General features: G+C 45.0%; 96 protein-coding genes and 3 pseudogenes (2 of these 99 running past the window's edge). 37 read left to right on the forward strand and 62 right to left on the reverse strand.

Translation table 11 applies throughout. The features are described from left to right. From ftsZ to leuO, 20 genes and pseudogenes are all read right to left on the reverse strand, one after another. On the reverse strand, positions 1 to 539 hold the 5' end (the start) of the coding sequence (gene ftsZ, locus WDV75_RS16045; RefSeq protein ID WP_189758520.1) for a cell division protein FtsZ. The gene continues 625 nt to the left of window position 1, outside the view; the window shows 539 of its 1,164 coding nt (coding positions 1-539); its start codon is at positions 537 to 539; its stop codon lies off the left edge, out of view. A gap of 66 nt (positions 540 to 605) precedes the next feature. Further along, the gene (gene ftsA, locus WDV75_RS16050; RefSeq protein ID WP_273570420.1) at positions 606 to 1,862 is read right to left on the reverse strand and encodes a cell division protein FtsA; all 1,257 of its coding nucleotides are present in this window, start codon (positions 1,860 to 1,862) and stop codon (positions 606 to 608) included. Between the two features lie 32 nt (positions 1,863 to 1,894). Next, positions 1,895 to 2,710, reverse strand: coding sequence for a cell division protein FtsQ (gene ftsQ, locus WDV75_RS16055; protein ID WP_273570419.1), 816 nt, complete (start codon positions 2,708 to 2,710; stop codon positions 1,895 to 1,897). Position 2,711: 1 nt separating this feature from the next. Next, positions 2,712 to 3,632 (reverse strand): D-alanine--D-alanine ligase, encoded by a 921-nt coding sequence (locus WDV75_RS16060; RefSeq protein ID WP_273570418.1) that lies wholly within the window; start codon positions 3,630 to 3,632, stop codon positions 2,712 to 2,714. Further along, positions 3,625 to 5,100 (reverse strand): UDP-N-acetylmuramate--L-alanine ligase, encoded by a 1,476-nt coding sequence (murC, locus tag WDV75_RS16065; protein WP_273570417.1) that lies wholly within the window; start codon positions 5,098 to 5,100, stop codon positions 3,625 to 3,627. Before murC ends, WDV75_RS16060 begins: the two co-directional genes overlap by 8 nt. Before the next feature lie 36 nt (positions 5,101 to 5,136). Next, on the reverse strand, positions 5,137 to 6,222 hold the full coding sequence (gene murG / locus WDV75_RS16070; RefSeq protein WP_273570416.1) for an undecaprenyldiphospho-muramoylpentapeptide beta-N-acetylglucosaminyltransferase: 1,086 nt from the start codon (positions 6,220 to 6,222) through the stop codon (positions 5,137 to 5,139). Beyond that, a complete protein-coding gene (gene ftsW, locus WDV75_RS16075; protein ID WP_273570415.1) occupies positions 6,219 to 7,412 on the reverse strand; it encodes a cell division protein FtsW in 1,194 nt (397 codons plus the stop codon). Before ftsW ends, murG begins: the two co-directional genes overlap by 4 nt. Continuing rightward, positions 7,412 to 8,722: a UDP-N-acetylmuramoyl-L-alanine--D-glutamate ligase gene (gene murD, locus WDV75_RS16080; RefSeq protein WP_273570432.1), complete on the reverse strand. Its 1,311-nt coding sequence runs from the start codon at positions 8,720 to 8,722 to the stop codon at positions 7,412 to 7,414. The genes ftsW and murD overlap by 1 nt, the downstream gene beginning before the upstream one ends. Positions 8,723 to 8,739: 17 nt before the next feature. Further along, complete coding sequence (gene mraY, locus WDV75_RS16085; RefSeq protein WP_189758527.1) at positions 8,740 to 9,822, reverse strand: phospho-N-acetylmuramoyl-pentapeptide-transferase; 1,083 nt, start codon at positions 9,820 to 9,822, stop codon at positions 8,740 to 8,742. Continuing rightward, positions 9,816 to 11,198: a UDP-N-acetylmuramoyl-tripeptide--D-alanyl-D-alanine ligase gene (gene murF / locus WDV75_RS16090; RefSeq protein ID WP_273570414.1), complete on the reverse strand. Its 1,383-nt coding sequence runs from the start codon at positions 11,196 to 11,198 to the stop codon at positions 9,816 to 9,818. Before murF ends, mraY begins: the two co-directional genes overlap by 7 nt. Further along, the gene (gene murE, locus WDV75_RS16095; protein ID WP_273570413.1) at positions 11,195 to 12,682 is read right to left on the reverse strand and encodes a UDP-N-acetylmuramoyl-L-alanyl-D-glutamate--2,6-diaminopimelate ligase; all 1,488 of its coding nucleotides are present in this window, start codon (positions 12,680 to 12,682) and stop codon (positions 11,195 to 11,197) included. The genes murF and murE overlap by 4 nt, the downstream gene beginning before the upstream one ends. Further along, positions 12,669 to 14,451, reverse strand: a pseudogene (locus WDV75_RS16100) (peptidoglycan glycosyltransferase FtsI). The gene murE and the pseudogene WDV75_RS16100 overlap by 14 nt, the downstream one beginning before the upstream one ends. Before the next feature lie 27 nt (positions 14,452 to 14,478). Then, the gene (gene ftsL, locus WDV75_RS16105) at positions 14,479 to 14,799 is read right to left on the reverse strand and encodes a cell division protein FtsL (RefSeq protein WP_273570431.1); all 321 of its coding nucleotides are present in this window, start codon (positions 14,797 to 14,799) and stop codon (positions 14,479 to 14,481) included. Then, positions 14,796 to 15,740, reverse strand: coding sequence for a 16S rRNA (cytosine(1402)-N(4))-methyltransferase RsmH (gene rsmH / locus WDV75_RS16110; RefSeq protein WP_273570411.1), 945 nt, complete (start codon positions 15,738 to 15,740; stop codon positions 14,796 to 14,798). The genes ftsL and rsmH overlap by 4 nt, the downstream gene beginning before the upstream one ends. 2 nt (positions 15,741 to 15,742) lie before the next feature. Beyond that, on the reverse strand, positions 15,743 to 16,201 hold the full coding sequence (gene mraZ, locus WDV75_RS16115; RefSeq protein ID WP_273570410.1) for a division/cell wall cluster transcriptional repressor MraZ: 459 nt from the start codon (positions 16,199 to 16,201) through the stop codon (positions 15,743 to 15,745). Positions 16,202 to 16,848: 647 nt separating this feature from the next. Beyond that, entirely contained in the window at positions 16,849 to 17,856 is a 1,008-nt protein-coding gene (gene cra, locus WDV75_RS16120; RefSeq protein WP_189758533.1) for a catabolite repressor/activator, read from the reverse strand. Between the two features lie 88 nt (positions 17,857 to 17,944). Continuing rightward, on the reverse strand, positions 17,945 to 18,436 hold the full coding sequence (gene ilvN, locus WDV75_RS16125; RefSeq protein ID WP_189758534.1) for an acetolactate synthase small subunit: 492 nt from the start codon (positions 18,434 to 18,436) through the stop codon (positions 17,945 to 17,947). A 2-nt stretch (positions 18,437 to 18,438) separates the two neighbouring features. Next, complete coding sequence (gene ilvI / locus WDV75_RS16130; RefSeq protein WP_273570409.1) at positions 18,439 to 20,166, reverse strand: acetolactate synthase 3 large subunit; 1,728 nt, start codon at positions 20,164 to 20,166, stop codon at positions 18,439 to 18,441. Between the two features lie 198 nt (positions 20,167 to 20,364). After that, positions 20,365 to 22,164 carry an AMP-dependent synthetase/ligase gene (locus tag WDV75_RS16135; protein WP_420497534.1) on the reverse strand — a complete coding sequence of 600 codons (1,800 nt, stop codon included), beginning with the start codon at positions 22,162 to 22,164 and terminating at the stop codon, positions 20,365 to 20,367. A gap of 199 nt (positions 22,165 to 22,363) precedes the next feature. Further along, positions 22,364 to 23,311, reverse strand: coding sequence for a transcriptional regulator LeuO (gene leuO, locus WDV75_RS16140; protein WP_273570407.1), 948 nt, complete (start codon positions 23,309 to 23,311; stop codon positions 22,364 to 22,366). 870 nt (positions 23,312 to 24,181) lie between these two features. On the opposite strand from leuO, the gene leuA reads away from it, so the two are divergent. From leuA to mutH, 3 genes are all read left to right on the forward strand, one after another. Further along, the gene (gene leuA / locus WDV75_RS16145; RefSeq protein WP_273570406.1) at positions 24,182 to 25,786 is read left to right on the forward strand and encodes a 2-isopropylmalate synthase; all 1,605 of its coding nucleotides are present in this window, start codon (positions 24,182 to 24,184) and stop codon (positions 25,784 to 25,786) included. A 2-nt stretch (positions 25,787 to 25,788) separates the two neighbouring features. Next, a complete protein-coding gene (leuB, locus tag WDV75_RS16150) occupies positions 25,789 to 26,928 on the forward strand; it encodes a 3-isopropylmalate dehydrogenase (protein ID WP_273570405.1) in 1,140 nt (379 codons plus the stop codon). 766 nt (positions 26,929 to 27,694) lie between these two features. Then, entirely contained in the window at positions 27,695 to 28,375 is a 681-nt protein-coding gene (mutH, locus tag WDV75_RS16155; protein WP_273570404.1) for a DNA mismatch repair endonuclease MutH, read from the forward strand. Positions 28,376 to 28,644: 269 nt separating this feature from the next. Here mutH and def read toward each other — a convergent pair whose 3' ends face one another. From def to WDV75_RS16170, 3 genes are all read right to left on the reverse strand, one after another. After that, positions 28,645 to 29,160, reverse strand: a complete 516-nt coding sequence (gene def, locus WDV75_RS16160) for a peptide deformylase (RefSeq protein WP_273570403.1) — start codon at positions 29,158 to 29,160, stop codon at positions 28,645 to 28,647. Between the two features lie 542 nt (positions 29,161 to 29,702). After that, positions 29,703 to 30,872, reverse strand: a complete 1,170-nt coding sequence (locus tag WDV75_RS16165; RefSeq protein WP_273570402.1) for a trans-sulfuration enzyme family protein — start codon at positions 30,870 to 30,872, stop codon at positions 29,703 to 29,705. Between the two features lie 21 nt (positions 30,873 to 30,893). Then, positions 30,894 to 32,264 (reverse strand): cystathionine beta-synthase, encoded by a 1,371-nt coding sequence (locus tag WDV75_RS16170; RefSeq protein WP_273570401.1) that lies wholly within the window; start codon positions 32,262 to 32,264, stop codon positions 30,894 to 30,896. Positions 32,265 to 32,746: 482 nt separating this feature from the next. Between WDV75_RS16170 and WDV75_RS16175 the strand changes: the two genes are divergently transcribed. Then, positions 32,747 to 33,619, forward strand: coding sequence for a lipase family protein (locus WDV75_RS16175; RefSeq protein ID WP_273570400.1), 873 nt, complete (start codon positions 32,747 to 32,749; stop codon positions 33,617 to 33,619). A gap of 32 nt (positions 33,620 to 33,651) precedes the next feature. Next, positions 33,652 to 34,119, forward strand: coding sequence for a membrane-associated Zn-dependent protease 1 (locus tag WDV75_RS16180; protein ID WP_273570399.1), 468 nt, complete (start codon positions 33,652 to 33,654; stop codon positions 34,117 to 34,119). A gap of 7 nt (positions 34,120 to 34,126) precedes the next feature. Here WDV75_RS16180 and WDV75_RS16185 read toward each other — a convergent pair whose 3' ends face one another. The 4 genes from WDV75_RS16185 to galE form a co-directional block, all read right to left on the reverse strand. Next, positions 34,127 to 34,828, reverse strand: a complete 702-nt coding sequence (locus tag WDV75_RS16185) for an O-methyltransferase (protein WP_273570398.1) — start codon at positions 34,826 to 34,828, stop codon at positions 34,127 to 34,129. A gap of 83 nt (positions 34,829 to 34,911) precedes the next feature. Further along, positions 34,912 to 36,066: a galactokinase gene (galK, locus tag WDV75_RS16190; protein ID WP_273570397.1), complete on the reverse strand. Its 1,155-nt coding sequence runs from the start codon at positions 36,064 to 36,066 to the stop codon at positions 34,912 to 34,914. Positions 36,067 to 36,099: 33 nt separating this feature from the next. Beyond that, positions 36,100 to 37,179 (reverse strand): UDP-glucose--hexose-1-phosphate uridylyltransferase, encoded by a 1,080-nt coding sequence (locus tag WDV75_RS16195; RefSeq protein ID WP_273570396.1) that lies wholly within the window; start codon positions 37,177 to 37,179, stop codon positions 36,100 to 36,102. A gap of 60 nt (positions 37,180 to 37,239) precedes the next feature. Further along, positions 37,240 to 38,259: a UDP-glucose 4-epimerase GalE gene (gene galE / locus WDV75_RS16200; RefSeq protein WP_273570395.1), complete on the reverse strand. Its 1,020-nt coding sequence runs from the start codon at positions 38,257 to 38,259 to the stop codon at positions 37,240 to 37,242. A gap of 359 nt (positions 38,260 to 38,618) precedes the next feature. Here galE and WDV75_RS16205 point away from each other — a divergent pair, with 359 nt between their 5' ends. The 4 genes from WDV75_RS16205 (at position 38,619) to WDV75_RS16220 (ending at position 40,859) form a co-directional block, all read left to right on the forward strand. Beyond that, complete coding sequence (locus tag WDV75_RS16205; RefSeq protein WP_189758550.1) at positions 38,619 to 38,873, forward strand: type II toxin-antitoxin system RelB/DinJ family antitoxin; 255 nt, start codon at positions 38,619 to 38,621, stop codon at positions 38,871 to 38,873. Between the two features lie 299 nt (positions 38,874 to 39,172). After that, complete coding sequence (locus tag WDV75_RS16210) at positions 39,173 to 39,928, forward strand: 4'-phosphopantetheinyl transferase family protein (RefSeq protein ID WP_273570394.1); 756 nt, start codon at positions 39,173 to 39,175, stop codon at positions 39,926 to 39,928. An 82-nt stretch (positions 39,929 to 40,010) separates the two neighbouring features. Next, positions 40,011 to 40,382, forward strand: a complete 372-nt coding sequence (locus WDV75_RS16215; protein WP_189758553.1) for a type II toxin-antitoxin system HigB family toxin — start codon at positions 40,011 to 40,013, stop codon at positions 40,380 to 40,382. Between the two features lie 3 nt (positions 40,383 to 40,385). Then, positions 40,386 to 40,859, forward strand: a complete 474-nt coding sequence (locus WDV75_RS16220; protein WP_273570393.1) for a helix-turn-helix domain-containing protein — start codon at positions 40,386 to 40,388, stop codon at positions 40,857 to 40,859. Positions 40,860 to 40,999: 140 nt separating this feature from the next. Here the strand turns inward: WDV75_RS16220 and speB are convergent, their stop codons facing one another. Both speB and speA read right to left on the reverse strand, forming a co-directional pair. Continuing rightward, entirely contained in the window at positions 41,000 to 41,926 is a 927-nt protein-coding gene (speB, locus tag WDV75_RS16225; protein WP_273570392.1) for an agmatinase, read from the reverse strand. Between the two features lie 851 nt (positions 41,927 to 42,777). Beyond that, positions 42,778 to 44,682 (reverse strand): biosynthetic arginine decarboxylase, encoded by a 1,905-nt coding sequence (gene speA, locus WDV75_RS16230; protein ID WP_273570391.1) that lies wholly within the window; start codon positions 44,680 to 44,682, stop codon positions 42,778 to 42,780. A gap of 659 nt (positions 44,683 to 45,341) precedes the next feature. On the opposite strand from speA, the gene metK reads away from it, so the two are divergent. Together metK and WDV75_RS16240 are read left to right on the forward strand one after the other, a co-directional pair. Continuing rightward, a complete protein-coding gene (gene metK / locus WDV75_RS16235; protein WP_189758557.1) occupies positions 45,342 to 46,496 on the forward strand; it encodes a methionine adenosyltransferase in 1,155 nt (384 codons plus the stop codon). A 73-nt stretch (positions 46,497 to 46,569) separates the two neighbouring features. Beyond that, entirely contained in the window at positions 46,570 to 47,076 is a 507-nt protein-coding gene (locus tag WDV75_RS16240) for a SprT family zinc-dependent metalloprotease (protein WP_273570390.1), read from the forward strand. 291 nt (positions 47,077 to 47,367) lie between these two features. Here the strand turns inward: WDV75_RS16240 and ltrA are convergent, their stop codons facing one another. Then, positions 47,368 to 48,705 carry a group II intron reverse transcriptase/maturase gene (gene ltrA / locus WDV75_RS16245; RefSeq protein ID WP_338803455.1) on the reverse strand — a complete coding sequence of 446 codons (1,338 nt, stop codon included), beginning with the start codon at positions 48,703 to 48,705 and terminating at the stop codon, positions 47,368 to 47,370. 577 nt (positions 48,706 to 49,282) lie between these two features. Further along, on the reverse strand, positions 49,283 to 49,630 hold the full coding sequence (locus tag WDV75_RS16250) for a DUF6694 family lipoprotein (protein WP_273571761.1): 348 nt from the start codon (positions 49,628 to 49,630) through the stop codon (positions 49,283 to 49,285). 744 nt (positions 49,631 to 50,374) lie between these two features. On the opposite strand from WDV75_RS16250, the gene WDV75_RS16255 reads away from it, so the two are divergent. The 3 genes from WDV75_RS16255 (at position 50,375) to WDV75_RS16265 (ending at position 55,210) form a co-directional block, all read left to right on the forward strand. Further along, positions 50,375 to 51,511: an ABC transporter substrate-binding protein gene (locus WDV75_RS16255; RefSeq protein ID WP_273571762.1), complete on the forward strand. Its 1,137-nt coding sequence runs from the start codon at positions 50,375 to 50,377 to the stop codon at positions 51,509 to 51,511. 494 nt (positions 51,512 to 52,005) lie between these two features. After that, entirely contained in the window at positions 52,006 to 53,307 is a 1,302-nt protein-coding gene (locus WDV75_RS16260) for a dicarboxylate/amino acid:cation symporter (protein ID WP_273571763.1), read from the forward strand. A gap of 418 nt (positions 53,308 to 53,725) precedes the next feature. Continuing rightward, entirely contained in the window at positions 53,726 to 55,210 is a 1,485-nt protein-coding gene (locus WDV75_RS16265; RefSeq protein WP_189758562.1) for an aldehyde dehydrogenase family protein, read from the forward strand. Between the two features lie 53 nt (positions 55,211 to 55,263). Here WDV75_RS16265 and WDV75_RS16270 read toward each other — a convergent pair whose 3' ends face one another. The 7 genes from WDV75_RS16270 to rlmD form a co-directional block, all read right to left on the reverse strand. After that, positions 55,264 to 56,649 carry an SLC13 family permease gene (locus WDV75_RS16270; protein ID WP_273571764.1) on the reverse strand — a complete coding sequence of 462 codons (1,386 nt, stop codon included), beginning with the start codon at positions 56,647 to 56,649 and terminating at the stop codon, positions 55,264 to 55,266. Positions 56,650 to 57,000: 351 nt separating this feature from the next. Further along, complete coding sequence (gene eno / locus WDV75_RS16275; protein ID WP_273571765.1) at positions 57,001 to 58,302, reverse strand: phosphopyruvate hydratase; 1,302 nt, start codon at positions 58,300 to 58,302, stop codon at positions 57,001 to 57,003. Positions 58,303 to 58,419: 117 nt separating this feature from the next. Next, positions 58,420 to 60,057: a glutamine hydrolyzing CTP synthase gene (pyrG, locus tag WDV75_RS16280; protein ID WP_273571766.1), complete on the reverse strand. Its 1,638-nt coding sequence runs from the start codon at positions 60,055 to 60,057 to the stop codon at positions 58,420 to 58,422. Then, on the reverse strand, positions 60,054 to 60,347 hold the full coding sequence (locus WDV75_RS16285) for a hypothetical protein (RefSeq protein ID WP_273571773.1): 294 nt from the start codon (positions 60,345 to 60,347) through the stop codon (positions 60,054 to 60,056). The genes pyrG and WDV75_RS16285 overlap by 4 nt, the downstream gene beginning before the upstream one ends. After that, a complete protein-coding gene (gene mazG, locus WDV75_RS16290; RefSeq protein WP_273571767.1) occupies positions 60,317 to 61,108 on the reverse strand; it encodes a nucleoside triphosphate pyrophosphohydrolase in 792 nt (263 codons plus the stop codon). Before mazG ends, WDV75_RS16285 begins: the two co-directional genes overlap by 31 nt. 16 nt (positions 61,109 to 61,124) lie before the next feature. Beyond that, on the reverse strand, positions 61,125 to 63,362 hold the full coding sequence (relA, locus tag WDV75_RS16295) for a GTP diphosphokinase (protein WP_273571768.1): 2,238 nt from the start codon (positions 63,360 to 63,362) through the stop codon (positions 61,125 to 61,127). 9 nt (positions 63,363 to 63,371) lie between these two features. Beyond that, positions 63,372 to 64,709 (reverse strand): 23S rRNA (uracil(1939)-C(5))-methyltransferase RlmD, encoded by a 1,338-nt coding sequence (rlmD, locus tag WDV75_RS16300; RefSeq protein WP_273571772.1) that lies wholly within the window; start codon positions 64,707 to 64,709, stop codon positions 63,372 to 63,374. 53 nt (positions 64,710 to 64,762) lie between these two features. Between rlmD and WDV75_RS16305 the strand changes: the two genes are divergently transcribed. Then, positions 64,763 to 67,138, forward strand: coding sequence for an ATP-binding protein (locus WDV75_RS16305; protein ID WP_273571769.1), 2,376 nt, complete (start codon positions 64,763 to 64,765; stop codon positions 67,136 to 67,138). Positions 67,139 to 67,281: 143 nt separating this feature from the next. On the opposite strand, the gene WDV75_RS16310 is transcribed toward WDV75_RS16305, so the two are convergent. The 10 genes from WDV75_RS16310 to dgt form a co-directional block, all read right to left on the reverse strand. Beyond that, positions 67,282 to 67,491 carry a PAAR domain-containing protein gene (locus WDV75_RS16310; protein WP_273571770.1) on the reverse strand — a complete coding sequence of 70 codons (210 nt, stop codon included), beginning with the start codon at positions 67,489 to 67,491 and terminating at the stop codon, positions 67,282 to 67,284. A gap of 114 nt (positions 67,492 to 67,605) precedes the next feature. Next, positions 67,606 to 68,310, reverse strand: a complete 705-nt coding sequence (locus WDV75_RS16315) for a DUF2931 family protein (protein ID WP_273571771.1) — start codon at positions 68,308 to 68,310, stop codon at positions 67,606 to 67,608. A 162-nt stretch (positions 68,311 to 68,472) separates the two neighbouring features. Beyond that, positions 68,473 to 69,357, reverse strand: coding sequence for an IS982 family transposase (locus WDV75_RS16320; RefSeq protein ID WP_338860152.1), 885 nt, complete (start codon positions 69,355 to 69,357; stop codon positions 68,473 to 68,475). A 73-nt stretch (positions 69,358 to 69,430) separates the two neighbouring features. Continuing rightward, positions 69,431 to 69,535: a helix-turn-helix domain-containing protein gene (locus tag WDV75_RS16325; RefSeq protein ID WP_338861209.1), complete on the reverse strand. Its 105-nt coding sequence runs from the start codon at positions 69,533 to 69,535 to the stop codon at positions 69,431 to 69,433. Positions 69,536 to 69,767: 232 nt separating this feature from the next. After that, positions 69,768 to 70,181 carry a hypothetical protein gene (locus WDV75_RS16330; RefSeq protein ID WP_273572323.1) on the reverse strand — a complete coding sequence of 138 codons (414 nt, stop codon included), beginning with the start codon at positions 70,179 to 70,181 and terminating at the stop codon, positions 69,768 to 69,770. Between the two features lie 202 nt (positions 70,182 to 70,383). Then, positions 70,384 to 71,739 (reverse strand): glycoside hydrolase family 19 protein, encoded by a 1,356-nt coding sequence (locus WDV75_RS16335; protein WP_273572322.1) that lies wholly within the window; start codon positions 71,737 to 71,739, stop codon positions 70,384 to 70,386. 22 nt (positions 71,740 to 71,761) lie between these two features. Continuing rightward, positions 71,762 to 72,550 (reverse strand): DUF4123 domain-containing protein, encoded by a 789-nt coding sequence (locus WDV75_RS16340; RefSeq protein WP_338860154.1) that lies wholly within the window; start codon positions 72,548 to 72,550, stop codon positions 71,762 to 71,764. Next, positions 72,547 to 74,547, reverse strand: a complete 2,001-nt coding sequence (locus WDV75_RS16345) for a type VI secretion system Vgr family protein (protein ID WP_338860155.1) — start codon at positions 74,545 to 74,547, stop codon at positions 72,547 to 72,549. The genes WDV75_RS16340 and WDV75_RS16345 overlap by 4 nt, the downstream gene beginning before the upstream one ends. Positions 74,548 to 74,579: 32 nt before the next feature. Further along, positions 74,580 to 76,337, reverse strand: coding sequence for a type VI secretion system baseplate subunit TssF (locus WDV75_RS16350; protein WP_338860157.1), 1,758 nt, complete (start codon positions 76,335 to 76,337; stop codon positions 74,580 to 74,582). Positions 76,338 to 76,633: 296 nt separating this feature from the next. Then, a complete protein-coding gene (gene dgt / locus WDV75_RS16355; RefSeq protein ID WP_273571648.1) occupies positions 76,634 to 78,169 on the reverse strand; it encodes a dGTPase in 1,536 nt (511 codons plus the stop codon). Between the two features lie 135 nt (positions 78,170 to 78,304). Here dgt and mtnN point away from each other — a divergent pair, with 135 nt between their 5' ends. Both mtnN and btuF read left to right on the forward strand, forming a co-directional pair. Further along, on the forward strand, positions 78,305 to 79,003 hold the full coding sequence (mtnN, locus tag WDV75_RS16360) for a 5'-methylthioadenosine/S-adenosylhomocysteine nucleosidase (RefSeq protein ID WP_273571649.1): 699 nt from the start codon (positions 78,305 to 78,307) through the stop codon (positions 79,001 to 79,003). 27 nt (positions 79,004 to 79,030) lie between these two features. Further along, positions 79,031 to 79,867 carry a vitamin B12 ABC transporter substrate-binding protein BtuF gene (btuF, locus tag WDV75_RS16365; protein ID WP_273571650.1) on the forward strand — a complete coding sequence of 279 codons (837 nt, stop codon included), beginning with the start codon at positions 79,031 to 79,033 and terminating at the stop codon, positions 79,865 to 79,867. Between the two features lie 5 nt (positions 79,868 to 79,872). Here btuF and WDV75_RS16370 read toward each other — a convergent pair whose 3' ends face one another. Further along, positions 79,873 to 81,057, reverse strand: coding sequence for a benzoate/H(+) symporter BenE family transporter (locus WDV75_RS16370; protein WP_273571651.1), 1,185 nt, complete (start codon positions 81,055 to 81,057; stop codon positions 79,873 to 79,875). A gap of 96 nt (positions 81,058 to 81,153) precedes the next feature. Here WDV75_RS16370 and WDV75_RS16375 point away from each other — a divergent pair, with 96 nt between their 5' ends. Further along, positions 81,154 to 81,735, forward strand: coding sequence for a helix-turn-helix domain-containing protein (locus WDV75_RS16375; protein WP_273571652.1), 582 nt, complete (start codon positions 81,154 to 81,156; stop codon positions 81,733 to 81,735). A gap of 132 nt (positions 81,736 to 81,867) precedes the next feature. Here WDV75_RS16375 and WDV75_RS16380 read toward each other — a convergent pair whose 3' ends face one another. After that, the gene (locus tag WDV75_RS16380; protein ID WP_273571653.1) at positions 81,868 to 83,067 is read right to left on the reverse strand and encodes an MFS transporter; all 1,200 of its coding nucleotides are present in this window, start codon (positions 83,065 to 83,067) and stop codon (positions 81,868 to 81,870) included. A 300-nt stretch (positions 83,068 to 83,367) separates the two neighbouring features. Beyond that, entirely contained in the window at positions 83,368 to 83,712 is a 345-nt protein-coding gene (gene erpA / locus WDV75_RS16385) for an iron-sulfur cluster insertion protein ErpA (protein WP_047771810.1), read from the reverse strand. Positions 83,713 to 83,933: 221 nt separating this feature from the next. On the opposite strand from erpA, the gene hemL reads away from it, so the two are divergent. After that, on the forward strand, positions 83,934 to 85,217 hold the full coding sequence (hemL, locus tag WDV75_RS16390) for a glutamate-1-semialdehyde 2,1-aminomutase (protein ID WP_273571654.1): 1,284 nt from the start codon (positions 83,934 to 83,936) through the stop codon (positions 85,215 to 85,217). 56 nt (positions 85,218 to 85,273) lie between these two features. Here the strand turns inward: hemL and WDV75_RS16395 are convergent, their stop codons facing one another. From WDV75_RS16395 to hrpB, 3 genes are all read right to left on the reverse strand, one after another. Then, entirely contained in the window at positions 85,274 to 86,014 is a 741-nt protein-coding gene (locus WDV75_RS16395; protein WP_273571655.1) for a sulfite exporter TauE/SafE family protein, read from the reverse strand. Positions 86,015 to 86,115: 101 nt separating this feature from the next. After that, the gene (gene mrcB, locus WDV75_RS16400; RefSeq protein WP_273571656.1) at positions 86,116 to 88,593 is read right to left on the reverse strand and encodes a bifunctional glycosyl transferase/transpeptidase; all 2,478 of its coding nucleotides are present in this window, start codon (positions 88,591 to 88,593) and stop codon (positions 86,116 to 86,118) included. Positions 88,594 to 88,642: 49 nt separating this feature from the next. Further along, entirely contained in the window at positions 88,643 to 91,135 is a 2,493-nt protein-coding gene (gene hrpB / locus WDV75_RS16405; RefSeq protein ID WP_273571657.1) for an ATP-dependent helicase HrpB, read from the reverse strand. 92 nt (positions 91,136 to 91,227) lie between these two features. Between hrpB and sfsA the strand changes: the two genes are divergently transcribed. The 9 genes from sfsA (at position 91,228) to WDV75_RS16450 (ending at position 103,402) form a co-directional block, all read left to right on the forward strand. Further along, positions 91,228 to 91,938, forward strand: a complete 711-nt coding sequence (sfsA, locus tag WDV75_RS16410) for a DNA/RNA nuclease SfsA (RefSeq protein WP_273571658.1) — start codon at positions 91,228 to 91,230, stop codon at positions 91,936 to 91,938. Positions 91,939 to 92,132: 194 nt separating this feature from the next. Continuing rightward, a complete protein-coding gene (dksA, locus tag WDV75_RS16415) occupies positions 92,133 to 92,588 on the forward strand; it encodes an RNA polymerase-binding protein DksA (RefSeq protein WP_074019168.1) in 456 nt (151 codons plus the stop codon). Positions 92,589 to 92,644: 56 nt separating this feature from the next. Then, on the forward strand, positions 92,645 to 93,526 hold the full coding sequence (gluQRS, locus tag WDV75_RS16420; RefSeq protein ID WP_273571659.1) for a tRNA glutamyl-Q(34) synthetase GluQRS: 882 nt from the start codon (positions 92,645 to 92,647) through the stop codon (positions 93,524 to 93,526). A gap of 308 nt (positions 93,527 to 93,834) precedes the next feature. After that, a complete protein-coding gene (gene pcnB / locus WDV75_RS16425; protein ID WP_273571660.1) occupies positions 93,835 to 95,196 on the forward strand; it encodes a polynucleotide adenylyltransferase PcnB in 1,362 nt (453 codons plus the stop codon). A gap of 1 nt (position 95,197) precedes the next feature. Next, positions 95,198 to 95,680: a 2-amino-4-hydroxy-6-hydroxymethyldihydropteridine diphosphokinase gene (gene folK / locus WDV75_RS16430; protein WP_273571661.1), complete on the forward strand. Its 483-nt coding sequence runs from the start codon at positions 95,198 to 95,200 to the stop codon at positions 95,678 to 95,680. Positions 95,681 to 95,737: 57 nt separating this feature from the next. Then, entirely contained in the window at positions 95,738 to 96,529 is a 792-nt protein-coding gene (gene panB, locus WDV75_RS16435) for a 3-methyl-2-oxobutanoate hydroxymethyltransferase (RefSeq protein WP_273571662.1), read from the forward strand. A 39-nt stretch (positions 96,530 to 96,568) separates the two neighbouring features. Continuing rightward, positions 96,569 to 97,426, forward strand: coding sequence for a pantoate--beta-alanine ligase (panC, locus tag WDV75_RS16440; RefSeq protein ID WP_273571663.1), 858 nt, complete (start codon positions 96,569 to 96,571; stop codon positions 97,424 to 97,426). Positions 97,427 to 98,008: 582 nt separating this feature from the next. Further along, positions 98,009 to 102,775 carry an RHS repeat-associated core domain-containing protein gene (locus WDV75_RS16445; RefSeq protein WP_338860161.1) on the forward strand — a complete coding sequence of 1,589 codons (4,767 nt, stop codon included), beginning with the start codon at positions 98,009 to 98,011 and terminating at the stop codon, positions 102,773 to 102,775. Between the two features lie 15 nt (positions 102,776 to 102,790). Continuing rightward, positions 102,791 to 103,402 (forward strand): hypothetical protein, encoded by a 612-nt coding sequence (locus WDV75_RS16450; protein ID WP_047686580.1) that lies wholly within the window; start codon positions 102,791 to 102,793, stop codon positions 103,400 to 103,402. 98 nt (positions 103,403 to 103,500) lie between these two features. On the opposite strand, the gene WDV75_RS16455 is transcribed toward WDV75_RS16450, so the two are convergent. After that, positions 103,501 to 103,821, reverse strand: coding sequence for a SymE family type I addiction module toxin (locus WDV75_RS16455; protein ID WP_273572149.1), 321 nt, complete (start codon positions 103,819 to 103,821; stop codon positions 103,501 to 103,503). Positions 103,822 to 103,898: 77 nt separating this feature from the next. Beyond that, positions 103,899 to 104,231, reverse strand: coding sequence for an RstR family transcriptional repressor (locus tag WDV75_RS16460; protein WP_047686454.1), 333 nt, complete (start codon positions 104,229 to 104,231; stop codon positions 103,899 to 103,901). 136 nt (positions 104,232 to 104,367) lie between these two features. On the opposite strand from WDV75_RS16460, the gene WDV75_RS16465 reads away from it, so the two are divergent. The 3 genes from WDV75_RS16465 to WDV75_RS16475 all read left to right on the forward strand — a co-directional run bounded on the left by WDV75_RS16465 (position 104,368) and on the right by WDV75_RS16475 (position 108,568). Next, positions 104,368 to 107,082: a CHC2 zinc finger domain-containing protein gene (locus tag WDV75_RS16465; protein WP_273572152.1), complete on the forward strand. Its 2,715-nt coding sequence runs from the start codon at positions 104,368 to 104,370 to the stop codon at positions 107,080 to 107,082. A 218-nt stretch (positions 107,083 to 107,300) separates the two neighbouring features. After that, positions 107,301 to 108,347: a site-specific tyrosine recombinase XerC gene (gene xerC / locus WDV75_RS16470; RefSeq protein ID WP_273572154.1), complete on the forward strand. Its 1,047-nt coding sequence runs from the start codon at positions 107,301 to 107,303 to the stop codon at positions 108,345 to 108,347. A gap of 29 nt (positions 108,348 to 108,376) precedes the next feature. Then, on the forward strand, positions 108,377 to 108,568 hold the full coding sequence (locus WDV75_RS16475; RefSeq protein WP_273572156.1) for a hypothetical protein: 192 nt from the start codon (positions 108,377 to 108,379) through the stop codon (positions 108,566 to 108,568). A gap of 6 nt (positions 108,569 to 108,574) precedes the next feature. Here WDV75_RS16475 and WDV75_RS16480 read toward each other — a convergent pair whose 3' ends face one another. After that, a complete protein-coding gene (locus WDV75_RS16480) occupies positions 108,575 to 108,745 on the reverse strand; it encodes a hypothetical protein (protein WP_273572158.1) in 171 nt (56 codons plus the stop codon). A 34-nt stretch (positions 108,746 to 108,779) separates the two neighbouring features. Here WDV75_RS16480 and WDV75_RS16485 point away from each other — a divergent pair, with 34 nt between their 5' ends. The 3 genes and pseudogenes from WDV75_RS16485 (at position 108,780) to WDV75_RS16495 (ending at position 109,951) form a co-directional block, all read left to right on the forward strand. Continuing rightward, positions 108,780 to 109,109 (forward strand): hypothetical protein, encoded by a 330-nt coding sequence (locus WDV75_RS16485; RefSeq protein ID WP_338859976.1) that lies wholly within the window; start codon positions 108,780 to 108,782, stop codon positions 109,107 to 109,109. Between the two features lie 174 nt (positions 109,110 to 109,283). Beyond that, a pseudogene (locus tag WDV75_RS16490) lies at positions 109,284 to 109,715 on the forward strand (RHS repeat protein); the annotation flags it as partial. After that, positions 109,703 to 109,951: an immunity protein TriTu family protein gene (locus tag WDV75_RS16495; protein WP_273560217.1), complete on the forward strand. Its 249-nt coding sequence runs from the start codon at positions 109,703 to 109,705 to the stop codon at positions 109,949 to 109,951. The pseudogene WDV75_RS16490 and the gene WDV75_RS16495, both read left to right, overlap by 13 nt. 96 nt (positions 109,952 to 110,047) lie before the next feature. Here the strand turns inward: WDV75_RS16495 and WDV75_RS16500 are convergent, their stop codons facing one another. Then, positions 110,048 to 110,341 (reverse strand): SymE family type I addiction module toxin, encoded by a 294-nt coding sequence (locus WDV75_RS16500; protein ID WP_273560216.1) that lies wholly within the window; start codon positions 110,339 to 110,341, stop codon positions 110,048 to 110,050. Positions 110,342 to 110,425: 84 nt separating this feature from the next. Further along, a pseudogene (locus WDV75_RS16505) lies at positions 110,426 to 110,575 on the reverse strand (XRE family transcriptional regulator); the annotation flags it as partial. Between the two features lie 34 nt (positions 110,576 to 110,609). Between WDV75_RS16505 and WDV75_RS16510 the strand changes: the two are divergent. The 3 genes from WDV75_RS16510 (at position 110,610) to WDV75_RS16520 (ending at position 112,879) form a co-directional block, all read left to right on the forward strand. Then, complete coding sequence (locus WDV75_RS16510) at positions 110,610 to 111,629, forward strand: RHS repeat-associated core domain-containing protein (RefSeq protein WP_273560215.1); 1,020 nt, start codon at positions 110,610 to 110,612, stop codon at positions 111,627 to 111,629. A gap of 173 nt (positions 111,630 to 111,802) precedes the next feature. After that, on the forward strand, positions 111,803 to 112,348 hold the full coding sequence (locus WDV75_RS16515; protein WP_338860164.1) for a DNA/RNA non-specific endonuclease: 546 nt from the start codon (positions 111,803 to 111,805) through the stop codon (positions 112,346 to 112,348). Between the two features lie 3 nt (positions 112,349 to 112,351). Further along, positions 112,352 to 112,879 carry an SMI1/KNR4 family protein gene (locus WDV75_RS16520; RefSeq protein ID WP_047686440.1) on the forward strand — a complete coding sequence of 176 codons (528 nt, stop codon included), beginning with the start codon at positions 112,352 to 112,354 and terminating at the stop codon, positions 112,877 to 112,879. Between the two features lie 440 nt (positions 112,880 to 113,319). Here WDV75_RS16520 and WDV75_RS16525 read toward each other — a convergent pair whose 3' ends face one another. The 3 genes from WDV75_RS16525 to WDV75_RS16535 all read right to left on the reverse strand — a co-directional run. After that, a complete protein-coding gene (locus tag WDV75_RS16525) occupies positions 113,320 to 114,003 on the reverse strand; it encodes a DUF7424 family protein (protein WP_273560214.1) in 684 nt (227 codons plus the stop codon). Positions 114,004 to 114,453: 450 nt separating this feature from the next. After that, positions 114,454 to 115,224, reverse strand: coding sequence for an ABC transporter permease (locus WDV75_RS16530; protein WP_189760774.1), 771 nt, complete (start codon positions 115,222 to 115,224; stop codon positions 114,454 to 114,456). Further along, positions 115,224 to 115,343, reverse strand: partial view of an ABC transporter ATP-binding protein gene (locus WDV75_RS16535; protein ID WP_273560213.1) — the final stretch only. It continues 807 nt past the right edge of the window; 120 of the gene's 927 nt are visible here — the last part of the coding sequence; the start codon falls outside the window, past its right edge — the gene reads right to left on this strand; the stop codon is at positions 115,224 to 115,226. Before WDV75_RS16535 ends, WDV75_RS16530 begins: the two co-directional genes overlap by 1 nt.

Genomic DNA, 115,343 nt, shown 5'->3' on the forward strand with positions numbered 1-115,343 from the left:
TCCAACAGGGAAATGCCTCGTCCCAGGACTTTCAATAATTTGTCATTTGGAATAGTGATCAGTGAATCCACATGCTTGGACAGTTCAGTGATCCCTTGTTCCGCGAAGGCCATCCGTTTTTTGCCTTCAAAATTAAATGGTTTAGTGACAACGGCAACGGTCAAAATGCCAAGCTCTTTGGCAATTTCAGCCACAACAGGTGCGGCCCCCGTTCCCGTACCACCACCCATACCAGCGGCAATAAACACCATATCTGCACCTTCCAGTGCAGTACGCAGTGATTCGCGGTCTTCTTCCGCAGCAGTACGACCCACTTCAGGGTTCGCACCAGCACCTAATCCTTTCGTAATGCCGTTGCCAATCTGGATAGTCTGACCAACAGCCGTCTTACGCAGTGCCTGAGCGTCCGTGTTAACCGCAAAGAAGTCAACGCCTTCAATACGCTCACGCACCATGTGCTCCACAGCATTACCGCCGCCGCCGCCGACGCCGATGACTTTAATCACCGCGTCGTTGGTTAATTCCAGTGGTTCAAACATAATTTCTCTCCGTTTTGTGCCTTTATATCGAGGCCGGCGACATTGTCATGGCCTCTGTATAAAAAATCAAAATTCTTTTTTCAGCCAGTTGCTGACTTTCTTAAACCAGCCACTTACTGACGTTCTTTTATCGGCATCGGAATCTCCGCCAAGGTGGGATTCTTTGCCATAATGCAGAAGTCCAACCGCTGTTGAGTAGAAAGGCTCCTGCACATAATCTGTCAATCCAGTGATGTTCAGGGGACGGCCAATGCGAACCTGGGTATGGAATACCCGCTGGGCACACTCGGCCAGACCATCAATCTGGGCGCCTCCTCCTGTCAGGACAATCCCTGCCGCCAGGTGGTGTTTTACTCCCTGCTGCCGCAATTGCTCCTGCAATCGCAAAATTTCATCGTTCACTAAGTTCAGCAGTTCGGTATAACGGGGTTCGATCACTTCAGCCAATGTTTGACGCTGTAAGCTACGAGGAGGGCGTCCTCCCACACTTGGGACTTCTACACTCTCATCCTTGCTAACTATCGAACCCAATGCGCAGCCATGGCGAACTTTGATGGTTTCAGCATCACTGGGAGGAGTACCAAACGCATAGGCGATATCACTGGTCACTACATTGCCTGCATAAGGGATCACCTTGGTATGACGCAATGCACCGCCAGTATATACAGCGATATCCATCGTCCCACCGCCGATGTCAACGACACAGACCCCCAGTTCACGTTCATCTTCGGTCAACACGGCATAACTTGCTGCCAGTCCTGCAAAAATAAGTTGATCAACTTTCAAACCACAACGTTCAACAGCTTTTACGATGTTTTTCGCCATGTCGTTATGGCAGGTAATCAAGTGGACTTTTGCCTGCATACGCACACCAGAAAGTCCAACTGGATTTTTGATCCCTTCCTGATAGTCAATCGCGTATTCCTGTGGGATCACATGCAAAATACGGTGTTCATCACGAACACGAACTGACTTAGCTGTATGGACAACACTGTCCACATCATCTTGTGTAACTTCTTCTTCTGAAACCGGCACCATGCCAATTTCGTTCTGGCAACTAATATGCTTGCCGGAAAGCGCCAGATAGACTGAAGATATCTGGCAATCCGCCATGAGTTCAGCCTGATCAATGGCACGCTGTACGCATTTGACGACCGATTCAAGATCGTTGACACCGCCTTTATCCATGCCGCGGGATGGGCAACTTCCTACTCCGATAATATTAACCATACCATCGGGCAGAATTTCACCAACCAGGGCAGATACCTTTGCTGTACCGATTTCAAGGCCAACTACCAATTTTCTGTCCGTTGATTTGATCATCGTTATTCTGCCTGTCTCTGTATTATTACCAGTCACTGTTTGTTTTTTTGCCCGTTCATTGGAACTGGCGTATCAGTTAATAAAGGAGCCCAACCTACCGCAGCACCACTGTCATAACGTAAGTCAACATAAGCCACACGTTTTTCAGTGTTTCTCAACAACACAGGATAAAGTTCAACAAAACGTTTCATTCGTTCCATTTTATCTCGATTTCCTAGCTCTAAACGGATATCGTTATCCAATATCAGTTGCCAGGAATTACGCGCTGTCATGATCACTGCTTTCAGTTTCATCTGGTGTTTTTCAAGAAAAGTCGCCATTGTGTGGTACTCATTCAACGCGTCTTTTTCTTTACCTTCTGGCCCATACAACATTGGATACTGGCCATTTGCACTGCGCTCTATAGGTAAACTAAATACCCGGCCTTCGGCATCCAACAGTTGGGTATCATTCCAACGCGCATAAGGTACGTATTCTACCAGATGTATTTTAAGTTCATCAGGCCATTGTTTCCGGACAGTGACTTGCCGAATCCATGGCAATTGTTCAATCTTTTCCTGAATGACGTTGACATCCTGAGTCATAAATGTTCCGGGAGATCCCAGGGACAAAATAGCCTGTCTTACATCATCATTCGTGGTGTAATGACGTTCACCAGTCAATACCAGCTTCGAGAGTGGTAATCTGCTAGGATCTTTCATCCAGTCCAGTGTCATCCAGCCTCCCCATATGATAGTGCCCACTACCATCAAGAAGAAGGCAATCCCTGCCAGATAGTAACCATTACTAGGACGAGATCTCTGCGTTTCACCCTCCCACTCCCGGCTATTCCGGGCTGCCTGCGACATATTAATCAGCCAACTCCAAAATTCTCACTACGAGTTGAGAAAAACTTAATCCAGCCTGACGCGCAGCAGTTGGCACAAGGCTATGGCTGGTCATGCCAGGGGAAGTATTCGCTTCCAACAGGTAGAAATTACCCTTCCCATCGTCCATGATATCGACTCGCCCCCAACCACGACATCCCAGCGCTTTATACGCCTTTGAGGCGATATCTAATAGCTCTTGCTCTTTTTCTGCACTCAAGCCGCTTGGACAAAAATATTGTGTTTGGTTGGAAATATATTTCGCATCATAATCATAGAATGTGTTTGAAGCCTGAATGCGGATAGAAGGAAGAGCTTCATCGCCTAAAAATCCGACGGTATATTCAGGGCCAAACAGCCATTTTTCAACCAACACATCAGTATCGTATTTAAATGCCAGCGCCAGGGCGCCACGCAATTCGGCATATTCATTCACCTTGGTCATCCCTACGCTGGAGCCTTCCAGATTCGGTTTAATCATTAATGGTAGACCTAATTCTTGAACATACTCTTTGAGTTGAAAATCATTAAGTTGTTCAAATTTTAAGGAATTAATAACGACATAAGGTGAAATAGGCAGTTTTGCTCCCTGCCAGAGTTGTTTTGTGCGCAATTTGTCCATTGACAAGGCAGAAGCCATCACTCCGCTGCCAGTATAAGGAATTTGCAAAAATTCTAGCAAACCTTGCAATGTACCATCTTCACCACCGCGACCATGCAGTGCGATAAAGACTTTATTAAATCCTTCCTCTTTGAGTTTAGTCACATCAAAGTCTTTTGTATCAACTGAATAAGCATTAATGCCCGCTTCTTTCAGCCCTGCCACAACCGCATGTCCTGATTGCAATGAAACTTCGCGTTCAGCGGAAGTTCCGCCCAACAGAACAGCAACTTTATCAACCATGATGTCCTCCCTCATAAAAAGATGGCTGCAACTTTGTTTCAGCCAAATTGCGCGCTATTTTACCGATATTACCGGCACCCTGAACCAAGACTAAATCATTGTTTTCTATCACCTGTGACAGGACGGTTGAAACTTGTTCAGGTTCTGATACAAAAATCGGGTCCAATTTGCCACGACTGCGGATAGTACGGCATAAAGAACGGCTATCCGCACCTGGGATCGGCGTTTCACCTGCGGCATACACATCCAACATTAATAGAACATCAACCTGACTTAGAACATTGGCGAAATCATCATATAAATCACGTGTTCTTGTATAACGGTGTGGCTGGAATACCATGACAATACGCTTATCCCCCCAACCCGCTCGTGCCGCTTTAATCGTGGCATCAACTTCTGTTGGGTGATGACCATAATCATCAACCAGCATCACGCTACCTTCTTTGCCATTGATATGTTTAAGAGGAAAATCCCCCAGAAAATCAAAACGGCGTCCAGTTCCCTGAAACTCAGCCAGAGACGCCAGAATAGCGGTATCATCAATGCCTTCTTCTGTTGCCACTGCAACAGCGGCAGTGGCATTCAGCGCATTGTGGCGTCCGGGAGCATTTAACACCACATGCAAATCCGGCAAGTCAGATCGACTGATGGTGAAAAATCCCTGAGCCCCTTTCTGCTCATAATGGGTAATACGAACGTCTGCTTCCTCACTGAAACCGTAGGTCGTGATATAACGGCCAATTCGGGGGATCAGTTCTTTCACAACAGGATCATCAATGCACATAACCGCACGCCCATAAAATGGCAGGTTATGCAGGAAGTTAACGAACGTTTGTTTTAAGTTTTCGAAATCACCCTGGTAGGTATCCATGTGATCAGCTTCAATATTGGTGACAACCGCCATCATGGGCTGCAAATGCAAGAATGAAGCATCACTTTCATCTGCTTCTGCAATCAAATAGCGGCTGCTACCTAATCGAGCATGTGTGCCTGCCGCTTTGACCAATCCACCATTCACAAAGGTAGGATCAAGACCTGCTTGAGCATAAATACCCGCAATCATTGCCGTCGTTGTGGTTTTTCCATGCGTTCCTGCAATCGCGATACCATGGCGATAACGCATAAGTTCTGCCAGCATTTCCGCACGGCGGATCACTGGGATTCTCGCTTCACGCGCAGCCACAATTTCTGGGTTTTCCGCTGAAATCGCTGTGGATGCCACCACGACACTAGCGTCCCGCACATTTTCTGGACGGTGATTAAAATAAATAGTTGCACCCAGTGCGATCAATTGCTGTGTGACAGGATTGGGTGCCAGATCAGAACCACTTATCTGATAACCTTCATTAGCCAACACCTCGGCGATACCACCCATGCCAGCACCACCAATGCCAACAAAGTGGATATGCCTGACTTTTCTCATTTCAGGCACTGAAGCTCTTAATTTCGCCAACTGTTGTGTATTCACGTTTTAATCTTCACTCGTTATGTTTACATCACCGTTCTACCTGGAACGGCCTGAATGATTCTCTACAGCATCGTTCAACGCTGCTGCTACACGCTCAGTGGCATTAATGATGGCTACTGAACGTGCTTTTTCTGCCATTTCCAGCAATTGTGGACGTTGCCACTGAGTTAATAGATCTACGACAGCATCAACTGTAAATTCGGGCTGTTCGAGTATCTTTGCGGCTCCCGCTTTTTCCAAAGGCAAGGCATTCCAATATTGCTGGCGATCTTTATGCTGGAAAGGAACAAAAATCGCCGGTAAACCTGCGGCGGAAACCTCACTGACCGTCAGTGCACCAGAACGGCATACGACAATATCAGCCCACGCATAAGCCTGCGCCATATCATCAATAAATTCAGTTACCTTGAATTCAGATGTGACCGAATTTTCATAGTGTTTCTGCGTCTCTTCCCTGGCGCCCTTGCCCGCCTGATGCCATAAAGTGATTTTATCGCCCAAGCGAGCCGCCACTTCCGGCATAGTTTGGTTCAGCACTCTTGCTCCCTGACTACCGCCAACAACCAGCACCCGAACAGCGCCTTCACGCCCAGTCAAACGCTGCATTGGTTCTGGCAGTGCCAATACATCCTCCCTTACGGGGTTACCAACAACCGGCGCATCGGAGAATGCGCCCGGAAATGCTTGTAAAACTGTTTTGGCAATTTTGGCTAACCAACGATTAGTGAGCCCTGCAATACCATTCTGCTCATGCAGTACAACCGGAATGCCACACAACCATGCGGCTATTCCACCAGGCCCAGAGACATACCCTCCCATACCCAGCACAACATCTGGCTGATAACGGCGCATAATGGCTTTTGCCTGTCGAATAGCCTTAAAAATTCTAATTGGGGCAGTAAGCAATGCTTTGAGCCCCTTGCCCCGCAAGCCTGAAATCTGAATAAATTCGATATCAATACCATGTTTTGGCACTAAATCAGCTTCCATGCGATCCGCGGTTCCCAACCAGCGAATATCCCACCCCTGCTCTTTTAAATGGTGGGCAACAGCCAGCCCCGGGAACACGTGCCCTCCCGTACCACCAGCCATCACCATCAAACGCCGGTTTTTGCCACTCATTTAGGGCTCCTTACAAACGCCTGTGCTTTTGCCAGACGTACTTCATAATCAATTCGCAACAACAAGACGATGGCCGTTGACATCACTATCAAACTAGAGCCACCGTAACTGACTAAAGGTAATGTTAATCCTTTGGTTGGCAGCATACCTGCCGCCGCGCCAACGTTAATGAACGCCTGAAAGCTAAACCATATGCCGATGGCACAAGCCAAAAAACCAGAAAACCGTTGATTAAGCTGCAATGCCCGACGACCAATCATCATTGCGCGGAAAGCGACGAAGAATACCATTGCCAGCACTAAAACCACACCGAAATAACCCAATTCTTCGGCCAGAATGGAAAAAATAAAGTCAGTATGGGCTTCCGGCAGATATTCAAGTTTTTGCACTGAATTTCCCAGTCCTTGCCCAAAGAAGTCGCCACGACCAAATGCCATTAACGATTGGGTTAACTGATAACCGCTGCCGAAAGGATCTTCCCATGGATTCAGGAAAGAGGTCACCCTGCGTATACGATAAGGTTCAGCAACGATCAGTACACATACGGCAAATATGCCGCAGCCAATAATGGCCAGAAACTGCCACAATTTCGCGCCCGCCAAGAACAGTAGTGCCAATGTTGTGACAAATAACACCACCACTGTCCCCAAGTCAGGCTGCGCCAGCAACAATATCGCTAATGCAACCATGACACCCATCGGTTTGAAAAATCCCCAGAAGTTGTTTCTTACTTCCTCCACTTTTCTAACCAAGTAGCTGGAGAGATAACAAAAGAGTGAGAGTTTCGACAATTCCGCTGGTTGAATACGTAATGGGCCAATCGCCACCCAACGTGATGCCCCATTGACTGAACTCCCGACAAACAGCACCACAACCAGCATCATGATCGTCACTAATAACATGACATTGCTGTAACGCAGCCAGAAGTCCATTGGAATGCGCAGCGTAATAAGGGACAAGAAAAAGCACAGTGACAAATAAATGGCATCACGTCGGGCAAAAATAAAGGGATCTTGAGCAAGGCGCTGTCCAACGGGCATGGATGCCGACGTTACCATAACAAAGCCAATCACAGCCAACCCTAATATCATCCAGACCAGGGTACGATCATACATAACGGTATCTGTGGTATCTGCCTCCACATTTCCCGCCAACCAAGTTTTAAATTTACCAAGGCCTGGAATGGTCATCAGCCTAACTCCTCTGCCAAACGAGCAAATTCATGACCACGATGTTCAAAGCTGTTGAACTGATCAAAGCTCGCACAAGCGGGTGACAGCAATACCATGTCGCCAGAAACCAGCTTGGGTGCAATTTCTCTCATCGCCTGTTCCATTGTTTCCGTCAGTGTTGCAATTTCCGGACGCAGTTGTGCGAATTGCCCGCCATCACGACCAAAACAGTAAAGACGAATATGTTCCCCCGATATATAGGGTTTCAGTGGGGTAAAATCTGCCGCTTTTCCATCTCCCCCCAATAAAAGATAGAGTGTCCCTTCCGGTTTCAATCCATTCAGTGCCGCTTGGGTACTGCCAACATTGGTTGCCTTAGAATCATTCACCCAACGAACACCATTTCTCATATGAATGACCTGAAAACGGTGTTCTAGTCCGGCGCAGGTACGTAAAGCCTGAAGGCTGGCGGCACGAGGAATGCCTACAGCATCTGCCAGCGCTAATGCTGCCAAGCCATTGGTATAGTTATGCTGACCGGCCAACTGCATTTCGCGCGTTGCCAGCACCGGATGTTGATTGACCACCAGTTGTTGGTGTTCACTATCAAGCTGATAATCACCACTATCCACACCAAAGCTGATACAACGGCTATCTTTGCCTGTTTCTGGTAATGTCAGCGCATCCTGTTCATTGACTACACAAGTTTTTGCCCGATTGTAAATGTGCAACTTCGCTGCCCGATACTGTGCCAACCCTTTGGGATAACGAACCATGTGATCTTCGGTTACATTCAGTACCGTCGCGGCCGCTGCTTTCAAGCTATAAGTGGTTTCAAGTTGGAAACTGGACAGTTCCAGTACATAGAGCTGACAGGGCTGTTTCAGCAACTCCAGTGCCGGTACACCAATGTTGCCCCCCACTCCCACTTGCCACCCCGCTGCCTTCGCCATTTCGCCAAGTAGAGTAGTTACGGTGCTTTTGCCATTTGAACCCGTAATGGCAACGATTGGCGCAGTCGCTTCGCGGCAAAACAACTCAATGTCGCCGATAATTTCAACACCCGCATCAGCCGCCGCTTGCAATTCAGGTGTTGCCAGTGCAATACCCGGGCTGGCAACGATTAAATCGGCATCCAACAACCATTGTTGGTTCAGGCTGCCGGTGTGGCATTCGACGTTATCAGGCAGCTTATCGCTGCCGGGTGGCACAATACGGGTATCCATCACACGCGGGAGCACATCTCGCGTCATAAAAAAGTCAACGCAGGAGAGACCTGTCATCCCTAACCCAACGATGACAACCTTTTTACCCTTGTATTCCGTCATAAGACGCTCAGCCATGATTAACGTACCTTCAACGTTGCCAGACCAATCAACACCAGCATCAAGGAAATAATCCAAAAGCGCACGATAACGCGTGGCTCTGGCCAACCTTTCAATTCATAGTGATGGTGAATCGGTGCCATACGGAAAATGCGCTGTCCACGCAGTTTGAATGAGCCAACCTGCAAGATGACAGACAAAGTCTCCACCACAAAAACGCCGCCCATGATGATCAACAAAAACTCCTGGCGCAGTAATACGGCAATGGTGCCCAATGCCCCACCCAGAGCCAATGAACCAACATCGCCCATAAACACTTGCGCCGGATAAGTGTTAAACCACAAGAAACCCAGCCCTGCACCGACAATCGCAGTACAGACAATCACCAGTTCACCCGCATGGCTCAAATAAGGGATATGCAGGTAGTTCGCAAAATTCACGTTACCTGTTGCCCATGCCACTAAAGCAAAACCGGCTGCAACAAGTACTGTCGGCATAATGGCGAGGCCATCTAAGCCATCAGTCAGGTTCACCGCGTTACTGGTTCCTACAATCACAAAATAAGTCAGCAGAATGTAAAGCAAGCCCAGTTGCGGCATAACCTCTTTGAAGAATGGCACGACTAATTGTGTTGCAGAGGTATCTTTGCCGATGCTGTACATAGCAAACGCAACACCCAAGGCAATAACGGACTGCCAGAAATATTTCCAACGAGCAATTAACCCCTTAGTATCCTTACGTACCACTTTGCGATAATCATCCACAAAACCCACAACGCCATAACCGACTAAAACAAGCAAGACACACCAGACATAGGGATTATCCAGACGAGCCCACAGCAACACAGAGATTGTAATGGAGAATAGAATCAACAATCCTCCCATTGTCGGTGTCCCACGCTTGCTAAAATGGGACTCAGGACCGTTGTCACGTACAACTTGGCCTATTTGCAATTTTTGCAGATAAGCGATCAAAGTTGGCCCCATCCATAGCGCGATAACCAATGCAGTCAGCAAGCCGACGATGGCTCTGAACGTCAAATAAGAGAAGACGTTAAAGCCTGTGTGATACTTAACCAAATATTCGGCTAGCCAAACTAACATTGGAAGTTCTCCTTCAGTACGTTCACTACCTCTTCCATCGCGGCACTGCGTGAACCTTTAATTAAAATGGAAATCATTTCGTGTTGTTCCAATAAAGGAAGCAGCGCTGCAACTAATTCAGCCTTGTTTGCAAAATGCTGCCCCCGACCACTCGCGTCGCTAATATGAGCACTGAAAACTCCAACGCTGAGTACCTTATCTATATTTGTGGATGCCACGGCTTCGCCCACCTCTCGATGGCATTCAATCACCTGCGTCCCCAATTCTCCCATATCACCAACAACCATAACCCGATAACCGGACATCTGCGCTAACACATTCGCCGCAGCAATCATGGAGCCTGGATTCGCGTTATAAGTGTCGTCCAATAGCACTTTTCCCTCCGCCAGAGAGATAGGAAATAAACGTCCTGCAACCGCTTTCAATCCCGATAAGCCGGTGCGAATATTATCCAGCGATGCACCCACAGAAATTGCCAGCGCACTGGCAGCTAACGCATTAGCAACATTGTGTTTGCCCGGCAATGGTAAGGTCAGTTCAACGCTTCCAATTGGGCTATGGAGACAAAAATGCGTTGCCAACGGTTGTTCTAAAATGTCTGTTGCGTAAAAATCCGCCCCCGTTGTTGATGATGCGGAAAAGCGCCATACTGTTTGCTGCTCGCTAATGCTGTGCTGCCAATTTCCCCAATCATTGCTATCCAGATTGATAATGGCGGTTCCGGTCGGAGCAAGGCCGGCAAAGATTTCACCTTTAGCCTTTGCCACTCCAGCCAAAGAACCAAATCCTGCCAAATGAGCAGAGAAAAGGTTATTGACCAATGCGCTTTCAGGACGCGTCATTTCCGTGGTGTAAGCAATTTCACCAATATGGTTCGCCCCTAGTTCAATCACAGCAAACTGGTGTTCATCAGTCAGTCTGAACAAGGTCAATGGCACTCCAATGTCATTGTTGAAGTTGCCTGCGGTATAAAGGGTATTTCCACATTGACGCAAGATCGCGGCGGTCATCTCTTTTACGGATGTTTTACCCGACGAGCCAGTTAAAGCCACAATGCGTGCTTTACTTTGCTGACGAACCCAGCCCGCCAGTTTTCCCATCGCCAAACGTGTGTCTTCAACCACAACTTGTGGACAATCAATATCCAGACGACGGCTAACCAATAAAGCACCAGCACCCTGCCTCACAACGTCAGCGGCGAAATCGTGGGCGTCAAATTTTTCCCCTTTTAAGGCAATAAACAACCCGCCACACCCAATCTTACGGCTATCAGTTTCCACAGTATGAATTGGCACAGTTTCAGCTTGCTGCTCGGTAACGCGATATAACAAGCCGTTCGTCAACTGTGCCAATTGCTGTAGCGTCAGAGGGATCATGCAATTACCCCCAATAAACGCGCAACGGTCAGGCGATCTGAGTAGTCCAGACGACGGTTGCCAACCAGTTGGTAATCTTCATGGCCTTTACCTGCCACCAAAACAACATCTTCTTCGCTTGCTTGCATAATGGCACTGGTGACAGCCTCAACACGCCCATGAATCACGATTGCCTGCCCTGGGTCGATGAATCCTTGCAGAATATCAGCCACAATTGCTTGAGGCTCTTCACTGCGAGGGTTATCATCAGTGACAATCACACGATCAGCATCCTGCTCTGCCACCCCTCCCATTAATGGCCGTTTACCTTTGTCGCGATCACCCCCACAACCGAATACGCACCAAAGTTGCCCCTTACAGTGCAGACGAGCCGCAGACAAGGCTTTTTCCAAAGCATCAGGCGTGTGGGCATAATCAACCACAATTGTCGGACGACCAGCGGCGGAAAAAACTTCCATACGCCCACAAACAGGTTTCAGAGAAGACGCTGTCGATAGCAATTCCGCCAAGGGATAATCCAGAGACAACAAAGTGGTCAACGCCAGGAGTAAGTTACTGACATTGAATGCGCCCATCAAAGGGCTATTGAGCGTTCCATTTCCCCAACTGGAAGTAAATGTGATGGATGCACCTTTATCGTGATAATGCACTTCACTGGCTGATAACCAACGCCCTTGCCAATTTTCTGGCACGTTATTTTCCATTGAAACAGCAACTGCGTCTGGCAGACGGGACAACCACTTCTGCCCAACCGCATCATCAGCATTGATGATTTTCTGCTTCACATTATGGCTACTAAACAGTCGCCATTTGGCTTCTTCGTAACTTTCCATATCACCATGATAATCAAGGTGATCACGGCTTAAATTAGTAAAAATAGCCGCTTGAAATGGCAATGCGGCCACACGTCCCTGAACCAAACCATGCGAAGAGACTTCCATCGCCACAAAAGTGGCATTTTGATGAGCAAGCTGCTGTAACTCAAGCTGAATATCAACCGCCGAGCCAGTCGTATTTTCGCTGGGTACGACCATACCCAACAAACCATTTCCTACTGTTCCCATCACGGCACTGGTTTCGCCAAGCCCCTGGCTCCATTGCGCCAATAATTGGGTTGTTGTTGTTTTTCCGTTGGTGCCAGTCACCCCAACCAATTTCAGTTGATTGCCGGGATGTTGGTAAAACTCACCCGCCAGCTTGGATAATTTATTATTTAAATCGTCCAGATAGATAACAGGCACACCGTGCATTTTCTGCATCGTGCCGTTATCCGTTTCTCCCTTCGCTTCTGCAATCACCGCAGCGACACCTTGAGCGATGGCTTGAGGAATATATTTTCGACCGTCAGTCTGATGCCCTTGAACCGCAACAAACAGATCTCCGGCAGCCGCCTTACGGCTATCCAATGTCATTTCACGCAGCGGAAGCTCCGGTGTATCAACACCCCAAGGAGCCAATAAATCGCGCAAATTACGATCTGCCACTTTTATCCTCTTTATTTATTAATCACAAATTCGTTTTTATCGCCTACAGGCAATGCATCTGGTTCAACATTCATGGTACGCAAAACACCACTCATGATGGCGCCGAAGACAGGCGCTGCAACCGCACCACCATAGTATTTACCTGCCTGTGGATCATTGATGATCACAACCAATGAAAACCGTGGATTACTCACAGGTGCAACCCCAGCGGTATAAGAAATATGCTTATCATTGAGGTACTTGCCATCCGGCCCGACTTTTCTTGCCGTACCCGTTTTAATCGCAATACGATAACCCTTTATTGCTGCCCGTACACCGCCACCGCCTGGTAATGCAACGCTCTCCATCATGTGCACTACTGTTCGCATAATGTGCTCAGGAAATACCCGCGTACCCGGTACAGGGGGATCAACTTTGGTAATTGACAGGGGGCGATAAATGCCCAAGCTGCCTATCGTTGCATAGACACGCGCTAACTGTAATGGCGTTACCATTAGCCCGTAGCCGAAAGAAAAGGTGGCCCTATCAAGATCTGACCACCGTTGTTTATTAGTTGGAAATAAGCCACTACTTTCTCCGACCAGCCCCAAATTGGTCGGTTTTCCCATCCCAAAGCGTGAGTAAGCATTTACCACCTCTGAGGCGGGCATCGCTAACGCCAGCTTGGAAACACCAACGTTACTCGACTTCTGTAAGATCCCAGTGATCGTTAACTCAGGGCGTGGTGCCACGTCTCTGATTTCATGACCACGCGAACCATACGTTAATCGGTATGGTCTGGTATCTAACACCGTATTTTCTTTGACAATGCCACTATTCAGTGCACTCATCACCACCAGCGGTTTCACCGTGGAGCCAGGCTCAAAAATATCGGTGATGGCACGGTTACGCATCGCATCTTTCGGCGTTCCTGCCAAATTATTGGGGTTATAAGATGGGCTGTTTGCCATCGCCAAAACTTCGCCGGTATTGACATCAACCAATACGGCTGTACCTGATTCGGCTTTGTTCAGTGCAACCGCCTTCGTCAATTCGCGATACACCAACGTCTGAAGACGCTCATCTATGCTGAGTGTCAAATCGTGGGCTGCTCTGCTATCGGTAGATGAAATATCCTCAATAACACGCCCTGTACGATCTTTACGAACAGTTCGGCTTCCCGGCATACCTGTCAGCCAGTTGTCAAAGCTCTTTTCAACGCCCTCAATACCTTTGCCATCAATGTTAGTCACCCCAATAATATGTGCTGTCACCTGCCCTGCCGGATAATAACGACGGGATTCCTGACGCAAATAGATACCGGGTAACTTCAATTTTTCGACATAATCGCCAATAGAAGTGTTCACCTGGCGGGCCAGGTAAACAAAACGCCCCTTGGGATATTCGTTAATTTTGCTGGTTAATTGTTCAAGAGGGATAGAAAGGGCATCAGCCAAAGCCTGCCAACGGGTGTCATTTGTGATGCCGCCTTTTTCAAACACTTCTTTGGGATCTGCCCAAACCGCATCAACAGGCACACTCACCGCCAGCGGGCGCCCATTGCGATCATTGATCATGCCACGGGCGGTTGGAACAGATTGGATGCGCAGGGAACGTGAATCACCTTCTTTTACCAAACGATCAGGGTTGATGATCTGCAAATAGGCAACACGAATCAAAAGCCCGATTAAAGCTATCCCAATGCCTCCACACAGCAAAGCAAAGCGCCAGCTTACAAAACTTGCTTTATCTTCTTGCTTTTTCAACTTTAAAGAGCGTGCAGCTTTCATCGCCCACCTTTTGGTTGTCAACTGGACTCATTGAGTGATCACAATATTCTCTTTACCTGGATCAACGTGTTGCATCTGCAATTTTTCAGTCGCAATCCGTTCAACCCGACTGTGATCACCCAATGCGTTCTCTTCAAGGAGCAGGTTACGCCACTCAATATCCTGAGCATCAAGCTGGATCACTTGACGCTCTTTTTCCGCAGTCAATAAGCGGGTTTGATGGGTGACCGTCACAACACTGATAGCTGAAACGACAACGGCTATCAGCAAAATCAGCGGGAGTTTGGCATGACGGATTAAATCATTACCAATCACTCCAACTAACCCATGACGTTCACCAGCCATTATTCACCCGCCTTTTCAGCAAACCGCAAAACCGAGCTTCGCGCTCTTGGGTTTGTGGCGACTTCACCCTCTGAGGGTTTCATTTTGCCAATGGATTTCAGACTTCTTCCCCCCAGCGTTTTTAACTGCGCTTCCGTGAGAGGCAAACCGACTGGAACCTGTGGCCCTTGACTGTGTTGTCGGATAAAGCGTTTCACTATGCGATCTTCCAACGAATGGAAACTGATGACAGATAATCGCCCTTGTGGTGCCAGAACGCGCAGTGCGCCATCTAATGCACGTTCTATCTCTTCCAGTTCACTGTTAATGTAAATCCTGATAGCCTGAAAGCTGCGTGTTGCCGGATGCTTATGCTTTTCTTTCACCGGGCTTGCCTGAGCAATTAACTCTGCCAGCTCACGGGTACGCGTAAGAGGCTGTTCCTGGTTGCGTGCTACAATGGCTTTCGCGATGCGTTTGGCAAAACGTTCTTCGCCAAATGTTTTCAACACCCATGCGATGTCATCTGCTTCAGCCTTCATCAACCACTCTGCGGCGGACTGCCCACGTGTGGTATCCATACGCATATCCAATGGCCCATCACGCATGAATGAAAAACCACGTTCAGGATCATCCAGCTGTGGGGAAGAAACCCCTAAATCCAGTAATACGCCATTAATTTTTCCAACCAAACCAGCGTCTTCAACATAAGTTACCAATTCAGAAAATGGCCCATGAGTAATAGAAAAACGCTTGTCAGTAATGGCCTTTGACGCTTCAATAGCTTGTGGGTCACGATCGATCGCCATCAAACGTCCATTAGGGCCCAATTTTGATAAAATCAGACGAGAATGTCCCCCTCGCCCAAATGTGCCATCAATATAAATTCCATCTTCTTGAATATTCAGTCCATTGACAGCTTCATCCAGCAGTACACTGGTATGTTGAAAATGACTATTTGCCATGTTTATAGTGATAAATCCTGTAGCCTTGCTGATAGAGGTTCTTGTGTAGATTGTTCAGCCGCAATATCATCCTGTACCTGTTGATACCAAACTTGCTCATCCCACAATTCAAATTTATTAAATTGCCCAACCAGCATGACCTCTTTTGTTAGCCCTGCGTGCTGACGCAGTGTGCTGGCTAATAAAAGACGTCCTGCGCTGTCCATTTGACATTCACTGGCGTGTCCCAATAACAAACGTTGAACACGACGTTCGGCTGGATTCATGCTGGATAAGCGAGATAATTTTTTTTCGATGATTTCCCATTCGGGTAATGTATAAAGCAACAAACACGGCTGATGAAGATCAATAGTACAAACCATTTGGCCTGTTGATGCTTCATTCAGCATTTCTCTATATCGGGCTGGTACAGTGAGCCGCCCTTTGCTATCGAGATTAACCAGTGTTGCTCCACGAAACATACTCAGGTTACCCCTTGATGGCCCAAATCTCCACATTATCCCACAAATCACCACAATTAAGAGTTTACGGATGGTATGAAAACCTTGTCAAGCCAGAGCCCGTGCGCTTTAGCTAGATTTACAGAAAGATTCAGAAGAGAAAAAGAAGGATTTTTTAGTTTTGGCTATGTTAATAATAGATAACACTATGATAATTTTGAATAATTTAATAAATCTGTAGCGAGATTAATTTAGAATGGAATTTAGCCAATTAATTACCACTTAAATTAATTTATGCAACTCATATCTCATTGTTGATCAGTTGTTAATCATCATAACCTTATCAATAATAACTATATATTTAAGTTACAATAGCATAAAAAATAATAACATTTTGAAATTTTTCATTTATCTGAAAACATAAAATGGTTATATATCAAACTAATAAAAAAATAATACCCAAATAACAAATAACATACATAAACAATAACCATTTGTTACAAAATTATTCATCTTGTGAATTTAAATAACACATTATCGGTTTTCACGGTCATTAAAAGCTGTTTAGAAGAATTTTAGTAAGAATAATCTCAAAATTACCTCAACAAGCGTATTTTGATGATTTTCAGCAAACAAACAGCACCCTCATCTTTAATGAGGGTACTCAATTAGGCTTTGCGGCTTAACTTACCACGACGGCAGAGATGACGACGCATTCGGGTTATTCCGGGGGTTGGACGTTGCTTTTCATTCAAACTAGCTAATACCAGTTCAAGGGCACGTTCAGCGACATCACGATGGCGTTGTGCCACCGACAATACCGGACATTCAAGGAAATCAAGCAACTCATGATCACCAAATGTGGCAATAACTAGTTGACTTGGTAAACGACCACTGCGCTTGAGGAGTGTATCCATGACGCCCTGAAGTAACGCAAATGAAGTGGTATACAAAGCCTGAGGAACAGGGTTTGCTTCCAACCATGACGCAAATACTTCAGCCGCCGCTTCACGTTCATAGCTATTGGCATAAAGATAGTTTACTTCCCGTGGATCATGCTCCCATGCTTCGCGGAATCCTTGTTCACGCAAAAAACTGACCGATAATTCAGGCAATGCCCCCAAATAAAGGACAGATTCAGCCGGAAATTGACGCAACTCCTGTGCCAACATCTTCGCATCTTCGAGATCATCGCCAACCACACTGACAAAGTGTTCGCTGTCCAGAGCACGGTCGAGTGCGATAATTGGCAATGTGCGGTTTGCCCAGCGCTGGTAGAAAGGATGCTCAGGTGGTAAAGCAGTGGAAACAATGATCGCATCGACTTGACGTTGCAAAAGATGTTCAACACAACGCATTTCATTATCAGGCTGATCTTCAGAACAGGCGATCAATAACTGGTAGCCACGCTGCCGTGCCTGACGCTCAAGATAATTGGCAATACGTGTGTAGCTGGTATTTTCCAAGTCAGGTATGACTAAACCGATTGAACGGGTTCGCCCCGCCCGAAGGCCAGCAGCGACAGCATTGGGATGATAATTATGCTCCCTGACCACTGCCATCACTTTTTCTACTGTCTTATCACTGACCCGATACTGCTTGGCTTTACCATTGATGACATAACTGGCCGTAGTACGTGAAACACCTGCTAAGCGGGCGATCTCATCCAGTTTCACATTAACCCCTTAGTAAGATTATGAAAAAGCCCTACTTTACAGTAGGGCTCAATGAATATCTGTATTTTAACCCGCAGATTACGATTTTTCATCGCATAATTTTATCTCCGCGCGAGACACCAACTATACCCGAGCGCGCGACTTCGACAATCTCTGCCACGTCTCTGACTGAATCAAGAAAAGCGTCCAGTTTTTCACTCGTTCCCACTAATTGAACAGTATAGAGTGTTGAAGTCACATCAACGATCTGCCCGCGAAAGATATCGGTGCTGCGCTTAATCTCTTCCCGTCCATAACCGCTGGCTTGTAATTTAACCAGCATGATTTCACGCTCAACATGAGGCCCTGCTGTTAATTCGTTGACTCGCAATACATCCACCAACTTATGTAATTGCTTTTCAATTTGCTCCAATACCTTGGCATCCCCTTTGGTTTGAATCGTCATACGTGACAATGTGGGATCATCAGTCGGAGCAACAGTCAAACTTTCGATGTTATAACCTCGTTGGGAAAACAAACCAACCACGCGGGATAATGCTCCCGATTCGTTTTCAAGTAATACAGACAAAATCCGGCGCATGATCAGGTCCTCTCTGTTTTGCTTAACCACATTTCATCCATTGCTCCGCCTCGGATTTGCATTGGATAAACATGCTCTGTCTCATCAACGGTAACATCCACGAAAACCAGGCGTTGATTTTCAGTCACTTCATGCAGTGCCTGGGTGAGTTTCGCCTCTAACTCATCGTAAGTTTGGATGGGGATACCAATATGCCCATAGGACTCGGCCAATTTGACGAAATCAGGCAGGGATTCCATGTAGGATTGAGAATGACGCCCCGCGTATATCATATCCTGCCATTGTTTCACCATACCCAAGAAACGGTTATTCAGATTCAGTACCAGAACAGGCAAACCATATTGCAGGGCAGTAGACAATTCCTGAATATTCATCTGAATACTGCCATCCCCTGTCACACACACGACTGTAGCTTCAGGTTTTGCCAACTTCACTCCAAGCGCAGCAGGCAAACCAAATCCCATCGTTCCTAAACCACCGGAATTGATCCAATGTCTCGGTTTATCAAATGGATAATGCAAAGCCGCAAACATCTGATGTTGACCAACATCTGACGCAATATAGGCTTCCCCTTTGGTGAGACGATAAAGGGTTTCAATAACAGCCTGTGGCTTGATTTTTACTGTCGTGTGATCGTAATCAAGGCACTTGCGGCTGCGCCACTGTTCAATGGAAAGCCACCAATCTTTCAGGGCATCAGGATCTTGGGTATCTTCTATGGAATCCAATAATTCCAGCATCTGGCCAAGTACCTGTTTAGCATCGCCAACAATAGGGATATCCGCCGTTACCGTTTTAGAAATTGAGGTTGGATCAATATCAATGTGTAATACGGTTGCTTCCGGGCAATATTTTTCCAAATTATTGGTTGTTCGATCGTCAAAACGCACACCTACGGCAAAAATGACATCAGAGTTGTGCATCGCTTTATTCGCTTCAAAAGTCCCATGCATTCCCAGCATTCCCAGACTTTGGCGATGCGTTGCAGGAAATGCGCCCAATCCCATCAACGTACTGACGACCGGAATATGAAAATGTTCAGCTAACTTCAGCAGTTCAGTGGTACAGGCTGAATTTATGGCACCACCCCCGACATAAACCACCGGTTTTTTTGCTGCCGCCAACGTCTTCAATGCACGTTTAATTTGCCCTTTGTGTCCCTGAACAGTAGGGTTATAAGAACGCATGTTAATTTTTTCAGGATACACATACGGGAATTTCAATGCAGGATTAACGGTATCTTTGGGAAAATCGATAACAACAGGCCCTGGCCGACCACTTGCGGCCAGGTAAAAAGCTTTTTTAATGGTATCCGGGATATCTTCTGCTTTTTTTACCAGAAAACTGTGTTTCACGATGGGGCGGGAAATTCCCACCATATCGCACTCCTGAAAAGCATCATTACCTATCAGGGAACTGGCAACCTGACCAGATAACACGACCATAGGAATTGAATCCATGTACGCCGTTGCAATGCCCGTCACAGCATTGGTTGCCCCTGGCCCAGAGGTGACTAAAACAACTCCAACGTTTCCGGTACAACGCGCATAACCATCCGCCATATGAACAGCACCCTGTTCATGACGCACTAAAATATGTTCGATTCCCCCAATCGTATGCAGGGCATCATAAATATCCAGAACTGCCCCGCCCGGATAACCGAACACGTGTTCAACGCCCTGATCGATCAGCGATCTGACAACCATTTCGGCTCCTGACAACATCTCCATCGAGTTTGCCTCCAGGCTCTGTTTGCAAGTTAATCGTCGGAATTTCATAAGGTAACGAAAAAGTTACCTTATTTATTCCATTTCTTATTTATTCCATAACGCTAAGTTAACTAACATAACGTTAGATACACGTGTTAGCAAACAACAATTTACATATTGAAAATATTCGTTGAAGAAGAGCCGAACTTTTGCTTATTTTTAATCCTGATACATAGATTCAATTTCGCGCTGATAACGTTGAGCAATAACTTTACGGCGTAATTTCAGTGTCGGTGTTAATTCACCTTTTTCCATTGAAAAAGTTTCCGGCAAAAGAATAAATCGTTTAACCTGATGGAATTTAACAATATTCTTTTGCATTTCCTTTAATCGCCGCTCAAACAGCTCGACAACCTGATGGTTACGCAGCAGCTCAAGACGATCACGATAATGGAGATTGATAGATTTCGCGTATTCTTCCAGCGCTTCATAACTGGGAACGATCAGCGCAGAAACGAATTGGCGGGCATCAGCAATAACGGCAATATGTTCAATAAAACGATCCTGCCCTAGCGTTCCTTCAATCATTTGCGGCGCAATATATTTTCCTGTTGATGTTTTCATTAAATCTTTCAGGCGCTCGGTAATAAACAGGTTACCACTATCATCCAGCTTTCCGGCATCACCTGTCCGCAACCAGCCATCTTCCGTAAAGGCATGGACAGTTTCCTCCAGGCGATTGAAGTACCCTTTCATGACAATAGGGCCACGCACTTGGATCTCCCCTTCCGCACTAATGCGAACATCAACATCAGGCAATGGCGTACCAATTGAGCCTAACAGATAATTTTTTTCTTCCCAGCAAGACACCGTGGCACAAGTTTCTGTCATGCCGTACCCATATTTGATATCCAGACCGATGGAGAGAAAAAAACGGGTGATGGCATCGTCAAGGCGTGCTCCCGCCACAGGCAAGAAACGTACTCGTCCCCCTAAAAGACCACGGAGCTTATTCAACACCAATCTGTCAGCCAATTGATAACTACCGCGCGTGAATGGACAACCTTTTTTGTTCTTCTGCCGACGCATCCAATGCTCTTCTCCCCGCTTCAAGGCCCAATTAAAAATCATCCTACGCCAAAAAGACGCACGGGAAACCTTTTCTAAGATCGCGCTATGCACTTTTTCATAAAAACGGGGAACAGAACACATTACCGTCGGACGCACATCTGACATGGCTTCACGCACAAGATTCGTATCTGTTAAATAGACGTTCAGAGCACCTGTGTGCATGACATAATAACTCCACGCCCGCTCAAAAATATGGGATAGCGGCAGAAAACAGAGCGATACATCCTGGTTGGTCAATGTTAATCTCTGGTCATGCAGATAGAGCTGTGCCGCCATATTTCGGTAATCCAGCATCACTCCCTTTGGCTCTCCCGTTGTGCCAGAGGTATAGATTAACGTGAAAAGGTCATTCAAATCCTGATCCGCAATACGGCGATGAAGTTCTGCCTGATATTGCGAATAATCATTGTCAATAAAAGCGGATAAATACAATGCTTGCGGGCATCCTTTCAAGTCAACAGATTCATCCATAACAATAAGATGAGCAAGCTTAGGACACAGTTCTAGCAATGTTATGGCAATGTCATATTGTTCCTGCCCGCCAACAAATAACACCTGTACGCCTGCATCATTAAGAATAAATGCAGCCTGATCACCCGTATTAGTCGCATACAATGGTACTGTCACAGCCCGAAGATGAAGAATAGCTAAGTCAACCAATGACCATGCCATACAATTCTGCGCAAAAATACCCACTTTCCCCTGCACTTCTATTCCCAATGACAATAATGCTTTTGCCATAGATATTGTTGTGCATTCAACCTGCTGCCAATTCATTTCCAACCGTTCTGATGGTGACCATTGCCGAAAGGCAATTTTTTCTGGATATTCATTGAATTGTTGCTGCAAGCGATTAACCAAGTGATAGGCGTGCAGAGGATCTGTTATCACAATATATTCCTGTATAAATATTTCATTCAGCGTCTTTAGTAAGTGTATTACCTACTTTTCAGCTTACAGATGTTAGCTATTTTCGTGCAGTCTACCTATTCCGACTAGAAGGGGGAAGTCCATTTTTGAGAGAGCGCTATCCCAATATGCAATATAGGGATAGACTCTGATTTCATCTATTCTGCTTTAACGTGATCTATTCTTGCTCACCAAGATGGCTTAACAGTGATTTCATCCACTGATGGCCTTTATCCCGCTCTGTTGCACCATGCCATATCAAATAGCAAGGCCGAAAAATCGGACCATTGGGCAAAGAAACTGAACAGATATTTAACTGTTCGGAGTAATGATCAACCATCCATTTTGGTACTATGGCAACTAAATAAGTCTGGGAAACAATATTAAGAACGCTATTTAAATCCGTTCCCTGATAAGAAACAGAACGCGATAATTCATTATTTTCATAGTAAATCTTACTAAATGAATCTATATTATCCAACGCAACGATAGCATGTCTTTCTTCCTGCAATTGTTGCTGAGTAATCCGCTCGCTAATTCTGGGATGATGTTTAGATACAGCCAAAACCAGTTCATCATTAAACAGAGAGTAATTATGAAAATCAGAACAATCCAATTGATTGTAGCTGATAACAAATTCTATTTCCTGATATTTTAATTGTTTCTCAATATCATCATTAATTTGTGTTTTAATAACAACTTCGATATTAGAATCATGTTTTTTTAGCTGTCCAACAATTTGAGCAGCTAAACGAATATCAAGAGGGCTACAAATAGAGAGATGAAATACTCTTGTGCTTTTGTTGGGATCAAATCCCACTCCAGGGAGTTCATTATGGACAATTTGCAGTGCCTGTCTCAGTGGCCCAAAAAGCTGTTTTGCTCTCGCCGTTGGCTGAATGCCTCGGCCATAACGCACAAATAATTCATCACCAAACATGGTTTTCAAACGAGCGACAGCATTACTGACAGCCGGTTGTGACATTCCCAATGCCTGGGCTGCACGTGTAATATTCTGCATTTGCATCACAGTATCAAAAACAGTCAGCAAATTAAGATCGACACCACGCAATTGAATATCACATGATGCTTTTTTTTCTGTCGTTATTGAGTTGTATTCTGTCATTATTTCACTCCACTAAACTTATATACGCATTAAACTTCAAGTTGCAACTGACAACACTCGATGAAATCACACGCATCTTGAAGTTAGATTGGTATAGCAGTGTTCTCATTAAATATGGAAATTAATAAGAGCAATTATCCCAATGCATTAGAAAATATATTGAGATTCATTCTTGTACAAAAAAAAATAAAATATGCATAACCAATACATTTTTATCTACGTAACCGTAATATTTTTATAGGTATGAATATTAACGTGTTATATATGAATGACAGTAACTCAATTTACACTCATGATTTGTATCAAAAACAATGAGCCAATAATGAAATTTCAATCTATCAAAATATAATTTATTAATATTCTATATGGTTATGACTTCTTAACCTAAGACACTGTGGTTAACATCTATCTATCCTTGTTCCTTATCCATCAGAGCAGGATTTTACTCCATATATAGATATGAAAAATAGATAAAAACATCGCTAAAAATGTAAAAAATAGTCACTGAGCTCAACAATGATGCAATAAACAACCAGAAATGTGCACAATTCACACTAAATTTACGCTTATACTGCTTGACATTACTTTTTAGATAAAGTATCTATAAAATACATTGACAATTAAAACTCAGTTAACAAATTTACAAAGGTTAGCTCACATGATTCACCCTATTCTTCTACTAAGCCTACTAATTATCGCCTTTAATCATGCGCGTGGTATGTTGGTGGGTGGAACACAGAGGATAAGTTAACCTACATCAGACACAAAAAACCCGCGCCATGCGCGGTTTTTTTTTACCTGCCGGCGCTCAAAGATAAACCCAGTTACAGAACTAAATTAACCAGTTAATCGATTTAACAGGAGCACAACATGAGCCAGCAAGTTATTATTTTCGATACAACGTTACGTGATGGAGAACAAGCATTACAAGCCAGTCTGAGTGTGAAAGAGAAACTGCAAATCGCTTACGCACTGGAAAGATTGGGAGTTGATGTTATTGAAGCTGGTTTTCCAGTTTCTTCTCCAGGAGATTTTGAATCAGTTCAAACCATCGCCCGTGAAATCAAAAATAGCCGTATTTGTGCCTTATCCCGCTGTGTTGACAAAGATATCGATGTCGCCGCTGAAGCCCTGAAAGTCGCTGAAGCCTTCCGCCTGCATATGGTACTCGCTACCTCAAATTTGCACGTCGAACACAAATTAAAAAGAACCTTTGATGACGTTGTGGAAATGGCGGTTCGCTCCATCAAACGGGCACGCAACTACACCGATGATGTTGAATTTTCTTGCGAAGATGCGGGCCGTACAGATATCGATAATTTGTGCAAAATTGTCGAGCAAGCCATCAAAGCGGGTGCAACCACCGTTAACATTCCAGACACGGTGGGTTACACAACCCCTTACCAATTTGGCGGTATTATACGCACATTATTTAACCGCGTACCCAATATTGATAAAGCGATTATTTCTGTCCACTGTCACGACGACTTAGGCATGTCCGTCGCTAACTCCATTACAGCTATTCAGGAAGGTGCCCGTCAAATCGAAGGCACGATTAATGGATTGGGAGAGCGTGCAGGTAACTGCTCACTGGAAGAAGTGATCATGACGATCAAAACGCGCCAGCAAATGTTGGGAGTACATACCAATATCAACCATCAAGAAATTTACCGTACCAGTCAGTTAGTGAGCCAAATTAGCAGTACACCGATCCCCGCTCATAAAGCTGTTGTTGGCAGTAATGCGTTTTCCCATTCATCCGGCATTCATCAGGATGGGGTGCTGAAAAATCGTGAAACTTACGAAATCATGACACCAGAATCCATCGGCCTGAAAGATACCCAGTTGAACCTGACCTCACGTTCTGGACGTGCCGCGGTGAAACATCGTATGACAGAAATGGGCTATCAAGAGAGTGATTACAATCTGGATGTACTGTATCAAGCATTCTTGAAACTGGCAGATAAAAAAGGGCAGGTGTTTGATTACGATTTGGAAGCCTTGGTGTTTATCAACCAACAACAGCAAGAACATGAACATTTCCGTCTGGATTATTTCAGTATCCAGTCAGGCTCCAATGTCATACCTACTGCAACCGTTAGCCTGGCTTGCGGAAATGAAATCAAATCCGAAGCCTCAACAGGCAATGGTACGGTTGATGCTATCTATCAGGCCATCAACCGCATTACGGGTTACCCTCTGGAATTAATTTCCTATCAATTATCCGGTAAGGGACATGGTAAAGATGCGCTTGGTCAGGTTGATATTATCGTGGAATGTTTTGGCCGCCGTTTCCACGGAATGGGTTTGGAAACTGACATTATTGAATCCTCTGCCAAAGCGATGGTCCATGTTCTGAACAATATCTGGCAGGCAGAACAAGTAGAAAAAGAGAAGCAACGCATCTCCCAAAACTGTAACCAAGACAGCAATATTCAAAACAATCACCAGAACAACAAAAAGGAAACTGCATAATCATGACTTCAAGCCAATCTATTTCAAATGACGCGACTCAAGGCAAGCAAGAAACTAAGCATTACCACATTGCTGTTTTGCCTGGTGATGGCATTGGCCCTGAAGTTATGAAGCAAGCCTACAAAGTGTTAGATGCCATCCGTCATCGTTTTAATATCCGTATCACAACCAGCGAATATGATGTGGGAGGGATTGCCATTGATCGTCATGGCACCCCTTTACCTCAAGAAACGATGACTGGCTGTGAAAAAGCTGACGCGATCCTATTTGGCTCTGTCGGTGGCCCAAAATGGGAACATCTGCCACCCGCCGAACAACCCGAACGAGGGGCATTATTGCCATTGCGAAAGTATTTTAAATTATTCAGCAACTTACGTCCGGCACGCTTATATGCAGGCTTAGAATCATTCTGTCCCCTTCGCCATGATATCGCCGCCAAAGGCTTTGATATTTTATGCGTCCGTGAGCTGACAGGTGGAATTTATTTTGGACAACCCAAGGGGCGTGAAGGTGAAGGAAAATATGAGCGGGCTTTTGACACGGAGATTTATCATCGTTTCGAAATAGAACGGATCGCGCGTATTGCATTTGAATCTGCGCGCAAGCGCCGCCATAAAGTCACTTCAATTGATAAAGCGAATGTTTTGCAAAGCTCCGTGTTATGGCGTGAAGTTGTTAGCAAAATCGCCAAAGATTATCCTGACGTGACAATCGAGCACATGTATATCGATAACGCCACTATGCAGCTGATTAAAAATCCCGCTCAATTTGACGTTCTATTATGCTCTAATATTTTTGGCGATATTTTATCCGATGAGTGCGCTATGATCACAGGTTCAATGGGAATGCTGCCTTCTGCCAGCCTGAATGAAAAAGGTTTTGGCTTATATGAACCTGCTGGCGGTTCAGCTCCTGACATTGCGGGTAAAAATATCGCCAACCCAATTGCCCAAATATTATCCACAGCACTGTTGCTGCGTTACAGCATTGGCCACTTTGATGCCGCTGATGCTATTGAACGGGCAATCAACCATGCTTTGGAACAAGGTTATCGTACCGCAGATCTGGCGGGCAATGACAAAGCGGTCAGCACCGATGCAATGGGCGATATCATTGCACGCTATATCACCGAAGAAGTTTAGGAGAACCTAACCAAAGAGAAATACAGGCATTAAAAAAGGCCAGTAAGATAGCTTACTGGCTGGTAAAAATACCATGACTCGAAAAAATCAGAGGTAAATGAGCATAAGTGGAGTAAAAATGAACACTTTTGTCTGGTTTGATTTTAAATCTGCGTGGATTACGCCTCCAGAGGGTTAATTCACAGGAAAAGCTAAAGTTATAAACATTTATTGTCTGGCCAGAACCATTTTATTCACTTTTTCTGTGGATATGTATGTGAAAAAGAACGGGGTAAAACGGGTATACTTTTATTACATATTTTTACACTCGCTATAAGCGTAAATAAATATCCATTGTTTTTCATCATGTTAATGCATTTTATACCCCTTTTAACGTTACATATCACTGATGAAAATTTTTGCCTTCCCTTGCTCTGAGCAAATATTAGCCATCGATGAATTTATCCACAGGATATGCCTTTTAGTTAAACAAAAATCGCCTATTTTTGTAGAAAACATCATTCATTAGCGCTGTAAATCAAACCAGTGATCTCACTTTTTATCACTTATCCCATAAATCTGTGGATAACATGGTGTAAGATCCTGTTTATTATCACTGGGAATAGGTGAACAATCATAATGAGTCTATTTTTAATGCAGCAAACAGCGATGAAAAGATCTTGTATATCATGCTATTATCAAAGTGATCTTGTTAACGATAAATTCATAATGATTCCCCAAAATTCACATGAACATTTTTTAACCAGAAAAAAATATATTCTATAACATGTACTTTACGCCCCCAACACCGCCTGAAAACGAACAACAACTCTTCAATCGTGCCTATTCTCTGGCTGGCTTATCTATGGGTGAACTGGCTGCGCAAGCCAGGCTCTCCATTCCCCCCAATTTAAAACGTGATAAAGGTTGGGTCGGTATGTTGCTTGAATACTATTTAGGCGCAAATGCGGGCAGTAAACCTGAGCAGGATTTTGAACATATTGGTGTCGAGTTGAAAACTATCCCTGTGGATAGCAAAGGTTATCCATTAGAAACAACCTTTGTCTGTGTTGCTCCTTTAACAGGTAATAGCGGCATTACCTGGGAAAACTGCCACGTCAGGCGTAAGTTATCCCGCGTCCTGTGGATACCCGTTGAGGGAGAAAGAAATATTCCATTATCTGAACGCCGTGTAGGCTCTCCGTTACTTTGGAGCCCGAATGTGATTGAAGAAGAGTTGTTGCGACGCGATTGGGAAGAACTGATGGATCTTATTGTATTAGGAAAAGTCGAAAGCATTACTGCCCGTCATGGTGAAGTACTGCAATTGCGCCCCAAAGCTGCCAATAGCCGCGCATTGACCGAAGCGATAGGAGAATATGGCCAGCCAATTATGACGTTACCCAGAGGTTTTTATTTGAAAAAAAACTTTACAGCACCGTTATTGGCTCGCCATTTTTTCTGGTAACCCTCGCATTAAACTTCAGGTTACAATTTACAACACAATATGAAACCTGATTTATCCCCGCTTCGCGGGGAGATATAAAACGCATCTTGAAAGGCGATTGGTATAGTATCATTAAATATGTCTTTTACCTTTCACACCTTACAAATAGCATGAATAGCTGCCAGCTATCATTTTGATGTAGAATAATTTTAAGCTTTTTTATGTACACTTATTAAGGGAACCCCAATAATATATAAAATTGCAATATTAAAAAATAATTTATAATATCTTTATTTACTCAATATCTCATTTTCCTTATTACTTAACTTATTTTTCACTTTCTTCAATGCCATTTCCCTTTCCAATGGGGACAGATAATCGGTAAAAACAATGCCATGTAAATGGTCAATTTCATGCTGCATAACAATTGATAAAAAATCTTCACTTTCTATCGTAATTGGCTTACCAAACCGATCAAATGCTTCTACCTTTATTTTTTCAAACCGTTCAACATCTGCGTAATACCCAGGTATCGACAGACAACCTTCCTGATTCACCACGCGACGCTCTTTTTCAACGATCTTCGGGTTAACCAAAACCATGGGCTGATCACGATTTGAAGAAATATCAATGACTGCAATCGCTTCTCTCCGACCAACCTGTGCAGCTGCCAAGCCTATGCCTGCGCTGTACATTGTCTCCAGCATGTCATCAATTAGCGTTTGAACTTTATCAAAATCAGTGACATCAACACATTTTTGTCTCAATCTTTCATCTGGAATTGTGAGGATATCTAGAATTGCCATAATGTATTTCCTTTGTTGTGACTTTTGCCATTATTACTATACCAATCCAACTTCAAGTTGCAGCTTAAAAATCAATGTGTTGTTTATATCTCCCACTACGTGGGAAGATATAAGACGCATCTTGAAAGACGATTGGTATATATGCATTAAACTTCAACTTGCAATTTACAACACGATATGAAACCTGATATCTCCCCCGCTTTCGCGGGGAGATATCACACCCATCTTGAAGTTAGATTGATATATACCTTTTTATTTCTCAAATTGCTACTTTATTAATTGCATTGCACCTTAAAATCTACTGCATATACCCATCTCACTTCAAGATGCATATTATTTCTCCCCGCGAAGCGGGGAGAAATAATGAGTTATGTTGTCTTATAATGACTTGAAAGGTAACGTGTATAGATTCCCATTGTAGAATGGGAAAATAAACCCAAAAATAATATTAATAAAAATGCCAAACGAAAAATATCGCCTGGCATCATTCTTTGGTTATCTTAATTTTTTGATTAAACTAGTATTCTTGTTTTATTTTCTTATTACAAACTCGCATGTTCAAATGCCTGAGACAAATCCGTTATCAAATCATCTGCATTTTCAATACCGACAGAAATCCTGATCAGTTGTGGGGTAATTCCGGCAGCCAGACGCTTCTCCAACGGAATGGAAGCGTGAGTCATGGAAAATGGCTGACCAATCAAGCTTTCCACGCCACCTAAACTTTCCGCCAATGTAAACAGGTGCAGCGCTTTAATGACTCGACGCGCATAATCTTCATCCCCTTTCAGCACGATGGAGATCATGCCACCAAAACCTCGCATCTGACGTTTTGCCAATTCATGCTGAGGATGAGAAGCAAGGCCAGGATAATAGACTTTCTCAACTTGTGGCTGTTGTTCAAGCCAATGTGCAATCTTCCCTGCGCTGTCAATATGGCGCTCCATACGCAGTGCCAGTGTCCGAATACCACGCAGGACAAGGAAACTGCTGAACGGATCAAGAATGCCGCCGATGGAATTTTGCAAGAAGGCAACTTGCTCGGCCAACTCTGTATTATTTCCCACCACCGCAAGGCCAGCGACAACATCAGAGTGTCCATTCAAATACTTAGTTGCAGAATGCACAACAATATCAAAACCCAAATCAAGCGGACGCTGAATATAAGGGGAAGCAAAAGTGTTATCTGCCACACTGATAATATTATGCCGCTTGGCAATCTGTGCAATCGCCGCTAAATCAGCCAATTTCAAGAGTGGATTGGTAGGCGTCTCCACCCAAATCATTTTAGTGTCGGACTGAATTGCCGCTTCCAGTGCCGCAGTATCCCCTGCCTCAATATAAGTCACTCTCAGACCTGCTGTCCGGCGGCGCACTTTTTCCAACAAGCGGTAAGTCCCACCATAGAGATCGTCTACCGCAATGATGTGGCTGTCTTTATCAAGTAGCTCCAGAATGGTCGAACTGGCTGCCAGACCAGAACCGAATGCATAGCCACGTGTACCATTCTCTAATTCAGCAATCGCACGCTCTAAGGCATCACGTGTCGGGTTTCCACTACGGGAATATTCATATCCCGTATGCTGACCAGGTGCTGGCTGAGCATAAGTTGATGTGGCATAGATTGCGGGCATGACTGCCCCCGTGTGATCAGGTATATAACCTGCATGAACGCTTTGTGTATCAAATTTAATCTTAGCAAACTTAGCCATTAATTTATTCCTGAAAAGAGATCAATTGAGTTGTTGACGCCATGCGTTCAATACATCGGTACGAGTAACAAGCCCCAGGAAATGATTGTCATCATCAACAATCAGGGCCACATGACCAGCATCAAAGGTAGCAATTAACTGCGTCAATGACGCTTTTTTATTGAGCGTATGAATCTGATTGGTCATCGCTTCAATAACAGGCAGCGAGAAATGATGTGAATTAGCCTGAATGGCATGCATGAGATCCCACTCATCAATAAGCCCAACAATTTGATCGTTTTCGATCACGGGTAACTGTGAAATGTCATACAGACGCATTCGGTTATAAGCGATCTGCAAGGTATCGTGCGGGGAAACTGAAATCGTCGCGCCATCCTGATAACGATAGGTAATATAATCACTCAAATTATTTTCTTGTGGTTGTGAACGCAGCCCTTGTTCCAATAACCAGTAATCATTAAACATCTTCGACAGATATTTGTTACCGCTGTCACAAGCTAACGTCACGACGCGTTTCGGTGTTGTCTGTGCACGGCAATAACGTAACGCCGCCGCTAACAATGTGCCTGAAGAAGAGCCTGCGAGGATCCCTTCGGTCAATAGTAAATCGCGGGCGCAGGCAAACGCTTCTGCATCAGTAATGCGATAAGCGTGGTGAACCTGAGAAAAATCCCCAAGGGGTGGGACAAAATCTTCTCCAATACCTTCCACGAACCAACTTCCGGCTTCGTCATAGTGACCATACTCAACATAATCGGCAAGAATGGAACCTTTAGGATCTGCGAGGATAAATTCCGTATGAGGGGAGATTTCCTTAAAATACTGGCTCAAGCCCCCCAAAGTCCCGCCAGAACCGACACCAACAACCACGGCATCAACATTCTGCTCCATTTGTTGCCAAATCTCTGGCCCTGTGGTCACAAGATGCGCAGCTGAGTTCGCAGGATTATTGAATTGATCAATATAATAAGCTCCGCTGATTTCTTTCGACAGACGCAAGGCGTAATCCTGATAATATTCTGGATGTCCTTTTCCGACATCAGAGCGTGTCAGGCGAACCTCCGTTCCCAGCGCCCGCAGGTGATAAATTTTTTCGCGACTCATCTTATCAGGTACAACTAAAATCAGTTTATAGCCCTTCATGGCGGCAACCAATGCCAACCCAATCCCCGTATTACCTGCTGTGGCTTCAATGATGGTGCCTCCTGGCTGCAACAATCCCTGTTTTTCTGCCTGCTCAATCATTGAAAGTGCAACACGATCTTTAATCGAACCGCCAGGATTCTGATTCTCTAACTTAATGAATAGCTGGCATGGACCTGTATCCAGATGAGTCAATTCCAATAGCGGTGTATTCCCTATAAGTTCAAGAACAGAACGTGGTGCTGCCATATTTGCCTCTTGCTAATCGGTAAAATTTGCAAATAAAACTTTCAGATTGGGAAAGAATAACGCTGCATGGTAATCAATTTGAAAGAACAAATGAAAACTACATATAACAAAAGGGAATTAATTAATTCGATATTGATAAATTAAAACACTTCTACAATTCATTATTTTTTATCATTTAATAATAAATAAATCCTAATAATAGGAACTTTATGAAAATGCACCTCACAATAATCACTTCATTACAATCTCAACAAGACATCAATCAATCTGTATATACCAATCTAACTTCAAGATGCGTGTGTTTTCTCCCCCAAGAAACGAAGGAGAAATCAGGTTTCATAGCGTGTTGTAAATTGTCACTTGAAGTTTAATACGTATATTCCTTAACTCAGAAAATTCGGTAAAATGGCAGACACTTGAATGAAATAAGATAACCATCTCATAACTAATCTCCTCAACAACAACGAACAAAAGAGGCATCTATGTATACATACAAAGAGGCCGCCAATTTTGCGGCATTCGTGTTATATGCTGCGAAGATGAATGAACAATACTACAATAATCCAACGCCCCCAGCCGATCCGCGAATTGAAGAAGATGGCTGGAAAGTTATCGCATATATCTCCGCAAATGATCTGTCTTTTTCAGTCACGTCCAGAAAAGGCGAATGGCCTGATCATGTTTGTTATGGTTATGTAGCAAAAAAAGTGGCAGAAAAAAATAATTCTCCAGAGAGATATATTATTGCTATACGTGGGACTGATCCCACCATTTTGCTGGAAGATGTTCATGATGGGCTGATTGATTTTACATCACCGTGGCCCCGTTTCCCCAAGATAGCAGTTAGCCAGGGTTTTTTTAGTGTCTATGATTCAATGAAGCTGATTACCATTGAGCCTGAATCTCACCGTGATTACAGCAATCTCAACTTAGCTGAAGCGATTGCTCAATTTATAGGAATAAATAGTCAATTCACTATAGCCGGTCACAGCCTGGGGGCCGCAATTGCGTCCTATCTGATGTATGAAATTGGCCCTATGGCCCCCAATCACTCAGCCTGTTTATTTGCCTGCCCAAGGCCTGGAAACCGAGAATTCTCCAGACTGGTTACCCAAAACTTTAGCAATTTTGCGGTGTTCAACTATATCGATGACGTCATACCGCATCTGCCTCCTAAAATCCTGGGATATGCTTCACTGGACTCTATCAACGAATTTACACCTCAAACCAATTTAGCTATTTCAGCGGGACCGTTATGTAGCCACTATTTAATCAACTACATTGCCAGATTAGATTTGGACGTATTCAAAAGAGTGACAAAATACGGTGATATCGATTCTTGTATTAATTTATAGTTAGGAACTCATCAACAAACAGGAGCATAAAGATGAAATGGCGTGGTTATACATACGGTGCAATATTAATGGCAAGCAGCCTGTTTTCCCCGGCATTATGGTCAAAAGGGGAGGCTCACTTGTTATTCCACATGGGGCTGGGAGCCAATGGTCAATTTTTGGTAGGTGGTACACTGCAAAATAAAGGCGACCAACCTGTGGCGGGAGGTTATCTGGCTATTTTACCCCTTAACGCAAAATGTGAGCCAGGTACACTAACCGTATACCCATTTGAGCCATTGGCATCGGGGGAAAAGAGGGAATTTCGCGTTCCAATAAATACCCCGCTAAGCAGTTATCGTTTAATTGGTTTTGGTGCCTATGACGATATGGGCTTTCCTCTCCCCGCCATAGATGAAACAGCCAAAATTATTCAAGAGCGCGAATCCAGTGAGCGCAAAGCTTGTCAGTCAGCCCGAACACCAATCTCTGCCAATCAACCAGCAACTCAACGGGGGTGATAAAAAACTATTGTGAAATTTCTCTATCCGCATTGATCCGTAATAATGCGAACCCGTCCCAACCTTTTTCCCCTACAGTCTGTAAAGCCGTTACCGTCAGTTCAGGATAGTTGGACATTCTATCCAGTGCCTGACGCACACCTTCGACAGCTTCACTCCGCTGCTCATGTATAATTGCACCTTCGCGGATGGCATTGTCCATGATGATAATGCTTCCCGGACGCCCCAACTTGACAGCCCAATCCAGGTACAACGGACTACTTTGTTTATCGGCATCAATAAAAATCAAATCAAAGGGCGCTTCCGAACTGAGCGTCTGTAAGGTTTCACTGGCCTCGCCCACAATAATTTTGATTTTGTCGGCAAGCTGTGCGCTTTCGATATTGTGCTGAGCCACCTCGGCTACATGGGGATCTTTTTCCAACGTGAACAGTAATCCATCATCAGGCAATCCTTTTGCCATGTATTGGGCGCTATATCCTCCCAACGTGCCAATTTCGAGAATACGTCTTGCACCACTAATTTGTACCATCATCATCAAAAATTGCCCTTGCAGCGCAGAAACATTAATAGCTGGCAATCCTTGAGCGGACATATGTTCAAGTGTTTGTTCAAGGTGTGAGGATTGAGGTAACAGGGTTTGTTTAAGGTAGTCGTCAACTTCTGTCCACTGTTGCTGGAGTACTGCTAGCTGTGCATCTGAACTCATGATCATACTCCTTTCATTGTTAAGGTTAGGTATTGGATGAGCATATCATTTAGAAAAAATGTTTTCGACGCGCCGTCTTGTGCTTATTCCAATTGGCTGGCACCTTTTGTGGCCTGACAAAGATAAATATCCGCTTTTAAACCTGTTTTAGTCTTGTATTGTTGCTCAATCATCTTTTCCACATTTTTCACCAAATCAGGGGGAACCAACGCCACCACACAACCGCCAAAACCGCCTCCCGTCATACGGACACCACCATGATCGCCAATCACGTCTTTGACTATTTCCACCAGCACATCTATTTCACGGACAGTAATTTCAAAATCATCACGCATGGAAATATGCGATGCAGCCATCAGCTGACCAAGACGAAATAAATCACCAGCACTCAAAGCATCAGCCGCCAATTTAGTCCGCAAATTTTCACTGATCACATGGCGGGCCCGTTTGACAAGCAATGTATCGAGCAACGCTTGTTTAGTATTGAACTCCTCAAGCGTGATATCACACAACATGTTCACGCCCAACAAATGGGCGGCTTCTTCACATTGCTGCCTGCGCATATTGTATTCGCTATCCACCAACCCCCGTGGTTTATTGGAATTGATGATCATCACAACCACGTTATCAGGCATACGTACAGATTGCGTAGCCAACGTGAAGCAGTCGATCAACAAGGCGTGATTTTCTTTCCCACAAGCAGAGATTAACTGATCCATGATGCCAGAATTGCAACCAACAAACTGGTTTTCTGCTTGCTGCCCACTCAATGCAATCTTTTTGGGACTAATATCAAGCTGATAAAGCACTTTAATGGCTTGTCCAACCACGACTTCCAATGCCGCAGATGAACTCAAACCCGCACCTTGTGGAATATTGCCACTAATAGCAAGATCCATTCCTCCAAATGCATAACCACTCGCCACCAGAGCATTCATCACACCGCGGATGTAATTTGCCCACATTTTTTCTGGCAGAAAGAGAATTGGCTGGCCAAGATCAAATTCATCACACTGATTATGATAATCAACCGCTATCACCCTGACACGCTTATCTCCACGCTTCGCGGCGGCAACCACTGTCTGAAAATTAATTGCGCAAGGCAAAACTAAACCACCGTTGTAATCCGTATGCTCCCCGATAAGATTCACACGCCCCGGTGCCTGAAAAAAATGCGTTGGAGAAGAGTTAAAGTACGCATTAAAAGATTCAGTGACGTTTTGGATTAACGTTTTCATCTCTTTTCCCCCAGAAACGTTTCTTAACGGAAATCAGCGTACCTTAAAATGAATGTCGCTGACATTCCGTAACCGCTGGGCGGCCTGTTCTGGCGTCAAATCACGCTGAGCTTCCGCCAACATTTCATAACCCACCATAAACTTACGGACGCTGGATGACCGTAATAACGGCGGATAAAACAGTGCATGTAATTGCCAGTGATCAATATTGTGTTTTTGTGATTTAAGATTGGTATCGCGTTGATGCTCGAAGAAGGGCGCAAAATGCCAGCCCATTGAATAGGGAAAAGCGCATTGAAACAGATTATCATAGCGACTGGTCAATTTTTTAATCGCCACCGCCAGGTCATCACGTTGTGCCTCTGTCAGTTCATTCATGCGACGGATATGACTTTTCGGCAACAGCATAGTTTCAAATGGCCATACCGCCCAATAAGGTACAACCGCAAGCCAATATTCGGTTTCCACGACCGTACGTGCACCATCTTTGCGCTCAGCATCGATATAATCCATCAATAAGTTAGTTCCTTGCTGGCAATAATATTGCCGCAACCGTTCATCTTTACGAGCCAGCTCATCAGGCAGGAAATCACTGGCCCAAATCTGCCCATGAGGATGAGGCTGGGAACACCCCATCATTTCGCCTTTATTCTCAAAAACCTGAATCCAAATATAACGCTGGCTCAATTCTTCAATCTGCGCATTCCATGCATCAATGACACGGCGGATTTGCTCCAATGGTAGCTCTGGTAATGTCTTGCTGTGATCAGGAGAAAAACAGAGTACCCGACAAACACCCCTTACTGGCTCAATTTTAAATAATGGGTTATCGGTAGGATGAATATCAAAGCGTTCCGGTAACAAGGCAGAATAATCATTCTGGAATAGATAGACGTCCTGATAATCTGGATTGATATTACCTGAAGCGCGGGTATTGTTCGGACATAAAAAACAGTGTTCATCGTAACTTGGCAAGGCGACGTGGAGAGGTTTTTCATCAATTCCGCTCCACGGTCGTTCTGTTCGGTGTGGTGAAACAATAATCCATTTATCCGTCAAAGGATTGTATCGCCTGTGTGGAAAATCAACAGTATTGAATCGTATCTTTGGCATATTGGATACCCCTTACTTTCACCACACACACCTTACAGAAAGCCAAACGTTTGTTGTTGCTTACTTCGCTTTATAGCCATTGGGATTTTGAGATTGCCAACGCCAGGCATCCGCAGTCATTTCCACGATAGTGCGATTTGCTTTCCAGCCCAGCTCTCGCTCGGCTTTCTCCGGGCTTGACCAACATTCGGCAATATCACCCGGACGACGTGGACAAATTTCATAAGGAACTGGTTTACCGCAAGCATTACTGAAAGCTTCTACCATTTCCAGTACGCTGGTACCTTTTCCAGTCCCCAAATTGTAGATATGCAATCCCGCTTTTTTACCAACGGCATTGAGGGCCGCGATATGCCCGTCAGCCAAATCCATCACATGGATATAATCGCGAACGCCAGTGCCATCGGCTGTTGGATAATCATTGCCATACACGGACAGTTTCTCCCGACGGCCTACCGCAACCTGAGCAATATAAGGCATCAAATTATTGGGGATCCCCTGAGGATCTTCCCCCATTGTGCCAGAAGGATGAGCCCCAACTGGATTGAAGTAGCGTAACAACACCACAGACCAATCATTTTCTGCATGATGGAAATCAGACAGGCAGCGTTCAACCATATATTTACTGGTGCCATAAGGGTTAGTGGTATTACCTACCGCAGACTGTTCAGTAATAGGCACAACCTCCGGATCACCATATACCGTCGCAGATGAGCTAAAGATAATGCTTTTTACCCCCGCTTTACGCATACTACGCACCAGCACCAGCGTTCCATTGACATTATTATCATAATATTCGATAGGCTTGGCGACTGACTCGCCAACCGCTTTCAAGCCTGCAAAATGAATAACTGACTGAATTTGGTGGCGGGAGAAAATAGCATCAAGGAATAATTCATCACGAATATCCCCTTCATAAAACAGTGGCTGAATCCCCGTCAATGCCTCAATGCGAGCCAAAACTTCACGATTGGCATTGCACAGATTATCGATGATGATCGGCGTCATTCCAGCTTCAATCATTTGAACACAAGTATGGCTACCGATATATCCCATCCCGCCTGTTACTAATATTTCCACAACAACCTCTTTTCAAAAATGGTAACAACGAGGAGTATAAAAAGAGTCACAGCGTTAGTGAACTAATTTTATGTTTTAGCGTTTACTTATAATTATAATTTTTATATAAAAATCAAATAATTAAAGTTTTATTTAACTGTATATTATTCCAGTGTTTATTAAAGTCACTGTTACCTACCTAGTTGTGCGATTCATCAGGCACGAAGCACATTAAAGCGCGAGTATACTTGCTGATTACACCGTCTAATGTTTCATACTCCCGTGCATACGGGGACAAACCATGAATCCAGTAAAAACCATTGCGCCATAGAGGAAATAATGTACAATGCAATACAAATGTAATTACACATGGTGATACTATGAGCACAATTCAGATAAGAGTGGATGAAGAATTGAAAAAGAATGCATACCGTGCATTTGATAAATTGAATCTTTCCCCTTCCGACGCTATGCGGCTCTTTCTACGTTATGTGGCGGAAAATGAAAAACTACCATTTACAGAAATATCCGTAATGGTCTCAGAGCACGATGAAGATGAAGATATTCTGGAAGTGGTACGTGAACGTTTAAAAGATCCCGCTAAACGAATTCGGGTAAATCTTGATGAAATTTAGTATAGATTTCGACGAGCGTGCATTAAAGGAATGGCAAAAACTAGATAAAAGCATCCGTGAGCAGTTTAAAAAGAAATTGTGATATGGATAATAGCTGTTGGTAAGCGTGAAAAATCAAAAAGTTACAAGTCAGCCACTGAGCGTATAGTGCCATGAATTGTGAATTTATAACACATTAACCTATCCCATAAATAAAGACGCGTTTACTTAATAACCACTGTCACTAAGAATATTTTCCATATCGTTTCCTTAGCTTAATTAGCAATCTATCTAATAATCGCAACCGATAATAAAAAACCATGATGAAAAAAATAACTTTTACTTCTATCCTTACCTCTGCTCACACTACTGCCATAAATGATCCTTTTTTTACAGACATACAAGCAGGTGCACTGTCAGAACATCCCGATATTCAAGTCATAAAAACTTATTTTGATCAGTCTTGCTATCGGGATGCGCTATTTGACGAATATGGCATCACCTACCCAAGCCAATTACAAAATGCCGTTAATAAACGACGTGCGGAATATCTGGCTGCCCGTTATTGCACTCAACAAGTTTTAAGCCGTTTAGATTACCCTGCTTTTCAGGTAACCAATGCTCAAGATCGTTCCCCAATCTGGCCTGACAATATTTGTGGTTCAATTTCTCATTCAGCCAGCTGTGCCATTGCCTTTGCTGCTTCTTGCAATAACTACCGAATAATAGGCGTAGATATCGAGCAGGAGATTAAACCAGATACCATCAAAAGCGTTTCATCTAGCATCATCAATGACAATGAAGTGAAATTACTGACAGAGTGTCCATTCCCTTTTGCACAGGTATTCACTCTTGCGTTCTCCCTCAAAGAGAGTCTGTTTAAGGCACTTTATCCCCACGTGAAACGCTTCTTTGATTTCCATGCCGCTGAAATTACGTCAATTGATTGCAGAAATGACACTATAAGCATAAAACTACTGCAAACATTATCTGATGAGTATCGAGCTGGTTCGCAATTCCACGGAAATTTTGCCTTAATGCCGCAGCAACAAGTGTTGACGTATATTGTCCAGTGATATGCTGGGTTTGAAAAAAAGCGCCCCTAAATTTTTTCAAACATTGTAAATATCGCAATTTGCGATATCATAAGGAAGTGATATGCGAGTTATCACAGCAAAAGTCATCATTGAAGCAATGCAAAAACATGCTCAATGGAAGGTAGGCCTAAAACTCTGGTTGGATGTTTTTGATAAAGTGTCTTTACGGTTTGAATCTTATGCTCAACTCCGTGAGTTATGGCTTAAAACATCGACATGGAATGTTGATCGTATACCCCACGAGTTACTGGAGGCAGGAAGCCAAAAAGGGCCATTAGATATTTATATATTTGATATACATAAAAATAAATGCCGCATTATCACATGGCTTAATCCCAGATCAGGCACTTTTTACATTAAAGATGTTTGCCCCCATACCGAATATGATAAATGGTGGCGTAAACAGACTAAATCAAAACGATCAAAAAGGTGAAGCATGAGAAAAACATCACTCGTTACTGATAAAAGGATTGATGGACTCATCGAAATTTTACCCCAAATGATGCAGTCAATATCTGAGCAAATCAGCCCGTTGGCACTTTTGTTCTCAGCATGTATTGAACCTGTAGAAAACGATGACGATCTGAGTGCCCGCATGGCACTGATTGATGAGTTATACTCATATGCTGAAAATACCGAACATGCCGCAGCAAAGTTCGCTGATTTTATCACTGATCGTGTCTATGAGTACGAAGCTAAAAATCGCCAAGTCCCCAATGTTACTCCACGTGAAGCATTGAGTTACTTGATGAAAGAAAGAGGCATAAGGCAGCTTGATCTGCGTGATATTGCAAACCAGAGTGTTATATCAGAGATACTGCATGGAAAACGTTCTATGAACATTGGACAAGTAAAAGGCTTTGCCAAATTCTTTAACGTTCCTGTTGAAACCTTTATGGGTTCAGACTGAGAAAAAACTGTATTTCTAAAAAGCGTTTCAAAATGATAGGAGTATTCCTTACCCCATGCGGGGTAAGGAACTCCAACATCTGATACTCTCAGTATTATAAAACCTATCTTGAAGTGAGATTGGTATATAAGATGAATGCATTAAAGATCTTTCTTTGATGCTTGCAAATACAGTAACTCCAGTCCAATCGTTGCGGCCGCCAATGCTGTAATTTCAGATTGGTCATAAGCCGGCGCCACTTCCACCACATCCATTCCAACAATATTCAATGGTTGCAAAGCGCGCACTATTTTCAATGCCCGATCTGACGTCAATCCACCAATCACCGGCGTTCCTGTACCTGGTGCAAATGCCGGATCAAGGCAATCAATATCGAACGTCAGGTAAATCGGCAAGTCACCAACCACCGTTTTAATCTGCTCAACAATATCATCAACACCGCGATCATTAACCTGACCAGCATCTAATACAGTGAAACCATTATTCGTATCGTGTTCAGTGCGAATACCTATTTGTACAGAGTGGTGAGGATCTATCAGCCCTTCATTTGGCGCATGGTAAAACATCGTACCATGATCAAATTGACTGCCATTGGCATAAGTATCTGTATGAGCATCAAAATGGATAAGCGCCATTTTGCCAAAGTGTTTTGCATGAGCACGTAACAGTGGCAAAGTAACAAAGTGATCACCACCAAATGACAGCATACGCTTACCCGATGCCAGCACCTTTTCAGCATGTGCCTGCAACTTATTACTCATATCCTGGGCATCACCAAAATTAAATACCAGGTCCCCGCAATCCACCACATTCAGGCGCTTGCGTAAGCTAAAGCCCCACGGCCAACGACAGCTTTCCCACGCCAGATTAGTCGATACCTGACGGATGGCAGCTGGCCCATGGCGGCTTCCTGCACGTCCCGATGTTGCCATATCAAAAGGAATGCCAGTAATTACCCATTCCGCATCACTGGAATAGGGCTGAAAATTCAAAGGAAAACGCAGGAAACCGAAGGCATTTGAAACCAAAGAGTTATCAATTTGGTTTCCTAAGGAGCTAATACTCATGATATATCCTCAAAAGTCCCATGCTGGCTTATTACTCGTCTCCAATGCTGGCAGTAACAAGTAACACAGAGGCTTATTTACACTAGAAGATTAATCTTCCAAATACACGATTATTTAAAATAAAAGTAAAAAAATGTTAGCAATCAATTCAAAATTAAAGAATCAAATGCGTACACACTCATATACAAACAAGAAAGGTACCTAACATCCAAGTCCATAGACCAATCCAGGATGAGCATATAGTATTAGACATGTTTTCTGCTTGCTACAACTTACCGTACTGTAAAAGGTAAAAAATAATTTGAAGAAGAGTATGACTAACGACAACAATTATTGGATTTATGACCCTAAAGGAAATATAGATACATAATCCTGACAACGCTACGATATGTTCGCTGGTATCTGGGACTACGAACTGAGCTTGCGTAATCTGGAAGGATGATAGTGGTGTTACCCGTCTGGTTCCGCTGATTGTCAAACGTCACCAACGCAGCATTCCCGTGACAACGAGATAGATGAAACCTATATCAAAATCAAAGAAGAATGGCGCGTCTCACCGAACGGTAGATTCGGCTGGCAATACCGTTGACTTTTGCCATCCGAGGCTTTTTCAACAAAGCTATTCGTCAATATGGACAACTGGAAGTTGTAATCCGCAATAATAACTATACTGCCATGGAATTAATAAGGTGAATACTTTGTTAAATATTGAGTGAAAAATATATTATTATTGTAAAAAATGTGGAGTGGCATCAGGATAAATAACAGAAAAATAGTCATTCAAAATCAAGTTATTATACAAAATACATGACCAAGAATGACTATTAATATAAGTTAGTGGCTAATCAGGATTACTCATCTTCCAAATAGGTGTAGCCATACAGACCACTTTCAAACTCCTGCAAGAATTGTTCCTGCAAATTGTCATCCAGATCCGTCGATTTCACTTGATCACGGAAACGTGTCAATAGTACCTGTGGTTCCAGTTTGACATATTGAAGCATATTGGCGACAGAATCCCCTTCCTCGCTTTGCTTATAAGTTACTGCGCCATTTTCTGCAACATAAACATCAATGGCTGCCGTATCACCAAACAAGTTATGCATGTTACCCAAAATTTCCTGATAAGCTCCAACCATAAAGAAACCAATCAAAGGCGGAGTTTCTGGATCATAAGCTGGCATTGGCATCGTTGTTGCCACACCATCGCCATCAACATAGTGATCAATCGTACCGTCAGAATCACAGGTAATGTCCAACAAAACAGCACGGCGATCCAGCGGCTTATCCAAACCTTCAATCGGCAAAACAGGGAAAAGTTGATCAATCCCCCACGCATCTGGCATTGATTGGAACAGTGAGAAATTCACATAGAATTTATCTGCCATACGTTCCTGTAATTCATCAATAATCGGACGATGGGCGCGGTTGCTTGGATCAAGATCTTGCTGAATATGGCGACAAATATTTAAATACAGTTCTTCTGCCCATGCACGTTCTGACAGATCCAACATACCATGTGCATATTGGGTATGAACGTCGTGCAGATCAAACTGGCTGTCATGCAACCATTCACGCAGGGAACGACGACTACTGTCAGATTGCATCTCCTCCCAGGTTTCCCACAAACTAGTCAGAGGACGCGTCGCACCTTCTGCCGGTGGCGTTGTCTGAGTAAATTCATTGCGCTCTACTCCAATCACATTGGAAACCAAAACAGTATGATGGGCGGTCAACGCACGTCCAGACTCCGTAATCACAGTAGGATGAGGCAAACCGTGTTCTTCACACGCATCACCAATGCCCCAAATAACGTTATTGGCGTATTCATTTAGACCGTAGTTAACTGAGCATTCTGACTGGGAGCGTGTCCCTTCATAATCGACACCTAAGCCCCCACCAACATCAAAGCACTGGATCTTGACGCCTAATTTGGACAACTCGACATAAAAACGGGCAGATTCACGCACTCCCGTTGCCACATCACGGATATTCGCCAATTGGGAACCTAAGTGGAAATGCAGCAATTGCAAGCTATCCAACCGCCCTGCTGCACGCAACCTTTCAACCAATTGCAATACCTGTGCGGCAGCCAATCCAAACTTAGATTTTTCGCCGCCACTAGCCTGCCATTTGCCAGAACCCTGGGATGCCAAACGGGCCCGAACGCCCAAGCGTGGAATAACATTCAGACGCTTGGCTTCTTCCAGTACCATCTCAATTTCAGACATTTTCTCGATAACCAGATACACCTTGTGTCCCAGTTTTTCACCGATCAATGCCAGACGGACGTATTCGCGATCCTTATAACCATTACAAACAATCACCGTACCTGTCATACCTGCATGAGCCAGCACTGCCATTAATTCCGCTTTGGAGCCTGCCTCTAATCCAATGGGTTCATCAGCATTTGCCAATGTCTCAATAACGCGGCGATGCTGATTAACCTTAATCGGATAAACCAGGAAGTAATCTCCTTTATACCCATAAGATTCACGTGCACGTTTAAACGCTGCATTTATCGAACGCAAGCGATGTTGCAAAATCTGGGGAAAACAAAACAATGCCGGCAAACGCAATTGTTCTTTTTCTTCCTGAACTTTCTTCACCAGAGTGGCGAGTTCAATTTGAGCTCCCGGTAAATCAGGGTTTGGGCAAACACTGACATTACCCAGATCATTGACATAGTAATAGCCGCCGCCCCAGTATGCGATGTTATAGGTCTGTCGCATTTTGCGAGCGATATTATCATTCATGGCAGTCTCCTTCATGGAGTCGAGGTTTGCCTTCACCTGTAAGTCAATAACCCAAGACACTATTTTATCGTGCGTATCTTGCGCATTAAAAAATGTCAGGGAACAGCATGCTCTTAGATTATAGGAACGTTTAGAGAGTACTAAACAACGAATTACTGAGTGACTATATAATGATGTCAACCCAACTTATCTGTGGCTTAGCTGCGGGTAACATCGAAATGACTGCATATTTAAAAGGAAGGAACAAGATATGGATACATCAATGGCATAATGTGGCTGTTGGCCGTTAACATTCAGCAGACAATGGTTCATAACCCCATTCACCCCCACATGACTTACCTACCGTAAGCCATTTCTCAATTGAGAAGCAGGATACGCGTACATCTCCTGCAAACGCCTGTAACTCCAAGTGCAAAAATGACTTGTGCTACGCGCGCAGTTTATACCTGTAATCCAGCAAAATTGCAAAACGAAATTTATCTAACAGGGGCTGAACCCCCATACTTTTTAGATATGGAAACTAAAATGTCACACTCTGAAAAGTAATTAAAATTAAAAAAACTGGTAACCTTGGGAAGAGTGACTTAAAATAGCCGTCTAGACGGTAATACATCCCATCCGCCCTTAAACCAAGATTATATTTAAGGTAATAAAATATAATGACTACACATCTTTTTACTTCTGAGTCCGTCTCAGAAGGACATCCAGACAAAATTGCCGATCAGATTTCCGATGCCGTCCTTGATGCAATTTTAAAACAGGATCCTAAAGCTCGCGTGGCCTGCGAAACTTATGTTAAAACAGGCATGGTCATGGTTGGTGGTGAAATCACTACCAGCGCTTGGGTTGATATAGAAGAAATTACTCGCAGTACAGTACGTGAAATCGGCTATACCAGCTCAGATATGGGGTTTGATGCCAACTCATGTGCAGTTATCAGTGCCATTGGTAAACAATCCCCTGATATCAACCAAGGTGTTGATCGTACAGATCCTCTGGAGCAAGGTGCCGGAGATCAGGGTTTGATGTTTGGTTATGCGACCAATGAAACTGATGTTCTCATGCCAGCACCTATCACTTATGCACACCGCTTGGTTGAGCGTCAGGCCGAAGTTCGTAAAAACGGCACCTTGCCGTGGTTGCGCCCTGATGCAAAAAGTCAGGTCACTTTCCAGTATGAGAACGGCAAGATTGTTGGGATTGATGCTGTTGTCCTTTCAACCCAGCACAGCGAAGATATCGATCAAACAGCACTGCATGAAGCCGTGATGGATGAGATCATCAAACCGGTATTGCCAACCGAATGGCTTACTCCGATGACCAAATATTTCATCAACCCAACAGGTCGCTTTGTGATCGGCGGACCAATGGGTGACTGTGGTCTGACTGGTCGTAAGATCATTGTTGATACCTATGGTGGTATGGCTCGTCACGGTGGTGGCGCATTTTCTGGTAAAGATCCCTCCAAAGTTGACCGTTCGGCAGCCTACGCTGCGCGTTACGTTGCTAAAAATATCGTTGCGGCAGGTCTGGCTGATCGCTGTGAAATTCAGGTTTCTTATGCTATCGGTGTTGCAGAGCCAACCTCTATCATGGTGGAAACATTCGGTACAGAGAAAGTGCCAACTTCCACACTGATTCAATTAGTACGTGAATTTTTTGATCTGCGCCCTTACGGCCTGATTAAGATGCTGAATCTGTTACAACCTATTTATCGCGAAACCGCAGCTTACGGTCATTTCGGTCGTGAACAATTCCCGTGGGAAGCAACAGATAAAGCTGAAATTCTGCGCACTGCGGCAGGGTTGAAATAAATGCTTTGCTAAACTATGAAGCCCGCAAATATTGCGGGTTTTTTTATGATCAAAAATAGAATATTCAGCCGTAATGAAATCCGTTAAAGTTCCTCTTTCCTTACGACAAGCGGTGATGCGTACCCTGCGACAAAAATTAACTCAAGCGAGTCATTTTCTACAGCAACGGTTTCCCGAACCTCATATAACCTATCAGCAACGGGGAACAATTGCAGGCAGTGCCAGACTGCAAGATTGGGAAATCCGCTTGAATCCTGTTTTGTTAATCGAAAATCAGCAGGTATTCATTGATGAAGTTATCCCGCATGAACTGGCTCACCTGTTGGCTTATCATCAATTTGGACACGTTGCCCCACACGGGAAAGAATGGCGCTTTATCATGGAAACGATATTTGACGTCCCTGCCAACCGAACACATCAGTTCTCCGTACATTCTGTACGCAGTAAGACATTCATTTATTATTGTCGTTGTCAACAACATGAACTCACGATAAGGCAACACAACAAAATCCTCAGAGGGAAAAATTGCTATGTCTGCCGCCAATGTGGCGAAAAACTCACGCCATTGAAATCAACCTAATAAGATATACCAATCTAACTTCAAGGTGCGTGTGATTTCTCCCCGCGAAGCGGGGAGAAATCAGGCTTCATATCGTGTTGTAAATTGCGACTTGAAGTTTAATGCGTATATATACCAATCGCCTTGCAAGATGCGTCTTATATCTCCCGCTTCGCGGGGAGATATAAACAATCACATTGATTTGTTGTAGAGTAGGCCTCAAGTTTGATGTCATCTCCCCAGCGGCCCCTCGTCAAACCGTGCGTGCGGTTTTCCCGCACACGGCTTTCCGACTGTCTTCTTCCTGCTGCATTACGACGTTACAAGGCGAGCATACCGACTGACTTCGTTTCCGTTTATCGACAGACTATACAACTTAAATAACCCGTGATACTTGTAGAACCAGCTCGGCGGATGGTCCCTCCATCCTTTAGTTCGCTTCTTGTGCTTCTTCCTCAACATAATACAGAGTGTCCATATCGTGTAATTTGCGATGCTTTTGAAATGCATCCGGGAGTTGCACGTCTTGAAATAATTACCCCACCCTCTAAGGATTGGGTTTATTTCTGTTCTGATTAGCTCCGGAAGATCCCGATGCTGACCTTTTCGTGTCACTTCACGAATCTTTCGCTTTACTCTTTTCATCGCTTCTGGTGAGGGGTAGTAATAGGTTCTCAATTTTCCATCCCTTTTGGACGGCTGCACTGCAAACCTGTGCCCCAGAAAGTCAAACGGTGACTTTATTGCATGAACGACTTTCGTCTTTTCGGTATTTAGCGTCAATCCAAGCCGATCAAGTACCTTACAGGCTTGAGCCAGATAAAACCTCGGTGCTTTCTTACACAAAATGACAAAGTCATCGGCATAACGAACAAGATGAGCGTCATGCTCACGCTGATTGAATCCCTCTTTTTCCCAGATATGATCCAGCCAGTGCAGGTAAAGATTAGCCAGTAGTGGAGATATCACGCCTCCTTGTGGAGTTCCTGCTATCCCCGCTTTCAGGTTTCCCTCTTCCATTACTCCAGCTTTCAGCCACATTTCAATCAGTTTCACAACTGAGCGATCTATGACTCTGGTTCTCACCGATAACAACAATTTATCATGGGGGATAGTGTCAAAATAAGACTTCAAATCAGCATCTACCACCCAGTAACATTTAAAATTTAGCCACTTATAGATTTCTCTCAGCGCCTGCTGCGCATTTCTGCGAGGCCGAAAGCCATATGAAAAATCTTTAAAACTCGCTTCGAAAAGCGGTTCTATGACTATCTTTACTGCTGCCTGAACTACACGATCTTCAATAACAGGTATGCCCAGTGGTCTTTCCTTTCCATCCGGTTTAGGAATGTAAACCCTACGCACCGGTTGAGGAGAGTACTTCTTTTGAACTAGCTTCTTCTGGATGTCTTGCAGAAAGTTACCTACACCAATTTCAGTTTCAATCTTATCGATTGTTAACCTGTCAATTCCTGAAGAACCTTTATTGGCTTTAACCTGCGTCCATGCCATAACAAGCACACGACCACTACATACCTTGTCATACAGAACACCAAATTTACGTTTTGGATCCGCCTTGGCTGCCAGGTATAGCTTGCGTTGCAGTACTCGTACCTTTTCAAATGCCGTGTTTAGAGCTTTCGCAATCACGTAGTACCTCCTGTAACAACAGGCATGACAGAAGTAGAGGTCCTTCCCTACGGTCAGGTTATGTTGTCCCTACCATCAACAGTACTATGACCTCCTCCGACTCCTCTATCCTGCATCTCTCAGAATTTCAGCGGTTACCTTATATCTTTGATTACGCAGTGGGTTAGACTACGACAGGGAGAGGTCTCGTTCGTTCCACTCAGTGCTATACATGCATCCCATCCTCAATACCCCGGATCCCTGTCATGACTTCATATGGTTGTTAATCCATCATGATTCACTGGCCTTCGCCCCCATTCTAAAGGCTCGGCAGGATCACCCTACACCACACTCTCCCAGCATAACGGTATGGCTGAAATTTACGAGGCTTGTTCAGGTTCACTTGCGTTACGGGCTGCATACTTGCGCGCACCCACAGTCTGGGTCAGGGGTCACGTTTATCCGGCGTTGCTCCCGTGTTTCAGTCACCATCCACACGTACGCCATAGCTACGCAGTCAAATCAACCAACTACTGCGGCAGGACTTTCACCTGCAAGACACTGAGCAGCTTAGCGAACCGCTCAGATTGGTATATCCTCATTTTTTGTTCATGCTGTCCGCTTTAATTTTCTCTGCTTCTTCAATCACTTGCTCGGCTGTTTTCCCATTAAGGGTTTGAAAAAATTTCTGTTCTAACTTTTGTATATCTGCATGTTTGATATTTCCATTCTTATACTCCTTAAACAGCTCATCAAAGTCGAGGCTATGCATCATGACAACATTTAATGAGTCATCAAATTGTAATTTTTTATCTTCTGGTAAAGTATCTCTGATTTTCTCAATGGATGTTTTTACAGCGATTTCATTTGTTCCATCAATTTTGAGTTGATTATCACATCCAGCCAATGCAAATCCCAACAAACAAATAGTTAACAATTTTTTCATGATCAGCCCCGCTTATTACCGATAAGATAATAATAGCAAGAATAAGAACATATAAATCATTTTAAAGAAAATTTTTATTATGAAATCAGGAGTATTTATAACTTGATTATTGTTTACTCCATGTTATTAATGGGTGTGGTTTTTTATAATCAGCGTATTATTGAATTCATTTTCTCCGTTACTGAAATACTGCAATAAGGCTATTATTCATTCTTCTTTACCCTTTTAATACGCATTAAACTTCAAGTTGCGATTTACTACACGATATGAAACCTGATTTCTCCCCCGCTTCGCGGGGTGAAATCACACGTATCTTGAAGTGAGATTGGTATACATTGCATTCCCCCGTATTGCCAAAAGGCAATCACAACATAACTCTTTGTTATTAAATAAAAAAATAACAATTAAATGTTCTCATGTCAGTAAAAGTGTAAAAACAGTTGATTGACTTGAATAATAACCATTATCATCTATTTTGAACTGAAATAATGACAGAAATATCAACATTCCCACAGGGTGAAAAAATCTATTTAGCGCACATATACGCATTAAACTTCAAGTTGCAATTTACAGCACGATACGAAACCTGATTTCTCCCCGCTTTGTAGGGAGAGATCACTCTCATCCTGAAGTGAGATTGGTATATGTTTTAAAAAACATAAGAATACAGGAATTAGTGATAAGTCACTTAACCCTACCTATATATTGATATTCCTTATATAACTTCCAATAAAAGGAGAAACAATGTTTAATATTTATTACCCCATAAAAATTTTTCTGTCCGCATTATTCATATTACTTCCTATATATGCTCAAGCAGAAAACATTACCGTCAAAGATATTATGGGACGTGAAGTAACAATCAACGCTCCGGTTAAACGCGTCATGCTGGCAGATAGCCGAATGATTATTGCCCTGAATATCTTGCATCCCTCTGACCCATTGAAAGGCATTGCCGCGTGGGATAATGCACTAGAGAAAAAATCGCCCGATCTTGCAACAGCCTATGCAAAGAAATTCCCTCAGCTAAAGAAAATTCCGGTTTTTCCTAATCCCTATACCAGTGATTTCAATATCGAAAAAGCCACGATGTATAAGCCCGATCTGGTTATTTTTGATATTGGATTAAAATCCAAACTGGATAGCAGTAATACAATTAACTTATTGGAAAGAATAGGTATTCCTGTCATTTTCATCGACTTCCGCCAACATCCCCTGTCCAATACGGTTCCTAGCATGAGATTGCTAGGGAAGGTTTTTAAACAAGAAGAAAATGCAAATAAATTCATCCAATTTTATGAAAATCGCCTATCCATAATTAATAAACGTATTGCCGCATTATCTCCTAAGCAAATTCCTGACGTCTTTATTGAACGCCACGCAGGTATGTTAGGTACTGAAGATTGTTGTAATACCTTTGCCACTAATAGCTTCGGAGAGTTTGTTACTGCCGCAGGTGGCAATAATATGGGGAGTAAATGGTTTTCTGGTATGGGAGGCAAAATTAATGAAGAACAACTCTTGGCGACCAATCCCGATTATTATCTGATGACCGTAGCAAATTGGGATACTGTTCATTCAAACAGCCAGTCTGTCCCATTAGGTTATACCGGAGAGCTGGCAGCATCGGAGAAACGTTTTCAAAAATTACTCTCTCGTCCCAAGCTAAAGATTTTAAAATCCTACCGTGAAAAGCGTGTTATGGCGATTTATCATCAATACTATGACACTCCATTCAATATTATTGCGGTAGAAGCCATGGCAAAATGGTTACATCCAGATCTTTTCAAAGACATTGATCCCCAGGCAGACAATATTTATGTTCACCAAACCCTTACAGCATTAGATGGCAGCGGCCTTTTCTGGATAACCGCAAAATAACCTCTCTCCCACTCGTCTTCGAGTGGGAACTTCTTACTATTATACCAATCGCCTTTCAAGATACGTTTTATATCTCCCCACTACGCGGGGGAGATATATACCCATCTCACTTCAAGATGCGTGTGATTTTTCCCCGCAAAGCGGGGAGAAATCGGGTTTCATATCGTGTTGTAAATTGCAACTTGAAGTTGGATTGGTATATAAGTTTATAAAAAAATACAGTTTTATACTTATTTCTTATATAATGCATTTCTATTTATTTAATAAATAACTCTTGGCTTTACAATCTTGATACTTGTTCACAACAAAAATTCAGAGTAGTTTTAACATCAGATTTATTGTCCCAATAATACCTTCCATAATAATGAGAATTTATCTCATTATTATGGAAGACGTTACTACTTTCCAATCAATGAGAAACGTTAAATTAATTAATAAAAAATAAATAAATCGCCAATATCAATATTAACACCATGGATAAAAACAGGAATCCTATGTCTACAATTCTAAAGAAGAAACCTTTATACCAAATACTCTATGTTCAAGTTATATTTTCCATTTTATTGGGTATCGCCCTTGGCCATTTTTATCCTGATATTGGAACATCGTTAAAACCATTAGGTGATGCATTCATTAAAATTGTGAAAATGATTATTGCACCTGTTATCTTTTTGACAGTAGTCACAGGGATAGCTGGAATGAATAATATAAAAAAGGTTGGGAATGTTGCAGCAAAATCAATGTTATATTTTTTAACATTTTCAACGCTTGCTTTAGTTATTGGATTAATTATCGCCAATATTGTCCGCCCTGGCGATGGCTTAAATATTTCTCCTGCCTCGTTAGACAGCAGCAGAGTGACCGGTTATGTAGAGAAAGCGCATGAATCATCCATTGTTGGCTTTCTTATGAATATCATACCCGATACTGTTGTCAGTCCGCTTGTAAATGGTAATATTCTCCAGGTTCTGTTTATTTCAGTTATTTTTGGTATCGCGTTAGCCGCTACAGGAAAAAAAGGCGAACCTGTTTTAGCATTTTTCCAACACCTCTCAGAACCTATCTTTAAGATGGTAGGAATTTTAATGAAATTAGCGCCGATTGGTGCATTTGGAGCAATGGCCTTTACCATAGGTAAATATGGTATTTCATCGGTCGGGAATTTAATGATGTTAATTGTCACTTTTTACATTACATCATTGCTTTTTATTCTTATTATATTGGGCGCAGTTGCTAAATATAATGGGTTCTCTATTATTCAATTAATAAAATATATTAAAGATGAGCTATTGTTAGTTTTGGGGACTTCATCTTCTGAGGCAGCATTACCTGGCTTAATGAAGAAAATGGAAAACCTGGGTTGTGAGAAATCAGTTGTTGGTTTAGTTATTCCAACAGGTTACTCATTTAACCTTGATGGTACTAATATCTATATGACGATGGCTGCCTTGTTTATTGCCCAGGCAACCAACATTGAACTTAGTCTATATGAGCAAATTTCTTTATTATTCGTTGCTATGATAAGTTCAAAAGGTGCGGCAGGTGTAACAGGGGCTGGTTTCATTACACTGGCTGCAACCTTATCTGTTGTACCCAGCGTACCCGTGGCAGGCATGGCGCTTATCTTAGGCATTGACAGATTTATGTCTGAGTGCCGTGCATTGACAAATTTAGTTGGTAATGCTTGTGCCAGCATTGTCGTAGCTCGCTGGGAAAATGCTTTAGATAAAGAAAAGATGCATCAAATATTAAACGGTAACATGCAAAATTCGGTAGAAAAAACACTAAATAAATAAAGTATATTACCTACGATAAATAATAAAACTCACATCCCCCTGTTATAAATGGGGGGAGAGATCAGGTTTCATATCGTGTTGTAAATTGCAACTTGAAGTTTAATGCGTATATATTCATTAAAAAACAAAAAACAACCCACAATAAATATTCCACCAAAATAAAAAATCATAGGACAATTGCTCATAAAAACATATAACACATCGTTATTGATTTTAGGACAGATATCCCATTGGAAAAAGAAATCATATGCAACAAAGCAATTTACCATTTCATTATCTTAACCATTAATATTTATATTTATTGATGGAGATCTTTTATGTTTCAATTCAATTTTGATAAAAATTAAAAATTAGTCTAATAATAACGTAGAAATATATGTTCTGGCATACCAAAAACCAAAGTACTCCGGAGAATATAATGAAAAAACGACATGATATCGCAAAAGAATTGTTGCCTTGTAAATCTTATAAGATGCTGATTAATGGTGAGTGGGTTGATAGCATTTCAAAGAATACTCTGCAAAGCTACAGCCCTGCAACAGGTGAGTTGCTGACAGAATATGCAGCAGGGAATGCCGAAGATGTTGAACTTGCCGTCAAAGCTGCCCAAAAAGCCCTGCCAGCATGGAGCAAAACATCCGCGGCGGAGAGGCAATCTTTATTACTGAAAATTGCCGACTTACTGGAAGCCGAAGCCGAACGTTTTATTGTCCTTGAAACATTGGATGGTGGTAAAACCCAGACTCTATGTCGTCATTTCGATATTCCTTTCTCTGTTGATCATTTCCGCTACTTTGCCGGCGTTATCCGTGCTCATTCTGATACTACTGATGTCATCGATAATGACACGCTGAGCTTAGTCATCAGAGAACCCATTGGCGTAGTCGGGCAGATTATTCCGTGGAATTTCCCGCTATTAATGGCTGCCTGGAAACTCGCTCCTGCCCTTGCAGCCGGTAATACTATTGTTATCAATCCTGCCAGCCTGACGCCAATAACCCTGCTCGAATTGGGGCGTATTATGAACCAAGTTTTGCCAGCAGGTGTTGTCAATATTGTTACGGGGCGTGGCTCAGTTGTAGGCCAGGCCATCCTCGACCATAACGGTATCGACAAAGTAGCTTTTACCGGCTCAACAGAAGTCGGTTACAACGTTGCCGCAGCAGCAGCAAAAAGACTCATTCCGGCAACACTGGAATTGGGGGGTAAATCGGCCAACATTGTTTTCCCTGATGCCAACATGAAAAAGGCAATCAAATATGCAGCCAATGCCATTTTGCTAAATCAGGGGCAAGCCTGTGAATCCGGTGCGCGCCTGTTCCTGCATAAAGATATTCATGATGAATTCCTGAAGTCACTGAAAACCGTGTTTGAATCGATCAAAGTGGGCGATCCGATGCTGGCAGAAACTGAAATGGGTTGCCAGGTCAGTGAAGAACAGATGAACACTATTTTAGGTTATATCGACCTTGCAAGACAGGAAGGTGCAACCGTTTTAACTGGCGGAAAACGCATAACCGGAGCAGGATATGATGAGGGTTTCTTTATCCAACCGACGATCCTGACTAATGTCACCAATAAGATGCGGGTAGCACAGGAAGAGATTTTCGGGCCTGTGCTATGCGTCATTCCGTTCAGTAATGAAGAAGACGTTATCGAAATGGCCAATGATTCCGAATATGGCCTGGCAGGTGCTGTATGGACGCAGGATATTAACCGTGCCCTGCGTATCGCCAAAGCAATCAAAACAGGTCGTATGTGGATCAATACCTATCATGAATTGCCGGCCCACACGCCTTTCGGTGGCTATAAGAAATCAGGACTTGGGCGTGAAACTCACAAGATGATGTTGGATGCCTATACAGAAGTGAAAAATATCTATATCAGCACTAAAGAAGAGTAACACAATCGCCACCTGTAAGGGTGGCGATTTTGAGCATTAAGAGCCAGAAGGAATTACAGCCAGAAAAACCAGGCAATCGCAGAAATAATGGCAATACATACCAAATTCAGCACGATACCTACTCTGACCATTTCAACTTGTTTGATATAGCCGGTGCCATAAACAATCGCGTTAGGGGGTGTTGCTACAGGTAGCATAAATGCACAGGATGCCCCGATACCAATTATCATGGTCAAAACCACAATCGGCATTCCGAGTGCTTCTGCAACCGTGGCAAAAATAGGTACAAGCAGCGCCGCGCTCGCAGTATTACTGGTAAATTCTGTCAGGAAGATAATAAACGCAGCAATCGCAACGATAATCACAAACCAAGGGCTGCTACCGAAAGTCGCCGCCATGCCATTCGCCATCACTTCGCTGGCACCAGAATTTTTCAAAACGGCACTCAACGTCAGACCACCACCGAACAGCATCAATACGCCCCATTCAGTGTTATTTTGAATCTGTGACCATGTTGATACACCGGTGATACCAATCAAGATAGCGGCGCTCACTGCAATAATCGTATCCAGATCTTTGACACCGCCAAGAGCATCACTAATGAATGAACTGAAAATCCAGCACACTACGGTTAGCAGGAAAATACCCATGGCAGTAACACGCTTACCATTCCACTCCAGGTGCTCCAGTTCCAAATCAAATTTATGATTCAAATTTGGACGCAACATGAGGTACATCACTCCCACCATCACTGGCATGAGAACAATGACCATTGGCACGCCGTATTTCATCCATGTAAAGAAATCCATACCTAATTGTGCGGCAGCGATAGCATTGGGTGGGCTACCCACCAACGTCCCCAAGCCACCAATACTGGCGCTATATGCGACACCAAGCAGCACAAAAACAAAGGTATTACGCTCAGTGCGTACATCCAGATTCGCCAGAACACCGAGGATCAGTGGTAACATCATGGCAGCCGTTGCTGTGTTGCTTATCCACATAGAAAGCAGGGCAGTAATACCAAATATCAGCAATACCGCCACAGACAAACGCCCACGAGCAATCATCAGCAGACGGTTGGCGATCAATCTGTCCAAGCCCTGGATATGTAGCGCCGTTGCCAATGCAAAGCCACCGAAGAACAAAAAGATTATTGGGTTGGCAAAAGATTTCAGTGCATCACCGGTATTCATCAATCCCATACCGACCGCCAGAATAGGAATACACAGCGCAGTAATGGTGACATGAATGGCTTCCGTTAACCATAACACACCAACAAATACCATTAATGCCAGACCCATATTTGCTTTTTCCCCATAGGGCAAAAACTTAAGCAATATCACAAGCAAAATGATGTCCAGCGCGAGAATAATTAAGCCTCTTTTATTTGAGGGTGTAGGCCCAATCGCTGGGGTTAAAGATTCAGAAGCGTCCATGAAGACTCCATAAAACAATGAAACATAACTCTGTAATGTAAAAAGATAATTGATGAATCATTGCCACAAATGTTAAAGAATTACATTACATGTGAAATAATAAGGAGTATTAACAAGGAATAAAATACGAGTTGTATAATTTTGGGATCTGCTACGCGGGATTTGTCTGTCCACTGGATTATTGTTCAAAAAAAGAACTGAATTTCTGTTGTTATATCACATTTTTATCCTGCAATAAGATACGTCATCAACATGAAAAATAAAATTTTCTTTCGATAAGAAGGCGAAAGAGAGTAAGCTCTTTCGCCAAAACATAAATAATATTTATTTTTCAGAGAGAAAAACCAGCAATTATGCCTGGCCTTTCACTTCTTTCAGGCCGTTGAAAGGAGCACGATTACCCAATGCTTCTTCGATACGGATCAGCTGGTTGTATTTAGCAACACGGTCAGAACGGCTCATCGAACCCGTTTTGATTTGGCCCGCAGCAGTACCAACAGCCAGATCAGCAATAGTTGCATCCTCAGTTTCACCAGAACGGTGAGAGATGACCGCGGTGTAACCGGCATCTTTTGCCATTTTGATTGCAGCCAGAGTTTCAGTCAAAGAACCGATCTGGTTGAACTTGATCAAGATAGAGTTTGCGATGCCTTTTTCGATACCTTCTTTCAGGATCTTGGTGTTAGTTACGAACAAATCGTCACCAACCAACTGGATTTTGTCACCCAACACTTTAGTCTGGTAAGCAAAGCCGTCCCAATCAGATTCGTTCAGACCATCTTCGATGGAAACAATTGGGTATTCTTTGGTTAATCCTTCCAGATAGTGGGTAAATTCCTGAGAGGTGAAAGTCTTGCCTTCGCCTTTCAGTTCATAATTGCCAGTCTCTTCGTTATAGAATTCAGAAGCTGCACAGTCCATCGCCAGAGTAATGTCTTTACCCAGCACGTAACCCGCTTTCTCAACCGCTTCTTTGATGGCTGCCAGCGCCGCTGCGTTAGATTCCAGGTTTGGTGCATAGCCACCTTCATCACCCACCGCAGTGTTCATGCCTTTGGCTTTCAACACTTTCGCCAGATTGTGGAATACTTCGGAACCCATGCGTACAGCTTCTTTCAGTGTGCTTGCGCCAACTGGCTGGATCATGAATTCTTGAATATCTACGTTGTTATCTGCATGTTCACCACCGTTGATGATGTTCATCATTGGCAGAGGCATAGAGAATTTACCCGGAGTCCCGTTCAACTCAGCGATGTGCTCGTATAGAGGCATACCTTTCGCTGCGGCTGCTGCTTTGGCGTTCGCGAGAGAAACAGCCAAAATCGCGTTAGCACCGAAGTTAGATTTATTTTCAGTACCATCCAGCTCGATCATGATCTTGTCGATGTTAGCCTGATCTTTCGCATCCTGGCCAACCAGAGCCTGTGCAATTGGGCCGTTAACCGCAGAAACGGCTTTCAGTACACCTTTCCCCATGAAACGAGACTTATCGCCATCACGCAGTTCCAGCGCTTCGCGCGAACCGGTTGATGCACCTGATGGCGCAGCAGCCAGACCAACAAAGCCCCCTTCCAGGTGTACTTCTGCTTCTACCGTTGGGTTACCACGGGAGTCGATGATTTCACGGCCAAGCACTTTAACGATTTTGGACATTAGGTTTTCCTCAGTACAAGTTAAATTACGGGCAACCAATTGAAACTAAAACTATTTTCTTAAACAGAAATGACCTTAAAAGCCAATTAGCTTAATCTCAATCCATTGCCCCATATCTTATTTCAACTGGCCTTTCTGATACTTGCCAGCAGCTTCGACAAAGCCAGCAAACAACGGATGACCATCGCGAGGCGTTGAAGTGAATTCTGGGTGGAACTGACACGCCACGAACCACGGATGCGCTGGGTTCTCGATGATTTCCACCAGTTTATTGTCGATTGAACGGCCAGCAATGCGCAAGCCGGCATCTTCAATGCGTTTCAACAGTAAATTATTCACTTCGTAACGATGGCGATGACGCTCAACGATGTCACTCTGGCCATAAAGTTTATGTACCAGACTGTTTTCAGTCAGATGGCACAATTGGCCCCCAACGCGCATCGTCCCGCCGAGATCGCTCTCTTCGCTACGTACTTCTACGTTGCCGTTCTCATCACGCCATTCGGTGATCAGAGCAACAACCGGTAACTTACATTCAGGATCGAATTCAGTGGAGTTAGCCTCTACCATTCCCGCAACATTGCGAGCGAATTCAATCAGAGCCACTTGCATACCCAAACAAATGCCTAAATAGGGGATCTTGTTTTCACGGGCATAACGTGCGGTCATGATCTTACCTTCGATACCACGGCCACCGAAGCCACCAGGTACTAAAATCGCATCCAGGCCTTTCAATACGTCAACACCACGCGTTTCAACATCCTGTGAATCGATCAGCTTGATGTTGACAGTCAGACGATTTTTCAGCCCGCCATGTTTCAGTGCTTCAATCACTGACTTATACGCATCTGGCAGTTCAACGTATTTACCCACCATCCCAATGGTCACTTCACCCGATGGGTTGGCTTCTTCATAAATGACCTGTTCCCATTCAGACAGATCCGCTTCCGGGCATTCGATGCTGAATCGTTTACAAATATAATCATCTAAGCCCTGAGATTTCAAGAGGGCTGGAATTTTATAAATGGAATCAACATCTTTTAAAGAGATAACCGCTTTCTCTGGTACGTTACAGAAAAGCGCAATTTTTGCACGCTCATTGGCAGGAATAATACGATCTGAACGGCAGATCAATACGTCCGGCTGAATACCAATGGACAGTAATTCTTTCACGGAATGCTGGGTGGGTTTCGTTTTCACTTCGCCCGCTGCGGCCATATATGGCACCAGAGTCAGATGCATGAACAGCGTGTTTTCACGGCCAACTTCCACTGCCATCTGACGAATGGCTTCAAGGAATGGCAGGGATTCGATATCACCGACCGTGCCACCGATTTCCACCAACACAACATCATGGCCTTCTGCCCCACGGATAATGCGGTCTTTGATTTCATTGGTGATGTGAGGGATAACCTGAATGGTTGCCCCCAAATAATCGCCACGGCGTTCTTTGCGCAGCACTTCTGAATAGACACGGCCTGTTGTGAAATTATTGCGGCGTGTCATTTTGGTTCGGATGAAACGTTCGTAATGACCTAAATCAAGATCAGTTTCAGCGCCATCTTCGGTAACGAAAACTTCCCCGTGTTGGGTTGGGCTCATTGTGCCTGGATCGACGTTGATATACGGGTCCAGTTTCATAATGGTGACATTGAGTCCACGGGCTTCGAGTATAGCCGCCAAAGAGGCTGCGGCAATGCCTTTACCCAGAGAGGATACGACCCCGCCGGTCACAAAAATATAATTAGTTTTCATGCTGAACCTGAAAGTTTAGGTTTAAAAGGATGATGAATATAACAGGACGGGAAAGCAGTATACCCTAACCTTAATTTCGCTACAAACCATCTAAATGGGGTAAGGTGCCACATAAACAGTAACATTGCGAAACAAACACCCTTCTTTCTCTTTAAATTCATTAAGTTATTGGTGTGAAATTTTTTCACCCACCGCAGGTTATTCAGCCATTTAAGCGACATCCTTTTCGCTATTTCCATCTTTTTTGTGATTGCTCTCTCTACACCTTTTGACTTTTCACGCGCTGCCACATCGCTTCCATTTCATCTAATGTAGCCGTTTCCAGTGACATGCCTTTGTCGAGGATCAACTTTTCGACATGACGGAAACGATTCTCGAATTTCTGGCAGGCTTTTTGTAGTGCGATCTCTGGCTTATGCCCCAAATGGCGGGATAAATTAACCACCGAAAACAGTAAATCCCCCAATTCTTCTTCCAGTCGATCTTTATCAAGTACCGCCTGCTTGGCTTCATCCATGACTTCATCAATTTCTTCATAGACTTTGTCCAGCACAGGGCCAATAGTATCCCAATCAAAACCGACCGAAGCGCAGCGTTTCTGGATCTTATACGCCTTCATCAAGGCCGGTAAACTGGCGGGAATATCATCCAGTACCGAATGCTGATCTTTCTCAGCCCGTTCTGCGGCCTTGCGTTGTTCCCAACTGCTGATTGCCTCTTCGCCGCTGATACCCGCTTGTTGATTGAAGATATGGGGATGGCGACGCTCCAGTTTGTCACACACCGCCTCACAGATATCATTAAAATCAAACTGTTGCTGCTCTTGAGCCATCTGCGCATAAAATACGATATGAAACAGCAAATCCCCCAGTTCTTCTTTTAGAGCGTTGATATCATTGCGCTCAATCGCATCAAGCACTTCATAGGTTTCTTCCAGGGTATAAGGGGCAATCGTAGCGGAAGTTTGCACTTTATCCCAAGGACAGCCATCCTGGGGATGGCGCAACTGCACCATGATTCCCTTTAGTCGTTCAATAGCGTTCTGTTTCATCTTAATCCATTTTCAATCAATTACCATGCAAGCGTCTGGCTTCAATCACATCAGACAACTGGTTGAGTTTCGCCAATACCCGCCCAAGCACTTGCAAGTTATAAATCTCAATGTTCATATCAATGGTGGCAAGCTGCTGCTTAACATCACTGCGGCTGCTGACGCCCAACACATTGATTTTCTCATTAGCGAGGATGGTCGTGATGTCACGCAATAATCCACTGCGATCATTGGCAACAACGCGCACCACCAGTGAATAGCCGCTGGAATAACTCTCCCCCCACACTGCATCGACTATCCGTTCCGGTGAGCTGGCTTCGAGTTCCGCCAACTGATCACAGTCTGCTCGGTGGATGGAGATCCCTCGCCCACGTGTAATAAATCCAATAATTTCATCACCAGGGATAGGCTGGCAACAACGGGCAATGTGGTGCATTAAGTTGCCTACCCCTTCCACGACAATACGGCCATTATCTTTGCTGGTATTACGTGGCGTATAGGTTTTATTCTCCAGGTTGCGAAGCGCTTCGCGATCTTCTTCTTCCGCCGTAATTTTATTGAATTTGCTTTGCAGGAAATTCACTAACTGGTGAATGCGGATATCACCAACGCCAATGCCTGCCAACACTTCTTCCAACGTGTGAACGTTATAACGAGCAATCAGCTCTTTCTCTGCTTCCTTGATAGTGATCCCTAAGTGTGTCAACTCATTGTCCAGCATCTGGCGACCGGCAATGATGTTCTTGTCACGATCTTGTTTACGGAACCAGTTGTGGATTTTTGCCCGCCCACGGCTGGTCGTCACATAGCCGAGGTTAGGATTCAACCAGTCACGGCTTGGATTAGGCTGTTTCTGGGTAATGATTTCAATCTGATCGCCCATTTGAAGTTGATAGCTGAATGGTACGATGCGTCCGCCAATTTTTGCCCCAATGCAACGATGGCCGACATCACTGTGAATATGATAAGCAAAATCCAACGGCGTAGAGCCGATTGGCAAATCAATCACATCCCCTTTTGGCGTAAAGACATAAACGCGATCGTCAAACACCTGACTACGTACTTCATCCAGCATTTCGCCGCTATCCGCCATTTCCTCCTGCCATGCGATCAACTTCCGCAGCCAGGCAATACGGCTTTCATAACTGCCGGATTTACCACCACCAAGCGCAGTGCCTTCTTTGTATTTCCAATGCGCTGCAACGCCAAGTTCCGCATCATCATGCATCTGGCGGGTACGGATCTGGATTTCAAGCGTTTTGCCATTCGGCCCCAAAACAACGGTATGAATCGATTGGTAACCATTCGGTTTCGGGTTGGCAACGTAATCGTCGAATTCATCTGGCAAATGACGATAGTGAGTATGCACTATCCCCAGCGCTGCATAACAATCCTGCAAACGCTCGACAACAATCCGCACAGCACGCACATCAAATAATTCATCAAAAGCGAGGGATTTTTTCTGCATTTTGCGCCAAATGCTGTAAATATGCTTCGGACGCCCGTATATTTCAGCGCGAACGCCCTCTTTCAGCATATATTTACGCAAAGTCGTCACAAATTTCTCGATATACTGTTCACGATCAATTCGGCGCTCATGCAGTAACCTGGCAATTTTCTTATATTCATCGGGATGCAAGTAGCGGAAACAGAAATCTTCCAGCTCCCATTTTAGCTGCCCGATACCCAGCCGGTTAGCGAGAGGCGCATAGATATTGGAACACTCTTTAGCCGCCAGCACCCGCTCATCTTCACTGGCATCTTTCACTTCCCGCAAATGGGCAATGCGTTCTGCCAGTTTGATAATGACACAGCGAAAATCTTCCACCATCGCCAGCAGCATCCGGCGAACATTATCGACCTGTACCGAGCAAGTCGCATCGGTATGAGTGGCTTTCAGTTGGCGAATGGCATCCATTTCCATTACACCATGCACCAGATTCGTGATGGCCTTGCCAAATGTTTCTGTCACAGTTTCGCTATCGAGTAGCCTGGCATTAAGGATGGGAAAAAGTAGCGCAGCACGCATACTGTCATTATCCATGCTCAATGTGGACAAGATCTCCACCATTTCCACACCGCGCCATAGCAACAGTTCCGCATTGGGGTGGCCTTGGACTTTTTCGTGACAATATCGCCAGGTTTCAACCAACTTTTCACTGGATTGTGGGTTAGTAATGTTTAAACTCGCGATCCACTTATCGACCGCAAATTCACCTGCCGGTGTGAGATGCGCACTTCTTACCGCAACCATAATTTCTCCCTACTCGATATCCATTGGCTCACTGCTAAACAGCGCCATAGATTCTAGATGGCCTGTGTGTGGAAACATATCCAGCATCCGCACACTGACAAGATGATAACCCGCCGCCAACAAGACCTTGCTGTCACGTGCAAGTGTTGTGGGATTACAGGAAACGTAAACCACTTTTTCGGGGGCCAATTTTACAATATGTGCCATAACGCCCGCTGCACCAGTGCGGGCGGGATCCAACAGCACTTTATTGAACCCTTGGACGGCCCAAGGCTGTTGGTGAATCTCCGATTCCAGATTTTCATGAAAAAAATCGACGTTATTAAGTTTATTGAGCTGAGCGTTATATTGCCCGCTCGCCACCAGCTCAGCAACCCCTTCCACACCCACGGTTGCCTGTACTTGCGTGGCAATCGGCAGGGTAAAATTCCCCATGCCACAAAACAGATCCAATACTCTGTCTGTTGGTTGCAAATCCAGCCACGCCAACGCCTGTGCAACCATTTGTTGGTTAACGACATCGTTCACCTGAATAAAATCTTGTGGGCTGAACACCAATTTCAATCCATTCACCTGATACCACGGTGCTGTTTGCTCTTCAATCAATGGTTCAAGGGATTTTTCTTCACCCAACAGATAAATCGCGACATTGTACTGCACCGAAAAAATGCGCAGTATTTCCTTATCTGCCTGCTTAAGTGGATCAAGATGACGCAACACAACTAATGGCCCACTCTCAGCCAATACCAATTCCACGTGCCCTAATCGTTTTACTGCGTGCAGGCTATTCAGACACTGATGCAACGGCTGCAATAATTGTTCCAATTCAGGGCGCATAACAGGACAGTGCTGAATATTCACCAAATCGTTGGTCTGGCTCTGGCGAAACCCCATCAATAATGTGCGTTGTTTGGCGTGATATTGCAGACCAAGTCTGGCCCGGCGCCGATAGCCATATTCTGGACTGCGAATGACGGGATGTGCACTGATGTTAACGCCTGTTTCCCGCTGGATCAGGTGTTCCAGTACGCTGGCCTTCGTTTTAACTTGCAGTTCAGCGGCAACATGCTGCTGTTGGCATCCGCCACACACTTTAAAATGTGGGCAGTGAGGTGCGACGCGATGCAGGCTGTCTGATAGCCTTTTCACGACTTTAGCTTTAGCAAATTGGCGTTTTTCTTCTGTCAGTTGGATTTGTGCCTGCTCACCCGGCAATAATCCTGCGATAAAGATCGTTTTTCCCTGATGACGAGCAATGCCTTGCCCTTGTGCATCAAGGTTATCTGCGGTAACGGAAATAATGCCTCGGTTTACGGAGCGACGGTTTGGGGAGTAAAATTGCACCATGATTCTGACTGACTTTGAAAAATTGAGTTCTGATTTTCCCACAATGGACGCCTATGACCAAATATAGCCTACGCACCCGTATGATGAGCCTGATATTGGTTCCTGTTTTACTGGTCGGAACGCTTGTGAGTATATCATTTATCTCATACCGCTATTACGAGTTGAAGAGCCTGATAGTCCGCAGTGGGATCAGCATTATTGAACCCTTATCCATCGCCAGCGAGGTTGGCCTTAATCTGGACAACTGCCAGCAAGTTGACTCATTGATAAACAGCTTGCATCGCCGAAACTCTGAGATTGTCAGGGCAATTGCGATCTTTGATAAGGATAACAAGTTATTCGATATTTCGAATGACAAGTATGACGTCAATCGCTTGAGGCTCGCGGCCAACGAAGCCATGCCCAAAACCTTGTCGAAAACGGAATACGGCAACAGTATCATCCTGAAGATGCCAATTGTCTCAGAAACCTCTTCTCCTAATCCCTGGAACACTTCCACCAGCGATGCGCTGCCGGTTGGCTATATCGCGATTGATTTGGACTTACGCGCGGCCCAGCTCCAACAATACAAGGAGATTGCCACCTCCATCGTTCTGCTGATTTTGTGCCTTGGCGGAACAGCCCTGTTTGCCCATGTGCTGGTACGCAAAGTCACCCAACCCTTGAACTGCATGGTTAAAGCCGTTGATCGTATCCGTCAGGGACAACTGAACAGCCGCGTGACAGGTGCTATGCCTGGAGAGTTATCCGCGCTCCAGAATGGTATCAACACCGTCGCAGAATCACTCTCGAAATACAAAGATGAGATGCAGCTTCATATCGATCAAGCCACTTCCGACCTGCAAATTACGATGGAACAGCTAGAAATTCAGAATGTTGAACTGACTATCGCCAAAAAACGCGCCCAAGAGGCGGTCAGGATCAAAACAGAATTTCTGGCTAATATGTCCCATGAATTACGCACACCGCTTAATGGCGTCATTGGCTTTACCCGCCAGATGTTAAAAACCCCCATTACGCCACAACAGATGGAATATCTGTATGTCATTGACAGATCGGCCAATAACCTGCTGAAAATCATCAATGATATTCTGGACTTCTCACGGCTGGAGTCCAATAAACTGGTATTGGATCAAGTACCTTTTCTGCTAAGAGATACCGTCAATGAAGTTATTGAACTGCTGACGCCAGCGGCCAACGCGAAAAATCTTCCCCTGCATCACCATATTGATGAGAAGTTACCTAATTTGATGATTGGCGATCCTATTCGCTTACAGCAAATACTGACTAACCTGATTGGTAATGCCATTAAATTCACAGATAAAGGCGATGTGACGCTGGATATCAAATTACGCCAGCAAAAACACCATCTTGTACAGATCGATTTTACCGTGACTGATACAGGTATCGGTATTAAACCCGAATACCGTCCAATTCTATTCCAGGCCTTCAATCAAGCAGATGCCAGTATTACTCGCCATTACGGGGGAACCGGACTGGGATTAAGTATCACTAAGCGACTGGTGAGTGAAATGAAAGGAAACATTGACTTTACCAGTAAAGTCGCTAAAGGGACGGTATTTTACTTTGATATCTGGCTGGAAAAAGAGGAATATCCATTCGGATCATTGCCAGAATATCCACCAATCTGTTCGGCATTATCGCGTTTACCTATGACCGTTATGGCAGTGGACGATAATCCCGCTAATCTGAAATTGATCGGCACACTGCTACATGAACTGGTTGAAAATACCTTTCTGTGCAGTAATGGCATCGAGGCGCTGGAAATAGCGAGACAACATGCGCTGGATCTGATTTTGATGGATATCCAAATGGCGGATATGGATGGCATCCAGACATCTGAGCAAATCCAACAATTACCCCAACATAAAGAGACACCGATTGTGGCTGTTACGGCCTTTGCCTGCCATGAAGCAAAGAATGCACCGTTCATTGACTGTCTTTCCAAGCCACTGGATGAAAACTGCCTGAAAACATTGCTAAACCAATACTGCCGGCAGAAAAAATCACAAGCCATTGACTGGGAGATGGCATTGAAGCGAACTGCCGGCAAAGAATCATTGGCACGGGAGATGTTAGAAATGCTGGTAAAATCATTGCCTGACATGAAAGGCATGATTAAACAAGCTTTAACCGCCGATGGTGAAGCGATCCGCAAACACTTTCAGCATCATGTCCACCAATTACACGGCAGTTGCTGCTATAACGGCGTCCCTAAACTGAAAGCAATTTGCGAATTGGTTGAAAAACAGCTGCAACAAGGGGTTGCCCTGACTGATCTGGAACCAGAATTGCTGGAATTCATGGACGAGATCAATCATGTCATGGCAGCCGCTCCTGATATACTTGAGGCTACCACCCTGAAAGGGCCTTGTACCGTTTCTCAGCACTCCATGTTACCGAGCTAATGTATAAAGTTGCCATTTACAACACGATATGAAACCTGATTACTCCCCGCTTCGCGGGGAATAATCACACGCATCTTGAAGTTAGATTGGTATATTGCCCGGTAACACGGAGAAGACAAGCGTGGCGCGTCAGTGTGGTTTTATTAAGCGAGAAACTCTTTCTGGCTGGCAATCAATTTTGTGCCACAGGCTGTGTGCATCCCCTCTACTGGAATAGCTTTCCCATTATTCTTTAAATTATCACTGCTCTCGACAATAGGAATACCTTTATAAGTGTAGCCACCCACAGCAATAATCACTTTTCCACCGTGATCGGTGGTATCGTTTAATAAAATAACGGCTCTGTTTGCCATATTGATCTCGTGCCTGAAAGGTTTGATTTTCAATGATTGAAGCAACTACAACATCAGAAACTACAAATAATTCGTGTTAGCTCATGATGTTGTGATGGTTTCAGGGTGACTGTGTTACCACTCACCGTAGGGGTATTTTTTCCCTTTGATAAAGTCTTTGATATATTCTGGGTAATCGTCTCCATAGCCACTAGAATGCTTTGTTTTTCCCTGACATACTGTCATCTTTTCGCCGAAAACTGATTCACCAGTAGCAATCAAAATATTGTTGCCGTTGTTTTTATCATAACCTCGTAACCAAGCCCGGGCAGCTCCGCCAGGTGCTAACCCAACAAATATTGTATCCCGATAGAATATATGCCCTTTCACTCTTCGCCCGATATAGGGTTCACGCATCAGTTGCCAGATTTCAGGGGTAAATTTAAAGGTTGTCTGATAAGGTTTTTTATCAATCACTGAATCCCAGCAAACGGTCAATGAACGGGGTAAAGCTTCACCATAGTTTCGAATACCACTGCTCGCCCATATATTTTTATTCCAACTATGTAGACTTTTAGAATCTGAACTTGCTCCATCTGGCATAAATTTTTGCACAAGATAATTGTCTTCATCCTGAAACTGTACAAAACTGATACTGGCAGGAAAATATTCTGGTGTATAAAACTGGAACCACCATTTATCATAAGGTAATGGTTCACTGTGGCGCATAATAGGTTTGTAATTCACTATTCTTTTACCCAGTGGATAAGACTGGCAGGCAGTTAATCCCACTATCACGTTTAAGCCCAATAACAGGACTAATATTTTTTTGTTTCTCATTTTGAAATTTCCTTACCAGTGATATCAAAAATGGCGCGGTGCCATTTTTCACAAGGGCGGTTCACAAAACTGATTAACTCTACGGCATTCACGCCACCCTGAATTTGTTCATCTTTTATTACCACACTATTCCAGTGGGATGAACAATGAACATATTTAACCTCAGCTTCGTTTAAAAATAGCGATATCATTATCCCGTAAATTCAAGCTCGGTTTTTTAGGTTGGAATGTATAAGCAATGAGACCTGCGGCGATTTCCAGCAGAAAACCGAGCGGACTACGATGTCTTGAATGCTCTATCTGAGAAATATTTTTGAGCTGATCAATGACCGTTTCTATCAAAAATCGTCTTCTTAACATCAACCTATCCCAGAGCGATAACGCTTTGGCTTTCATGTTGCTACGGACATTCGTAATTAACGTAACGCCTTCCGCTTCCAGCTCATCGCATAAAGCCTGTGATAAATACCCTTTATCGCCATATAAACATCCCGTTAACCCTCTTGCCAATGCTTTGACAGGGTGACGATCATCCTGATTTCCTGCGGTTAATTTTACGGCCAAAAGTTCACCGCAATCATTGATAACCAGATGAAGTTTAAAACCATAGAACCCGCCTGTACTGGTTTTTCCTCGTTGTGCCATTCCCTCAAATACGCGATGACGGGGGATCCGAAGATGGTGACAAATGGCAATTTTGGTGGAATCAATAAAAGCGATCCCTTGAGTTTTCGCTTTACGTGACGAAAGAAAAGCGCATAAAGGAATCAGTGCCCTTTTCTTCAGGGTGAGGATACGGGTATAGCTGACTAATCCGGGAAAATCTGCGGTAAGATATTGTTTTACACGTTTATTATAAAACGTTTTAAAATCACGATAATGGCTCATATGAAATAAAATAAGGATCATCATGACTTCGCTGAGCGAAAGGGAAGCTTCGCGGTGCCGTTGACGTAATCCGTTTTCAATGAGCTGTTGATGCCAGAGAGGAATAAATTTTTGGCAAAAGTCATCGACGCAGCAGTAAAGTTCTTCTAAATTAGACATGCCTGAGGATCTCCACGATTTTGTTTTATTTAGCAAAAACTTTGATCGTGCCTCAGGCACTTTAGTTCCCTTCTTAAGCGAAGCTCAGGTCACCTAATAATCCGGCTATCCCTGAATCATGCCAGGCGTGAATCCAGTCATAGATAACTCTGAGACTACATCCTATCTCCTCGGCGATCTAGCGGGGTTTAATGCCTCTGGCAAGCATGAGCAACCCCGTTCCTCACGTACGGATGTCCCGATGTCTGTGATTCAAAGCTAGTTGTTGTAATGTAAGACGTTCAGGTTCAGACAGTGTGATATCCGATTTCATAAGAATAGGTGGTAAGTCATCGGATTACCGATTATAGCACCAATGCAGATAGTTTATCTGATCAACTTAAGGCAATTACACAAATTTAGAAACAGGGTCATTTACTCTTCCACTCATTGAAATTATTTATATCTTCACCAAGAATGCATGAATAAATAGGAGAATTATTGTTATTTTCGAAAAAGGTTATTAATTTACCATTAGGTTCTACCTGCGTAGCAATATCTTTACTTGTTCCTACCACAAATCTATCATTATCTGAATGAAATTCAATCATATTATATGATGGGTCTTTTTGCATATTTTGTATGTAGTTTTCCTTTATTTTTTTGGATGTTTCATTGGATATATATGATTCATTGTTTATTTGTAATTCTAGCTTTTCTCCTTTTTCGATAACAGATATTGTATTGTTGTCATCCGTTTCACAATAAAAAATAATGTCACTATCGGACTGAGCAATAGTAGGAAAACATAAAATACAGAGTAAAAATATGGCATTTTTTTTCATAATAAACTTTATTCCTGTTAGCAAAAAATTCATTAAAATCTGGCAAGAATAGCACATAAGTGATCCTAGTTTACTGGATGGCAACCGGCCACACACATTTAACTGGAAATGGAGATTACACAAAATCGTAAACAAGGTCTCTGAACCAGATTTAACCTATAAATAACCGGTAACTGTCAGATCGAGTTTGAGCTAATACAGCTCATTTTCTCCTTCGCATTCTTTCTTTTTCCCCCATATTCTCTCTTTCTTTCTCCATCGTATTATCTCTTCCTTTCAAGATCATGATTCTTCTGTTTATATAATTTAGGAGATTACGATTTTCTATTCCGTACATTTTTCTACTTAACTGTTCTGTTCTAAAAGGATTTGCAGTGATTAATTCCCGTACTCTTTCATAGCCTTTCAAAGCTTCATCTCTGTTCTTCACCGGCCCTCGTTGTGCTGTATTAGGGTCATGCCAGAGTCCCCATGCAAATGAATAAACTTTATAATTGTAGATAGAACTACCATTAAATTCGAATCTGTCATTGTTTAGCAGTTGATTAAGATGCTCAGCCTTCAATACCCTAATTGCTTTTTTTAGATAATCTAATCTATCGTTATAACCATTGAATCCTCCATTGATAAGCGCAGTTACTTTGTTAAAATCGTCATCTCCAGCAGAGCTAGAAACGTTTTTGTATACGTTATAAAACCAAAATGCGGACAACACGCTATGGGGCGAAGATAATAATTTATCCCTATCTTGTTTAGAAGATGTTACATCTTCTCCAATATAACGACCATAAGAACTATAGGTGTCCTGATATGTTAATTGCATAAGCCCTCGACCATACCAAGGATTATATGCCTTATTTTCTCCCCCTCCTTCTTTCGTTACACTCAATCCCCCACTTTCATGACATATCTGAGCTAAAAAATGGGCTTTGCCGCGACATGTAGTAATACCAAATCTATTAAATCCCTGGTTCAATGCGTCTAAATTTCCTTCAAGTGTTGTTCGTGCTGTACGGGGAACTATTTCTTGCAGTTCACTTAGTGTAATATCTCTATTGCATGCGCACTTTTTAATCACTTGTATTTCCAACACATGCCGCCGATTGAGCTGGTGAGTTGATACCCCCTGTAACGTCGAACCACGGAAATGATCTGAATTCTGTAATTCTTGCTCCTGCCATCCTTGAATTGTAGGATATCCATCACTGAGCATTCCCAATGTGATGTATTGATATTCATATCCATCCATTAAAGCCGTTGATTTAATATGAGAATTGGCTTCTCCTGTCTTTGTGCGAGGAGTTCGTTTGACAATTTCATCCGCCAGTGGTTGTGCTGATATAGATAAGATAACAGGCATTGGAGGAAGGTCTTCTTCACGTAACATTCCATTACCATCCGTGGTACCCGTTCGTACAATATTTTTGTTTCCGCGACTTGCCAGCTTATAAGGCATACCCGTTAATGGTTCATCCTGTTCATCAACGAGTTGAAATTCAATCCAGTGTTTCAGTATTTTTTGACAATCAATGCAATTTGTCGGATCTAACGACTTCATTCTTCTTTTCCTTATGTTCTATTTATCCGTCAATACGCTCGTTAAGAGCAACTTTTTGACTATCAGTCAGAAAGTACTCAAGGGTTAACTTGTCCAGTTTACCGTTTTCCTCTCTCGCCTGTTTCAACCAAGCGACAAGGCTGTGCTGCAATTGCCCCGCCGGTTCATCCAGTTTCAATGCCAATTCAGGAGCTTCTTCCCAAAGCTGACAACTTAATGCGTAAGCTAGATTCTTGAGCGTCGTATCAGTTGAGTAACGGGCATCAATCAGATGATCACCCAACACAAATAAATTTGTGTTCAGTTTCTGAGGGCAATTTTCTGGCCGGTAATAGCAAATCGGGTCAGGTGTATCGATCATCAGCTCATTAACCGGTGTTAACAGTTCACGCCAGTCCCCCGGTTTTAGAGCGGGCAACAACGGTGCGAAAATACGGTTATCCATCAGCCGCAACACCACAACCTGACCCCGCAGCAACACCTGCTGATGCAACCGCCAGTGCTCTAACTGAAATGACCACGGCAGTGTGCTGCGATATCCCCAGCCCCAACTGGCATCGCTGAATGCGTGTTTATCCAGCAGTAGAGCCAGTTCTGGCAGGCAGTTGGCTTTGGGTTGGATCAGCCACGGGCTTTGCTCCAGCATGGCATTCATTGGTGTACCGCTGTAGAGCGGAAACGCCTGCGCTGTCCAGCCGTTAAGGTAAAAGGTTTGGACGGGATTCGGCTCAGCTAGGCTGTTAACCAAAAAATAGCAATTGCCTCTGTCCTGATGTGATAGCCAGTTTTTCCAATCGGTCGGTTCCATCATGCTTCTTCTGCTCCAGTGATAATCCAGTTTTCTTCTTGCTGCGCAAGAATGGCGCAAGGCGGTTTCGCCGGAAATTCCACCATTGGCAATGGCGCCACGCCTTCCGGTAATTGCAGTGAAACCCCACGCCCACTACCACCTGAACCCTGCCCGACATTAATCATGGAAGACAAAATGCCAGCCGGTGTGACTTTGAGAAAACTGCCGCCTACTTTCAATGTGATTTCTGCTGCGGCTTCCAACACCACTTTGCCGCCGCTTTTCAGGTGGATTTCCTGCCCGCTGTCAATCACTGTTGCATCCCCGGTCTGAATATGTTGGCTGCCGGCAATTCGGTGGGAAACATCCCCTTCGGTGGTGATTTTGCGTGAACCGGCAACCTGATGATGGTCATCGGCGCGAATATCGTGGTAACGGTTGTTATCGATACGGCTCTTCTGGTCATGCTTGATATGCCAGTACGCATCGTTTTCGATATGCGCAGTAAAATCTTTCTGGCCGTGAAAATAGATTTCTTCACTGCCTTTCGCATCCTCAAAGCGCAGTTCGTTAAAGCCTTTACCTTTGTGGGTTTTGGTCTTGAACGTAGTTCGGGTTTTGGCTGCCGGCAAATCCAGCGGCGGACGGTTCAGGCCGTTGTAAACACAACCGGTGACAATCGGACGGTCAATATCCCCATTGAGGTAAGAAATAATCACTTCCTGCCCGATGCGCGGTATCGCCATAAAGCCATAGCCGTTGCCATTCCAGCCCTGTGCCACCCGTACCCAGCATGAAGCGCTGTCATCCGCCTCGTCATAGCGGTTCCAGTGAAAATGCACTTTAATTGCGCCATCTTTATTGACGAAAATTTCTTCCCCTTCCGGGCCAACGACTATCGCCGTTTCATCGCCATCGGCTAACGGTTTGTAGTGGAATGGTGGCCGCCAGTCGGCAAGGCCGTCGATAAAACTGAACGTGTTGCTGAGTGTCGTGCCGGTGCCACTGCTGTCACCCAGTGCCTGCGGGCAGTGCCCGTGGTGGCTGATACCGACAATCTGCCAGCGCACATTCAGCGGCTTGTGCGGGTGATTTTTTATCTCAAAGATTTTGCCCGGCATCAGTTTGATGCAATTGCTACTGCCACTGCCGGTCTGTTTCTGGTTATCCAGCGCTTCCTGCCGGTATTTTAAAAACGGGATGGCGGCCGCATCTTTCTGGAATCGCCCGTAACTCTCAAACACGGTGTAAGGGGTCTGGCTGCCGAAATCGCGGAAACCTTCGCTGCTGTGCATATGGGAGAGATGATAGCGCGGTTTTTCCGGGTTGAAATCTTTGTGGAAACTGCGTTGCGGGCTCATCCCGACGCCCAACTGCACCTGATAAATCGTATCGATTCCGTGTGCCGTTTCCGGCTGGGGCTGGTATTGTAATGGCAGACCGGCGGTCATACCGAGATGGCTGTCACTGAAAAACAGCGTTTCATCCTCAAACCAGAAACTGATCCCCTCTTCCGCGGCTAACCGGCTGAAAAAAGCATAATCGGATTCGCGCTTCTGGGTCACATATTCCCGGTCCTGATGCGCATCGTAGAGTTTTGAATCGGCTTTTACCCGGTGTTTTTTCAGCAGGCGGTTTAATATCGTCGGGGCATTTTGCTGATGGTAAATCCGGCTGTCCTGATTCAGTGTCAACCGCCAGCAGGCAGGGCGAACTGTCATAGTATAAAGCGTCTTGTTACCATCGGTGCCTACCCAATTAGCGTGAGAGACAATCCCGGTGATTTTGCGCTGCTCTGTTTCACCATAAAAAACCTGCAACACCGCTTCCTGCATCAGCAGTGAAGCCAAATCAATCTCCACCTGTGGCTTAAAGGGGTTAGCGTTACCGGCCCTGACCAATGTCAGGTTGAGGGTAAACAGCTCAGAGAGGTGTTCTTGCAAAGTAAAGTCGCCGACCGCAAAGGTGTCTTCCGGCACACCCGCGATACGGCAGGTAAAACGTAATCCACTTTTCATTTTTATTCCTTATCGGTTATGACATGAATACCTTACAGGGCCGGGCGTAATCCATCGACGTGCCAGAACTGCCACAGCACTTCACTGTTGTCCGGCGTAAAAATTTCCAGCATGACGAACGTGGATTGGCTGATAAAACAGGCCATCGCCTGATTGATTAACCGGCTGAAGCGGTACATTTCGCCGGGCGTGCGGTAACAATCGGGATTCAGTGTGAGCGATAACACATACCCCCGAACCGGTTGCCCACGCCTTAAGCGGTCAGTCAGGCGCTCTTTTACCTGCACAATGCCGTCAATGTGTTGCTGGAATTGGCGGCTCAGCGGACGGTTGGTCTCGCTATGTGGGTCAAACAGACGGAGAAACTGTTTCAGGCTGTGGGTGGTAAATAACATCATCGGCGGGCTGGAGAGGCAGGAGAGCAGCGGCCAGCTGTTATTTTCCTGTAACAAGGGCGGATAATCGGCCATCACCGGAATAATATTCTGCACATTAAGATGAGACGGTGCACTTTCCGGCGTCACGGTAATGGCGCCTTGTTCCAGCGTCAGTGCCTGCTTATGGTAGCCGATGAAAGAGCACGAGACAGCAATCTCCGGCAGGTTGTTTGCCGGGTTGCCGGTCAAATCAAAAAAGCACAGCCAGTGCCGGATTCTGCCCAGAAAATCAGACTCAGTCTGAAGCTGGTAGTAAAACGTGGCGGGCTGCTCATCGTCATCGAAAACACGGCCGGCGGGAACAAACTGCTCAATCGGCAGCCAGTGATAAGGCGTGCCACGCTGCTCACTGTCTTCGGGCTGCACCACCACCTGAACCTCCCGCAGCCGGTACAGGCACACCGATCCCCCCAATGGCAGCGGATAGCGGTGATTACCGGCTTCCAACCGGACAGGCGGGCTGGTTTGGTTTTCCAGATGAACCGCCGGAACACAACCCAGCAAAAACGCCCCCTCGACATCATCCAACGGCAATTCACCCTCGAAACGCAAAATTAGCTCAAACGTGCCCTCGTCATTCAGCGAAACTTTTGAGCAACTGCTGCTGATATCCAGCGTGACAAAGTTATAAAGCGCCGGCAACGCATAATATTCCACCAACGGTTGCAGGCCGGAATAGGGACTTTTGGCGGTGGGCAGCAACGGTTCGTCAAGCAGTCCATGCCAGCCATAAGGGAAATGTTTAATTGTTCGCCGCTCGCCCTGTGTGTTCAGGCTGATATCACAGATATGCTGATCCAGCCACAGGCTGAGCTGGGCGGCGCGTTTCGTATCGGTGCCAAGGAAAAAAGATAAGGCTCCGCTTTGCCAGAAAGAAGACGCCGAACCGGTTTGGCATAGTGTCAGGATAATTTCACTGTGGGTACCCGTTTTCCTGACGGCGCGTTCCTGCACAATCAAGGGTTCAATATGCAAAGAACGGCAGGTTTTAAAGTCGAGCAACTGCCCGTTAAGGCTGGCAGACACCGATGTACCGATAGGGATCTCAGCCGTACCCTGATGTTCATCATCCGTGGGTGTAAATTGCACTATCGTTGTCGGTGGGATTGGAGACAGGGCTAACGGCCAGATACGGGAGAGAATACCGTGAACAATTTCGGGAAAATTATCCTCCAGCTTATCCCGCAGGTTGGCAATCAAAAACGCAAAGGTTTCGAAAACACGGACAATATCGGGATCATGAGAGGAAACCAGAAATTCAGCCAGATGCGGCGACTCTTTCGCAATGTGCTCAGCCAGCTCTCGCAGGTAAGCGCGCTCTTTTAGATAAAGCGATTCTTTGTTGTTTTTCATTGAATTTAACTTATGTTTTATCCATTAGGCTTCGGTATCATGCTGAATCTCAGTGAGATAAAATGCGTGGTTGAACAGCAAAGCACATTTATTCTACACATTAATCAATCAAATTAATTAACGGATTAAATCCAATTTTGGGCGGATTTTGGCAGGATATAGGGGGGATTGAAAATGATCCCTCGCCTATCCGGATCGCCTTCGGGTGGCGAACGAAAACTCTCGTTGCAAGGAAGAGCAATAATTGTGGTACATCTGCGCGCTTTTGGAAGCAGACACCGTACCACTCGAACCCGTTACTTTGTGACCATAAACTTACGATATTCTTCGTAAGCGTAATTATCCGTCATGCCACTGATATAGTCCTGAATAAGACGTGCCCGATAATAAAACTCGATCACATCTTTTTCAGCCTCATCAGTGGCAACAATTCCCTCCACGGCTTCACCATAAGCCAAACGATGTTTGGTTGACAATTTGTGCAGCAAGCGCGTTTCAATAAAATATTTTTTGTGGAAATTATTTTGGTTCAGTTCCATGAAATCCTGACGGGATAATGCCAGCAAGGGACTATATACATCCAGCAATCCGGTAATAATTTGGTATCCCTGTAACTCCAGTTCTTCCACTTCAGGATGATTGAAAACCCGTTTACGGGTGACGTTTTTCAACGTCTTCAATAAACGATGCTCTTCCCCATTTCCTTCTAGCAGGGCGTGATTAAATGTACCTGCATAGATTTCAGGCAGATGTTCAATAAACAATTTGGCGGTATAAGGCACCAATTTTCCGGTAATAAATACCCGTAAATACATGAAAAATTGTTCGTGGATATTACGACGGGCTTCGTTATTGGTGGTTTTCTGATAGGCTTGTTTCACCGTAGATTCGAACAAATCACCTTTCCTGTGTCCGCCGTTCTCTTCCCACTCTTTTTTCAGGCACTCTACCAATTGTTCAACATTAAAAATGCCCTTTTCCACCGCATCATCCAAATCTGCAATGCAATATGAGATATCATCTGCGGCTTCCATAATGTATGTCAGCGGAAAACGACAAAACGTCCCCATTTGCAGTTCTTTTCTCAATTCACAGATAAAGCTCTCTTCTGACCAGTAATAACCTATTTTCTTCATCAGGTAACTGAATTCAGTCGGTATCTCTTCCAGACGATAGGCTGGACAGGTATATTTCAATATGCAGCCAATCTGGGCATAAGTGAGATTTAAACGCAACAGATTATGGGCCAGACGGATAGCCTGGGCATTACCTTCAAACTGGCATAAATCTCTGCGCAATTGCCGACGGAATAGATCTTTCTTTTCTTCCCCCGTCAGGCGTAATGCCGCGACCTGACAGGCATCCTGCCGATCCGCCGTTTGCAGCGAAGAGAGAGAATAGTCAGGATCTAATCGGCGGGAGAACCAATCTTTAATGGCAGCCTCGCCAAAATGACCAAATGGGGGATTGCCAATATCATGCATCAAACACGCCATCTCAACCAGGCTTTCAAAAGCAAGCAAGCGCTCACTTAGCCCATATTTTTCCAATAAACCCTGCTTTGCTAACTCGGAAATAATCGTTTTTGAGATATAGCGCCCTATTTGCTGCACTTCGAGCGAATGTGTCAGCCGACTGCGTACCGCCGCATTACGTTCCAGTGGAAATACCTGAGTTTTCTGTTGCAACCGCCGAATAGCGGCTGAGTTGATGATCCGCCCACGATCACTTTCAAATTGGCGAATCACTTGCTCTTCATCATCGAGATGAATGGAAGACTTACTGAATTTGCGTTGGTAATTTAACTTCTGCTTGAAATCAATCTTAGACATTAATCCCCCCATGCCAAATATAACGATTATTTAGAATTGGAATCTGCGGTAAATAGCCATTCAATGATACACTTGCCAGTTAAATCTGCCTGTTAATTAGGCATCAATCCATTAATAACAAGCGAGTATGACACAATGAAAATAGGCGTAATAGGGGCGATGGAACAAGAAGTGACTTTATTGCGTGACCAGATTGAAGGTCTGCAAACATTGTCACGAGGTGGATGCGAAATTTATACCGGCAAACTGAATGGCGTTGATATCGCCTTGTTGAAATCGGGTATTGGTAAAGTTTCCTCCGCACTTGGAACCACCCTGTTGATTGAGCATTGTCAACCAGATATCGTGATTAACACGGGTTCCGCCGGTGGCCTTGATCCTAACTTGAAAGTGGGTGATATCGTGGTTTCCGAAGAAGTTCGCTATCATGACGCCGATCTTACCGCTTTCGGCTATGCACCGGGACAAATGGCGCAATGCCCGGCGGCATTTATCGCTGACGATAAGCTAATTGCCTTGGCAGAAAAATGTATCCAGTCCCTCAACCTGAATGCCGTTCGTGGCCTGGTTTGCAGTGGTGATGCCTTTATCAATGGGTCAGAGCCATTGGCACGCATTCGAACCACCTTCCCGAAAGTTGCTGCGGTTGAAATGGAGGCGGCGGCCATTGGTCATGTCTGCCATCAATATCACATTCCTTTTGTTGTCGTTCGTGCTATTTCTGACGTTGCCGATCAAGAATCCCATATCAGTTTTGATGAATTTTTAGTTGTTGCGGCACGAGAATCGACGCGGATGGTCAATGCCATGCTGACCGAACTCAGCAAACAGTAACCCATCATTTACAGTGGAGCATAAATCATGAAATCACTGATTTCCCATCGATCCATTTGGCTGGCATTCTTATGCCTTTTGTATAGCTTTTGGTCTGGTTTCAGTGCTCCACTTTATGCGGCCGCTTCCCGGGTTATTAGCCTTGCCCCATCAACAACAGAGCTGGCATATGCTGCGGGGCTGGGCGACCAGCTTGTCGCAGTTAGTGCTTACTCAGATTACCCCGAAGCCGCTAAAAAATTAGAACAAGTTGCTGATTGGCAAGGCATCAATATTGAACGGATCATCGCCCTGAAACCTGATCTGATTCTGGCATGGCGTGGTGGTAACCCCCAACGTCCTCTGGAACAACTCGCTGCTTTAGGTATCCCCATTTTTTATTCGGATGTGAAAAAAGTAGAAGATGTTGCATCAGAACTGGAACGGCTGGCTGCCTATAGCCCACATCCTGATATAGCTAAGCAATCAGCCACAGATCTTCGTGATAAGTTCAGCCAATTAAAACAAAAATATGCCAACCTGAACCCTAAGCCTGTGTTCTTACAGTTTGGTATGCAGCCGATTTTTACTTCCTCAAACCATACTATCCAAAGCGAAATTGTCTCCGTATGTGGCGGTAAAAATATTTTCTCTGATAGCCCTGTTCCATGGCCACAGGTTAACCGTGAGCAAGTGCTTACCCGCAAACCGGAAGTGATTGTCATCGGTGGAACGGAAGGGCAAAAACAGCAGGTGGCCGATTTTTGGCGACCACAAATGAACGTGACTATTATCGCCCTGAATGATGACTGGTTTAGCCGTGCGGGGCCAAGGATTATTTGGGCGGCAGAACAACTTTGTCAGCAGTTAAATCGCCCCAATTGAATAACCTATTTTTTTATCTTGGTGCGTTTTTTTAGCACGCTGTGAGCAATGATCCCGCCAATCAATCCCCAAAATGCTGAACTGATACCCAGTAAATTAGCGCCTGATGCAGTGACAAGGAAGCAGATAATTGCAGCATCTCTTGTGTAATCGTCCTTAATCGCTTGATTTAGGCTATTTGTAAAGGTGCCAAGCAATGCCAATCCAGCCAGAATTTTTATTAATGGGGCTGGAAACGCGCTAAACAGATAGAAAATTGCCCCGCCCAAAAGGCCAGCCAACAAATAGAAAAAACCGGCACTGACTGCCGCAACATAGCGTTTCTTAGGATCGGGATGGACATCGCTTCCCATACAAATGGCAGCCGTAATTGCAGCAATACAAATACTAAATCCCCCAAAAGGGGCCAGAATAATTGCCACCAATGATGTCCAGCTAAGTAACCTGGATGCACGGGGAGGATATCCTGCTGCCTGTAAAGTGGCGATTCCTGGTGCATTTTGTGAAGCCATCGTAACGATAAAAAATGGAATACCCACGCCAATAAGCGTAGTTACGTTAAATTGTGGCATAACAAATTCAGGCATGGAAAACATCATGTTTTCACCCGCTAATGTTAACTCACCGCTGAGAATAGAAATAATCAATCCAGCTGCCAGCGTCGAAATTATTGCGTATAACGGAAAATAGCGACGGACAATTAAGTAAATAAGTAACATAGCGCCACAAAGCCAAACGTTGACTTGTAACATTGCAAACGCCTCTAAACCGAAGCGAAGCAATATGCCGGCAAGCATTGCCGCCGCGATGGTATGCGGGATGTAGGTCATTAATTTGGCAAATAGTCCGGTAATACCGCATACCAACATTAATGCCGAAGCGAAGATAAAAATACCGATGGCTTCGTTAACAGATGTGTCCGGCAAATTTGTCGCCAGTAATGCAATTCCCGGTGTCGACCAGGCCGTTAAAATGGGAGTGCGGTAATAGAGGGACAGCCCAATTGTCGTGATCCCCATTCCCACGCCGAGCATACTGAGCCAAGCACCTATTTGTGATGGCTCAACGCCGATTGCCGTCACCGCTTGGAGAATTATTGCCACTGAACTAGCATAACCCACTAACACCGCAACAAACCCTGTGACAAGTGTTGCTGGTGAAAAATCCCTGAAAAATGATAACTTAGACATAGATATTACCTAACCGGACGTTATAACGGACGATGGTGAGAATAACATCGTCCGTTATAACGTTCAATTATGTATCCATTTTTTGAGTAGGCGCCAATGAGTGATATCACATCGAAAATTGCTGAAAAATTTAAATCATTAAGAGCTTCCCGCGGGTTAAGCCTCAGCCAGGTGGCTAAATTGACGGGAGTCAGTAAGGCGATGCTTGGTCAAATCGAACGCGGCCAATCAAGCCCAACGATTTCGACACTGTGGAAAATCGCAACAGGTTTTAATATTGCTTTCTCGACTTTTTTAGAAGGCGCAGCACCCCAATCTCAACCTGTATTACATCGATTTAATGACTTACCGATTTTTGAACAAAACAACTCAGGTATGCGTGTCACACCACTCATCCCTTTTGATGACGAACTCTTCATTGATTTATTCAAAATAGAATTAGTACCGGGTGCTTCAAGTGAATCTTCTCCGCATGAATTTGGGGTAATAGAGCATGTTATCGTACTCAGTGGGGAACTCGATCTGCGTCTTAATGACACTTGGCATAAAATTTCAGCAGGTGAATCCATGCGTTTTCATGCCGATTGTCACCATGCTTATGCTAACTCAAGTGATAACCTGGTTGTCATCCATAACCTTATTCACTATCCCCATAATAAAATATTATCAACCCCTTAATTATTTTCACAAATCACCATATCGACGATTTGATGATAGGTACCAGCGCGACATGCGGTATAATTGAAATAGTTTACGCCCTGTTTATTGCTACAGGGCTATATTTACGTATTATATTTTAATATTGGATATTTACTCATTCGATAATTTTTGACTTTTTATGAAAAAAACAATTGTGTATATAAAAATCAATATAATACCAATATAATTTAAAATATTCCATCCACCTGAATAACTCATCACGATCCCTACAGATAATGATGAAATCATATTAGATAGATAAACTATTAATGAGTTCATCCCCTGTAATTTATGTTTAAATTTACTGTTTACAAATCCATTAAGCAGAAATGTTCCACCATTAAACATAAATGCCCATCCTAACCCAACAAAAAACAATGAAAATAGAAAACCATGAAATCCATCTACAAAAATAGCTATAAACATTCCAATTATAAAAAACAAAGATCCAAATAAGATTATATTTGTTGTTTTTAGTCTACTGACAAGAAATGGAAGTATTAATGCTGGAGCATACATAGCGAAGAAATGCCACTGTAAAACAAATGCACTATCTTCTACTGCAAATTCAGCATGTAACATAGCTAAAGGCGTAGAGTTCATCAATAACGTCATCAAGGAAAATCCTATAGCACAGCTACTTGTTGCCAAAAAAAACAGTCTTGATTTTAATAAATCAGTGAGGTCTTCTTTTTTATCATTAGTGTTAGGATGTGTATCAATTATTTCTTTTTTTAATTCCACAGGTACATATACAAATAATTGAATAACAATTACAACAAGACATACTATAGATGTTAATAAGAATGTTCCCAAAAAGTGGTAATCAGGAAATATATATTCACCTTTCATAGCTAAAAAAGGACCCAATACTCCTCCCAAAATACCACCACCAATAATAATCGACGTAGCTCTTTTTTTATTTAATTCGTCATCAAATATTTCAGCTGAAGCAAATCTGTAATATTGATTAAATACAGTTGAGCACCCTAATATGAACACACCCAGTATAAAAAGAATAAATGATTGGTAAATAATAGATATACCCGCTAATCCACTACCAATTAACCCTATTACATTACCTATAATAAAAGCAACTTTTCTTCCATACATTTCCATTAGCATTGAAGCATAATAAACCATTAAAGCAGCACCACAAACTGTTGCAGTTATTGGTAATGTAGATAAATAATCAATGGGAGATAATGTATTACCAACTAATGTTGATGTTAATGTTAGCAGGGAAATAATTGAACCATTAAGCCCCTGACATATGAAAAGAAGTATTAAATTTACATATCTTTTATTCATTTTTACCACTTTCACATTTTAATTAAAGGTATATGCATTAAACTTCAAGTTACAATTTACAACACTCTATGAAACCTGATTTCTCCTCGCTTCGCGGGGAGAAATTACACGAATTTTATAATTTAGATAACTTCAGGATATGAATAAATTTTTTATCAACGAGATAAATTCTATACACTAACAGCTACTAGGCTTAATGGCACTATTGGTGTATTAACTTATGTCGTAGAAAAGATATAAGTATCTTGCAAAATGGCCTCTTATTTAGGAGGCCATTTATTGCAATAGGGAATTTTCCCACTAGACACTGAAAGAAGAACCGCAACCACAAGTGGTTTTTGCATTCGGATTGGCAACAATAAAACGGGAACCTTCCAACCCTTCGGTATAATCCACACAAGCGCCTATCAAATATTGCAGACTCATGGGGTCAACAACCAATTCAACCCCTTGCTTCTGAATCGTCATATCACCTTCGTTAATTTGGTCATCGAAAGTGAACCCATACTGGAAACCGCTACAACCACCACCTGTAATGTAAACCCGCAGGCGCAGGTTCGGGTTATCTTCATCAGCAACCAGCACTTTGACTTTGTTGGCCGCGGCATCAGTAAACTGCAAAGGCAATGCAGCATCATCGCTCATATTTTTACTCCAGTCCGGTTTTCCGGTAAAAATTCTCGGAAAGTTATTTTATGCTTTCTGATCAGTTGTCGAGATTATCCAATACCTGACTGATTCGTTCAAGTTTTGCCACATGAATGCAATAAACCGAACGATGAAGGGCATATGATGATTTGGCTTCCCTATTGGGGTACTTTAAAATGACATTCTCATATTCCGTTATCTTTCAGGAGCTTTTATTGATGAGCCAGTCCGAAACGCTTTACTCTCAGGCAAAACAGGTGATCCCCGGTGGAGTCAATTCACCAGTACGCGCTTTTAACGGTGTTGGTGGGACACCCGTCTTTATTCAACGTGCGAATGGGGCTTACCTTTATGATGTTGATGGTAATGCCTATATCGATTATGTCGGTTCATGGGGACCAATGGTTCTTGGGCATAATCACCCTGCTATCCGCAATGCCGTCATTGAGGCCGCAGAACGTGGTTTGAGTTTTGGCGCTCCTACCGCGGCCGAAGTGGAAATGGCAAAACGAGTCACTGAACTGGTGCCTTCTATGGATATGGTGCGTATGGTGAACTCCGGAACAGAAGCCACTATGAGTGCCATTCGTCTGGCTCGTGGTTATACCCAACGTGATAAAATCATCAAATTCGAAGGTTGCTACCACGGCCATGCTGATTGCTTGCTGGTAAAAGCCGGCTCAGGTGCCCTGACGATTGGTCAGCCCAACTCTCCAGGTGTGCCCGCTGACTTCGCTAAACACACCCTGACTTGTGTTTACAATGACCTAAATTCTGTCCGTGAAGCCTTCGAAAAATATCCAGCAGAAATCGCCTGTATTATCGTCGAACCCGTCGCGGGCAATATGAACTGCATTCCACCGCTACCAGAATTCCTGCCGGGCCTGCGTAAGCTGTGTGATGAATTTGGCGCCCTGCTCATTATTGACGAAGTGATGACTGGTTTTCGTGTTGCACTGGGTGGCGCACAAGAATATTACGATGTTAAGCCAGATTTGACATCCCTTGGAAAAATCATCGGTGGCGGTATGCCTGTGGGGGCTTTTGGTGGCCGTCTGGAAATCATGGAAAAATTAGCACCAACTGGCCCTGTTTATCAGGCGGGCACCCTTTCTGGTAATCCAATCGCAATGGCTGCCGGTCTTGCTTGCCTGAAAGAAGTAGCCCAAGTTGGTGTTCATCAGCGTTTAGGGGAACTGACCGACAAACTGGCGGCGGGTTTAAAACATGCCGCATCAGCAGCCGGCATCCCTCTGGTTGTTAACCACGTTGGCGGTATGTTCGGTATTTTCTTTACCGATGCGGAAAGCGTTACCTGTTATCAGGATGTCATGAAGTGCGATGTGGAACGTTTCAAGCAATTCTTCCACTTGATGCTGGATGAAGGTATCTATCTGGCTCCTTCAGCGTTTGAAGCCGGTTTTATGTCCATCGCTCATTCAGATGAAGATATTCAACGCACTGTTGATGCGGCAGCACGTTGTTTTGCAAAACTACAATAAAATATTCTGTTTTTCCAAACCTCAGACGTCACTATTCTCTATTATCAGTGGCGTCTTCACACCAAAGCCCGTATTGCCTGAATCGCTGACATTACCGCCAACACACCAAGTAATATCAGCATTAACCAGCGAAAATGGTGTTGGCTGATACGCGATCTTAGGCGTGTACCAATAAAGAGAGAAAGCAGAGATAAGGCCGTTAATATGAGTATCGGCCATAAATACGCCGAAGAAAACAATTCGAACGCTTCCTGGCGTAACACCACTAACTGACTGATCTTGCCAAGTAAAAAGCACAAATTGGCGGCCCGTGCAATTTCATGGCGATCGCTGCTCATTGCTAATAGGCACATAATCAGGATAGGAGACATCGCATTGGTTGCCCCGCCAATAATCCCAGCGGCTAAACCAAACAGCGACAAAATGACTGGATTTTCCGGTAAATGAAAATGACTGCTACGAGTGCTGCTGACAATATAAAATGCAATGACACCACTCAATAATAATTGCAAGTAGGCAGGATTAATTAAGAATAAAAGTTTCGCGCCAATAACACTGCCAGTTAATGAGAAAAATGCCAATAAGCCATATTTATAGAGTATCTCACCAATCTTTCCACCTGAAATAACGCTTAAGATATTCACCAATAAAGTCGGCCATAAAGCTAATACCACCGCCTCTTTTAATGGCATAAATAGGCTTAACGCTGTCGTACTGGCTATCGGAAAACCAATCCCGCTGATACCATGCAATAATGCAGCAGTAATAAAGAGTAAGGATAAGATAAGGATATTCAAGGTGTTATATTCCCTGATGCAAGATGTTTCGTTTTCCAAAGATAATACATTAAATTAGCTCCCTACTCATTTTCGAGTTGGGAGCTACGCTTTATTACTTATTACTGTCCAAACATCTCACGTAACCAGCCAGGCGCTTCTTCTTCATTTTCCTCGATAGGCTGTTGTACCGATTGCTGGCACAACTTCTGTGGATCATCAGTCCAAACCGGTAATACCCTGATACCGCTTCCTTCGCAGTTGAAACTGCCATCTTCATTGACTGACATATCCACAATACCTTCCGGTGGACGGTTATTCAGTTCCAGTGGCGTTTCATTATCCAGATAACGACGATAAATCGTCAGTGCACCCGTCGCTCCGGTTAGGTTGGTTGGGCCATTGTTATCACGTCCAGTCCAGACAATCGCGACTTCTTTGCCATCAATGCCGGTAAACCAACTGTCACGCAGATCATTGGTTGTTCCGGTTTTGCCTGCCAGGTGATATTTGCCATATTTCCCTGTCAGTGAGCGCCCTGTACCTCTCTCCACTACCTGCTGCATACCATATAGCGTCAGATAAGCGGCCTGTGGCGGCACAACACGCTCGGCCTGTGGGTAGCTCTGATAAATCACCGTACCATCTTCAGCAATGATGGAGCGCAACGCAGAAAGTTTCGCCCGATTCCCCCCGCTGGCAATCGTCTGGAATTCTTGTGCCATTTCCATTGGCGTGAGGTTAATCGCGCCTAATAACATCGCAGGGATTTGTTGGATCTCTTTCGCAGGAATACCAAGCGCAACCAACGTGCTGGAGATGCGGTCTAACCCAACATCCAGCCCTAAATTCACGGTCGGCACATTCATCGAACGCGCTAACGCGTCAATTAGCATGACACGCCCACTGAAAGTACGGCTAAAGTTCTTCGGTTCCCAAGGCTTTCCACCTGCTTGAGGAATAGAGAGAGGTTCATCCGCCAGCCAGGTATTCAGACGATATTTATCCGGCTGGCTCAATGCCGTCAGATACGTGGCTGGTTTAGCAAGTGAGCCAATCAAACGACGGGCGTTTAATGCCCGATTAAATCCGGCATATTGCGGCTGGGAACCGCCAACCATGGCTCTAACCTCACCGCTGAAACGGTCAACAACAACCATTGCCCCTTCCAGATCATCAACCTTGCGGGCTTTTCGCAGGGCAGCAACACCCTCTTCAACGGATTTTTCTGCCGCATCCTGCGAAACCGGATCGAGGGTAGTAAAGATCTTCACCCCTGACAAATCATTGACTTTATCGCCCAGCTTTTCTTGCAATTCCTGACGAACCAATTGCATAAAGGCTGGCTGTGGCGTAATCACCCCGCTTTTCGGTTTTACCCCTAACGGACGAGCACTGAGTAGATCATACAGCTCCTGATCGATGATTTTTCGGTTCTGGAGGATTTTCAAAACAACATTGCGCCGCTCCAGCGCAGTTTTAGGATGACGCCATGGGTTATACCACGAAGCCCCTTTGACCATTCCCACCAGCAGCGCCTGTTGATCTAAACTCAATTCATCAATCGGGCGACCAAAATAGTACAGACTTGCCAATGGAAAACCATGGATCTGCTCATTACCACTTTGTCCTAAAAAAACTTCGTTCAAGTACAATTCCAGAATGCGATCCTTGCTATAACGCGCATCCATTAGCAACGCCATGTACGCTTCATTCGCTTTACGGATCAAAGTACGTTCATTGGAGAGAAACAAATTTTTCACCAATTGCTGCGTCAGGGTACTGCCACCCTGAATTGTACGTCCCGCGATCAAGTTAGCTAAAAATGCACGGGCAATGGAAAGCGGCCTGACGCCATCATGTTCATAAAAGTAACGATCTTCCGTTTCCAGTAAAGTCTGAACCAACAAATCAGGAAAGCCGGAACGTGGGACAAACAGACGCTGCTCACCATTGGGTGATTGCATCATGGTGATCAATTTGGGATCAAGACGGAAAAAACCAAACTGACGATGGTTTTCCATGTTTTCAATGCTGGCAAGATGATTATTATCAAAGGTCAACCGTGCCTGAATCTGCTCTTCTTTACCATCAGGGAAATCAAATGGGCGGCGTAACATCTCTATGTTATTCCCCCTGACGACAAATTCACCGGCACGGGTGATTTTTGTTACTCTTCGATATTGCATCCCCTCCAGCAGATGGATCATTTCGTCCTTGCTGTAATTCATGCCGGGTTCAAGATTGACCATCCGTCCGTACACCGCTGCCGGTAAATCCCAAACTTTTCCGTCAATACGCTCGCGAATTTTGTTATCCAGATAGAAGCCATAAATAACAATGAGGACCGCCAGCACAATAAAGATTTTTAGCAGCAACCACAAAAACCAGTGCCCGCCTTTTTTAGGCGGGCGGGAATTCGCACTGCGGGCGTTCTTCCCTTTTTTAGTCATGACTTCATCCTCATCGTTGTCGTCAAAGTTATCATTTTCATAATCATCATAATCATCCCGCCGATTGCGTTTGTTAGATGTTCGCCCACGACGAAGTCCTGATTTTTTACCCTTGCGTCCGATTGGCTGACGATCATCATCAGACATACCGAATTCTCCAAATGTTTATTAACTACCGGCAAGTAAATGCAAACTATTACATCTGCTTCTTCACGCGCCTGGTTGGTGCTGTGTTGGCAGGATCATCTGGCCACAAATGTTTGGGGTAACGCCCTTTCATCTCTTTTTGCACCTCACGATAAGTTCCCTGCCAAAACGCAGCAAGATCTTGTGTGATCTGTAATGGACGATGGGCAGGAGATAACAACTCAATGACAACCGGAACTCGTCCTTTCGCCAATACTGGATTTTGCTGCTCTCCGTACATTTCCTGCATCCTCACTGACAATACCGGAGGTTTATCATGGAAATACTGGATGGTGATCCTGCTCCCCGTTGGCACAGTGTAATTAGTAGGCAATTCATTATCCAGTATTTGCCGTTGTTGCCAATCAAGCAATTCCATCAGGCAGGAGGATAGCTCAATCTGGCGCAAGCCTTTTAAATTATCAACACCATCCAGGGCAGGCAGCAACCACTGTTCAAGGGAGTTCAATAATGCTTCGTCATCAACCCCAGGCCAGTTCACTTCCGGTAGCCATTCTGTTGCTCTTTGCAGGCGAATACGCAACTGCAACGCCTCCTGTGACCAATTTAATGCCGATATCCCTTCTTGTCTTACCCAATTCAACAAGGCTTCCTGTAATTCCGCTGCCGAAGGTTTTGCCAATGGCTGGGCTTTGACAATTAATCGCCCACATTGCAAACGCTTCCACGCCCGTAATGAGCCTTTATTATCATCCCACTCTACGGTTGTATGCTCAGTAAACAGATGAGGGTATTGCTTTATGGTCTGTTCAACCACCAACGGACAGGCAAGCAAAACCTGTGCATCAGGATGGCTATTTCCCTGCTGTAACGAAGGAGTCACTAACCAAGCCTCACCCGACAGAGGCTCTTCACGTTCCAGCGCGACCCCCAAACCATTGGCTAATTGAAAACGGCCAAGATTATCGCGGTTTTTAGCGATCCGATCTGGAAACCCCTGAACCAAGAGTTCAGGCACAAGATCTAATCTGAGGCTTCCAGCATGGCTTGTTTTATCCGACAGTTGATTTGTAAAATTCCTGATGAGCTGATTGGCGCGTTGCTGCCAATGACGCTGATTTGCTGTCAGCCAATAGAGCAGGTCAGGCTGTCCACGACGCGGTGGTTCTTCCAAAATAGCCACCAATTTCGCTGCCGTTACCAATGCTGCACGGCTTTTGCCTTCTTTATCATCGCTTTCCTGAGCTGAACACAGTATCGCCGCCAAACGCGGTTCGCTGCCGAATTCCGCCATTTGCCAACCACGGGAAGTCAATTGCTGGTTGTCATCCAACGCCCCTAAGCGCAGCAACAGGGATTCTGCAACCGCCAATGCGGGTTGTGGTGGATTATCCAACCAATGAAGCTGGGAACTGTCACGACATCCCCACTGTAATAAAGAGAGCAGCAGGCCGCTTAAATCTGAATGCAAGATCTCCGGCTCGTTGTGTTCTCTGGCTCTTTCTGCCTGCTCCTGACTAAATAAATGCCAACAAACACCGGCCTCTAATCGCCCAGCCCGCCCTGCCCGCTGCACCATCGATGCCTGGCTGATGCGTTGGGTAATTAAACGTGTCAGGCCACTCTTCGGTTCAAATCGACCGGAGCGCTCTAGTCCGCTGTCTACCACTAACCGAATACCTTCAATCGTCAGACTGGTTTCTGCAATATTGGTGGCAAGCACGACTTTGCGCATTCCCACTGGTGCTGGTGTTATTGCTTTGCGTTGTTCTGCCAACGACAATGCCCCATACAATGGACACAACAGCGTATCGCCATTGATCTTATCTTCCAATTGCAACATTATCCGCTGAATTTCACCGACGCCGGGCAGAAACAGCAACAACGATCCCGTTTCTTGCTGCAATAACCGCAATACCGCCGATGCAACTGATTGTTCAAAAGGTTGATGAGTAGGAAGTGGATGATATGACCTCGTTACCGGATAACTGCGTCCTTCTGACACAATTACAGGGGCATCAGGTAATAAAGTAGAAAGGCGCTGGTTATCCAATGTTGCCGACATCACCAGAATACGCAGGTCATCGCGCAACCCTTCCTGCACATCCAGCAACAATGCCAATGCAAGATCGGCCTGTAAACTACGTTCATGAAATTCATCAAGGATGACAAGAGAGACACCGTTCAATTCAGGATCTTGTTGTAGCATACGCGTCAGGATCCCTTCGGTCACAACCTCAAGCCGTGTTGCATCACTGACTTTGGTTTCCGAACGCATCCGGTAGCCGATGGTCATACCAACAGGTTCATTGAGTTGTTCGGCGAGACGTTCAGCCACACTCCGTGCAGCAATCCGTCGCGGTTCCAGCATAATGATGCGCCCTGACAATGGTGCCTGCTGTAAAATCGCCAATGGCAATCCGGTCGATTTTCCAGCTCCCGTTGGTGCATGTAGTAACACTTGCTGCGACGTTTGCAGTGCCGCAATAACGGATCCCACCACGTCATAAATAGGTAATAAGTCACAAATGGGCAATGACAAAAGGATCACCATAATGAATTAACTTTCAATGGCTGCCATTGTAGCATTAGCACCTTTGGTTTCATCCGCCCATTGGTCATGAAGGAAAGTTTATGGAATTTTCACCTCCCCTGAAGCCTGCTACCTTAATCCGCCGTTATAAACGCTTTCTTGCGGATGTCCTCACGCCAGAAGGAGAAACACTCACCATTCACTGTGCCAATACGGGAGCCATGACAGGATGTGCCACGCCTGGGGATACTGTGTGGTATTCCACATCCGATAATCCCAAACGCAAGTATCCCAATAGCTGGGAACTCACACAAACCCAGGATGGTCACTGGATTTGCGTCAATACCCTCAGAGCCAATGACCTGATCTGCCAAGCTATTGAAAAAAATATTATCTCGGAATTATCTGGATATGAGCACATTAGCCGTGAGGTTAGCTATGGCAAAGAAAAAAGTCGGATAGATTTATTGTTACAATCAAAACAAAAAGTTAACTGCTATATTGAAGTCAAGTCAGTCACATTGTTACAGGAAAATTATGGTTATTTTCCTGATGCAGTCACAATTCGGGGGCAAAAACATTTACGTGAGCTATCATTGATAGCACAACAAGGTCAGCGCGCTGTCTTGTTATTTGCTGTCTTACATTCTGGGATCTGTCAGGTTACGGCAGCGAAACATATTGACCATGATTATGCCTTCCTTTTGGAACAAGCATGTCAATCAGGGGTCGAAGTAATCTGTTATAAGGCCAACATAACGGCAAAAGGGATGGTTATAAGTGACAAATTACCTTTTGTATCAATAGAATAATTTGTAAACAAACTATCCTGACGAGAGGGGTTTTGTAACATATTTAGGCAGTAAACATGTCTGCCTTCACACCATTGCAAAACTAATGACAGGAACAATTGCCAACCTCGCAGTCATCTGTTATTTATAGCGGCCTATTTTTTTCCCCTCCTGTGGGGGACTCGTTTGATAGTGCGTGTGTAAGGAGAAGCATTATGCAAGAAGGGCAAAAACGCAAAACCTCGTCCTTGAGCATTCTCGCCATCGCTGGGGTAGAACCTTACCAGGAAAAGCCAGGCGAAGAATACATGAACGATGCCCAGTTAAAGCATTTCAAGCTGATTCTGGAAGCATGGCGCAATCAACTCAGGGATGAAGTAGACCGTACTGTATCTCATATGCAAGATGAGGCAGCAAACTTCCCTGATCCAGTTGACCGTGCGGCGCAAGAAGAAGAATTCAGCCTTGAATTACGTAATCGGGATCGTGAGCGTAAGTTGATCAAAAAGATCGAAAAAACGCTGAAAAAGGTCGAAGAAGAAGACTTTGGCTATTGTGAAGCCTGTGGGATTGAAATCGGCATCCGCCGTTTAGAGGCTCGTCCAACAGCCGATTTATGTATTGACTGCAAGACGTTAGCCGAAATTCGTGAAAAACAAATGGCTGGCTAACCAATAGGGTTAAGTACGGCGCATTTAGCGCCGTATGCCCCTATGTTGAATCGACTATGACCCAATCCAGACATTCCTCGTTATATATTGGACGCTTTGCTCCATCTCCTTCCGGCGATCTCCATTTTGGCTCTCTGGTAACTGCACTAGGCAGTTATCTGCAAGCCCGTGCCTGTCACGGCAAATGGCTGATGCGTATTGATGATATTGATCCTCCACGGGAAATTCCCGGAGCAGACAAGCGGATATTGCAAACTCTTGAGCATTATGGCCTTTACTGGGATGGTGAAGTTCTCTATCAATCCCAGCGTCATGATGCTTACCGTGCCATTCTCGATCAATTAAAACAGCAAGGAGACAGCTATTACTGCACCTGCACCCGCCAACGCATCCAACAACTGGGCGGCTTTTATAATGGGCATTGCCGACATTTACCTATGCCAGCTCACAACGCTGCAATTCGTCTAAAACAGCACCATCCGATTTATCGTTTTTACGATAAATTGCAAGGCCATATCACCGTGCCGACGAAAATGGCTGAGGAAGATTTCATTATTTATCGCAAAGACGGTTTATTTGCCTATAATCTTGTCGTTGTTATTGATGATAACTATCAAGGTGTCACTGAAATTGTCAGAGGAGCTGATTTAATCGAACCCACGGTTCGCCAGTTGTCTCTGTATCAGCATTTGAATTTTGCAACACCAGATTATGTGCATTTACCTCTCGTGCTAAATAAAGAGGGAAATAAACTTTCTAAGCAAAATCATGCCCAGCCGCTGCCATTGAGCGACCCAAGACCATTGCTTATTGATGCGTTATCATTTTTAAATCAGCCCACTATCGCAGGCTGGCAGGATCTCACAACAGATCAACTGCTACAGCAAGCTATCGTCGGTTGGAATATAAACGCGGTTCCGCCAAAAAAACCTAGCTAATAGTCTAAGTTAAATAAAGTCTTTCTATTGGTACTGTAAGCATTCTCAAAAAATGTCCAGTAAGTTATGATTGGCGGCTGTTTTTTGTTTTAATTGATCAGTCACTACCGAGGTGTACCATTTTTAACCGAGTAGCAACTTTCTGCCGTAATTTATTAATCCGCGATTACAGAACACAGCGCGACACACCGGCAGTCAGTGAAAGGCCAGTCACCGTATCTGACCATTCTGCTCAAACAGAGAGCAGTCCTCCGCGTAAACGTAGCAGAGGGAATCATTCATCTTCATCACATGCCGAAAACGACAAAATGAAGAAAAAATCTGTAAGGGCAATGCCTTCGGACTCCCCTATCACGGTGATCCCACGCGAACAGCACCCTATTTCACGCAAAGACATCAGTGATAATGCCTTGAAGGTTCTGTATCGCCTAAATAAATCAGGTTTTGAAGCTTATCTGGTCGGAGGCGGGGTTCGTGATCTACTGCTGCACAAAAAACCCAAAGATTTTGATATAGCAACCAACGCTACACCGGAACAAGTTCGTCAACTGTTCCGTAACTGTCGCCTTGTCGGACGTCGTTTTCGTCTTGCCCATATCATGTTTGGCCCTGATGTGATTGAAGTTGCCACCTTCCGCGGGCCGCATGATCAAATTGAAAACAATGACCGGAACCAGTCACATAAAGCCCAAAGCGGCATGTTACTGCGGGATAATATTTTTGGTTCAGTAGAAGAAGATGCGGTTCGTCGTGATTTCACGATCAATAGCCTTTATTACGGCATTGAAGATTTCGCGCTACGGGATTACATAGGTGGCATGGCCGATCTGAACGCAGGCATCATTCGCCTGATTGGTGATCCAGAAACACGCTATCGGGAAGACCCCGTGCGGATGCTGCGGGCGGTTCGTTTCGCCAGCAAGTTGGATATGACTATCGAGCCAGCTACCGCTGAGCCTATCCCGCGCCTGGCATTTTTGTTGAAAGATATTCCAGCGGCACGTCTGTTCGAAGAATCCCTGAAATTGTTACAGACAGGGCAGGGTTACAAGACTTATAAACTGCTGCGCGAATATCATCTGTTCCAGCCATTGTTTCCGCTTATTCAATCGGGTTTCACCCAGCGTGGTGATTCGTCAATGGAAAAGCTATTAGTACAGGTATTGAAAAATACCGATTTTCGCTTACAAAGTGATAAAAGAGTGAATCCCGCGTTCTTATTTGCGGCCATGCTATGGTATCCATTAATTGAACATGCGGAAAAACTGACACAAGAAGGCGGATTACAGTATTACGAAGCTTTTGCGTTAGCAATGAATGATATTCTTGATGAACAATGCCGCTCCATTGCTATCCCGAAACGCCATACCACCACCATGCGCGATATCTGGTTACTTCAGCTGCGCTTACCGCGTCGTCAAGGAAAACGAGCAAATAAATTAATGGAACATCCGAAGTTCCGTGCTGCATATGATTTACTGGAATTACGCGCCAGCATTGAACCACGCCATGAATTGAGAGAGTTGGTACAGTGGTGGGCTGATTTCCAACAGTCAACATCCTCACAACAGCGCGAAATGATATCTGATCTGGGCAGCGAACCCATTCGCCGCAGGACACGCCCCCGCCGTGGTGGACGCATTCGCCAGAACAGGAACAACGGTTATTAATATGACTCGAGCCTATATCGCCATTGGCAGTAATCTGGCTAACCCTTTGCAGCAAGTCAATAATGCACTTGCTGCCCTGAAAAAGATCCCTGATACCACTTTTATTGTTCGCTCATCTTTTTATCGAACCAAACCAATGGGGCCACAGGATCAACCCGATTACCTCAACCTTGCCGTTGTATTGGAAACCCAATTATCCCCAGAAACATTGCTTGATCACACCCAAGCAATCGAACTGGAGCAAGGACGCGTTCGTAAAGGCGAACGCTGGGGGCCGAGAACGCTCGATTTGGATATCATGCTGTTTGGTAACCACATCATCAACACCGACCGTTTGACGGTTCCCCACTATGGGTTAAAACAGCGGGAATTTATGCTTTATCCACTTGCAGAAATTGCCCCAGATCTGGTATTTCCCGATGGAGAAACCCTGGCAGAGCAATTAAAAAAAGTGCCGGAAAATGGTCTGACGCTTTGGTTATAAGTTTGTTGTAGAGAGGCAATTTGAAAAACAGAGGGTATAACTATTCAGGAGAGAATGATGAAAACAACAACCCTGGCTGATCTAAATCAGTTAAAAAAAGAAAAGCGCAAATTTGCAACCATCACCGCTTACGATGCCAGTTTCGCCCACCTTTTCGCCGAACAAGGCATTAATGTCATGCTCATTGGTGATTCACTCGGCATGACCATACAGGGATTTGACTCTACCCTGCCTGTCACTGTTGAAGATATCTCTTACCATACCCGAAGTGTTCGCGCTGGCGCCTCTCATGCTTTTCTCATCGCGGATATGCCTTTCATGAGCTACGCAACCCCCGAACAAAGCTTCAACAATGCGGCTGCACTAATGCGCTCTGGTGCCAATATGGTCAAAATTGAAGGTGGAGATTGGCTATGTGATACCGTCAAAATGTTGACCGAGCGTGCCGTCCCTGTTTGCGGTCATTTAGGATTGACGCCACAATCAGTCAATGTACTCGGTGGCTATAAAGTTCAGGGACGCGATGACGCCTCGGCCCAAAAGTTATTTGACGATGCTATTGCTTTGGAAAAAGCAGGTATGCAACTCCTGGTGTTAGAATGTGTTCCGACGGCACTAGCGCAGCGTATCACTGAAGCACTGGACATTCCAGTTATTGGCATTGGGGCAGGCAATATGACTGACGGTCAAATTCTGGTTATGCATGATGCTTTGGGTATCACAGCAAGACCTCCAAAATTTGCCAAAAACTTCCTCACAGAAACTGGCAATATAAGAGATGCTATCCGCCTGTATATTGAACACGTAGAAAGCGGCGCTTATCCTGACCAGGCACACTCATTCAACTGATTATTCTCCAGCATGACGACTAATTAAGGGAGTACAGCAATGCTGATTATAGAAACTATCCCCATTTTACACCGAGAAATCCGTCGCTGGCGTCAGGCGGGCAAACGTATTGCCTTCGTCCCTACGATGGGAAACCTGCATGATGGTCATATGGCATTAGTTGATACCGCCAAAGCACAGGCTGATGTTGTTATCGTCAGCATTTTCGTCAACCCGATGCAATTTGATCGAGAAGACGATCTGGTCAATTATCCTCGCACCTTGCAGGAAGATTGCGAAAAACTGAGCCGTCGCAATGTCGAGTTAGTATTCGCCCCTAATGCTAGCGAGATGTACCCACATGGTTTAAACGGCAACCAAACTTTTGTCGAAGTACCCGAACTTTCTTATATCCTTGAAGGTGCCAGCCGGCCAGGACATTTCCGTGGCGTCACAACCGTTGTCAGCAAATTGTTTAACCTGATCCAGCCCGATCTGGTTTACTTCGGCGAAAAAGATTTCCAGCAATTACAAATCATCCGCAAGATGATTGCAGATATGGCTTACGATATTACATTGGTTTCCGTGCCGATCGTCCGTGATAAAAATGGATTGGCGCTAAGCTCACGTAATAACCTTCTGTCCGCTGAAGAGAAAAAAATTGCGCCCTTGCTGAATAAAGTTATGCAATGTATGGCAGAAAGGCTGAAAAATGGCGAGCGCGATACTGAGCGACTCATTGAACTGGCATCTGCCCATTTGCGAGAAGAAGGCTTTATGCCAGATGAGTTATTTATCCGTGATGCAGAAAACCTGATGCCATTAACGGCACAAAGTAAAAAAGCTGTGATCCTGATGGCTGCATGGTTGGGACAAACACGACTGATTGATAATCAGCAGGTTATTTTGACTGCCTGATTTTAATTATGAGATGTGTGTGTCACTGGAATATGCACCTTATATCTCCCCGCATAGCGGGGAGAAACAATGAGTTATGTTGTCTTATAATGAGCAACTTGAGTTGGATTGGTATATTCAATTAATAATTCCTATTTACAGCATAAAATAACCCAAATCATTTTGGCAGTGATTTTTGTTAGAAATAGATTAATAACACCAGAATAAATCGCCAACAAAACACAAAAAATAAGAGCGTAAATCCAATCAGGCAATAACCTTAATTTCTTATCCTATCATTGCGGATTAATGAAGCTCATTTCCCCTTAGTTTTATTTTATTTTTATTTGAACACCATTTAATATTTATACCAATCTCACTTCAAATGCGTGTGATTTCATAGCGTGTTGTAAATTGCAACTTGAAGTTTAATGTGTATAAAAACGATTATTCAAATAATAGTTTAAGAATATTTTCCATTAAATACCGAATTTGCGAGAGGCAGTTTGGGATTTATTTGCATCTTATACCTGTCATTTTGTCGCCTTTACTCAAACTGGTGGGGATAAAATTTGGATAAATGGGGCATTAAGGAAGGAAACCATGTCAGATACAATGATCGTCACCCCCCATCATTACACCGCTAAAGCATTTTGCGAGGAATTTAATATTCGCACACAGGCAGATGCAGAGGCGGCGCTGAGTAAGGTTGATTCGTTATACCGGCAAAGCAACCGGTTTTATGGCGATTACGGCAACGACCCAGAATTAGATCAATACTACAATCACGAAGACGCCAAATTCGAAGCGCAGTCTTTTAAAAAAGCGGCACAGGATGCCGTTGACAAATTCAACAGCGGCGAGTTTCCACTGAAAGCGTGGGAAGAAAAGGAAAAAACAAAAGAACCTGACTATCCTCAGCCCAACTCCCCCTTACCGGCCAGAGTCCGCGATGACAGCCCGACAGGAACAGGGAATACCCTTGGCAAAATTACCGCTCAGGCAGCCCCAGCACAAGTGTCAGTGGCAGAAGCCAATCCCATTCCCAAAGCAGAAACACCGGCAGAAAAGGGAATGTGGGATAAAACCGTTGACTGGTTTCAGGAAACCGCCGATGGCGTCAGCAAATGGATTGATGAGAGTCAACATAATCTGGAGGCGGCCTGGGAGAATCCCGGGGAAGCGGCTATCGGGGCAGGAAAAGCGCTTTGGAATACCATCCCTGAAATGGCGGAATTGCTTGGCAAGGGCATGGTGATCGCCACAACAGCCCCCGCCGCTGCCGCCGAAAAAACCTGGGAATATATGGGAGGCGCTCCTGTCGGCATTGCTGAAATGCAGCAAAAGGCCGTAGAGATGGTCAATGCTGACGCCATTAAACTGGAAATGAAAAGCGACGCAGAAAAAGGGGGCGCCTTCGCTTTCGATATCGGTAGTATCGCTATGGGTGGGGCGGGGATACTTAAAGGCGCAGCAAAAGGCACCACAAAAGCAGCAGCCAAAGCTGAAGGCAAGGTATTGAGTGAAAAAGCCAACACTGCTGAAGTATCGGGGGCCAAAATCAAAGGCCAGTCTCAGGAAACCGTTAACCCCACGCCGGCAAAACCCAAAAATGCCGAAAAAGACCCGGTTGACAACAAATCCAGCGAAAAAGACGGCAGTTGCACGGAGACGTGCGGTACAAAAGGTGAGCCTGTCGATATGGCCACCGGCGACTTCCTGCAAGTCTGGCCGGTGATTGCCATTCCCGGGCTGTTGCCAATCACCCTGACCCGCACCTATCGCTCCACCGCCAAATTCAGCGGCCTGTTTGGGCCGAAATGGGCCGATGACTGGTCACGTCAGCTGGTGCTGAGTGACGGCAAGGTCAACTTCACGGATGCAGACGGCGTGATCTACGATTTCAGCACCCCGGATAACACCGTGCTTGCCCGTAATCTGCATATCCCGCATTACGTGCTGACGGGGGAATTGAACGGCGAACTGCAATTGACCGATCGCCGATCGCAGCTGATTTACCATTTCAATTATGTGATCGGATCGCTCCGCAAGCTGTCTGCGATCACCGATCGTCGCCAAAACGCTATTCAGTTTCTCTATGATGCACAGTCACAACTCATCGAAATTACCCGCACGGATGGTTTCCGGTTACTTCTGGGCTATCACAGACAGCAACTCCAGACGGTCGATTATCTCGAACCGCAGAAGCAGAAACAGCAGCGATTAGTCACCTGTCATTATGATCCGCAGGGCTATCTCAATGAATGTGATGCCTTCCAGCACAATCACCTGTGGCATGAATATGATGTTCAGGGACGGATGATCCGCTGGCATGACACCGACCAGACTGATTTTAACCTCACTTATGATGAACAGGGACGGGTTCTGACAACGAGTACGGCCAGCGGTTACTGGTGCGATAGTTTTCACTATGATGATCAGTTGCGTATCACGACCTACCGGGATGCTGAGGGCGGGGAAACTCAGCACCATTACGATCACCATGGACTGGTTTTCCGTGAAATTGATCCATTAGGCAGAATCACCCGTCGGCAGTGGCGCAACAGCCAAAAAATGTGGGAAGCAGATCCCGCGGGCAATGTCACCACCTTTGATTACAACCCCGACGGTGCGCTGACGGCAGTAAAGCTCTCAACCGGCGAAATTTTTGCTTACGGTTATGACGAACACGGGCAGCTTATTGAAAGTGTCCTGCCGACCGGCGAGCGCTGGCACTATCACTATGATGAGCAGGGTAACCTTACCGAACTGATCAACCCGCTGGGGCACAAGGAGGAATATCAATACGGTACACAGGGAGAATTACGCCAGCACCTGCTGCCGGATGGCCGCCAGTGGCACTATACCTACGATAAACAACAACGGCTGGCAGCGGTTATCACGCCGGACGGCCAGACCACCGGCTTACAGCTGGATGAACTGGGGCGCCTGCGCCAAATCACCGATGCCCTGAAACAGCACACCCACTACCATTACAGTGATGCCCATGCCAGCCTCAATGGCAGCCTGACCGATATCGAACTGCCGGACGGCACCACGCAGCAACTGGAATATGACAGTGAACGACGCGTGGTGGCCGCCACTGACGGCGAAGGCCGTACCACACGCTACACGTACGGTGCATTTGACCTGCTGACTCAGGTGACCCGCCCCGATGGCACCACGCTGCACTTTGGCTACGACCGCCTGACCCGCCTGCAATCAGTCACGGCGTCCACCGGCGAAACCTACCGTTATGAACGGGATGCGGCCGGCCAGATTATTCGCGAAACGGATTTTACCGGCCGCACCCTGGAATATCAGTACGATAAACTGGGACGTCGCACCCAGGTGCAATACCCCGATGGTCAGCAACTGCGCTGGTACTATTCCGCGGCAGGGTTGCTGGTCAGACAGGAAAGCGGGCAGCCAGAAGAAAACCAGTGGGTACTGAAGGACACCACCACGTACGAATACAACAACCGCCATCAGCTGGTGAAAGCCGCCAATGCCGATGCCGTGGTGGAATATGAGTATGACAAGACCACGGGCCTGCCGATTTGTGAGCGAATCAACGGGCGGGAAATCACCCGCGAATGGGACAGCCTGACCGGGCGGCTGATCAGTGAAAGCCTGGAGGGGCACACCCTGCACTTTGGCTATCACCCGTTATCAGGTGCGCTGAATCATTTTCAGTTTAACCAACATGCCCCGCTGACACTCCGGCATGATGCACTGGGACGGGAAACGGTGCGTGAAAGTGCCCGCGGGTTTATTCTCGCCAGCCGTTATACCGCAACGGGTTTACTGGCCCATCAGTCAGCCGGGCGGGACAGTGCCTTTTTCCAAGAGGCGCTGTCACAAAACGATCCGCATTTTCCTCCCCAGGCGACCGCCGTCAACCGGAGCTGGCAATACGATCGGGCGCATAATGTCCGGGTTATTGACGACAATTGGGGGCAAACCCGCTACCGTTATAATACCAACGACCAGATAGTACACACGCTGTTCGAGGGGTTACGCCCCCATGAAGAGCAATTCAGTTACGATGCCAACGGCAACCTGCGCCAACATTTGCCGGTTGATGCGCAGGGCGCAATGGAACAGTTTACACAACACCAGCAGGCTGGCCGGGTGGTACAACGGGGGGATTCGCGTTATCACTATGATGATAACGGCAGACTTATCGAAAAAATCGAACAGTATGACGGCTTCCGCCCCCAGGTCTGGCGTTACCGCTGGGATACCCAAAACCAGCTTACCCACTTAGAAACCCCGGATGGCTCGCGCTGGCAGTATTGCTACGACCCGTTTGGTAGGCGAATTCGCAAAATCAAAGAACGCGATGGAAAACTGACCGCCGCTAATTTGCAACTGTGGCTGGCGGGCAAGCCGGATTTGCCGGATAATCCCAAGACACTCGGCGGCTATGATTACCTGTGGAGCGGTGACCAGCTGATTGAGGAAGTGCCGTTTCAGCGTGACGGCACCCGGCTGGAAGAGAAGCGCGTGCGCTGGCTGTATGAGCCGGGCAGCCTGACGCCAGCGGCGCGTTTTGAGCGCGGCAAACTGCATTATGCTATCCATGATCATCAGGGCACCGTACGGGAACTGCTGGATGAACAAGGGGAGATGGTCTGGGGCCAGCACCTGACCACCTGGGGCCACGCCGAAAAACGCGGCGGCGTCCCGTCCCATCACCCGGATTACCATGTTCAGTGTCACTTCCGGTTTTTAGGCCAGTATTTTGATGAGGAGTCGGGGCTTTTTTACAATCGGCACCGCTACTACTCGCCGGAGACTGCGCAGTACATCAGCCCTGACCCGATCGGGCTGCTGGGCGGGTTTAATCCGTATTCGTATGTCCATAACCCCACCGGATGGGTAGACCCCTTTGGATTAACAAATTGTCCATCTTCATTCATAAATGATGATGTTGTTAATCATTCTAGTAAAGGAGACTGGAAGGAAGCCAGTTCTATGCCACCGAGGGATAGAAAAACATTCCCAAACGGAAGGTTAAGTGGTGGGGGACATGGACAATCAGCTATTCGGGAGTTAGAAGCAAGAGGTATCCCTTACAATATAGAGCATACTTATCCTAATGGGGTACGGGTAGGAAATATACCTAACCATGCATCTAAAGCGAAACGCAAAGGAACAGGCCAATCATGGTTCCCAGAAAATTGGAGTGATGCAGATATTAAACATGCAGGGAAAGTAATTTGGGATTCTCCAAGTAGTGTAAAAGTAGACATGCCTTCTGGCGGAACTATGATTTCAGGAACACATAATGGAGTCTTTATCCGAGTTGTCCGTGACCCTAAAGGGGGCGGCTCTATTTTCCCAGATAATTCAATTCAACCTTAACGCATGATGGATTATATGAATATAGAACATAGCATTCGTGAAATTAAAAGAAAGTGTGATGAAATACTCTCTTTTAATATGTGGTTTAATTTTCATGACGGATTTTTTTGGTCAATTATTGAATTAATTGATAATGATTTTCTTATAGATATCTATAGTTCTATTGAAGATAAATATCTTGAAATTTTGTGCCATGAACCAGTAATTATTTCTTTGGTAGAATCAACTCAGAGCAAGGAACTGATTGATTTAATTAAAAACATAAGAGATTACAAATCTGGTTTAATTGATGATATTCTTATTCATGATATCGAATCAGCTTTATTTGTTAATTATGATGAGCCAGAAAACCATTTGAGTGCCCAAGAATTTAAAGATACTTACATGACCCTTAAAAAACTAACTAAAGAGGCTTTGAATACAGAGCAAGATAATGAAAGTATAAAAAACACCTTAGACTCAATCATTGATTTTTCAGAAAAAAACAGACATGAATATTTATCTTACGTCCGTGTGTATTGGCTAAGTCTTTATTTTTATAAGTCAAACTATAAACTTAAAAACCAAGATGAAATAGAATATTATAAGAGAAATTTATCTGAACTATTTCCATGTGGTAGCTTTTAAATTAATAATAACTGAAATATGATTCACGTTATTAAGCCGGAAAGATCAGCGTGATCTTCCGGCTTTCTTCTTTTTTAAGAGCCGCTCATTCCCTGCCCTTAGTTGCTGTTGTAGTCGCCAATCAGTTCCCGCATCCGCAGCTTAATCTCACTGAGCTGGGCTTGCTGGCGCTGGTACTGTTGCTTCATTGTGTGGGTGTCGTCGCTGTCAGGAATGAGCACTAAACAGCCATCCATAATCTTGACGGTGAGTGTGCCACCAATATCAAATCCGGCCTGCTTAAGCCACTGCCCTTTAAGATGAATTGCGGGCGGGGCATTGGCCTTGTCATTTTGCGGCACGTATCCCACGGTGTAATAACGTTCGGTTTTTGCCGCTTTATTTACGGCACGGTTTTGCCTAGAATGCGCCTTAGCCATCATTCAACTCCTTGTTAGTTGGTTGTGGTCAGCGGCGTTGGTGTGTTGCAACCACATCAGCGCCGCGTTAAGTCAGATTATCCAATCAATAGCCTAGCCTGATGCTTGAGAATCAGGGCATCCAGCACTGAAATCACCGAACGTTGTTCTTCCTCATCCATCTGTTTAACCGCCTCAAACTTCAGCTTCAGTTCGTCCTGCGGTTCACGTTCTTCTTCCTCAAATATCAGCCAGTCCGCCGACACATTAAAAGTGACAGCAATCCGCTTGAGAATGTCCAAAGAGGGCTGTGCTTCACCAGACTCGTAGCGGCGAACTTGGGTCAGGTGTATGCCTACACGCTCAGCCATCTGGGGCTGGGTCAGGCTATGCTGCTTGCGCAGTTGCAGAAAGCGGGTAGAAAAACTCATCCAGTCTGTTCCTTTGTCAATATTGATGAGTTCCATTATCGCCCCCTGTTCTAAATAGACTTGACTAAATAATCTTTATAGAGCATATAATAATATCTATAGAGAGCATTGACAAGGTTTTAAAAGGAACATTTTTATGGCTCGCATCCCCGACGCAGAATTACAGCACCTGAAAGCCGCCGTCTCTTTAGTGGCCGTTATCGAGCAACAAGGCCGGCAGCTCTTTAAGCGCGGCAAAGACATGGTTGTGCTGTGCCCGTTCCATGAAGAGAAAACGCCCTCGATGGTCATCACACCGTCAAAAAATCTCTATCACTGTTTTGGTTGCAGTGCGGGCGGCTCGGTGCTGGACTGGGTGATGAAAACCGAAGGGTTAAGCCTGCGCCATGCCGTGGAACGCCTGCGCGCGGTGTTAGGAGTCAATCCCTCGGTAGAGCCGTTGGTGCAACCTGCGGAGCTGGTCAGTGATGCTATCGGGCAACAGGGGCTGTTATGGCGGGTGATTGGGTTCTATCACCATACGTTGCTGAATGCGCCGGAAGCACAGGCGTATCTGGCGAAGCGGCGGCTCAATCATCCTGAATTAGTCACGCAGTTTAAGCTGGGTTTTGCCAACCGGACGCTCGCTTACCGTCTGCCCGGCAGTAAATACACCAAAGACGGGGCTGATGTCCGCCAACGCTTACAGGCCGCTGGCGTGATGCGAAAATCAGGGCATGAGCATTTTGTTGGTTCACTGGTTGTGCCGGTGATCAGTCCTGAGGGGCAGATACAGGAAGTGTACGGGCGTAAAATCACGGATCGTCTGCGACCGGGCACACCGTTGCATCTGTATCTGCCGGGGGCGCATGGTGGCGTCTGGAATGAAACCGCGCTGGGTACGTCCAAGACGTTGATCCTGTGTGAATCGCTGATTGATGCGATGTCGTTCTGGGTAACGGGGCAACGCAATGTGACTGCCGCCTATGGCGTAAATGGCGTCACAGCGGATCACTGGCGGGCGTTCGAACACTACGGCATTAAGCAGGTACTGATCGCGTTCGACAATGACAGTGCAGGCAATGAAGCGGCGGTCAAACTGGCGTCAGCATTGGTTGCCAAAGGGATCACACCGCTGCGCGTGGTGTTCCCGCCGGGCAGGGATGCGAACGGTTATCTGTGTCAGATGGCAGAACCCGAATCCGCCTTTGCCCTGCTGCTTGAGAGTGCCGTACCGATGCAGGAAGCTGCCGATCTCGTTATCGTTGAACGCCAGACAGTTGAACCCGCCGTTGACCCCGAACCAACAGTCATCTTAGCCGCTGAACCTGTGCCCCGCGTGACGCCGAATGTGGTGTGTGAATCCGGCGACAACGGCGAGCTGCTGATCTCGGTCGGCACATTACAATGGTGTCTGCGCGGCATGGGCACAGTCAAAGCCGGCGCTGCCGTGATGAAACTCAATGCGCAGGTGCTGGACAGGCAAAGCGGCGTGTTGTTCGCGGATGGCGTTGATCTGATCAGTGCCCGTTCCCGCCACAGTTATGCGCGTCTGGCTGCGGCTGAGCTGGGGCTGGGCGAAGCGGATCTGCGGCGTTCGCTGGGGCAGGTGTTACTGGCGATCGAACAGTGGCAGCAACAACCCGCGGACACCGGCCCCAACGTACCGGAGATGGGGATCGCGGAACGGGAAGCAGCACTGGCGTTACTGCAAGATCCGTACTTGACGGCGCGTATTACCGCTGACTTAGCCGCCTGCGGCGTAGTCGGCGAATCCACTAACTTACTGGCGGGCTTTTTGGCGGCCGTGAGCCGAAAGTTACCCAAACCGTTAGCCGTCCTGATCCAGAGCAGCAGTGCCGCCGGAAAATCCTCATTAATGGATGCCGTACTGAACCTGATCCCGGAAGAAGAACGCATCCAGTACAGCGCCATGACCGGCCAGAGCCTGTTTTATCTCGGTGAAACCAACCTGCAGCACAAAATATTAGCCATCGCGGAAGAAGAAGGCGTGCGGCAGGCGGCTTATGCGCTCAAGCTGTTGCAGTCAGACGGCGAGTTAACAATGGCGAGTACGGGCAAGGATGAAGCCACGGGCAACCTCGTGACCAAAAGCTACACCGTCAAAGGCCCGGTGATGCTGATGCTCACCACGACTGCCATTGATGTGGATGAAGAGCTGCTCAACCGCTGTCTGGTGCTGACGGTGAATGAATCCCGCGAACAGACCGAAGCGATCCACGCGGTGCAGCGCCAGAAACAAACCCTCGAAGGCTTGCTGGCCGAGAACGAGCGCGATTATCTGACCCAGCTTCACCAGAACGCCCAGCGGCTGCTGAAACCGCTGAATGTGGTCAATCCCTATGCTCACCAACTGACGTTCCTGTCAGATAAAACCCGCACCCGCCGTGACCATATGAAATACCTGACGTTAATCCAGAGCATTGCCCTGCTGCACCAGCACCAGCGGGAGATCAAGAGCACTGAGCATCGCGGCAAGCGGCTTGAATATATCGAAGTGAGCAAAGACGATATCAAACTGGCGAACCAGCTTGCCCATGAAATCTTAGGCCGGACGCTGGACGAAATGCCGCCGCAGACGCGCAGGCTGTTACTGTTAATCCAGCAGATGGCGCACGGCATGGCAGCAGAACAACAATGCGCACTGAATAGGGTGCGTTTTACCCGACGGGATATCCGGGCTTACACGAACTGGAGCGACAGCCAGCTTAAGCTGCATTGCCAGCGCCTGAGCGACATGGAATACCTGCTTGTTCACGGTGGCAGTCGCGGGCACCTGCTGCAATACGAACTGCTGTGGGACGGTGACGGCGACAGCGCCCACTTAAGCGGCCTGATCGTCCCGGTATGATCCCCGCAAGTCTGGGTAGCACGGAGGCAAGTCTTCCCCAAGTCTACCCCAAGTCGGGGTCAAGTCTGGGTAGCCAAAACTACCCTAAAGCCACAGCCAGAGTGGGTTAACCGAGCGCAAGTCTGACAAAACGAAAAATCACTGTTCCGGCAACACAATAAAAACTTCCCGTCATACCGTACTGCCGGATAGCACCCACGACAAAAAGGACAATCCGCATGATAACTTCACACGACAACACCCTGATCACACTGCGCCAACAGCTTGAAGCGTGGTTCGACACGCTGCTGGCACAAGGCCGGGCTGACCGCACGCGGGAAACATACCGTAGCTACCTGCTACCCTTTATCGACTGGTGCGAACAGCGCACGGTGCGTTACCCCGCACAGGTCACACTGGTGTTACTGGAAAGCTGGCAGCGGTATCTGCGGGCTTACCGTAAAGCCGATGGCCAGCCTTACGGCAATAACGGTCAGCGGGAACGGCTGATCGCCCTGCGGCTGTGGTTCCGCTATTTGCTGCAACGCCATCACATCCTCTATAACCCAGCCGAGCAGATGGTGTTGCCGAAAGAAGAAAAGCGGCTGCCGGCGCAGATCCTGAGTGAACGGGAAACCACGCAGGTGTTGGACAGCCTTGATGATCAGAGTGTGTTGGGACTTCGCAACCGGGTGATGCTGGAAATCCTCTGGAGCAGCGGCATCCGGCGCATGGAGTTACGCCAGCTCCGGCAGGGGGACATCGACTTCGAACGCGGTGCGGTCGTCGTGAATCAGGGCAAAGGGAATAAAGACCGGGTTGTGCCTGTCGGTGAGCGGGCGCTGGGCTGGCTGAAACGCTATCTGGTCAACGTCAGGCCACAACTGGCCGCGCACTATGACAGCGGTTATCTGTTTATCTCGCAAAAGGGCAGGCCGCTGAGTCTGGGACACCTGACGCAGATCGCAGGCAAGGCCATCCGGCAGCAGGCGCAGTTAGACAAACCGGGCGCCTGCCATCTGTTCCGGCACTCAATGGCGACGCAGATGCTGGATAACGGCGCGGATATCCGCCATATCCAGGCAATGCTGGGACATGAGAAACTTAACACGACAGAAATTTATACACGCGTGGCGATCGGTCACTTGAAGAAAGTGCATAAACAAACCCATCCGGCAGAGCGTGACACACCGACACCACAGGAAAGCAGTGCAGGTTGTGCCAGCGACGAGCCGGATGCCGAACCGACACCCCAACGCACCGGGCAGTCTGACAGTCCCCGTTGAGTTCGCTGGGAACGGTGCAGGGGCAGACCGTGGCCGGACTGCCCGTCAGCATCGGTGCTCGCGGGGGTACGTGGGCCATGGTCGGCCTGAGCAGCCGTGTCCCCGTTCAGTCAGTGCAGGCCGCCCAAAGCCCACTCAACATAATGTGGGGGAATTATGCGAAACTCGCCGTTGCGCTGAGTCGTTCCCAAAAACCGGGCAAAGCGGCTCGCATCGCATAATTTACATTATGTCTGGCGCCCCCGCTGTTCGGCATCGCGGGGTGTGGCGCACAAGGCTTCGCCTTCTGCTGTCAGCATCGGCGCACCCTCTTGGCAAACACCGCGCCGAATCGGAACACTGCGCCAACGTCCAACCAAGCAGGTACCTTCTTTAGCTGCCTTGCTATCCTCTGGCAAACACCCCTGTAGGCAAGTCGGCCTGCGGCCTCCGTTGGTTTACCTCCCCCGCCCCAACCCACGCTGCATTGGCTGCGCCCGGCTCGCAGTCGCTGCGCTCCTCGCTCGTTACCGTGCTCGCCATCTCCGCCCCGTGCAGCCCCCAGAGGGGGCTTCCCTTGAGCAAAGCATCATCGGTAAAACCGAGCCAGATCCTGCGCATCAGTGCTTGATAGCGTCGCAATGCGCCGCTGGCGGGTTCTGTGCCACCCGCACCCGCAGAACGAGCGCCCGCCGCCCAAACGAGTTGGGCGACGTTCGCCCGTTGCCGAAAGTGAAAAGCCTCACAAAATCAGGTTATTCAATCCATCACAAGCCAAAATGATCGCTATACTGCACAACGGCTTGCGGCGGTGGCATAGCAAAACAGGCCAAAAGTGCACTTCGGCATTTTAGGTTCGCGGGAATGGGCTAAACAGGTAAAAACGGTTCTTTAATAAGCTGATAGATAAGAAAAAAATCGCTTAAAAAAGTATAACCGCACCGGAACCTGCCCTAAGACCCCATTGGGCTGAAAGGCGGCCTTAATCCTTACGGGTATGTCGATAATCCGGTCAAATATGTAGATCCTTTCGGGCTATCTACTGTCACAGTTGGTCGTTGGATGAGTCCCGAAGAATTCCAAAAAATGCGTGACACTGGCAAAGTAGTTCAAAGTACTACAGGAACAACGCATGTCGGTTATCCAGCAAATATTGATGCCTTCGGTAAACAAGCTAAACCGGGAACGGTGTATGTTGAATTTGATGTTCCTGAAAAATCGTTGATAAAAACAAATGATGAATGGGCAAAAATAGTAGGTCCAGATTCTTTAGAAGGGCGTTTAGCAAAACGTAAAGGATTGCCTGTACCAGAAATGCCGGAAGTTACTAATATGGAAATTAAAGCACATAAAACAACAGAGGGGATAATGACAGTATGCAAAAAATAAGATTATGGATTATATCTAATTACAATTATCCCATAATTGTAAATAACGAGAGTTTAGTTGTTGATATTGATACGGATAAAAATATTGCTCGGTTTACTGTATGGGATGATTTGTCATGCGTACTAGAAATTCTCGATGTAGATACTGAAAAATATATTATCAATGAAAGAAGAGAATTATCCTCTGATGAGGAAGTAATTGAATCATTCAAAGAATTTCATAGCCTACTAAATTAAACTTAAGCCGGAAAGATCCCTGTGATCTTCCGGCTTTTTTCTTTTTTAAGATCCGCTCATTCCCTGCCCTTAGTTGCTGTTGTAGTCGCCAAGCAGCTAGCGCATTCTCAGCTTAATTTCACTGATTTGCTCTCGCTGGCGCTGGTATTGCTGTTTGAGGCCGTGAGTCTCGTTGCTGTCAGGGATGAGCACTAAACAACCGTCCATAATCTTAACAGTGAGTGTGCCGCCAATCTCAAACCCCGCCGCCTTAAGCCATCTGCCCGTTAAATTTATCGCGGGTCGGGGGTTCGGCCTGCCATTTTGCGGTACGTATCCCACGGTGTAATAACGTTCTGTTTTTGCCGCTTTATTTACGGCACGGTTTTGCCTAGAATTCGCCTTAGCCATCATTCAACTCCTTCTTAGTTGCTTGTGGTGAGCAACTTCGGCGTGTTGCAAGCGCGCCGGAGCTGCGTTAAAAATGCTTTCTCTTTAGCTGCCTTTCTCCTGCTCAACCGGACGCATTGCTGATTCAACCCGGCTCTTCATAATCACCGCATCAATCAGTTTAATCACTGTCTCTTGCTCTTCCGGCTGGCATTCTTCAAGAGCTTTAAGCCGCTCAATTAACCGCGTATTACTCAGCGTACGGGAACTGCTGGATGAGCAAGGGGAAATGGTCTGGGGCCACGCGGAAAAACGCGGTGACGTCCCGTCTCATCACCCGGATCACCATGTTCAGTGTCACTTCCGGTTTTTAGGGCAATATTTTGATGAGGAGTCGGGTCTTTTTTACAATCGGCACCGCTACTACTCGCCGGAGACTGCACAGTACATATCGAGTGACCCCATTGGGCTTGAAGGGGGCTTTAACCCTTATTCTTATGTGCATAATCCCACAATATGGATCGATCCGCTGGGATTAGCTGGAGACGATTGCGATAAGCTGCTTAAGCAGGCTTCCAAAAAAACTGTTCCTCCGATAAATGAAGCGCATGTTTTCCACGGAGAGATCAATAAGAAAGGTAAGGCTATTGGCTTTCATTATGAAGGTCTTCATCAAGGAAAAGCACGGATCGTTGAAATTACGAATCCTCCAAATGCTCAAGGAGTTTACCGTGGTAGAGTTGAAATATTTAACCCTAAAACAAATGAGTGGCCACCGAAGGTAGCCAAATCGACGTTTTACCCTAAATCTTGGAGTCCTCAACAAGTCACGGCAGAAATTAAAGGTGCTTTCCAAAATGGTGTTGTTGATCCAAGTGGTAAATGGACTGGTGTATCTCCAGGCGGAGTGAAAATAGAAGATGGCTTGATGCTTCAGGAAAGATCAATACAGCTTATCCATTATATTAAAAATACAAATGGTAAAAATGATATGAAATTTTTAATCACAGAAGACGGATATCCTACGGTAGAAATTGATTACGAACGCCATGTATTGGCTGATTTTTTAATAGGAGATGTTCAGAGGGATGTCGCTTATACTGATGAATTAATCTCATTATGTGACTCTATCAGCAATAGTAAATCACCACTATGGGAAGGTACTGGCAATGCCCATACTGTTACCATTAAACCGGATGGTGTCGAAATTTTTAACGAATATACAGAAGAAAGTCTTAAGCTCGCAACCATAGAAGAATTCAAAGGTTATCTTGAAAAATGGAAAGAATTACTTCTAAGTAGAGAATAAACATCAAAGAGCTGGAAAGATCCCTGTGATCTTCCAGATTTGTTCTTTTTTAAGAGCCGTTCACTCCCTGTTCTGCTCAAGAAAAATCGGACATTTTTACGAAGGCCATTTTACCTTCCACGGGGTTAAGTCATTATTAGCCGTGTGTATACTATAACCGCTTGCAGTCTTATGTGCCGAAGACAGGGCAGTACATCAGTCCCGATCCTTTGGGATTATTGGGCGGATTGAATCCGTACGGGTATGTGCATAATCCGACTGGATGGGTTGATCCTTTTGGGTTAGCGGGTGAAGATTGTCCAAATATTAAATATGGAGAATTAGATGATTTAGGTCGCCCAACAGGAGTTCACGCCACCTTAGATAAAAGCCATATTAATACAGGCACGCACGCTAATCCGAACATACAACCACCAGGGTTTATTACAGGCAAAGGTTCTAATAGGGCTAGAGGACATTTGCTCGGTCGACAATTAGGCGGTTCCGGTGATGATGTTAGGAACCTTGTCACTCTCCAACAACGACCTGCTAATACTCCTTTTATGAGCGGAGTCGAAGGTAGAATAAGAAAAGCCTTAGAACAAGGACAACTTGTTGAAATGAGTTCTGTTCCTATTTATAAGGGACCTTCCAGAATTCCGGCTGGTATTACAATGAAAGCGGAAGGTTCCGGCGGATTCTATGAATATGTAACTGTCCTTAACCCACCGGGAATGTAAATAATGAGTATAAAGAGTTTAAATAATATATTGCCCTTGCCTATCCATCCAAATGAAAATGGTCATGATGAAAAATGGCCACTGATAGATGATATACACTCTTTCCCTAAAGATTATATTGATTTTATCACTCAGTATGGTACAGGCAGAATTGCCGATTTTATCACGATCTTTAACCCATTTAGCGAAGATGAGGATTTGAATTTTTTTAGCCAGAAAGAATGGGTTATTGAGGATTTTAATTCTCTTGTTGAATCTGATCCCGATTACTATCCGTTTATTCTTTATCCTGATATTAACGGACTGCTTCCTATCGGTGTTACTGATAACGGTGACTATATATTTTGGGTTGCTTCATCAGATAATAGTGATTTATGGAATGTTGCACTTATTGCGGCAAGGGCACCAGAAGTTGAATATAGGCAAGAAAACTTCACTGATTTTTTAGAGGGTATTTTATCAAGAAAGATCAAATGCATATCATTGCCTGATGATTTTCCACCTAATAATATAAAATTTAGTAGTATTTAAAAAATAAGCCGGAAAGATCCCCATGATCTTCCGGCTTTCTTCTTTTTAAGAGCCGCTCAGTGTCTGCCCTTAGCGGCTCTTATATTCCCCAATCAATTCGCGCATCCGCAGCTTAATCTCACTGAGCTGGTCTTGCTGGCGCTGGTACTGTTACTTGATGGGTGCCCTGTGAGAAACTTCACTCCCAAACATTCGGTTGGTTTGACTGAGTATAGAATTTTGCGCTATTTCGTACGATTACGTTGTGTGCCTGTAGCTTCCTTCAAACCCTGACGTTGGCCGGAACACTCTTGCCATTCGGATGATCTTTCCCTCAATCGGAGCGATTCAAGACCTTTCGGTCTGACAGGTTTGCCAGCTTCGCTAGGCAAATGAAAAAGCCGTATTACTACGGCCTTGTGATTAAGGTAAATGTCGTCTTGGATCAAGACAAGAACACACTATTTTTTATCTGTTTGTAAAAAATCGAAATAGTCAGGTGTAACAAGAAAAGGAACAAAATCACCATTAGACAAAGATGAGTTGGAAACATCCGATAGTCTAAATTTCATTTCCTTAGCCAGATTGATCCCATTTGCCACAAGCGGGTAATCTTTATTTTTCGCACTGGTCATATAAGTACCCAGACTAACCAAGGTTGGCACAGGTTTTGTCCCTCTTTCCAGAATAATGCTCATTCTGATATCCAGTTTACCCATCATATCTTTTTGTGCCTTTTTGACTTTATTAAGCACATCTTTTGGGATCACCGCACCTGCATAAGCCTTTTGGTGGGAAAGAATAAAAACATCCGCCTCATCACCCAGTTGACCATCTTCTGGCAATACCCCCACTGCGACAGGAATAGTGAAATGCGCATAGGAATCAAATTTCTTGCGATAACATTCCACGTACTCGGCATTTTTAAAAATAGTGGGGACTTTCTGTTTTAATTCGATGAGGTTCTTTGATTCCTTACGTGAATCTTCATAGTCATTACAGGATGACACTTCAATATCGATATTGCCCTTAACCAATTTATGCTCAACCGCTGTGAGATCATCGGTATTTACTTTCGTTTCAACATCAACCTTACAACCGGAAAGGAGAAGCACTGAGCTTGCAACCGCTAACCATTTTTTCATTTTAAATACCTTTAGAGAATTTGAATATGTCCATATTGCCGTCGCATTTAACCATAATTACTTTATGTCTTTCATTATTTTTGTGTTGCCAGTGCTTTATTGTAATGGTTAGTTATAGAAATTTCCCATAAGTCGAACATTTCTTCCGGTTCAAACAGCGCCGCCTATTTCAATATCTTGTGATCAATAAATAGAAAATCATGTAAAAATAAAACCAATGAAAAAAAATTCGCATTCAAGGTGTTATTAGTTGTGTCTACTCTTTATTTTCAACTCTAATAGCGATACAAGAATCAACATATTGAATATTCAATTTAATAATTAATATGATATACCAATCTAACTTCAAGATGCGTGTGATGTCTTATATAGTGTTGTAAGTTGCAACTGGAAGTTTAATGCGTATATCTACTCCGCCGTAATCAACGGCGGAGTATTAAATTTGGGCTATTAAGTTCTTAACCCTCGCCCTGATTCAATGAGATACCAAGCCAATAGATAAAATCCAACAATGAAGATCCCCAACATACCTAATGTCATCGCCAGAGAAACATCCATAATACCGAGAAAACCATAACGAAAGCCACTGATCATATAGACGATCGGGTTAAGCTTTGACACTATCTGCCAAAAAGTAGGCAACAGAGTAAGGGAATAGAATACGCCCCCCAAATAGGTCAACGGAGTCAAAACAAATGTTGGGATAATACTAATATCATCAAACGTTTTCGCAAAAATGGCATTCAATAGCCCCGCCAACGAAAATAGAATCGACGTTGCCAGTAAAGTGATAACCACCATTCCCCATGAATGTATCTGCAACGGTACGAATAATAGGGAAACCAATGTCACCAAGATACCAACGCATACCCCACGAGCGACTCCGCCCCCAACAAATCCAGCAATGATGACATGGGTTGGAACCGGTGCAACCAGTACTTCTTCAATGCTGCGCTGGAACTTAGCACCAAAAAAAGATGAAGAAACGTTAGCGTAAGAGTTGGTGATCACTGACATCATGATCAACCCAGGCACAATAAACTGCATATAGCCAAATCCCCCCATTTCACCAATACGGGAACCAACCAGATTGCCGAAGATAACGAAATAAAGGGACATTGTGATCACTGGCGGCAGTAATGTCTGTACCCAAATACGACCAAAACGAGTAACCTCTTTAATCCAAATGGTTTTCAGAGCCACCCAATATAGTTGGATCATTACCTATCCCCTTGATTATTATTGGTTAATCCGACAAACAACTCTTCCAGGCGATTTGCTTTATTACGCATACTGCTGATTTGTATGCCCTGCGTACTTAACTGGGAGAAAACATCATT

The sequence above is a fragment of the Xenorhabdus griffiniae genome (assembly GCF_037265215.1).
In the GTDB taxonomy this organism is placed as follows: Bacteria; Pseudomonadota; Gammaproteobacteria; order Enterobacterales; family Enterobacteriaceae; genus Xenorhabdus; species Xenorhabdus griffiniae.

What these genes read in the sequence shown, in the direction of transcription:
- WDV75_RS16265 (WP_189758562.1), top strand. Translation starts at nt 53,726, where the DNA reads ATGAAAAAACGACATGATATCGCAAAAGAATTGTTGCCTTGTAAATCT.
- mutH (WP_273570404.1), top strand. Translation starts at nt 27,695, where the DNA reads ATGTACTTTACGCCCCCAACACCGCCTGAAAACGAACAACAACTCTTC.
- WDV75_RS16250 (WP_273571761.1), bottom strand. Translation starts at nt 49,630, where the DNA reads ATGAAAAAATTGTTAACTATTTGTTTGTTGGGATTTGCATTGGCTGGA.
- hemL (WP_273571654.1), top strand. Translation starts at nt 83,934, where the DNA reads ATGAGCCAGTCCGAAACGCTTTACTCTCAGGCAAAACAGGTGATCCCC.
- rsmH (WP_273570411.1), bottom strand. Translation starts at nt 15,740, where the DNA reads ATGGCAAATAGTCATTTTCAACATACCAGTGTACTGCTGGATGAAGCT.
- murD (WP_273570432.1), bottom strand. Translation starts at nt 8,722, where the DNA reads ATGACGGAATACAAGGGTAAAAAGGTTGTCATCGTTGGGTTAGGGATG.
- btuF (WP_273571650.1), top strand. Translation starts at nt 79,031, where the DNA reads ATGAAATCACTGATTTCCCATCGATCCATTTGGCTGGCATTCTTATGC.
- WDV75_RS16330 (WP_273572323.1), bottom strand. Translation starts at nt 70,181, where the DNA reads ATGAAAAAAAATGCCATATTTTTACTCTGTATTTTATGTTTTCCTACT.
- metK (WP_189758557.1), top strand. Translation starts at nt 45,342, where the DNA reads ATGACTACACATCTTTTTACTTCTGAGTCCGTCTCAGAAGGACATCCA.
- ilvI (WP_273570409.1), bottom strand. Translation starts at nt 20,166, where the DNA reads ATGGAGATGTTGTCAGGAGCCGAAATGGTTGTCAGATCGCTGATCGAT.
- WDV75_RS16530 (WP_189760774.1), bottom strand. Translation starts at nt 115,224, where the DNA reads ATGATCCAACTATATTGGGTGGCTCTGAAAACCATTTGGATTAAAGAG.
- mraZ (WP_273570410.1), bottom strand. Translation starts at nt 16,201, where the DNA reads ATGTTTCGTGGAGCAACACTGGTTAATCTCGATAGCAAAGGGCGGCTC.
- leuA (WP_273570406.1), top strand. Translation starts at nt 24,182, where the DNA reads ATGAGCCAGCAAGTTATTATTTTCGATACAACGTTACGTGATGGAGAA.
- WDV75_RS16240 (WP_273570390.1), top strand. Translation starts at nt 46,570, where the DNA reads ATGAAATCCGTTAAAGTTCCTCTTTCCTTACGACAAGCGGTGATGCGT.
- WDV75_RS16315 (WP_273571771.1), bottom strand. Translation starts at nt 68,310, where the DNA reads ATGAGAAACAAAAAAATATTAGTCCTGTTATTGGGCTTAAACGTGATA.
- WDV75_RS16455 (WP_273572149.1), bottom strand. Translation starts at nt 103,821, where the DNA reads ATGGCTAAGGCGCATTCTAGGCAAAACCGTGCCGTAAATAAAGCGGCA.
- WDV75_RS16060 (WP_273570418.1), bottom strand. Translation starts at nt 3,632, where the DNA reads ATGGTTGATAAAGTTGCTGTTCTGTTGGGCGGAACTTCCGCTGAACGC.
- WDV75_RS16185 (WP_273570398.1), bottom strand. Translation starts at nt 34,828, where the DNA reads ATGAGTTCAGATGCACAGCTAGCAGTACTCCAGCAACAGTGGACAGAA.
- relA (WP_273571768.1), bottom strand. Translation starts at nt 63,362, where the DNA reads ATGGTTGCGGTAAGAAGTGCGCATCTCACACCGGCAGGTGAATTTGCG.
- pcnB (WP_273571660.1), top strand. Translation starts at nt 93,835, where the DNA reads ATGAAGAAAAAATCTGTAAGGGCAATGCCTTCGGACTCCCCTATCACG.
- xerC (WP_273572154.1), top strand. Translation starts at nt 107,301, where the DNA reads ATGATAACTTCACACGACAACACCCTGATCACACTGCGCCAACAGCTT.
- WDV75_RS16335 (WP_273572322.1), bottom strand. Translation starts at nt 71,739, where the DNA reads ATGAAGTCGTTAGATCCGACAAATTGCATTGATTGTCAAAAAATACTG.
- WDV75_RS16445 (WP_338860161.1), top strand. Translation starts at nt 98,009, where the DNA reads ATGTCAGATACAATGATCGTCACCCCCCATCATTACACCGCTAAAGCA.
- ilvN (WP_189758534.1), bottom strand. Translation starts at nt 18,436, where the DNA reads ATGCGCCGGATTTTGTCTGTATTACTTGAAAACGAATCGGGAGCATTA.
- leuO (WP_273570407.1), bottom strand. Translation starts at nt 23,311, where the DNA reads ATGACAGAATACAACTCAATAACGACAGAAAAAAAAGCATCATGTGAT.
- WDV75_RS16375 (WP_273571652.1), top strand. Translation starts at nt 81,154, where the DNA reads ATGAGTGATATCACATCGAAAATTGCTGAAAAATTTAAATCATTAAGA.
- WDV75_RS16510 (WP_273560215.1), top strand. Translation starts at nt 110,610, where the DNA reads ATGGTCTGGGGCCACGCGGAAAAACGCGGTGACGTCCCGTCTCATCAC.
- eno (WP_273571765.1), bottom strand. Translation starts at nt 58,302, where the DNA reads ATGTCCAAAATCGTTAAAGTGCTTGGCCGTGAAATCATCGACTCCCGT.
- WDV75_RS16350 (WP_338860157.1), bottom strand. Translation starts at nt 76,337, where the DNA reads ATGAAAAACAACAAAGAATCGCTTTATCTAAAAGAGCGCGCTTACCTG.
- def (WP_273570403.1), bottom strand. Translation starts at nt 29,160, where the DNA reads ATGGCAATTCTAGATATCCTCACAATTCCAGATGAAAGATTGAGACAA.
- folK (WP_273571661.1), top strand. Translation starts at nt 95,198, where the DNA reads ATGACTCGAGCCTATATCGCCATTGGCAGTAATCTGGCTAACCCTTTG.
- WDV75_RS16205 (WP_189758550.1), top strand. Translation starts at nt 38,619, where the DNA reads ATGAGCACAATTCAGATAAGAGTGGATGAAGAATTGAAAAAGAATGCA.
- WDV75_RS16525 (WP_273560214.1), bottom strand. Translation starts at nt 114,003, where the DNA reads ATGAAAAAATGGTTAGCGGTTGCAAGCTCAGTGCTTCTCCTTTCCGGT.
- dgt (WP_273571648.1), bottom strand. Translation starts at nt 78,169, where the DNA reads ATGTCTAAGATTGATTTCAAGCAGAAGTTAAATTACCAACGCAAATTC.
- sfsA (WP_273571658.1), top strand. Translation starts at nt 91,228, where the DNA reads ATGGAATTTTCACCTCCCCTGAAGCCTGCTACCTTAATCCGCCGTTAT.
- WDV75_RS16370 (WP_273571651.1), bottom strand. Translation starts at nt 81,057, where the DNA reads ATGTCTAAGTTATCATTTTTCAGGGATTTTTCACCAGCAACACTTGTC.
- WDV75_RS16460 (WP_047686454.1), bottom strand. Translation starts at nt 104,231, where the DNA reads ATGAGTTTTTCTACCCGCTTTCTGCAACTGCGCAAGCAGCATAGCCTG.
- WDV75_RS16255 (WP_273571762.1), top strand. Translation starts at nt 50,375, where the DNA reads ATGTTTAATATTTATTACCCCATAAAAATTTTTCTGTCCGCATTATTC.
- panC (WP_273571663.1), top strand. Translation starts at nt 96,569, where the DNA reads ATGCTGATTATAGAAACTATCCCCATTTTACACCGAGAAATCCGTCGC.
- murG (WP_273570416.1), bottom strand. Translation starts at nt 6,222, where the DNA reads ATGAGTGGCAAAAACCGGCGTTTGATGGTGATGGCTGGTGGTACGGGA.
- mraY (WP_189758527.1), bottom strand. Translation starts at nt 9,822, where the DNA reads ATGTTAGTTTGGCTAGCCGAATATTTGGTTAAGTATCACACAGGCTTT.
- WDV75_RS16310 (WP_273571770.1), bottom strand. Translation starts at nt 67,491, where the DNA reads ATGGCAAACAGAGCCGTTATTTTATTAAACGATACCACCGATCACGGT.
- WDV75_RS16170 (WP_273570401.1), bottom strand. Translation starts at nt 32,264, where the DNA reads ATGGCAGCACCACGTTCTGTTCTTGAACTTATAGGGAATACACCGCTA.
- WDV75_RS16320 (WP_338860152.1), bottom strand. Translation starts at nt 69,357, where the DNA reads ATGTCTAATTTAGAAGAACTTTACTGCTGCGTCGATGACTTTTGCCAA.
- panB (WP_273571662.1), top strand. Translation starts at nt 95,738, where the DNA reads ATGAAAACAACAACCCTGGCTGATCTAAATCAGTTAAAAAAAGAAAAG.
- rlmD (WP_273571772.1), bottom strand. Translation starts at nt 64,709, where the DNA reads ATGGTGCAATTTTACTCCCCAAACCGTCGCTCCGTAAACCGAGGCATT.
- mtnN (WP_273571649.1), top strand. Translation starts at nt 78,305, where the DNA reads ATGAAAATAGGCGTAATAGGGGCGATGGAACAAGAAGTGACTTTATTG.
- WDV75_RS16175 (WP_273570400.1), top strand. Translation starts at nt 32,747, where the DNA reads ATGTATACATACAAAGAGGCCGCCAATTTTGCGGCATTCGTGTTATAT.
- WDV75_RS16380 (WP_273571653.1), bottom strand. Translation starts at nt 83,067, where the DNA reads ATGAATAAAAGATATGTAAATTTAATACTTCTTTTCATATGTCAGGGG.
- WDV75_RS16260 (WP_273571763.1), top strand. Translation starts at nt 52,006, where the DNA reads ATGTCTACAATTCTAAAGAAGAAACCTTTATACCAAATACTCTATGTT.
- ftsQ (WP_273570419.1), bottom strand. Translation starts at nt 2,710, where the DNA reads ATGTCGCAGGCAGCCCGGAATAGCCGGGAGTGGGAGGGTGAAACGCAG.
- WDV75_RS16500 (WP_273560216.1), bottom strand. Translation starts at nt 110,341, where the DNA reads ATGGCTAAGGCGAATTCTAGGCAAAACCGTGCCGTAAATAAAGCGGCA.
- speB (WP_273570392.1), bottom strand. Translation starts at nt 41,926, where the DNA reads ATGAGTATTAGCTCCTTAGGAAACCAAATTGATAACTCTTTGGTTTCA.
- mrcB (WP_273571656.1), bottom strand. Translation starts at nt 88,593, where the DNA reads ATGTCTGATGATGATCGTCAGCCAATCGGACGCAAGGGTAAAAAATCA.
- leuB (WP_273570405.1), top strand. Translation starts at nt 25,789, where the DNA reads ATGACTTCAAGCCAATCTATTTCAAATGACGCGACTCAAGGCAAGCAA.
- galK (WP_273570397.1), bottom strand. Translation starts at nt 36,066, where the DNA reads ATGAAAACGTTAATCCAAAACGTCACTGAATCTTTTAATGCGTACTTT.
- WDV75_RS16165 (WP_273570402.1), bottom strand. Translation starts at nt 30,872, where the DNA reads ATGGCTAAGTTTGCTAAGATTAAATTTGATACACAAAGCGTTCATGCA.
- WDV75_RS16180 (WP_273570399.1), top strand. Translation starts at nt 33,652, where the DNA reads ATGAAATGGCGTGGTTATACATACGGTGCAATATTAATGGCAAGCAGC.
- ftsW (WP_273570415.1), bottom strand. Translation starts at nt 7,412, where the DNA reads ATGACCATTCCAGGCCTTGGTAAATTTAAAACTTGGTTGGCGGGAAAT.
- WDV75_RS16215 (WP_189758553.1), top strand. Translation starts at nt 40,011, where the DNA reads ATGCGAGTTATCACAGCAAAAGTCATCATTGAAGCAATGCAAAAACAT.
- WDV75_RS16340 (WP_338860154.1), bottom strand. Translation starts at nt 72,550, where the DNA reads ATGATGGAACCGACCGATTGGAAAAACTGGCTATCACATCAGGACAGA.
- WDV75_RS16210 (WP_273570394.1), top strand. Translation starts at nt 39,173, where the DNA reads ATGATGAAAAAAATAACTTTTACTTCTATCCTTACCTCTGCTCACACT.
- WDV75_RS16450 (WP_047686580.1), top strand. Translation starts at nt 102,791, where the DNA reads ATGAATATAGAACATAGCATTCGTGAAATTAAAAGAAAGTGTGATGAA.
- WDV75_RS16220 (WP_273570393.1), top strand. Translation starts at nt 40,386, where the DNA reads ATGAGAAAAACATCACTCGTTACTGATAAAAGGATTGATGGACTCATC.
- dksA (WP_074019168.1), top strand. Translation starts at nt 92,133, where the DNA reads ATGCAAGAAGGGCAAAAACGCAAAACCTCGTCCTTGAGCATTCTCGCC.
- WDV75_RS16270 (WP_273571764.1), bottom strand. Translation starts at nt 56,649, where the DNA reads ATGGACGCTTCTGAATCTTTAACCCCAGCGATTGGGCCTACACCCTCA.
- pyrG (WP_273571766.1), bottom strand. Translation starts at nt 60,057, where the DNA reads ATGAAAACTAATTATATTTTTGTGACCGGCGGGGTCGTATCCTCTCTG.
- speA (WP_273570391.1), bottom strand. Translation starts at nt 44,682, where the DNA reads ATGAATGATAATATCGCTCGCAAAATGCGACAGACCTATAACATCGCA.
- WDV75_RS16195 (WP_273570396.1), bottom strand. Translation starts at nt 37,179, where the DNA reads ATGCCAAAGATACGATTCAATACTGTTGATTTTCCACACAGGCGATAC.
- murF (WP_273570414.1), bottom strand. Translation starts at nt 11,198, where the DNA reads ATGATCCCTCTGACGCTACAGCAATTGGCACAGTTGACGAACGGCTTG.
- gluQRS (WP_273571659.1), top strand. Translation starts at nt 92,645, where the DNA reads ATGACCCAATCCAGACATTCCTCGTTATATATTGGACGCTTTGCTCCA.
- WDV75_RS16495 (WP_273560217.1), top strand. Translation starts at nt 109,703, where the DNA reads ATGCAAAAAATAAGATTATGGATTATATCTAATTACAATTATCCCATA.
- mazG (WP_273571767.1), bottom strand. Translation starts at nt 61,108, where the DNA reads ATGAAACAGAACGCTATTGAACGACTAAAGGGAATCATGGTGCAGTTG.
- erpA (WP_047771810.1), bottom strand. Translation starts at nt 83,712, where the DNA reads ATGAGCGATGATGCTGCATTGCCTTTGCAGTTTACTGATGCCGCGGCC.
- WDV75_RS16520 (WP_047686440.1), top strand. Translation starts at nt 112,352, where the DNA reads ATGAGTATAAAGAGTTTAAATAATATATTGCCCTTGCCTATCCATCCA.
- ftsA (WP_273570420.1), bottom strand. Translation starts at nt 1,862, where the DNA reads ATGATCAAATCAACGGACAGAAAATTGGTAGTTGGCCTTGAAATCGGT.
- WDV75_RS16345 (WP_338860155.1), bottom strand. Translation starts at nt 74,547, where the DNA reads ATGAAAAGTGGATTACGTTTTACCTGCCGTATCGCGGGTGTGCCGGAA.
- WDV75_RS16305 (WP_273571769.1), top strand. Translation starts at nt 64,763, where the DNA reads ATGACCAAATATAGCCTACGCACCCGTATGATGAGCCTGATATTGGTT.
- WDV75_RS16465 (WP_273572152.1), top strand. Translation starts at nt 104,368, where the DNA reads ATGGCTCGCATCCCCGACGCAGAATTACAGCACCTGAAAGCCGCCGTC.